The sequence below is a fragment of the Vibrio amylolyticus genome (assembly GCF_023145695.1).
GTDB classification, from domain to species: Bacteria; Pseudomonadota; Gammaproteobacteria; order Enterobacterales; family Vibrionaceae; genus Vibrio; species Vibrio amylolyticus.
This window is the reverse complement of record NZ_JAJHVV010000016.1, coordinates 1-94,203: the sequence shown is the minus strand read 5'-3', so window position 1 is coordinate 94,203 and position 94,203 is coordinate 1. Positions and strand designations below refer to the sequence as shown.

Sequence of the window (94,203 nt, the reverse complement as noted above, 5' to 3'; positions counted from 1 at the left end):
ACCACTGCGGAGTGGTAGTTCAGTTGGTTAGAATACCGGCCTGTCACGCCGGGGGTCGCGGGTTCGAGTCCCGTCCACTCCGCCACTTATTCAGAGAACCTCGCTAATGCGAGGTTTTTTTGAATCTGATATATAGAAATTTAGGGGTGTAGCTCCAATTGGCAGAGCAGCGGATTCCAAATCCGCGTGTTGGGAGTTCGAATCTCTCCACCCCTGCCAGATTAAGGCTCCAGCAGAAATGCTGGAGCCTTTTTGCTTTCCGGTGTTTGTGCTTTGTAAGAAGCAGTCGATTCCTTCCCTGATTATCAACATATAAGTAGCACGTATTAGAGGGTTAATTCTCCCCATCGGCTCCATACTGATACGACTATCAGAAGTGTTATTTTCATATATCCATATATGGCTCTATACAAATCTCTGTCGGCACTGCAAACACCTACCTCTGTAATGACTTGAATTTTGAGTTAAGAGTCAACAACGAGCTCTATATGAAGTATGCGGTAGGGAGCATAGGTTTAATGTATTGCACTTAATATTATCGTGTCTAAATTGTTTATTTTATCCTTTATATTCTAAGAGCGGATATGATGACTACTTAATATTGATGCTATACACCTTAAACGTGACTCCTGTAACTTTTTAAATCTGTTCTGTTTTATTACCTAGTTCAACCAGATATTTTGAGTCAATTATTGGAGATTAGTTAATTTTTTCATGTATTGAGCATACAATGTCACCAATCGGTTTTTAAGGAATTATCATGGGACAATTATCTATCCTTGGCTTTATCGCATTGGGTGGTGCGTTTGGTGCCTGCTCTCGCTATTTAGTCACAGAGTTTTGTGCGGCAATGTTTGGGCGAGGTTTTCCATACGGCACGTTAACCGTCAATATCGTAGGTTCTCTTGCTATGGGTTTTTTAATTGCAGCATTTGAAAATGGTTCGCTAGCAACTGAGCCGTGGAGACAGATTATTGGTCTCGGTTTTTTAGGAGCGCTAACTACTTTTTCAACGTTCTCTATGGATAACGTCTTACTGATGCAGCAGGGCGCATTTTTTAAGATGGGCTTAAACGTTCTATTGAACGTCGTTTTAAGTATTACAGCCGCATGGATTGGTTATCAGCTACTGATTAAAAGCTAAATAATTATTACTAGCTAAAAATTAATCAGTTTAGCTTGGATTCAACATACTGATTACATATACTACTTTCTACTTGTCGGAGTGCCATAAGGCTGAGACCGTTAATTCGGGATCCGTTGAACCTGATCAGGCTAATACCTGCGAAGGAAACAAGAGAAAGATACCAAGCTAGATCCATTCTCGTTTTCTATCCTTCATCGCCTCTTATCTATGAGTCGATTCCTCTTGTAGCATCTTATCCGTCAAGCATTTTTATCCATATAATAAATAGGAAGAATGCTATGTCGAACCGTAAACAATCCCGATTAGAAGCGCAGAATTTTATTAACTCGCTGTCTGTCGAACCATATCCAAACTCAAGTAAAGTTTATATCGAAGGCTCTCGCAGTGATGTACGTGTGCCTATGCGTGAAATTACGTTAGCTGACAGTCTAGTCGGTGGCACGAAAGATGATCCGATCTTTGAACCAAACGAACCGATTCATGTTTACGATACATCTGGAGTTTATACCGACCCAACTCATACGATTGACTTATACAGCGGTCTTCCTAAGCTTCGTGAAGGGTGGGTAGAAGAGCGTAATGATACTGAACTTCTTGACGGTGTTAGCTCTGTATACACTAAAGAGCGTTTAGAAGATGATACGCTTGATGATCTTCGTTACGGAAATTTGCCTCAGATACGTAAAGCGAAAGATGGATGTTGTGTAACACAGCTTCACTATGCGCGTAAGGGTATAATTACCCCTGAAATGGAATACATTGCGATTCGTGAAAACATGGGTCGCCAAAAGTTTGCTGATGAGCAGCTAAATCACCAGCACCCTGGCCACAATTTTGGTGCCAATTTACCAGAAGAAATTACACCTGAGTTTGTGCGTAAAGAAGTTGCAGAAGGGCGCGCTATTATCCCTTCAAACATCAACCACCCAGAAGCTGAGCCGATGATTATCGGTCGAAACTTCCTGGTTAAAGTAAACGCGAACATTGGTAACTCATCAGTAAGCTCGTCAATTGAAGAAGAAGTGGAAAAGCTAGTATGGTCGACACGATGGGGTGGCGATACCGTGATGGACTTGTCTACTGGCCGTAATATTCACGAAACTCGCGAATGGATACTGCGTAATAGCCCTGTTCCAATTGGTACAGTACCTATGTACCAAGCGCTTGAAAAAGTGAATGGTGTTGCTGAAAACCTTAACTGGGAAGTAATGCGTGACACGCTCATCGAACAAGCCGAGCAGGGTGTGGATTACTTTACTATTCATGCTGGCTTACTTCTTCGTTACGTTCCTATGACGGCTAAGCGTGTAACGGGAATTGTTTCTCGCGGTGGTTCTATTATTGCTAAGTGGTGTTTAGCGCATCACCAAGAAAGCTTCTTATACACTCATTTCCGTGAGATCTGTGAAATCTGCGCGAAGTACGACGTCGCACTCTCTCTGGGTGACGGTCTACGACCTGGCTCAATAGCTGATGCGAATGATGAAGCTCAATTTTCAGAGCTTCGTACACTTGGTGAATTGACTAAAGTTGCATGGGAATATGATGTTCAAGTCATTATCGAAGGCCCTGGCCACGTTCCAATGCACATGATTAAAGAGAATATGGACGAGCAACTAGAGCATTGTCATGAAGCGCCATTCTACACATTAGGCCCGCTAACCACTGATATCGCCCCTGGATACGACCACATTACTTCTGGAATTGGTGCTGCTCTGATTGGCTGGTATGGCTGCGCTATGCTTTGCTACGTTACACCAAAAGAGCACTTAGGCTTGCCTAATAAGGAAGACGTTAAGACTGGCTTGATTACTTACAAGTTAGCCGCTCATGCAGCGGATTTAGCGAAAGGGCACCCTGGCTCTCAAATTCGTGATAATGCACTGTCTAAGGCACGATTTGAATTCCGTTGGGAAGACCAGTTTAACCTATCGTTAGACCCAGATACTGCGAAAGCATTCCATGACGAAACGCTGCCGCAAGAGTCAGGTAAGGTTGCTCATTTCTGTTCTATGTGTGGTCCTAAGTTCTGCTCAATGAAGATCTCTCAAGAAGTGAGAGAGTACGCGAAGAACTCAGATCAGGTTGCTGCAGATCAAGCGATTGAAATCAAAATGCTCGATGATCCATTAGAGGGAATGCGACAAAAATCTCAAGAATTCTTGGCTACAGGTTCAGAGCTTTACCACCCCGCGGTTAGCGACAATACAACAGAAAAACAAGTTGAGTTAGAGGACTAATATTTGAAAATTCTTATTCCATCCGATCATATTGAACTAACGGGTTTGGTTCAAAACTGCTTATTGATAGCGGAAAAGGAAGGGTTTGGAATTCACCACATTGAGTTGGGTGTTAGCCCAACTCAACAGTTTTCTATAATTGGTGAATCTGGATCGTTCAATATTCTCGCTAACAACCTTAATGAAACTGACAATGAAGTGTGCTTTTCTCAATCGGATTTATCCGCGTGTGACTTTGCAATTCATTACCAATCTAGAATGAATTTGGCACAAGTTTCTCGTCTGTTAAAAGAGTCTACTAACCTAGCGATTATAGGAACTCAGGATAACTCTGAGAGTGATCATAAGGAATGTATTGATGCGTGGCGTTTAGGTGCGATTATTTCAGTTTTCAATGGTGAAACAACGGATGTAATTAATTCTGATAGTAGCAATAAAGCCATTAAGTATCCATTACGTGAAGCAAATACAGAACTGCATTTAGCTTGGTTTATTAGTGCTTATGCTTTGGATTTCCCAGTAGAAGACTCCCTTGTTTTGGCGAGAGCTGTTGCTCAGAATAGTGTTTCACGTGAAACATGGCCGAATGATTATCAGTTTTTTCCAATTCCAGTCATTGATGATGAGAGACTTGATATTGCAGTGGGTTGGGCAGACCACGATTCAATGGTCTCTTTTCCGAGCCTAGAAAAGATAAGCTTAGGGCTATATCCAGTTGTAGATGATGTGAATTGGATACGTCGATTACTACCATTAGGTATAAAGACAATCCAATTACGTATTAAAGACCATCATCAAGATGATCTAGAAAATCAGATTATTGAGTCCATTAAGCTAGGTGAAGAGCATGATGCGAAAGTCTTTATCAACGACCATTGGCAATTGGCTATCAAACATAACGCGTTTGGTGTTCATTTAGGTCAAGAAGATATTGAAGAGTCCAACCTTAATCAGCTATCAAATGCCAATATCAGACTAGGTTTATCAACTCACGGCTTTTATGAACTACTACGAATCGTACAGATAAATCCAAGCTACATAGCATTAGGGCATATCTTTCCCACTACGACTAAAGAAATGCCTTCACGCCCACAAGGTTTAGTTCGTTTAGCAATGTATCAATCTTTGATAGACACAATCCCATATACAGACACCACGCTTGGATATCCTACAGTCGCGATTGGTGGCATTGACCACTCAACAGCACAAGCGGTATGGGATTGTGGGGTTTCGAGTTTAGCTGTTGTTAGGGCTATTACACTAGCTGAAGATACTACAGCAGCAATAGAACCATTCAAACAGATCATGAACGAAGAATTAGAACGTTTTAATGCGCATAGCTTATCTAAGCAATATGTATCGAACCAGAATGCATCGAGTCAGGAGAGAGAAAGTGCTCACTGATCAAGAATTCATCCGTTATCAACGACAAGTTAGCTTGCCAGGCTTTGGAGAGCAAGGTCAGAAAAATTTGAAAAATGCCCAAGTACTTTTGATTGGTTGTGGCGGGTTAGGAAGTGCTGCAGCGATGTACTTAGCGTCCGCTGGTATTGGTCGCTTAGTTATTGTCGATGATGACGCCGTTGAGAGTAGCAACCTTCAAAGGCAGGTTATTTACCGAGATAACGATATTGGTAAGGACAAAGCACAAGCGATGGCAAAGCAAATCGAAAGGCTTAACAGCGATTGTAGAGTAAGGGCTATTAAACATAGGTTTGAAGAAACTCAGCTGTCTTTAGAGGTGGGTGTTGCTGATATAGTTCTTGATTGCACAGACAACTTTATGAGCCGTCACCTCATAAACAAAGTGTGCTTTTTTTCTAAAACACCGTTGGTCTCAGGGGCCGCGATTGGTTGGCAAGGTCAATTTATCGTGTTCAATTTCGATTCACACAGTGCTTGCTATCACTGCCTATACCCAGCGGATGAGTTCAAGGAGTCTATGCGCTGTTCTGATATGGGGATAATTGGCCCTGTCGTAGGAACGATAGGTAACTTACAAGCTTTAGCCACCATTCAAAAAATTGTTTTGGGGGAGTTCAAGTGCACTACTGAAGCTCTTCAGCTATTTGATGGCAGTTCTATGACTTGGAAGAATCTGTCTCTTAATAAAGTTCATGGCTGCCGAGTGTGTGGTGAATTTGATAAAGAAGAATCTTTTAGTGCGACTAAACAAAATTTAAAGAGATAGTTGAGTGAACAATATAACGATAGAAGTTAATGGTGATGAACAGGAAATCCCCTCAGGTGCCACCCTTATTGACGTGATAGAGGTTCTTAACCTACCAAGTAATGGTTGTGTCTTCTCAATCAATAATACGATTGTCAGTAAGAATAAGTGGTCAATGACACCATTGAACAGCGGTGATTCCATTTCTTTGTTCCAAGCTTTTGCAGGAGGTTAAACATGTACTCAATGAACGACGATTTAGTGATAGGTAATAGAGCTTTTCAGTCCCGCTTATTTACCGGAACAGGGAAATTTGCCAATAACTCTGCGATGATCGACTCAATTAAAGCTTCAGGTTCCCAGCTTGCGACGATGGCACTTAAACGTGTGGATATAAACGCAGAACAAGATGACATCCTTGATCCAATAGTAAAGGCGGGCGTCAATCTATTGCCAAATACTTCTGGCGCCAAGAATGCAAAGGATGCGATTTTTGCTGCCCATCTTGCAAGAGAAGCGATTGGGACTAACTGGCTCAAGTTAGAAATTCATCCAGATCCAAAGTATTTAATGCCGGATCCAATTGAAACATTGCTTGCTGCTGAACAACTGGTAAAGGATGGATTTGTTGTCCTACCTTACTGTCACGCCGATCCGGTGTTATGTAAGCGATTAGAAGAAGTAGGTTGTGCAGCCGTGATGCCACTTGGTGCGCCAATTGGTTCTAACAAAGGAGTGGTTAGTAAAGACTTCCTTCAAATAATCATTGACCAAGCAAGCGTGCCTGTCGTGGTCGACGCGGGCATTGGCGCGCCTTCACACGCTGCGTACGCAATGGAACTAGGGGCTGATGCTGTGTTAGTTAATACGGCCATTGCTTCTTCTCAAAATCCAGTAGCCATGGCACGAGCTTTTAAGTATGCAGTAGAAGCGGGCAGAACAGCTTACCTATCAGGCCTGGCTACGGTAACTACTGAAGCTGTTGCATCCAGTCCGCTAACTGCATTTCTTGATGACTTAGTGTAACCGGTAGGAAAAACTATGAGCTTTATTAATACGTTCACCCAATTAAATTGGGATGATATTTCTTTATCGATTAATGCAAAAACGGCTAAAGATGTTGAACGTGCACTTAGTAAAACAAGATGCGATCTTGAAGATTTCAAATCGCTTATCTCACCTGCAGCGGAACCTTACTTAGAGCAGATGGCACAACGATCTTTGTCGCTAACTAGGCAAAGATTTGGCAACACTATTGGTCTTTACATTCCTCTGTATTTATCCAATCTATGTGCTAATGCTTGTACTTATTGTGGCTTCTCGATGGAGAACCGTATTAAGCGCCGCACCCTTAATATTGATGAGGTCTCTAATGAGATCACTGCGATTAAATCAATGGGGTTCGATAGTGTCTTATTGGTAACAGGTGAACACGAAACCAAGGTTGGTATGAACTACTTTAGAGAAGTTCTACCTACCATTAAAGATCAGTTCAGTTACCTAGCGATGGAAGTTCAACCACTAGATCAAGGTGATTACCAAGAGCTTAAAACGCTAGGTCTTGATGCAGTGATGGTGTATCAAGAGACGTACCACCCTTCTACTTACGCTCAGCATCACCTGCGTGGCAACAAAATGGATTTCAATTATCGACTTGAGACGCCAGATCGTTTAGCTAAAGCAGGGATTGATAAGGTTGGTATAGGTGCGTTAATTGGGCTAGAAGATTGGCGAACGGACTGTTTCTATGTCGCTGCCCACTTGGAATATCTTGAACGTACTTATTGGCAAACTCGATACTCGATTTCTTTCCCTCGCCTAAGGCCATGTGAAGGAGGGTTACAACCTAAGTCTATAATGTCAGACCGTCAGTTAGTTCAATTGATCTGTGCTTATAGGATGCTAAACCCAGAAGTAGAGTTATCGTTGTCCACACGCGAATCAGCTGCATTTAGAGATAATGTTTTACCCTTGGGTATCACGACAATGTCAGCTGCATCTAAGACACAGCCGGGTGGTTATGCACTTGATGAGGCTGAGCTAGAACAATTTGAGATCAGTGATGAACGAAGTGCTGGTGCCGTCGCGGAAATGATTGCGAGCAAAGGGTTTGAACCTGTTTGGAAGGATTGGCATAGAGGCTATTCAGGCTAAATAGTTTCAGAAGTAAAGATGTTTCACGTGAAACATAAAATGGCTACCCAATTGGTAGCCATTTTATGTCAACATACAAAGACCGAGGGAAGTTGAAGTGCATTACTCGGTAATCACCAATTAGCCATGTGAAAGAGGCATAGTGGCATTTTCCAACCAGTTTTTCACTTCATCATCCACTAGTGGACTAAGGTCTTGCCATACTTTTTGATGGTACTCATTTAACCAAGACAACTCAGGCTTGGTAAGCATATTGACGTTGATATTTCTGTAATCAATTGGACAACGAGTTAGAGATTCAAACCCAAGAACAGGGAAGTCACCGTTAGTTTCAATCTCGGTAACTAGCTCCAAGTTCTCTATGCGAATACCGAATGCATCTGCTCGGTAGTAGCCTGGTTCGTTAGAAAGCACCATTCCTTTCATAAGCGGAACATTAATTTGTCGCTTAGATATGCTTTGTGGACCTTCATGAACACTTAAGAAATGTCCAACACCGTGTCCGGTACCATGGTCATAATCATAACCTTCAGCCCATAAGTGCTGACGAGCAAGTGTATCGATCTGATAACCGCAGGTACCTTTCGGGAATCGAGCTCGAGCCACAGCAATATGACCCTTTAAAACTAACGTAAACTGCTTTCTCATCTCTTCGGTAGTTTCACCGATGGCGAGGGTTCTGGTGATATCTGTAGTGCCGTCCGGGTACTGACCCCCGGAGTCTACAAGGTATAAAGAGTCTTGAGTTAATTGAGTAGGCTGTGGTTGGTTTAGGTGATTGTAGTGACACATAGCGGCATTGCTACCTGCAGCTGAAATCGTATCAAAACTTAGGTCAACGAGACTTGAGTCTTGTTCCCTGAAGGATTGTAGTTGATCAGAAAGTTGGGCTTCATCCTTCAGTTTACCTTGATTTACTTGGCCATCTAGCCAAGATAGGAATTTTACCATCGCGACCCCATCACGGACATGACACGCTTTCATTCCCTTAATCTCTATTGGATTTTTTTGCGCTTTAGGGATTAGGCATGGATCCGCTGCATTAATGATGTTGGCTCCACAGTTTTGTAGTTGTAAGCCAAACCATGAGTTGTTTGTCGCTGGGTCGACAATGACTTTCTTGCCTGCTTGTTCTGAGAGTACGTTTGCTAGTGCATCAGGAGCATGTACCTTAACGCCAGATTCAACATGGGCGTTGAATTCAGAAGGTAAACGCGTTTCATCAAAGAAGAAATCGACACTAGCATCTGAATGGATAATTGCATGAGAAAGTACGACAGGTAATCTAGAAACGTCAAGCCCTCGAATATTAAGTAGCCAACAGATAGAATCTAATGCGGTGATGATGGCGCAATCTGCATCTTGATCGATGATACGCTTTGCGACTTCAGCGCGTTTATCCCGACTTGATTGACCGACTAACTCGTTTGACATTAAACGTACCGATGACAGTTCTGGTGTAGGACGATCAGCCCACAGTTCGTCGATCGGGTTTGTGGTCAATACCGATAAGTTATAGTTAGGCGAAAGCTTTAATTGCGCTTGGACTAGCCAAGCACCTGTGTGCATTCGTGGGTCAAAAGCGACTTTGCTATTGGTTGGTAGCTGTTGGGTAATCCAATCTAAAGCAGGCTCTTCAATAAGGTGACGATATTCAAACTCGGATTCTGGAACCTGTTTACGAACTTGCACTGTATAACGACCGTCAACAAAGATGGCGGCTTTATCTTGAGTGATAACAGCGCAACCCGCTGAGCCTGTGAATCCTGTTAACCAAAGTAGGCGTTCATTATGAGTTGGCACATATTCACCCAGATATTCATCTTCATGGGGGATGATAATGGCGTTATAGTTATTATTGGCTAGCCAAGTTCGAACCGCTTGAACACGTTCTGAAATAGATTGATGCATCTAAATTATCCTTTTTGTATTGTCCTACTGCTTCAGTCTGTTACTCATAGAGTAGCAAAGACAAATAAGCTACTCCTTTTCATCAAGGTGCGCAATCTATCTAAGAGAATGGGTTTTATCCTTGATGATATTCGTTAACCAAGTCAATGCAGGGTCGTTCTCTCTATCTTTGTGCCAAAAGAGGGTATAGGCCATCGGAGGAAAATCCATTGGTAATGGCAACTCTACGAGATCAAGTTGGCTAGCAATCAAAGAGGTAAAATGACTCGGTGCTGTGAAAATAAAATCCGTGTAAGTACAAAGGCTGGCGGCACTATTGAAGTCTGGAACGGTAATAGCAATGTCGCGTTCTCTACCAATATCTGAGAGCCTGTAGTCTAGCAACCAGCGGTCATTGCCATCACAGCGTACTTGAACATGACGCATTGATAAGTAGCTATCAAGGTTCCAACCATTTAGTAACTTAGAATCACTCAAAATGGGATGGTCTCGTCGTACGACGCATTTTTGAATGTCTCTGTAGATTTCAAGTTCACCAATATCACTTGGCGGCAGCATTGTAAGTTTTGCATCATTGATGTCGATGTCTTTACCCGTAATTCCAATATCCAGTTCACCAAGTTGGAGTTTTTTAAACGTTTGATCACTCCAAGGGTGTGTCGAGATATTTAGGTTTGGGCCTTTTTTAAAAACAACGGGCATAAAGTGAGGCAGAATGAGTGGGTAAACACTCTCGACAGCAGCGATATGAAATCGATACTCGCTGCTTGCTGGGCAAAACTCATCGGGTTGTGTTATGGCCTCCAATTGGTGAATGAGGTTTTCAAGGCGAGGTTTTAGCGCCAGACTCTTGGCCGTAGGTCGTAACCCATGGGAGGTGCGAACAAACAGTGGGTCATCAAACTGTTCGCGTAGTTTAGCGAGCGATTTACTGACCGCAGATTGGCTAAGATAAAGCCGGCTTGCGGTTCGGGTAACGCTGCGCTCCTCAATAAGTACGTTTAGGCAAACTAAAAGATTGAGGTCAATTCTTGAAAGCGCTTCTGCGGACACAGTGAATTTCCTAATGGGAATAACTGCTATGAGTATATACCATTATTGAGAATAACAGTTGTCGAGTACAATCATCCCATATTTGTAATGATTGATCGGTAAAGCTTTGTGAACACGCCTCAACTTGATAACCCTAGTAGACTACAACTTGCATTATTGACTATGTTGGTGCTGTTTAGCCCACTAGCTATTGATATATATCTGCCTGCACTACCTCAAATGGCTGAGACGTTTCACGTGGAACCGACACAAGTAAAAGATACGATAACTTGGTTTTTGTTTGCTATGGGTGTAGGGCAACTCTTTGCTGGCCCCTTGGCGGACAAACACGGGCGTCGAACGGTTGCATTAGTGGGTATTAGTATCTACGGTTTGAGTGCTTGCTTGGCGTGGGCTGCCCAAACCATTGAGTGGATGTTAATAGCAAGGTTACTGCAAGGCTTGGGAGCATGTGCTACCTCAGTGGCTGCCTTTGCAACCGTTCGCGATCTCTTTGGACCACAAAAAAGTGGCAAGATGATCAGCTACCTTAATGGTGCTATCTGCTTTATTCCTGCTTTAGCACCTATCTTTGGTAGCTGGTTAACACAGCAGTTTGGTTGGCGATCCAACTTTTCCTTTATGGCAATTTTTGCTTTCGTTGTTGGCATCATACTGTTCTTTAACCACAAAGAGACCAATCCCACTCAAGCTCCTCAAGCTTTTTTTAAACTGAGCCGATACGCACAGGTTCTCAAGAACCCAATGTTCCTATTTCATGCTTCACTATGTATGTTCGCGATGGCTGTGATACTAGCGTACGTAACATCGGCGCCAGGAGTGCTAATGGAGCGTTATGGGTTATCCATGGACGAGTTTACATTTTGGTTTGGTATTAATGCCGTCTTTAATATCATCGCTTGTATGACTGCGCCTAAATGTATGGAAAGGCTAGGGACAAGAATGACGATTATCATTGGTGTCGTATTGTTTAACTTGGCTGGGCTGATCATGTTAGTTCTTGAATCACAGCAAACAGCCTTTGCATTCATGTTACCTATATTTATCTCGTCAATTGGTTTTGCATGGGTGCTAGGCGCGGCAGCAGGAAAAGCACTGGCCCCATTTGGTGACAAAGCAGGTACGGCCGCCGCATTGTTAGGATTGTTTCAAATGAGTGGCGCTGGTTTAGTTGTTGGCCTAACTCAACGCTTACACCTATCACCGGAAATGCTAATTACGTTGCTATTATGGGTTACGGCGCCGAGCTTAATTGTATTGTGCTCTAAAGTGGGTCACAAATGGCATGAGATACGGGTTTAGATATAATATGATGTTTTATTACCCTTAAAACAGGTGTATATTTAGCCTCTCACGTAACATATATAATGCAGTGGATACTAAATAATAATGTCGATGACAACTTATGAAATGGCGCGTGCTCTAGAGCAACTGGATGAGGCGCCGGAAAAAGTCATGTTTGGTAAGCTTCTTAATGAGATGGGTAACCAAAGTGGTGAACGTATTCGTAGTGCAGCGAAGCAAGTGCCTATTGATGTACTGCGTGATATCGTTTTTCAGTTTCAGCAAGTGATTGAATCGAGAAAAGGTGAGCAAATTGAAATTCTTGCTAAGCAATTAGCCGAGCAAGGGATCTCACCAGAAGAGCTTCAAGCCTACTTAAATAAATAAGACATAAGTAGTTAAGATATTAAGAATTATAAAGAAAGAGCCTCATATTCCTATGGGGCTCTTTCTTTTTTTTTGTATGGGTTGTATGCAAATGATTCAAGGTAGTTCTCGACTACTATTATTAAACATTGCGTTGTAATTAAGGGTTCACATTTCGGTTAATCGGGTTTTGTAGCGAGATGAGGGTTTCAGTAGATTGCACTTCATCAATCGCTTGAAGCTTATCAATTAACACAAACTGAAGCTCTTCAATTGACTTACACATCAGCTTTACAAAGATGTTGTAGGCACCAGTTGTATAATACGCTTCAACGACTTCTTCCAGCGCGTTAAGTTTCTCAATGGCAGAGTGATAGTCCCGAGCAGCGTTTAGGTTGATACCGATAAAACAGCATACGTCGTAACCTAACTTCTTAGTATTAACGATAACCTCAGTACCTTGAATGATCTCAGCAGACTTCATCTTTTCGATTCTTACGTGGATGGTTGCCGGGCTAACATCAAAGCTCTTTGCCATTTCAGCGTAGGGTTTTCGTGCATCTTCCATTAAGGTCTTCAAAATAGCCTTATCAAGATCATCAAGTTTTGCGTGTTGCATGAAATATTTAGCCTTTAGTTGCACGTCTATAGCAAAGTAAACGGGATGAACGCTAGTATATTTTATCGACAGCGATGATACTATTAACAATTGTTAAAAATATGAGACAACCTGAGTGCGCCACTTCTTCATCTTGCTATTGGTCTCTGGGGCTATATTTAATCTTTCCCATGTAACCGATTCTTATGCGACAGAGTTGCTGGTGGTTTCTGATGACACTGCTTTGGCAGACAGCGCACAGGTAAACACCTCCTCAGACCCACGCCAGAACACGGACTTATATGATAGAGAGCTTCAATTACTTGTCGTAATACTGTTTGTCATGTTGTTGGTGATATTTGCGTTAGTCTATTATCTCAACAAAATAAAAATCAGTCGCCAAGCGGCTGAGCAGAGCCAAATGATACTTGAGTCAGTATTTGATCAAAGCTATCAATACATTGGTATTTTAGATGGTCACGGACGGCTGATATCAAGCAATAGTAAACTTCAAAGTCTTATTTACGATCAAAGTTATCAGCTTGATAAGCCCATCTGGTATCACAAGCACTGGCACAATAAATCAGCCGATCAAATTAAACAGTTTTTCTCTAACCATGGCACGAGTCAGAGCAAGCAATTCGAGGGCGAGGTGTGGCAACGAGAGCGCGGGGTGATTGTATTAGACCTTTCATTAAAGGCGATGACCAAGCATGTAGGTTATGACCAACTATACCTTCTCGAAGCTCGTGATATCACGACACGTAAAGTAACAGAAGATAAGCTCTTCCAACGAGAAGCGAAACTGAGTCACTATTACGATCAGCAGCCAGTGATGATGATTACTATTGATGATGACAATCGAATCCAGCAGGTTAACCGTTTTGCTGAGCGGTTACTTGGCTATCCATCCAGTGATATTCTTGGACATAAGCTGAGTGAGTTTTACCTCAGTGATGAGTCTCTATCGGCAAAGAAGGTTCTACTTCAGCCTAGTCAGGCAATTGAAGGGGTATGGCGACGAGAGGTGGAGTACAAACACTTTGATGGAAGCGTCATCTATGTTCGAGAGAATATTCGTTCAATGGTTGAGTCTGGACAAGTACTTATTGTTGGTGAGGATATCTCTGAAATGCGCCAACTGGCGGACCAACTCGCTTATCAAGCAAGGTTTGATCTCCTTACCGATACATATAATCGCAACCACTTTGAACTTGAGCTAGAAAAGGCAGTAAAAGAGATTGAAAGTCACCTGAGATCTCATGCCATGCTCTATTTAGATATGGATCAACTCAAAGTCCTTAATGATACCGCTGGTCATGAGGCGGGCGATGCGGCGATTCAATTTGCCGCAAGTATGCTAGAAAGTATACTGCCCTATAACGCAATTTTAGCTCGAATGGGTGGCGATGAGTTTGCAATTTTACTTAAAGACTGCACAGAGCTCGACGCAATCAAACTGTCGAGGAACATAATAAAGACCCTAGGAGAGCAGGCGTTTTTGTGGGATCACATCCGTTTGAAGTTAACGTGCTCAATTGGTATTCGACTTATCGACCATACAGCCGCGTCACCACAAATGGTGCACGCTCAAGCTGATACGGCTTGTCACGTGGCAAAAGAAGAAGGACGAAATCGATACAACCTATACCAAATTGATGACAAAGAGCTGCAACAAAGAGAGCTAGAGATGGAGTGCGTTAATCTCGTGCACGATGCTCTAGAATACGATCGCATTGAGTTATTCGCTCAACGTATCTTAAGCTTGGATGGCGATAATTCAGTACTCCGTTTTGAAATTCTTTCTCGAATTCGAAACCATAAAGGGGATTACATATCTCCAGGTGTCTTTATACCCGCTTCAGAACGTTACAATATTGCTCATCTCATAGACAAATATGTCGTTAGCCATACTCTAAAATGGCTAGAGGACCACCCTGAGGAGGGGGAGCGAATACACGGTTGCTCGATTAACCTGTCTGGACAATCGATAGGCAATCAAGAATTCATCGACTTTCTACTGCTTGAACTAAAAAGTAGCCCTGTATCGTGCAGCAAGATCTGCTTTGAAATTACCGAAACAGCAGCGATGAATAACATGGACCAATCTATCGACTTCTTCGGTAAGCTAAAAGCGTTGGGCTGTGTGATTGCGTTAGATGACTTTGGATCAGGCCTTTCGTCTTTTGGCTACTTGAAGAAGCTACCGGTTGATATCGTCAAAATAGACGGTCTATTTGTGCGTGATATTGATGTCAATGAGATGGATTACGTTATGGTTAGGTCTATTAATGATTTAGCCAAGCAAATGGGTAAAAAAACCGTGGCTGAGTTTGTCGAAAATAGTGAGATCATCGATCGTCTTATTGAGTTAGGCGTTGATTATGGGCAGGGCTACTTCATTGGTAAGCCAATGCCTATTGAGCGCTTTATCCGAGAAGTGGAAGAGGCCTAACTCATAGAACAGTAATCATTGTCATTAGATAAACTAGAGAAAGCGATAAAAAAAACAGGTAGACTTCTGCCGTCTATTTTTACTCATTGACTAACGTTTGGAGCCTACGTTGCAGCTACAATTGATATGTGAAGTCCCGTCTCAACAACATACACTTAATAGCCTTGCTGAGCGCTGGAAGTTGACGCATGATGCCTCAAGTAACTTTGCCTTGGTTCTAACTGAAGAGCACCTTGAGCTGCGAAAATTAGATGAACCTAAGTTAGGTGCCATTTATGTTGATTTAGCGGGAGGCGCAGTGGCTCATCGGCGTAAATTTGGTGGTGGAAAAGGGCAAGCGATAGCCAAAGCGGCAGGTTTAAATAAAGGTGTAACACCAACGGTTTTAGATGGAACCGCAGGGTTAGGCCGCGATGCGTTTGTGTTAGCTTCATTAGGCTGCAAAGTCCAGATGGTCGAGCGTCACCCTGTTGTGGCTGCGCTGCTTGATGATGGGCTTACAAGAGCAAAACAAGACAGTGAAATTGGACATTGGGTGAGCGAAAGAATGTCGCTTATTCATGCTTCTAGTCATGACGCACTGGAAAAGCTTAGCCAAGATGAAAGCTTTGAACAGCCTGATATTGTCTACCTAGATCCTATGTACCCACACCCCGAAAACAAAAAGAAATCAGCGCTAGTAAAAAAAGAGATGCGAGTGTTCCAATCATTAGTTGGTGCGGATAACGATGCCGATGATTTGATAACGCCTGCATTAGCGTTAGCCAACAAAAGAGTCGTGGTTAAACGCCCTGACTATGCACCTTGGTTAGGGGAGCAAAAGCCTAGCATGGCAATAGAGACTAAAAAGAATCGGTTCGACGTCTATGTTCTGGCTTCAATGGCATAATATTGTTATCGCTAACGGATAGCAAAAAGCTCACTATTTCAGTGAGCTTTTTGCTAAGTAAGTACGGGATTTTCGCTAGCGTTGAACTTGATACTGCTGCTCAACTTTCTTTTTGACCCAGGTTTCATTGATCCAAAGTGAAAGCAAAATAATTGCTCCGCCAATCGATAAGCTAACAAGATCGACATCTCGATTCCAGATGACGATGTTCACAATAAGTCCCGCAGGAACAAGAACATTATTCATCACCGCTAATGCACCAGCGTTAACGAGACACGCCCCTTTATTCCACGCAAAGTAACCGACACCTGATGCGATTACACCTAAGTAAGTAAGTACCCACCATTGCAGGGACGTTGTGGGTAGTTTTTCGATATTACCCATCAGAGCAAAAGCAACACTGGCCACGCAGAGAGCCCCGAAGTAAAAATACCCAAAGATAGAGTGCTGTGGTAAATCAGGCTCATCTTGCTCCATGACGTACTTATAACCGACCTGACCAATGGCAAAACAGAGGTTTGCGCCTTGTACCACCATAAAGCCTAAAATGAAGTTCTCATTGATGCCTGCGAATTTAATGAAAGCCGCTCCAGAGACGGCTATCACAGCCGTGACTAAGTACCATGGTGAAAATCGACGCTGTAAAAGGTCATAGATTAAGGTGACATAAATGGGCGTGAAGACGGTGAATAGTAAAACTTCTGGAACCGACAGAAGAAGAAACGATTGATAATAGAAACAGTACATCAAACCGAGTTGAATACCGCCAATACACATCAATTTTAATTTGAGCTTATTAGGTACTGCGCGAAACTTGGTGAAAGGGATGAATACGAGGCTGGCTAAAGCAACACGCATTAAGACAGAGAACCAAGAATCAACCTGACCAGCAAGATACACACCAATCAAACTAAATGAAAATGCCCATAGTAGGGTGACTGCAGAAAGATAAAACATAAATAAGAGTCGTTATCAATAAGGTGTCCGCAGTCTACCCCAAATCTCCCTACCCATATAGAGAAGATTGATTGGTCAGTGGAGTACTCGTTATATTATCCGCGCTTAATCTTTTAAAGGCACGACTAACATATCGACTGGGGAGCTATTGATTAGCTGTCTTGTCGAGGAGAGTAATTTACTCCAAAAGTCCTGATGATGCCCGCATACGACAAGGTCAATGCTGTGCTCATTAATGGTATCGCAAAGCTCGTTACTTAAGTCACCGCTGCCAACCAAAGTGTGTTTAATTGGGTATTGAGCATGGTCAGCAAAATCTTGAAGTTGCTTCTGCGAGGCTTCCATTGCTTGATGTTGAGTCTCAGCAAGGTTGATATCGATAAGCCCTGTATAAAGCTCAGCATAGTTAATATCGATATGAATGAACGAGAGGTTTGCGCTAAGAGGCTTAGCGAGGGCGACGGCTTTCTCGACCAGAAGCTTACTGTCTTCAGAAAGGTCAACGGCGACTAAAATATGTTGATAGCTCATAGGTTCACTCCTTTATAGTAGGGATATAATTACTCTAGCATCTGTTTATAAGAAGTTTTGCCGTTGTGATCCCATATCCACATTGAGTTATGAACATGTTATGGTTTGTGTGATGAGTTAGTAAAAACAGTTATATAGCTGAATTAGGAGAAAAAAATGCTACCACAAGCAATGGTTGAACAATTGAATGAGCAAATAAATCTAGAATTTTTCTCATCCAATCTATACTTACAAATGAGTGCTTGGTGTGAAGACAAAGGATTTGAAGGTGCAGCGGAGTTTCTCAGAACTCATGCAGTAGAAGAAATGCAGCATATGCAGCGTCTTTTTACTTACGTGAGTGAGACAGGATCAATGCCAATCCTTGGTGTGATTGAAGCGCCACAACATGAATTTGAAAGCTTGGGTGATGTGTTTCGTTTGACCTTTGAACATGAACAGATGATTACCCAAAAAATTAATAAGCTAGCGCATGTTGCTTTCACATCTCAAGATTACTCAACGTTTAACTTCTTACAGTGGTACGTTGCCGAGCAGCACGAGGAAGAGAAGTTATTTAAAGGGATCTTAGATAAGCTTGAGTTGGTGGGTGAAGATGGTAAAGCACTATTCTTTATCGACAAAGACCTGGCTGTTTTAGCTAAAGAAGGTTCATCTTCAATAATGGATGCCCCAGCTGAGTAATTTCAGCTAAAAGACAGTTCACACGATCGTCTTTTCTTTCCGGGCACTTTTTGAAGATGTAGGGAGGAGAAGATGATCAGTGGAGACACTATTTTATTAGCGCTGTTGTTGGTGACGTGCATCAATATGGCCCGCTATTTAACTGCATTGCGTTCATTAATCTATATTATGCGCGAAGCTCACCCGTTACTTTATCAACAGGTCGATGGGGGCGGGTTCTTTACCACTCATGGTAATATGACCAAACAGGTCCGTCTTTATAGTTACCTAAAAACCAAAGAATATCATCACCACCACGACCCAGTCTTTACTGGTAAGTGCGATCGAGTGAGGGAACTATTTATCCTTTCTGCGGGTTTATTGAGTGTGACACTGCTTATGGCGTTTTTCGTTTAAAGTTTGCTGGATAATAAACGAGTAAAATCGATTTGCGAGTAAACGATTGAGTAGGTAATGAACTAACCCGCTAAATTGGCAATAACCTTTTTTGCGGTTAGAATACGATACCGTCGTAGGGATGTGCTTTTGCACATCCTTTTTTATTTCCAAAATTGACCAGTACTATCTCGATAGTTGAATAACCTGTTTGTCATTTATAGAAGAGCAAAAACATGAGCAACCAATTTGATGTCGTAATTATTGGCGCGGGAGCTGCTGGCTTAATGTGTGCAGCGGAAGCCGGCAAGCGAGGTCGACGTGTCTTATTGGTCGATCATGCAAAAAAACCAGGCCGTAAGATTCTAATCTCTGGTGGTGGCCGCTGTAATTTTACCAACTACGATGTCACAGCCAATAACTTCCTGTGCAATAACCGCCACTTTGTAAAATCTGCACTTTCTCAGTATACCAACTGGGATTTTATCTCAATGGTGAGTAAGTACGGGATTGACTTTGAAGAACGCGAACATGGTCAGCTCTTCTGCCAAGACTCTGCAAAGCAGATTGTTAGCATGCTCTTGGATGAGTGTAAGCTTGAGAACATTACGCAACGATATCAAGTTGAAGTCACTGAAGTTGAGAAGCAAGAGTCGGGCTTCACAATGAAGCTCAATGGTGAAACCACGCTCTGCAAGTCATTAGTGGTGGCAACCGGTGGTTTATCAATGCCTAAACTGGGGGCAACGCCCTTCGGTTATAAGCTTGCTGAGCAATTTGGTTTATCGATCGTCCCAACTTCGGCTGGATTAGTCCCTTTCACTTTACATAATAAAGACAAAGACGATTTAGCATCACTGTCTGGTATAGCGATACCTGCAGAAGTAACGACTCAAGATGGTACTTTGTTTAAAGAAGCGCTTCTATTTACCCATCGTGGCCTCTCTGGCCCTTCTATTTTACAAGTTTCATCATTTTGGAAAGCGGGGCAAAGCGTCTCCATTAACCTCGTGCCAAATGACGACATTGAAGCGCTGCTTGAGCAAGCACGAGAGCAGCACCCAAACCAGAGCCTAAAAAACACCTTAGCTAAGGCGCTTCCAAAACGTTTACTGGATGTACTTATCGAGCGTAAAGAGCTGACGGATAAGCCATTGAAACAGTTTAACTCTAAAGAACTTGAAGCAGTGGTTACTCTACTAGAAAACTGGCAAGTTGCGCCAAATGGCACTGAAGGGTACCGAACGGCTGAAGTGACGCTTGGTGGTGTTGATACCGACCAGTTATCTTCTAAAACGATGGAGTGTAAAAGCGTATCGGGCTTGTACTTTGTTGGAGAAGTGATGGACGTTACTGGCTGGTTAGGTGGTTATAATTTCCAATGGAGCTGGTCGAGCGGCTATGTTGCAGGTCAATGGGTATAAGTTCGTTTTAACTCACTTCTAAATGAACTCATATTAAGTGATTTGTACACACTAAAAAGACAAAACCAGTTCGTTTAGGGCTGGTTTTTGTATTTATGAACCAATCCCGTCTAGAGTTTAACTATTAAAGCCACTTTTTAGGTAAACCTATGCTGATTGGATACGCTAACACGTTACCTCTGGATTGTAGCACCCAAGAGAAAGCGTTAGACGCTTTAGGCTGTGATAGAACGTTCCTAGAGAGAACCCAATCTCTTGATCGAGAGAGCTTGAGAGCCTGTATTGATTACTGTAGCAGTGGCGACACCTTAATCGCAACTCAACTGGAGTATTTAGCGGTATCCATTGCCGATTTCTGCCTAATTCAAAAAGAGCTTGCTGATAAAGGGGTTGGATTACGGATCGAAGCACTTGAGCTTGATACCAACACAATACAGGGGCAGCAGGTACTCAGTACAATTCAAGGCATCGCCTTATTTGAGCGAAACGTGATGATTGCTCGTCAGCGCGAAGGAATAGCGAAAGCGAAAGCCAAGGGAAAATATAAAGGACGAAAGCCTACCTGTGAAGAAGCGAAAAAGTTGGTGGAAGCGATGATTATCAATGGAAAAGAACCCAGAGAAATAATGCAGAAGATGGAAATTGGAAAAACCACCTTCTACAAAATCAAGAAAGAGATAAAGCTAAGTGAACACCGCTAAATGAGAGGGGAACGACTCTTGGTTTCGCATCTAAAGAACTCTATTAGCTTCTCACTTTGAGCGGACTCTCTTGGGTTAAGTGGGCGGCTAAGATGAAACCCTTGCCCTAAGCTGCAACCCTGCTGGATGAGATGCTGCTGTTGTTCGCTATACTCTATCCCTTCGGCGATGACTTTTAGGTTTAGGCTTTTAGCCATTGCAATAATCGCACTGACGATCGCGACACTGTCTTCATCTCGTGGAATATCATCGATAAATGAGCGATCGATTTTCAGCTTATCAAGAGGTAGACCTTTTAGGTAAGAGAGAGAAGAGTAGCCAGTACCAAAGTCATCTAACGATATTTCTATGCCGATACTTTTTAGCTGATTCAAATCATGAGTCGCTAATGCAGAATCTCGCATTAGAAACCCTTCCGTTATCTCTATTTCTAAATATCGAGCAGGTAACCCAGTGCGCTGCAAAATGGCCTTTAGGTTACTTGTGAAGTTTCTTTGCTGTAGCTGAATAGCCGAGACATTAACGGCTATTTTGGAGAAATGGTGTCCAGCATCAAGCCATTGTCTACCTTGTTTACATGCGCTCTCTAATACCCATGCTCCAAGTTCATTGATGAGCCCCGTTTTTTCTGCGATAGGAATAAACTGATCCGGTGGAATATTACCAATAGAAGGGTTGTGCCAGCGTAGCAGTGCTTCTAGACCGATAAGCTGATTATTTTCTAGATCAAATTGAGGTTGATAGTCGAGGTGGAATTCATTGTTTCTGATGGCTTGGTGAAGCGCCGAATGAAAGCGTACATGCGATTTTGAAGCATCCGTAAGTTCAGGGGAATAAAACGCGTACCCATTACGGCCATTTTTTTTAGCCAAGTACATGGCGGTATCGGCATTCTTTAGCAAAGTATCAGTATCTGTTCCATCTTGAGGGTAACGCGAAACCCCTATGCTAGTCGATAGATGAAGAGGGTGGCTATCATTCGGATAAAAAGGTGACTTGAACAGGCCGAGGGCTCGGTTAATCATCGCCGTTAGGTCTTCTGATTGTTCGATATTTGTCACGACAATCACGAATTCATCACCACCGATTCTAGCAACGTGATTTTGGCAGTGTAGTGTGGTTTTAAGTCTCTGTGCCAAGTCGATAAGCACCTGATCACCACAGTGATGACCGAGGCTATCGTTGATGTGTTTGAAGTGGTCAATATCTAAAAACAGGGTGGCAAAGGGTTGAGCTTGTTCTATTTGTTTGGCTAACAGTTGAATTAATTGCGTTCTATTGGGGAGATCAGTGAGTGGATCGAAAAAGGCCATTTTTTCCAGTTTTTGTTCATGCGCTTTACGTGTCGTAATATCTTCAAAGACACAAAGGTAATTGAGCGGTTGTTTATCCTTCCCAAGCACTGCCGTAATGGTGGATTTCTGTGGATAAATCGTCCCATCTTTGCGTCTATTCGACAGTTCACCTTTCCACTGACCGGTTTGACCCAAGCGCTGCCACATCTTTTTATAAAAGAGGTCATCTTGAAGGCCGGATTTAAGGAGCCGAGGGTTTCTTCCTCGAACTTCATCCGCATGATAGCCAGTAATGTCGCTAAAGGCTTTATTAACTTCAATGAGATCACCACGATGATCGGTAATCATCATGCCTTCATAAGAGTTATTAAAGATTTTTGCGGTGAGCTTTAATTGGTTTTCTACCGTTTTTCGACGCGTGACATTACGCGTCATACCGAGCACACCAAGTAGTTCGCCATTCTGTTTTTTTACGGGAGACTTTATGGTTTCTAACCAGATGTTTTCATTACCCTGATTCATACCCGAGCACTCTTCAACGATGTGTTGTTGACCAGTTTTAACAACGTGTTCATCGGCCTTTATAAAGTTACTGGCAATCTCTTCATCAAATAGATGATGATCTTCTGCACCGATGATCTTCGTGATGTCATAGCCCCACGCTTGTTCTACCGCGCGGTTGCAGATGATGTATCTCCCTTTGTTGTCCTTTACCCAAACATGATCATCTAGTCCATCAAGAAACTCTTGTAGAGAAGGGAGCTGCTGTCCATGGGATTGTTGCAAACACGCTAGGTCATGGCTGAACTTTCCAGTAAGGGTTTCTAGCCATGCGCATAATGCTCGACTTGTTGAAGAATCTTCTTTAGTGCTCTGGGGGGGCTTTGTGACTAATACCGCGAACAGAGTACCATCGGGGTGCCAAATAGGCGTTGTCCATATTGGCTGAAAGCCAGATTGATACTGCACACTTGTGGAATTAGGGTAAGTGATCCTAGTGAGTGTTTCATTGAGCACAGCAAGACAGCTGTGCAGCTCTAATTCATTATGAGCAGTAAGGCCTTCTGTTAAGCTTAGTTCACAAAATAGTGGTTGCCAATTAGCACTTTCAGAATACTGAAAGAGTTGATGGGAACACTGGTAAACACGAGATTGTTGCTCAATGAGGTGTTGCCATTGGCTGATGTATGAGGAAGGCAGTGCAATGCGAAACATAATTTATCTCAAATAATCGTTTTTATGCCATCACTCAGAGGTAAGTTCTTGTTATTTATATGAGCGTGGTTTTGTTCTTATATTGTATCACTACTGATGGTTATATAGGCGATCTGTATCATTTCTGTGAGCTTGGTTTGATAAGGGGATTATTCAAACTCTGAGAGTAAAGTCGCTCTATTCTGTCTATTTTGACCTATATTAAATAAAGATGGCTATCGTCCAAAGGAGTGATTTCATGGGCCAACACGCATTGATTTCCCGTATTAATGAGCTTCCACGCATTGAGAGTGTGCTACAAGAGTTGCTTGATATGGTCAATCGAGAGTCGATTGATTTTGGTGAGTTGTCGCGCAAGATGTCAATGGACCAAGTCCTGAGTGCACGTGTATTGAGAATGGCAAACTCTGCTCATTTTGGCGGTGTAAAAGGGGTGTCCACGATTAATGATGCCATTGTTAGGGTTGGAGCTGGTGCGATTCGAACCTTGATCTCATCGTCTATATTAGCCACTACGTTTCCAAAGCTTGAGACCTTAAATTTAAAAGATTATTGGGCTAATACCTTTGAAGTGTCGATCATCGCGAGTGCGATTGCAAAATCAGTACAGCTCGATCCCAATGAAACTTTCACGACTGGTGTCCTGCATAATATTGGCGAGCTAATGATTCACTCATTGGTACCCGAACAAGCCGTTGAAATTATGGCTCGTGTCGATGCGGGTGAAAATGTGGTGAAAGTACAAAGAGAGGTACTCGAAACCGATTCGCAACAACTCGGGGCTGAATTAGCCAAAGCGTGGCAATTCCCTCCAGAAATGATTGATGCCATTGCGAACGTCAACCATCCAGGTAAAGCGGTGGAATCTAAAAAGTTGGCGTGTGTCTTGTACTTAGCTCGTGATGTTCATCAAAAGTGGGATTACATGTTAGGTGGCGATGAGAAACAAGCGTTTATTGCCGCGCACCCAGTAGGAAAAGCGTTGTCACTCAATGGCGATATGGTTGAAAAGATAGATGGGGTTAGAGGGCAAGGAAGTGAAATGGCGTACCAGTTGTTTTAGTACGCCAAGGTTAGGGTTATTCATTTTCAAACGTTATAACTAAGCGCTACTCTTCAGCTTGAGTTGCGCTTGTCTTCTTTTTACCCCATTTCACTTGCTGTATAACCAATCCGGTAATAATCAGAATAAGGCCAACCAAGGTTGTTGGATGAATCTCTTCACCAATAATGGTCGCTAATAACATCAGAGAAATAAACGGCGAGGCAAAGATTAAATTGCTAATTCGAGCTGTATTTTGTGTCAACTTAAGTGCGCTTAACCACAAAACAAAGGTGACGCCCATTTCAAATAACCCGACATACGTTACCGCGAGCCAACCCTTTACACTTATTTGGTGCCAACTTTCGCCTTCATAGAGGCTGAGCCCGATGGCAAATGGGATAGCCACCAAAAAACCGAGTAGAACGCCGATGACTGGATCGGCTTTATTCTTGGCATTTAAAATCCAGTATCCAGCCCAAAGCAGAGTTGATAATAGAGCCAAAGCCACGCCTAGTGGGCTATCAAAATTAAGCCCCAGAATATCGCCTTTTGTTGCAATGACGATGACGCCAAAGTAACTGAAACCACATGCAATCCAGTCTTTTCCACGAATTTTTTGCCCGAGAAATACTGCTGCCATTAAAGTCAGAGTTATTGCCCAGCTGTAGTTGATCGCTTGTGCTTGAGAGGCGGGTAAAAGATCGTAGGCCTTGAATAAAATTAGGTAATAGGCGAGTGGATTAATGAGCCCCAACAGTAAGTAGTACCAAGGATTAGAAGTAAATGTTGTCGATAACTGATCGAGCTTACCTTGAAAAAAACAGATGGCCAGCAATGCTATTGCCGAGACAATACTGGCAATGGTGAGCATTTGGATAGGGGTGAACTCTGCCAATGTCAGCTTAAAAGCAGTAGCGACAGTTGACCATAATAAGACAGCAGATAGGCCAAAACCAATGGCGCGGCGTTCGTTCATAAGTTATCCAAATAGAGGCATTAAGGCGAATTAGTCGCCTAGTCTAACGGTCGAGGTTAATAGCGACAAACTGGACATTTATCCAGTATCGAAATACCATAATATTTATCGATATAAAGTGAGTTAACGCCTTTTATGCAATGGATTATTGAACATCAAACACTCTTAGCTAGCTCAATAGCGAGCGCCGTTGCCTCTGGATTGGCTGCAGGTTGGTGGATTAAGCACAAAATGCAGTTAACCACTCAACGCTTAGAGCAGCAGCTAGAGTCGCAAAACCAACTACACACTAGCCAGCAATCGCAACTCAATAGCTCACTCGCACAAGCTCAAAAGGAGCTTGATGAACTCGATGTGGCTCGAGATCAATCTGCCCATGAACTGAAGCAGTCCCACGGAAAGCTCATGGCTGTACTTGAGAAGCTGCGTCATTTTGAAACGGTGAAACAAGAGCGACAGCAGTATGCTCATGAGCTCACTGAGGTTCGTGAAGCGAAAGGACAGCTCGAAGCTCAACTGCGTGAGCAAGAAGCGCGTCATGAGCAACAGTCTATCGCCAGTGCCGAGAAACTTCAGTTATTAGAGCAAGCTGAAGAGCGTTTGAAGCAGCAATTTGAGCACTTAGCTAATCAGCTCTTTGAAGCCAAAACAGCGAAAGTGGATGAACAAAACAAACAGAGCTTAAATGGGCTCCTTTCTCCGCTAAAAGAGCAGCTAGAAGGTTTTAAGAAGCAGGTAAACGATAGCTTTAGCCAAGAAGCGAAAGAGCGTCATACCTTGGTGCATGAATTAAAGAGCCTACAGCGCCTGAATGAGCAGATGACCAAAGAAGCCGTGAACCTGACACAGGCGTTGAAAGGCGATAATAAACAGCAGGGTAATTGGGGTGAAGTGGTATTGGCTCGAGTGCTTGCGGAATCAGGCTTGAGAGAAGGCCATGAGTATCAAACTCAAGTGAGCTTGCAAAATGAAGCCGGTAAACGATTCCAACCCGATGTGATTGTTCACTTACCTCACAACAAACAGGTTGTGGTGGATTCCAAGATGGCGTTGGTTGCGTTTGAGCGGTACTTCAATGCAGAAACTGACGAGGAGAAAGCACAAGCACTTAGTGACCACTTGTTAGCTCTTCGGGCTCATATTAAAGGTCTTAGCCAAAAAGACTACCATCAGCTAAAAGGTATTCAGAGCCTAGATTACGTATTGATGTTTATTCCCGTTGAACCCGCTTTCCAAGTGGCTATTCAAGCCGATCCAAGCTTAGTGAAAGAGGCGATGGAGCAGAACATTATTATTGTAAGCCCAACAACCTTATTAGTCGCACTGCGCACTATCGATAACCTATGGCGTAATGATAGGCAGAATCAAAATGCTCAGTTGATTGCCGAGCGAGCAAGTAAGTTATACGACAAAGTCCGCCTGTTTGTGGATGACATGGAAGGGTTAGGTGGTGCATTAGATAAAGCGAATCAAAGTTATCAAGGGGCAATGAATAAGTTAGCCACAGGGCGAGGAAATGTCATCAAGCAAGCCGAAAGCTTTAAAACCCTAGGGGTTGAGGTTAAAAAGCCAATCTCAAGTAACTTGGTGGAAGTCGCACAAAATGACTCGTTAGTAGAAAGACATCCGCTTGAGGATAAAGTAAACTAATCGCCCGCGGTACTCGATTTAACAGTACTGTAGATGAGGAATGACAATGACGGACACCAGTGTGCAATCAAATACAGCTTTAGAATCAAATCCATCAACACAAGACGCAGAAACTACTCACTTTGGTTTTGAAACCGTAGCCAAAGAAGAAAAAGTGGCTAAGGTTGCCGAAGTATTCCACTCGGTAGCGGCAAAGTACGACATCATGAATGACCTTATGTCAGGAGGTGTTCATCGATTATGGAAACGCTTTACGATTGATTGCAGTGGCGTTCGCCCTGGTCAGCGTATCTTAGATCTTGGTGGTGGTACTGGTGATTTAACGGCTAAATTCTCACGTATTGTCGGTGAGAAAGGCCATGTCATTCTGGCTGATATCAACAACTCTATGTTGAACGTTGGCCGTGATAAGCTGCGTGATAGCGGTATTGTAGGCAATGTCCATTATGTTCAGGCTAATGCGGAAGAGTTGCCATTCCCAGATGATTATTTTGACTGCATCACGATCAGTTTTTGTCTGCGTAATGTGACCGATAAAGACAGAGCTTTACGCTCTATGTATCGAGTGCTGAAACCAGGTGGACGTTTATTGGTCCTTGAGTTTTCTAAACCGATTCTTGAGCCTTTGTCGAAAGTGTACGATGCGTACTCATTCCACCTGTTACCTAAAATGGGTGAGCTGATTGCCAATGACGCTGACAGCTATCGTTACCTTGCTGAATCTATCCGTATGCACCCGGATCAAGAGACGTTGGAAGGTATGATGCAAGGCGCTGGTTTCGAGAAAACCAATTATTACAACCTAACCGGTGGCATTGTTGCACTTCACCGTGGCTATAAGTTTTAATCAAAAGGTTAAAACGATAAAGCGGACAAGTAGGAAGGACAATTATGCCATTCGATCCCTTAGTCACAGCGGTGGTGGAAACCTCGTTAAATCGACTGATTCAAGATGATCCTGAGCTAGGCCGTCGTTTAACGCGCTTAAAAGGTCAGGTTATCCAAGTTCATCTTAAAGAACTGAATAAAACATTAACCTTTGTTTTCAGTCAGCAAATTGATGTGTTGGCAGACTACGAAGGAGAGCCTGATTGCTTTCTTTCTTTGAACCTTTCTGTACTTCCAGAATTACGTGAACAAGCCAACATTACCGATCTGATTAAGCAAGATAAGCTTGATTTACGTGGTGATATTCAGTTAGCGCAAAAGTTTGCTCAGTTGATGAAAGACTGTAAGCCTGACGTTGAAGAGTGGTTGTCGCGCCTTACTGGGGACGTTGTTGCCCACAGTGTGGTTCAAGGTGCAAAAAATGTATCTTTTTTCCTAAAGAAACAGGCATGTAAGCAGCAATCCCACTTAGCACAAGTATTAACAGAAGAGTGGCAGATTACACCGCCACCACTGGAAATCGCGTACTTTTGTGACCAAGTTGATACGCTTGCTTCCCAAGCTGAGCGCATTGAAAAACAACTGAATAAACTGTTGGAGAAAGCATGACGCCAGCAGAGCTAAAGCGCTTATATCGAATCATTAAAGTTCAGTTAGAGTATGGTCTTGACGAACTCCTTCCTGAACACCCTAAGACCAAAGCGCCATTGTTAGCAAGAAAGTCTTTGTTTTGGCTGAAAAATAAACACCCAGATAAAGAGCTAGGGGAGCGGTTAAGATTAGCGCTGCAAGAGCTTGGTCCTGTTTGGATTAAGTTTGGCCAAATGATGTCAACGCGTCGTGATCTGTTTCCTCCGTTTATTGCTGATCAGCTTGCTTTACTTCAAGACCAAGTGGCACCGTTTGATGGCGCACTAGCGAAACAGCAGATGGAGAAGTCACTCGGCGGCCCTATTGAAAATTGGTTCACTGATTTTGACATCGAGCCACTGGCTTCTGCCTCTATTGCACAGGTGCATACTGCCAAACTCAAAGAGTCGGGTCGTGAGATCGTATTAAAGGTGATTCGCCCTGATATTCACGCTGTCATAGAAGCGGATATTAAGCTGATGTATCGCATGGCGCGTATCGTGGCAAAAGCCCTTCCTGATGCTCGACGTTTGAAGCCGGTTGAAGTGGTACGTGAATACGAAAAAACCATTCTGGATGAGCTCGATCTGCGCCGAGAAGCGGCAAACGCAATACAGCTACGTCGTAACTTTGAAGGCAGTGAAGAGCTGTATGTTCCTGAAGTCATTCCGGATTTTAGTAGCGAAAGCTTAATGGTTTCGGAGCGTATCTACGGTATTCAAGTTTCTGATATTGATACTCTTAAAGCCAATGGTACTAACATGAAACTATTGGCGGAACGTGGCGTGAGTGTCTTCTTCACTCAGGTGTTTCGAGATAGTTTCTTTCATGCGGATATGCATCCAGGAAATGTTTTTGTTCAACATGATCATCCTGAGAATCCACAATGGATAGGGTTAGATTGCGGTATCGTTGGTACATTAAACAGTGAAGATAAACGATATCTTGCAGAAAATTTACTCGCATTTTTCCATCGAGACTACCGTCGTGTGGCAGAATTGCACGTTGATTCTGGATGGGTTCCACGTGAAACCAATGTTGATGAATTTGAATTCGCTATTCGAATCGTATGTGAGCCGATCTTTGCGAAACCCTTAGGTGAAATTTCGTTTGGTCATGTGCTACTCAACTTATTTAACACAGCACGACGCTTCAATATGGAAGTTCAGCCGCAGTTAGTTCTGCTACAAAAGACACTGCTTTACATTGAAGGTTTGGGTCGTCAGCTCTATCCGCAATTGGATTTATGGGAAACCGCAAAGCCATTTTTGGAAGAGTGGATGATGAAGCAAGTTGGCCCTCAAGCCGTGATTAATGCGGTGAAAGACAGAGCACCGTTTTGGGCGGAAAAGCTCCCAGAGTTACCGGAGCTACTGTATGACAGCTTGAAGCAAGGGAACACGTTAAATCAGCGAATGGAAACCTTCTATCAAGGCTATCGACAAAGCAAGCGTCAGCAAGCGACAGGGCGTTTTTTGTTTGGTATTGGGGCTACATTGGTTGTATGCTCGGCAATATTAATCAGTAGTCCGTATGAGCAGTTATCTATAGCAAGCGGTCTTGGTGGTGTCACATTTTGGCTGCTTAGTTGGCGAGCTTATCGTCAATAGACGGTAGACTCATATTAATTTCGTAAATCATGACCCGAGGTAAATGAAATGGGTGGTATTAGTATCTGGCAACTTCTTATTATTGCTGTCATCGTTGTATTATTATTTGGAACAAAGAAATTACGCGGTATCGGCGGTGACTTAGGCGGTGCGGTGAAAGGCTTTAAGAAAGCAATGAGCGAAGATGAGACTGCGAAAAAAGATGCAGACTTTGAGCCGAAGAATATTGAGCAGAATAAAGCTGAGTCAGTGAATGCTGATGCTCAATCTACAGAAACGAAGAAAGACAAAGAGCAGGCATAATCAGTGTTTGATATCGGTTTTTGGGAACTGGTATTGATATCTGTAGTAGGACTTGTTGTTCTTGGCCCTGAACGTTTGCCACATGCGATTCGTAGTGTTACCAAGTTTGTTGGTGCTGCAAAAAGTATGGCAAATAGCGTGAAAGACGAGCTAACTCATGAGCTTAAAATTCAAGAGTTGCAAGATAACTTGAAAAAAGCAGAGCAAATGGGGATGGAAGACCTTTCTCCAGAGCTAAAATCTTCAGTAGAAGAGCTTAAGCAAGCCGCGCAAGATGTTCAGCGACCATTCGCCAATAATGCTAATTCAGCTAAATCTGATCTCTCAGTCAAGACTGAGGAAAAAGCGTCTGATTCAGTGAAGGTTGAAACTGCCACACAAAAGACAGTGGTGGCAGAAGCAACAGTTGACGTACAAGATACTGCGGCAGATAAAAAAGCCGAATAGTCTCATACTTGAGGAGCTGCTTATGCGCGGCTCCTTTTTGATCTTTTCATTTATTCGATATTTATAGCATAGAGGTTCGACATGGCTTCTGTTGAGCAGACTCAACCTTTGATCAGCCATCTACTGGAACTAAGAAATCGTCTTCTACGTGCAATTGTTGCCGTGCTGATTATATTTTTAGGACTGATCTACTTTTCCAATCATATTTACGAATTTGTATCCGCTCCGCTTGTTGACCGCCTTCCTGAAGGGGCGACGATGATTGCGACGGATGTTGCCTCGCCATTTTTCACACCACTCAAACTCACCTTGATCGCATCTGTTTTTGTGGCTGTACCGTTTATTCTGTACCAAGTATGGGCCTTCGTTGCACCTGGTCTATATAAGCATGAACGACGCTTAATTATGCCACTGATGTTTTCAAGCTCATTGCTATTTTACTGCGGTGTCGCCTTTGCTTACTTTGTGGTTTTTCCATTGGTCTTCAGTTTCTTTACGGCGATTTCATTAGGCGGCGTTGAGTTTGCAACGGACATATCAAGCTACCTTGATTTTGTTTTGGCGCTGTTCTTTGCTTTTGGTATCGCATTTGAGGTTCCAGTCGCGATTATCTTACTGTGTTGGACTGGGGCAACGACACCTCAATCCCTATCAGAGAAGCGGCCGTATATTATTGTCGGTGCTTTTGTTGTCGGAATGATGCTAACGCCGCCTGATCTGATCTCACAGACGCTACTTGCGATTCCAATGTGTTTGCTGTTTGAAGTGGGGCTGTTCTTTGCTCGTTTTTATACCAGAAAAGAAACAGAACAAGATGAGCAGGAAGAATCCTAACCCTGTGTTAAGTATTGAACAATAATGGTTAGATATAGAAAAGGTTGGCCTTAGCCAACCTTTTCTATTTAAGCCGATTTTTACCATAGTATTGATTATCGAACCGACATGACGTGACCACAATTTTGGCACTTGTAAATTTCTTTTATACCGATGACTTTCTGCCAAAATGTTCGGTGTTTTCTTTGATAATGCTCTTTGTGATTACACATAACTGCCCCCCAACTTTTGCTTGAGGGCGCATATTAAATGAGCAGTGTGAAAAGTTAAATATGCTTTATGGATCAATATCACACTTTTGATATATAAACCTAGTTTGATATAGTGATAATTATATCAATGAGAACAGTTGGTTAGTGTTTTCTTCGGTGACTTTTTCGATCTCTTCTAGAATGCTGCAGCGAAGCTCTGCGACTCTGCTAGCAACTAGCTGAGTATATGCGGGCTCATTACGTTTACCTCGGTGCGGAACTGGTGCTAGGTAGGGGCAGTCGGTTTCCAAAATAACGTAGTTCATATCAAGATGAGGGATTACCTTATCCATACCGCCATTTTTAAATGTAGATACACCACCTAAGCCAAGGTGAAACCCAAGATCATTGATCGCTTTCGCTTCATCAACACTTCCACCAAAACAATGGAAAACGCCGCGCAGGGATCCATCTTGTTCTTGTTTTAGTAGTGCTAACGTTTCTTCAATTGAATCACGAGTATGGATCACAACAGGAAGATCCTTCTCCTTTGCCCAGTTAAGCTGAGTAATAAAAGCCATTTCTTGTTCAGCTTTGTATGTTTTATCCCAATAGAGATCGATACCGATCTCTCCTACAGCAATAAAATTGTGCTTATCAAACCAGGAGTGGATCGTAGCCAACGTCTCTTTAACGTTGCCATCGACATAGCAAGGATGTAACCCCATCATTGAACGACAGATCTTCGGATACAGTGCCTCTGTCGCGAGCATTGGCTTGATTGAATCCAAATCAATGTTAGGCATCAATATCTTAGTAATGCCTTGCTGCATTGCACGCTGTACAACGTCATCTCTATCGTTATCAAATTCGCTGGCGTAAATGTGAGCGTGGCTGTCGATCATGATCGTCTCTTTTCAATATCAGGTGGAATTATTGGCTGAGTATACGGCAGTGTGAGCCCTAGGTCATTTTTAGCATTTTTGATCATTGGTGCTAGCGCAAGTTACTAAGAGTGATATGATTTTGCTTTGCGTTTTCATCAGACAAGGAGAATAGGGTGTCTGTATCTATCCAAGGCCAATTCCCAGGCCGCCGTATGCGCCGTATGCGTAAACATGAATTTAGTCGCCGCTTAATGGCAGAGAATCAATTGTCCGTCAGTGATCTGATCTACCCAATGTTCATTCTAATGGGTAAAGACCGTCGTGAGAGTGTCGAGTCTATGCCAGGTGTTGAACGCTTATCTATTGATTTAATGCTTGAAGAAGCTCAGTACCTAGCGAATTTAGGGGTTCCTGCAATCGCACTATTCCCTGTTGTTAACCAAGACGCCAAGAGCTTGTGTGCAACAGAAGCGTATAGCTCAGATGGCTTAGTACAACGTGCCGTTCGTTTGTTGAAAGAGCATATTCCTCAAATTGGTGTGATCACGGATGTCGCTTTAGACCCATTCACGACGCACGGTCAAGATGGAATTATCGATGATGATGGCTATGTGTTAAATGATGAAACAACCGAAGTCTTAATCAAGCAAGCGTTATCGCATGCTGAGGCGGGTGCTGACGTTGTAGCCCCTTCCGACATGATGGATGGACGTATTGGTAAAATTCGCGAAGCACTAGAAGAGGCGGGGTATATTCATACTCAGATTATGGCTTACTCAGCGAAATATGCGTCGAGCTACTATGGTCCGTTTAGAGATGCAGTTGGATCATCGTCAAATCTTAAAGGTGGTAATAAAAAGAACTACCAGATGGATCCAGCTAATAGTGATGAAGCACTTCAAGAAGTTTCGATGGACATCAATGAAGGCGCGGATATGGTGATGGTGAAGCCAGGAATGCCATACCTTGATGTTGTCCGTCGCGTTAAGTCTGAACTTCAAGTTCCTACCTTTGCTTATCAGGTCTCTGGTGAATACGCGATGCATAAGGCAGCTGTCCAAAACGGATGGCTCAATGAACGTGAAACCGTCATGGAATCATTGCTTTGCTTTAAGCGTGCGGGTGCCGATGGAATTCTGACTTACTTTGCGAAAGATGTTGCACAGTGGTTAGCATCAGACAATGCTCAGGCTGCTCAGCACTTAGATAAAAATTAAGAACCCTTAGTCATGATAGATAAGGCTAGCATTTGCTAGCCTTTTTGTTTTGTTCTACCAATAAATCCAAATTAAATAATAGTATTCAAAATCAATGGTTTAATTTTTCCGGAGAGATGTAGTCATTCACAGCGTGAATTAAATGAGAATTTTTATCATTTAGGTGTTGATTATTAAATGAGAATCATTATTATTAGGGCTGTCTTAGGGAATGAGAGAAAGTTCATAAGGACATGACGTTACCAGAATCTAAAAAGCTGATGGTAATAGCCTTGAACTCAACGAACTTACACAAGTTCTTTTTGACACGACATTGCTCACATTGCTTCCAGTGTAATTTATAGCTTTCTGGTCAAGCTGCGCAGAAATTCTGTATCCAGCTCTAACCTTGTTTTGCTAGGCGACATCTTTTGATGTCGCTTTTTTTTGTCAATTTTTTGTGATCATTTTCGAAGAAAAAAACTAACGTGCCATTTTTTCCACAATCACGGATCGTTTAAGGATCGTTGTGGGATTATTCGATCTAATATTTAATCCTTATAAATTAATGATTTAAAATATTGATTGGTGTTTTTTATTCCACATAGAGAATAGTGTGAAAAAAAGTATAAACAGAGTTATCCACAAGCTAGGGTGCTTTCTGTTTGATAAATTTAAAAAACGGTGAGCTTGAGTGAAGAGTTAAATGGATTCATGTTACCAGTCATGGCATCCTAAGCAGATCTTACTAAATGCAATATTTTGGATACAAAAGACTATGGCTCGCATTCCAGACAATCCGCTCATTCTTATTGATGGCTCTTCTTATCTTTACCGTGCATTTCATGCTTACCCTGATTCGATGACAAATGGGGATATTCCAACCAATGCCATCTACGGTGTTGTGAATATGCTCCGTAGCATGATGCGTCAATTCTCTTCTGAGCGTATTGCTGTGATTTTCGATGCGAAAGGTAAAACGTTCCGAGATGATATGTATCCAGAGTACAAAGCGAATCGACCGTCAATGCCAGATGATCTGCGCTGCCAAATTGAACCACTGCACAATATGATCCGTGCAATGGGGCTTCCATTGATCTCTATACCAGGGGTTGAAGCTGATGATGTGATTGGTACGCTCGCGTCACAAGCATCAAAAGCGGGAATGCCAGTGCTCATCAGCACTGGTGATAAAGATATGGCTCAGCTTGTTGATGAGAACGTCACGTTGATCAACACTATGACGAATGTTGTGATGGATACAGACGGTGTGGTGGAGAAGTTTGGCATTCCCCCTGAGCTGATTATCGATTACCTCGCGTTAATGGGTGATAAAGTCGATAACATTCCTGGCGTACCAGGCGTTGGCGATAAAACAGCAACAGCGCTACTGCAAGGTATTGGCAGCCTAGAAAAAATCTATGAGAACTTAGATGACATTGCAGCTCTCGGTTTCCGTGGCTCTAAGACAATGGCGAAAAAGCTTATCGACAATAAAGATAACGCTGATATGTCGTACCAACTTGCCACCATCAAACTTGATGTCGAACTCGAAGAGACACCAGAGTCACTAGTGAAGTCTGAACCGAATGTTGATGAGCTTATTAAGCTGTACGGACAAATGGTCTTCAAGTCTTGGTTGAATGAACTGCTTGAAGGTGGAACAGGGGTTGTTCAGCCAGATGAAAAATCAGGGGCGGTACGTTCATCACCGAGTCCTGCTGTTGAACTTGATAATGCGGCGGTGACGATTGATCGAAGCCAGTATGAAACGATTTTGGATCAAGAGACGTTTGCAAAATGGTTAGACAAGCTCAAAGCAGCGGATCTCTTTGCGTTTGATACCGAAACCGACAGCCTTGATTATATGGTGGCTAACTTAGTCGGTCTCTCTTTTGCGACCGAAGAAGGTCTTGCTGCTTATGTTCCCGTTGCTCACGATTATCTAGATGCACCTGAGCAGCTTGATCGTGACTGGGTGCTAGAGCAACTAAAACCGATTCTAGAAGACGAACAGCAAGCCAAAGTAGGGCAAAACCTGAAGTACGATGCCAGTGTATTAGCACGTTATGATATTACAATGAAAGGCATCAAGCACGACACCATGATCGCTTCGTATGTATTGAATAGTGTGGGTGGCAAGCATGATATGGACAGCCTAGCGCTGCGCTTCTTACAGCATAGCTGCATTTCGTTTGAGCAAATTGCGGGCAAAGGTAAAAAACAACTCACCTTTAATCAGATCGATCTTGAACAGGCTTCGCCATACGCGGCTGAAGATGCTGACGTCACGCTGCGTCTGCACAATCGAATTATGTCGCATCTAGAAAAAGACGAAAAACTGAAAGCCATTTACGACGACATAGAGATGCCGTTAGTACCTGCCATTTCTCGTATTGAGCGTACTGGTGTATTTGTTGATGACATGATGCTAGGTGCCCAATCTCAAGAGATCGCGGCTCGTCTTGATGAGTTAGAAAAGAAAGCGTATGAGATTGCAGAGCAAGAGTTCAACTTAAGCTCGCCAAAACAGCTTCAAGCAATTTTGTTTGAAAAAATGGGACTGCCGGTGATTAAAAAGACGCCATCTGGAGCGCCTTCAACCAATGAAGAAGTTCTGCAAGAGCTAGCTTTGGATTACCCATTACCAAAAATATTGATTGAGTATCGTGGTTTAGCGAAACTAAAGTCAACGTATACCGACAAGCTCCCTAAAATGATCAATGCTGAAACGGGGCGTGTACACACTTCTTACCATCAAGCTGTGACCGCAACAGGTCGTTTGTCTTCAACCGATCCAAATTTACAGAATATCCCTATTCGCAATGAAGAAGGTCGTCGTATTCGTCAAGCCTTTGTTGCACCACACGGTTATAAGATCTTGGCGGTCGATTATTCTCAAATCGAGTTACGAATTATGGCGCACCTTTCTGGTGATAAAGCATTACTCGAGGCGTTCCAACAAGGTAAAGATATTCACGCAGCAACGGCCGCTGAAATATTAGGTGTCTCGATTGATGATGTCTCTAGTGAGCAGCGTCGCCAAGCGAAAGCGGTTAACTTCGGCCTTATTTATGGCATGAGTGCGTTTGGCTTAGCGAAACAGTTAGGTATCGCTCGCGGTGAAGCGCAGCGTTATATGGATACTTACTTTGAGCGTTACCCTGGCGTCATGCAATATATGGAAGACACCCGCAGTAGTGCGACAGAACATGGTTTTGTTGAGACAATCTTTGGCCGTCGTTTGCACCTTCCAGAGATAAAATCACGTAACGGTATGCGTCGAAAAGCGGCGGAACGTGCAGCAATTAATGCGCCGATGCAGGGGACAGCTGCCGACATCATTAAAAAGGCGATGTTATTAGTCGACGAGTGGATTCAATCGGAAGGCGATGGTCGAGTGAAACTGCTTATGCAAGTACACGATGAACTGGTATTAGAAGTTGAAGAGTCGGTATTAGGCGAAATTGAAACTAAAGTACAACAATTGATGGAGTCTGCAGCAGAATTGGATGTTCCATTAATCGCTGAATCTGGTCATGGAGACAATTGGGATCAAGCCCACTAGACACTTTTTGACACAACCCCCCAAATAAGTATGAGCCAGCGCACAAACGCTGGCTTTTTTGTGCGAGAAAAACAAGAGCTGAAGGTTTTTCTTAAAGTGTAGTCAAAACAAAAATTACTGAAAAAAAACTACAAAAAAAGTTTTCATTTCTGACCAATTGTTGTACATTAGTCTGCGTAGGGTACAGAGGTAAGATGTTCTATCTTTCAGACCTTTTGTTTCACGTTATTGGATTAGGCTGATTCAGCCGCCCCAGTCAGTATTTGACTGGGGCGTTTTTTCTTATGGCAAAGAAAAAACCTAATGGCCCTATTTCTTCTCTTCATTTGTATCAAATAGCTAACCTTGTGTTGATAATTAGCTAATTCCTTCGGCTTGAACTCTGATTCTTTGCAACTACTGTGTAATTTTATACCACTCACACTTTTTATTATTTTTCTTTGATAAATAAGTGTGAAATGCCGTGTGGTTTTTATGAAAAAGGTATTTAAATTAGATGGTTAGATATTGGTGATGAGTCGGTTAGAGAGCTTGCAAGAGTCTCCTTACTAGTTGAAAAATATCAGGTGATAGGGGATGCTACTTGGATAATAATAACGAGTAATATTTCTCTCCCGTTGCCCCACCAGGATGGTGGGGATTTTTATGCCTGTATTTATACCTCTACGTACACCTTCAAGACAGATGCCTCCCTTTTTAATCGTATTTATGAAGGCTGTTTATTGCAGTTTCTTGAACTATCCCCATAAATTTTAAGCATAAAAAAGCCCCACACTGTGAGGCTAGATAGGCACATAAGTATTGTCTAAAGAGAGCTATTCACCTTGCTGGCTTTCTTGCGCATCAATGAGTTCAGTTAGTTCTTCCTCTGAAGCTTCAAAAGCGGGTGCGTACCATTCGTCTAGCTTGTTACGCAGTACATCAACCCCGATTCCTTTCAATGATGAAAACGCATCAACTTTAACATCGCCGCCAAAGCCAATTGAGGATTCACGGATCTTTAAGACTTGTGATTTTCTCGCACCGGCTTTCAGTTTATCTGCTTTTGTTAGCAGTACCTGTACTGGAATATTGCTATCCACAGCCCAGAAAATTAGCTGCTGATCGAGATCTTTCATTGGATGACGAATATCCATGAGGACCACTAGGCCTTTTAGGCTTTTCCGACACTGTAGGTATTCACCGAGTGATTTCTGCCATTTCTCTTTTAGCTTTAAAGGTACTTGGGCATAACCATAGCCAGGTAAATCAACAATGTGACAACCTTCATCCACCTTAAATAAGTTAATTAGCTGAGTTCGACCAGGTGTTTTACTGGTTTTAGCTAAACCGCGCTGATTGGTTAAGGTATTGAGGGAACTTGATTTACCAGCATTAGAGCGACCTGCGAACGCAACTTCGATCCCTTCGTCTTCTGGTAAATGACGAATATCTGGCGCACTCGTAATGAAATGCGTGTTTTGATAATGAATTTTTACGCTCACTGTTAACTCCATCTCGACTTTGTGTAGTCGACTGATTACTTTTTTGTGAAATTGTGTAAAATAACCGTGCTCGGCATATGATCGCCTATTATACCATGAGTGGCAACACAGAGTGGTACTGGAAGCTTTATAATTATAATGGAATGTCATGAAGAAATTAGCGCTTATCTTGAGTCTTTTAGCCAGCTGCACTGTTTGGGCTCAAGGCAGCATAGAAGCTGGTAAAACAAAATCAATAACATGTGGTGCCTGTCATGGCGCTGATGGAAATAGCCAACTTGGCATGTATCCGACAATCGCTGGTCAACACGCGAAGTATCTTGAAAAGCAGTTAAAAGATCTACGTTTAGGCATGACAAGTGGTGGTAAGCAAGGTCGTATGGACCCTGTGATGAGTGGTATGGCGATGGCATTAAGTGATCAGGATATCGCTGATTTAGCAGCGTATTATTCTTCACTACCTATTGCTGCCAATACAACGCCTGAAGATGTCGTTGAAGAGGGTAAAGTCCTTTATACCGCAGGTGATATCGACCGTGGTATTACAGCGTGTATCGCTTGTCATGGACCGCGTGGTAATGGCACGGAATTGTCTGGGTTCCCTAAGATTTCTGGCCAGCATGCAGAGTACACCAAGTCTCAGTTACTGAAGTTCCGCGATGGGACTCGTAATAATGACATGAATGAGATGATGCGTGATATCGCTAAAAAGCTGACTGACAATGATATCGAAGTGTTATCTCAATATGTGGGTGGGCTTCACTAACAGAGCCTTTGTTCGAGCACCCTACTGTTGATGTAACAAGAAGCCTTAGCCTTATGCTAGGGCTTTTTTGTATCTATATCACTATACGCTTCATGAACGCTTGATGATTGAGATATACATATTCTGCGGAGTATGTAAGAGATCGACCATGGTTTTTATAGAGTTAGGATGCTGTGTTTTTATAAGGTGTTGATTTTATTTATGTTGCTGGTTTGTTTTGATTTGTGGCTAAAAAGTTTGAATTGGCAGTGTTGTTTATATCGTTAATCAGGGTAGATTAACCGCATCGGCAAGGCGCTGATTTGGACATTTAGACTAGGAAAGTCTCCAAGGATGCAGGTAAGGAATACCTGAAGGTTGGACGAAGGATAGTAGCGGGCTAGGAGCTCGCTGGATAAGGATGATCGACTCGTCTCAAGGAGAGACACTGAAATGGATCAGGCTAATGGATAGCCCAGATACAGGAAGTCGAAAGGATTATTAAAATTCATCAGGATGATGAAGAACAAAATTTTTTGCAGGGAAAGCATCAATAACAACAGGATAGTTGAGCACCGTTTGAGTGCGTACAAATTTGCCAATAACTGGCACTTTGAAAGCGATAGGGAAACCTATCGCTTTTTTATCATTTAAATAACAGTTATTTTTTCATTTCGCTGTTTAATTGCACAATTTAACTCCACTCTGATCTCACTTTCTGGTATGTTTCGCATCCCTGTTTTAGGATGAAAGCATGCACAACTGCCCTTTATGCCACAATCAAGACACTCAGCATTACTTTGAGGATAAGCGTCGAGCTTATTTACAATGTCGAGAATGTCATTTGGTGTTTGTTGACCCGACTCAACGCTTAGATGCAAAAGCAGAAAAAGCTCACTATGATCTCCATGAGAACGATCCTAGTGATGAGGGGTATCGTCGGTTTCTATCGCGAATTGCCGAACCAATGATGGAAAAAATTTCATCTAACGCTCATGGGTTAGATTTTGGCTGTGGCCCTGGCCCAACATTATCCGTAATGTTGCAAGAACAAGGACACAGTATCGAATTGTACGACCTTTACTATCACCCTGATAAATCGGTGCTAGCGAAGGTTTATGATTTTATAACAGCTACAGAAGTCATTGAGCATGTTTATCAGCCTGACTTGGTGTGGCAGCAATGGTTAAATTTAGTTAAGCCGGGTGGCTGGATTGGTCTTATGACCAAGATGGTTATTGATCTTGAAGCGTTTAAAAATTGGCACTATAAGAACGATCTGACCCATGTCATCTTCTTTAGCCGCAAGACCTTTGAGTATTTGGCTGAGCGAGATAAGCTCGAACTTGAATTTGTTGGAAATGATGTAATTTTACTGAGGAAGACCCAGTAATGAGTCGTAGTAAGAAATCTAGAAAGCCAGGAGCGTTAGGCGCTCCAGAGCAAAACGTTACTCGTAATCGTAGTGAATCTGATGTTGAAGGTCGCTTACGTAAACGTAAAAAGAATCGTAAAGGCCTAAAAACCGGTAACCGTAATTCAGAAGTTGAAGAGGTGAAGGTTCGTCAAGCGAAACAACAGCGCGATCCTCGCTTAGGCAGCAAAAAGAAAATCGCTCTTGTTGTTGAAGAGAAGAAAAAACCGAATAAGCAAGAGCGTAAACTTTCTGCAGAGAAAGAACTGGAAATGCTTGAGACGGATACGCAGCTGAATGTACTACTTGATCGCCTAGAAAATGGTGAGAATTTAGGTGCAGGCTTACAGAAAGTTGTTGATGAAAAACTTGATCGTATCGAAGTCTTAATGAAGCAGCTTGGTCTTTATGTTGAAGATGAAGAAGACGAGTTTGAAGAAGAGATGATGCCTGAGCCTAAATCGGTGAAGACGAGCAAAAAATCGTCTAGCGATGAAGAGCTATTATCTCAGTTTGAAGATCTCGATCTTAGTGATTTCAAAGAGTAATCAATGATGAATGTAACCTTATTAGCCACGATAGGTGTGATTATTATCGCAGGGCTAGCATGCTATGCAGGTTACCTTCTGCTCCAAGTTAAGAAGCAAAAGGAATTGCAGCAACAACAGCAAAAGCTAGCGATCGATAAACGTAATGCGAATATTTTTGAGAATGTGAATACGCTCTGTTTAGCGGGTATCCAAGGTCAATGCGATCTCTCTGAAATTAGTATCCGAGTGTATAACATTATGGATTATGTTCAGGGTGAAAGCCGCATTGATATGGATCAGCAATATCCAGCCCTCTCAGAGCTTTTTCATGTCGTTAAAGATATGGCGCGTGGTGATGATCGCCAAGCGTTAGAGAAGCAAGAAAAAATGAAGCAAAACTTAGCTCGTCATAAAGCTGAAGTGGAACTAGCCGACGCGATTGTTGAAGAGCTTAAAGCGTTGCAAAAAAACATTGCACCGCTAAACAATCAAATTAATGTTCAGGTTATCTAATCGAACCTAATATTGCTGCTCAATAAATTTGGTCACTTATTCACCAGAGTGAGTGATCGAGCTAGCAGTTATGAAATTTTCTTACGAAAATGTGTTTCGCTTACCTACGCAAAGCATGGTCATGTGGCAAAATAGCCAGTCAAAATAGCCAGTCAAAATAGACTCTACGCCGATTACAGTTAGAAACGGAAATAATCCCATGTCACAGCAAGTCGTATCCGGACAACAAATTGTCTGGGATCAAGCTATTCTGGATAAATACAACTATTCAGGACCTCGTTACACCTCATACCCAACTGCGTTGGAGTTCCACGAGGCCTTCACTGTAGCTGACTACGACATGGCGTGTGCTCAATACCCTGAGCGTCCACTCTCTTTATATATACATATTCCGTTTTGCCATAAGCTTTGCTACTACTGTGGCTGTAACAAGGTTATCACTCGCCACTCTCACAAAGCGGATGAATATCTTGATGTCATCGAGCATGAGATACGTCAACGTGCCTCCCTACTGCAAGGGCGTAAAGTCACGCAGTTGCATTTTGGTGGTGGTACACCGACATTTCTATCTAAAGCTCAAATCAGTCGTTTGATGACCATCTTACGCAGTGAGTTTAATTTTGTCGGCGACGCTGAGATCAGCATTGAAGTTGACCCGCGTGAAATTGAGCTCAATATGCTTGATCACCTTCGTGGCGAAGGGTTTAACCGATTAAGTATTGGCGTGCAGGACTTTAATAAAGAAGTTCAAAAACTGGTTAACCGCGAGCAAGATGAGGATTTCATCATTGCCATGGTAGAACGCGCTAAAGAGCTTGGTTTCCGTTCGACGAATCTCGATTTAATCTACGGCTTGCCAAAGCAGACCAAAGAGTCGTTTGCAAAAACATTAGCGCAAGTATTAGATATGCAGCCTGGACGTTTGTCTGTGTTTAATTACGCACACATGCCACAGCTGTTTGCCGCACAACGTAAGATTAAAGAAGACGATCTACCGATTGCTAGTGAAAGAATGGGTATTCTACAAGAGAGTATCGCGACGCTGACTGGAGCGGGTTATCAATTTATTGGTATGGATCACTTTGCACAGCCTGATGATGAGTTAGCCGTTGCTCAGCGAGAAGGGGTGTTGCATCGTAATTTCCAAGGCTACACCACACAAGGTGAAGCAGACTTAGTTGGATTCGGTGTCTCAGCGATATCCATGATTGGTGACGCCTATGCGCAAAACCAAAAAGAGCTGAAAAAATACTACGCTCAGGTGGATGAGCTGCGTCATGCGTTATGGAAAGGGGTTGCTCTAGATAGTGATGACTTACTGCGACGTGAAGTGATTAAGCAGCTAATCTGTAACTTTAAACTGGATAAGACCATGATTGAGTCTGAGTTTAAAGTGACGTTTAACCAATACTTCAAAGAAGATTTAGAGTTACTGCAAACCTTTATTGATGATGAATTAGTCGAAGTAGATGACAAAGAGATCCGAGTAACGCTACGTGGTCGATTGTTGATTCGTAATATTTGTATGTGTTTTGATAAATACCTACGCGACAGAGCGCGCCAGCAGCAATTCTCTCGCGTTATCTAGTCTGGTTAATACCTAGCTTGATTCGTCTAAGATAAATAGAGCCACGTTAATGCGTGGCTTTTTTGTGCCTGAAGGAATTAATAGGCTAGGGGGTAATGTACTTACGTGCAGCAACATCCCATAGCGCTTTCACTAGCGGGTTATCAAGTTGTGAGCGTTTGCAACACACGCCCAGTTCAAACGGCTTGATCGGTTTAACTTTAAGGCGCTGAATCTTCTCTCTTACAGGGCTGTTATTGATCACCACATCAGGCGCAATCCCGACACCACAACCGAGTGCAACCATACTAACAATGGCCTCATGCCCCGAGACTTGCGCATAAATATTGGGTTTAATCCGCATGCTCTTAAACCACGCATTAGCTCTATCGCGAGCGGTTCCTGCTTCTGAAACGATAAATGGGATACTCGACCAATCAGGCTTATCGCTTTGTAATTGCTCAGCAAAACTGCTGACACCAGAAGGTGCAATCACGGAGAGCGGAATTTCACTGATGGTTTCAAACTCAATACGAGCAGGCAGTTGATCAGGTTTGGCAGAAATCGCGATATCTGCTTTGTCATTTAGGATGATGTCAATCGCTTGAGCTGGGTCGCCCGTTGAAAGTTTATATTCAATAAAGGGATGTTGAAGTCGAAATTCAGAAAGCAATTCAGGTAAATGGCTATAACTTGCAGTAACGGAACAAAAGAGTCTTATCTCGCCTTTCAGTTCTAATTCATGACCTTTAGTTTGCGCATTGTATTGTTGCCACTCGGTTTGAATCTTCAAGGCCACAGGCAGAAGCTGCTTACCGGCGGGTGTTAGCTCAACACTGCGGTTATCGCGTAAGAACAAAGTTTGGTTGGTTTCTTCTTCAAGTTTTTGTATCTGTCGGCTTAATGCCGATGGACTAATGTGCATCGCGGAGGCGGTTCTGCTGAAGTTTTTACTATCACACAAATGAATGAACATCTGTAAGTGTTTAATATTCATAAATAGGTCATCTTGAAAAGATATTGTGTTGCATTAATTGCAATTACTAATTGTGAATATATCACTTTCGGCAATTAAATGTCTGCTTTAGTATGAACTCATTCGGTGATAACGCACCGACCATTACGGAAGAATCAACAAGGAGCGCCCAACATGGCTAACTATTTCAATACTTTAAATCTACGTGAGCAACTTGACCAACTAGGTCGTTGTCGTTTTATGGACCGCAGTGAATTTGCTACAGAAGCAGATTACCTAAAAGGTAAAAAAGTGGTTATTGTAGGTTGTGGTGCTCAAGGTCTAAACCAAGGCCTAAACATGCGTGATTCTGGCCTAGACGTTTCTTACGCACTACGCCAAGCAGCAATCGACGAGCAGCGTCAATCGTTTAAAAACGCGAAAGAAAATGGTTTCGTTGTTGATAGCTATGAGAATCTAATTCCTCAAGCTGATCTAGTAGTAAACCTAACACCAGACAAGCAACACACAAACGTTGTTGAAACGGTAATGCCTCTAATGAAAGAGGGCTCTGCATTAGGTTACTCGCACGGCTTCAACGTAGTTGAAGAAGGCATGCAAATCCGTAAAGACCTAACGGTTGTAATGGTTGCGCCTAAGTGTCCAGGTACAGAAGTGCGTGAAGAATATAAACGTGGCTTTGGTGTTCCAACACTAATCGCAGTTCACCCAGAAAATGACCCTAAAGGTGAAGGTTGGGATATCGCTAAAGCTTGGGCAGCAGGTACTGGTGGTCACCGCGCTGGTTGTCTAGAGTCTTCATTCGTTGCTGAAGTTAAATCTGACCTAATGGGTGAGCAAACAATTCTTTGTGGCATGCTTCAAGCGGGTTCTATCGTTTCTTACGAGAAAATGATTGCTGACGGCATTGAACCTGGCTACGCAGGTAAACTTCTACAGTACGGCTGGGAAACCATTACTGAAGCACTGAAGTTTGGTGGCATCACTCACATGATGGATCGTCTATCAAACCCAGCGAAAGTAAAAGCATTCGACCTTTCTGAAGAGCTTAAAGATCTAATGCGTCCACTTTACAACAAGCACATGGATGACATCATCCAAGGCGAATTCTCTCGCACTATGATGGCTGACTGGGCAAACGATGATGTGAACCTATTTGGCTGGCGTGAAGAGACAGGCGAAACGGCATTTGAAAACTACCCAGCGTCTGATGTAGAAATCTCTGAGCAAGAGTACTTTGATAACGGTATCCTAATGGTTGCAATGGTACGTGCAGGGGTTGAGCTAGCATTCGAAGCAATGACAGCATCAGGCATCATCGATGAGTCTGCATACTACGAATCACTACACGAACTACCGCTAATCGCAAACACGGTTGCTCGTAAGCGTCTATACGAAATGAACGTAGTAATCTCAGATACAGCTGAATACGGTAACTACCTATTTGCTAACGTAGCAACACCACTTCTACGTGAGAAGTTCATGCCTTCAGTAGCAACTGACGTTATCGGTCGTGGTCTTGGTGAGACGTCTAACCAAGTAGACAACGGTAAGCTAATTGCTGTGAACGATGCTATCCGTAACCACCCAGTTGAATACATCGGTGAAGAGTTACGTGGGTACATGACTGATATGAAGAACATTGCAGTAGGCGGCTAATTTTATTGCTCTAGAGCCTAAGCTCTTTGTTGGAAATACTCATTTGCTACTCGCAAACTCCGTCTTTCCGCCTCGATCTTAAGCTCTATGGCTTCAAAACGTTCTTCTAGATAAAAAAATATAAAGGGCTTGGTCAGTGATGACCAAGCCCTTTTTTAATAGGTTTTAAAGAGTAGGGTAAGTGGTTACTTATCTGCTAGCTTCTCTTCAAGTTGAGCAAGCTTTTGCTCCATTTCTGTAAGCTTTTGACGAGTGCGAAGCAACACTTGAGTCTGTACGTCAAACTCTTCGCGGCTCACTACGTCTAGTTTGTTTAGTTGGCCTTGGATGACTTGGCGAACTTTTTGGTCAACATCAGCACCAAGGTCTTTAACAGGGGCTGGCATAGAATCGTGAATCTGCTTAGCGATTTGCTCTAATTTTTTTGGATCAAACATTGGGTTAAAAACTCCTATTAATTTGCCACCATTCTATTTAAACCGAATAGAAAAGTCGCTAGTTGGTGGAAAAAATGTTCAGTCGCACGACTAGAAAGTGATTAACGCGAGATAAAAAAATAGGCCACTTCCGTGACCTATTTATGATTCAGACTAAGCATTAGCTTGGGTGAGAAACTTCTCGTTGAGCAGCTTTTGCTTCATCAATACGTGCTAGCTTCTCAAGATCTTTATCTTCCACAAACACAGGCAATGGTTTGTGTTTCTCTGCCAAATAGCTGTAGATAACAGGCAGTACAAACAGCGTAAACAAAGTACCAATCGCAAGACCAGCAACGATAACGATACCGATACTAAAGCGCTGAGCAGCACCCGCACCCGTTGCGTACATCAGTGGGATAAGACCTGCAATCATCGCCGCCGTTGTCATCAAGATAGGGCGAAGACGAACCTTCGCCGCTTCCATTACTGCATCAATACGATTCTTCTTATTATGCAGCTGCTCTTCTTTAGCCACTTCACAGATAAGAATACCGTGCTTAGTGATAAGACCAACTAAGGTAATCAAGCCTACCTGAGAGTAGATGTTCATTGATGCTGCGCCCCATGCCAAGGCAATCAAGGCACCACAAATAGCCAGTGGAACTGAAACCATGATCACTAACGGGTCTTTAATCGACTCAAATTGAATCGCTAGAACCAAGAAGATGATCGCCAGCGCCAAGCCAAAGGTTGCGTATAGAGCGCTGCCTTCTGTTACGTATTGGCGTGATTCACCCATATAGTCATGGTTATAGCCACTTGGTAGCTTATCTGTTGCAATACCTTCAAACCAATTAACCGCATCACCCATCGCGGTACCCGGAGCAGGAACAGCGCCTACCGTTGCTGAGTTTAACTGGTTAAAGTGAGGGAGCGAGCGAGGCTCAGCAATGACATCAATGTTAATAAGGCTACCGAGTGGAACTGCGTTACCATCAGCAGCACGAACATAGTAGTTGTTCATCGACTCAGGGTTTAAGCGAAACTTACGCTCAACCTGAGGGATAACCTCATACGAACGACCGTTAAGGTCAATACGATTCACATAACCATCCGCCATCATAGTACTAAGCGTAATACCGATATCTTGCATGGTTACGCCGTATGCACCTGCTTTGTCTTTGTCGATGTTGATCTTCATCGTCGCAGAGTCAAAGTTAAGATCTAGGTCTGAGTAAACAAACATAGGGTTAGCCGTGACTTCACTTAGTACATCAGACGCCACGGTAAACAGACTTTCAAAGCTGTTTGGTGTGGTGATAACAAATTGAATTGGCAGACCAGAACCCGCACCTGGAAGCTCTGGCATTTGGAAGGCTGTTACCGCCATTCCTGGTACTTCTTTAACCAGATCACCGACACGCTTGGCTACGTTAGCTTGGCTCTCTTCACGTTCACTCCAAGGAACCATAGAAGCAATACCAAAGGCTTGGTTTGCATTAGGAACCCCAGTAAATACCTGTGCAAACGACACTTCAGGCTGAGCGGAAAGAATCTCGTTTACGTCGTTCATGGTATTTTGCATGTAATCTAGGTTTGCGTTTGATGGCGCAGTGCCCATTAACATGATGACGCCTTTATCTTCCGAGGGAGCAAGTTCGCTTGGAATAAAGCTAAACAGCACAGGCAAGACCGCAAATACAATCACCGAGAAACCAATCACGACAGGACGATGAGCCATGACGGATTTCAACATACGTGAATAGCGATTGGTCATTCTGTCGAGTACGCTGTGAACCGTTTTCTCAAATTTGCTTGGCTCTTCATTCGCCTTCAACATTTTTGAACACATCATCGGCGATAAAGTTAATGCCACGATGCCGGAAACAAATACCGCGCCGGCAAGCGTTAATGCAAACTCTTTAAATAGCGAGCCCGTAATACCGCCCATCATTGCGATTGGCGCATATACCGCACCTAGCGTTAATGTCATTGCGATAACAGGAACCGCAATTTCACGCGTACCTATGATAGCGGCTCTAAATGGGGATTCACCTAACTTCAAGTGCCTATCAACGTTTTCTAGAACAACGATCGCATCATCAACCACCAAACCAATGGCGAGTACCATCGCTAGTAGTGTCATCAAGTTCCAAGAGAAGCCCATTACCTGCATCACCATCGCCACACCAATTAATGAGAGTGGAATAGTGACGATAGGGATAAGTACCGCTCGGAATGACCCAAGGAACAGAGTAATTACGACCAGAACGATTAACGCTGCTTCAAGGATAGTCTTTACAACTTCATTGATTGATTCGTTGATCGCGATGGTTGAATCGTACATCACGTTCATTGCGATATTACTTGGAAGGTTCTTCTCTAGAGTAGGAAGTAGATCAAGAACGTCCGCCGCAATGTTAATCGGGTTTGCACTTGGCGCCGCATTGATAGCGGCAACTACAGCCTCTTGGCCATTAGCGCTAGCACGATAAACATCATGACTCTTTTCTAAACTCACCTTAGCAATGTCAGCCAGACGGATGATATTACCTTCGTTACCCTTAACAACAAGGTTTTCTAGTTCAGCAACGTTTGATACTTGCGTATCCGCACTACCGTTATAGATAACAAACTCACCGGTCACCTGGCCTGTTGCTGACTGATAGTTATTGGCATTCAGAACGCCCATTACATCAGTGGCTGTAAGGTTCAGAGCCGCCATTTTAGACGGGTCTAGCCATACGCGCAGTGCGTATTTCATACCACCGTAAAGATCTACTTTAGAAACACCACTCACGGTAAATAGCTGTGGGTTAATTACACGTTCTAGGTAATCGGTAATTTGGCTTGAAGCGAGTTCATCACTGGTAAAGCCGATATAAAGTACCGCAGTTGTAGAGCCTGTCGACATCGTTACTGTCGGATCCTCAGACTCTTTTGGCAGCTGTGATCGAACCGAGTTGGTTTTGGCTAATACATCAGACAGCGCCGCGTTCGGATCGGTATTGAGCTTCATCGTCACCGTGATGGTTGATTTACCATTCACCGATTGTGACGTCATATAGTCGATATTGTCGGCTTGTGCGACCGCTTGCTCCAAGGGTTGAGTTATAAAGCCTTGAATCAAATCGGCACTGGCACCGTAGTAGCTGGTAGTAACTGTAACCACGGTATTCGTCATTTCTGGGTATTCACGAACCTGCATTTTGAAGATCGCTTGCATACCAAGCAACGCAATCAAAAAGCTGATCGAGACCGCCAGAACTGGACGTTTTATGAAAACATCAGTAAAGCGCATAATTTCTCCAGTTACAGCATTGGTGTTTGAGCAGGAGGAGTGGTTGCATCGCTCTCAACAACGCGAACTTTCGCATCATTACTCAAACGAACCTGACCCGTTGTTACGACCAGGTCACCAACCTTCACACCATCTAAAACGTGAGCAATCGACTCACTGCGTTCACCCACTTTAACCACGTGTTGTTTTACACGTTGTTCGCCATCTTCTTCGCTTACGATGTACACATTGTCACCATACAGAGTGTAAGTAATCGCTGTTTGTGGCAGTACAACTTGGTTTTCTAGCTCAGGAAGAATGATATTAGCGCGTGCAAACATACCACTACGCAGTTGACCATCGCTGTTTGGAATATCGGCTTGAACTTGAATAAGACCACTTTGAACGCTGACGGCTGGTTCAATGGCACTGATAGAGCCTTTGAACGGGCGTTCTGGGTACGCATCAACAAAGATATCAACGGTTTGGTCGATACGAATACGAGAGATGTCTGTTTGTGGCACAGTAAAGCGCAGACGCATCACGCTAGTATCTTCTAGACGAACAATGTCTGTACCGGCTTGCAGGTATTGACCTAGGTAAACGTTACGAATACCCACAACACCAGAGAAAGGCGCTTTAATCTCACGACGATCGATTGAAGCCTTTAAGCTTTCAAGATCGGCGGAAAGAGAATAAAAGTTCGCTTCTGCTTCATCGTAGGCTTCTTTAGAAATAGAGCCTTTCTTATATAAGCCTTGGTAACGTTTGTACTTCGCCTCTGCAGCAGGCAAGCGTGCCTTGGCACTTTTCAGGTTTGCTTTTTCAACATCAGAGTCAAGCAGCACCAACGACTGACCTTCCTCAACTTGAGTACCAGACTCAAAGGTGATTTTGTCAATGACACCATTGGTTTCATTGGCCACAGTCACACCTTGATTCGGTTCGATAAAACCGATCGCTTCGATCACTGGAACCCAATTTACGGCTTCAACTTCTACCGCAGTAACAGGGAACTCAGGCTCTGGACGGTTTGCCAAATATTCAGCAATTTTCTGTTGCTTGAACAGATTAAAACCTATCACACTGCCAAATAGGACAATGGCGATAAGTAGCATAAAGAAAGTCCACTTTTTCATTCTGCTGGTGACTCCAAGTTAGTTGTTAGCAAATAAGCTAATGGTTATTAAAAAATAGCTTAATGGTTAGTAATGGCATCCCAACTTGCATTAATGGCCGCTTCAATCGCGTCATCACTGAGTTGGTACAATCCAAAAGTGTGCTTACGAGCCAGGGTAACGCTTGTTTCCAAGCTCAATGCTGAAAGCAATTCATTATCAAGTGGCTTAAAAACCCCTTGTTCTTTACCTTGTTTAAAGAGGGTGTAGACCTCTTTGAACATGCCGCGCTCTTCTTCACGAGAGGCGCTGCAGTTGCCAATGGGCGTCGAATCATATTGAATGCGGTTTTTTAGCATCGCAATGTCCGTGCCCACTAGGCTCCAAATATTGAGCCACATCTTTCGATAGCGCTCTTTAAGTGGCATAGATTCATCAACGTCGCTTTGTACTACATCGGCAATACGTTGTGCGACGTGTAATCTAAGTTCTTCAATTAGATGCTCTTTATCGTCAAAGTAGCGATAGATAGTCCCCGCGGCGACACCTGCTTCTTTAGCTAGTCTCTGCATTGAAAGCCCTTGTAATCCTACATCGGCAATAACAACGCCTGCTGCGAGTAATATCTTTTGACGCTTATCATCGGTCTGTTTCGTAGTCATAGGACACCAGTAATGAATGAACGTTCATTCATTATAGATCGATAAGTGTGGATCGATGCAACATTTATTTGTATCACTGTAAGAGAATGTTATTAATTAGACGATAGCATTCGTTGCATTGCACGATTATGATAGCCCTCCAATACTTAAATGAATCGCTGCCACAATATTGAGATCGCCATGAAGCTGAACCCCCAACAAGATGAAGCCGTAAAATATGTATCAGGACCATGCCTGGTATTAGCCGGGGCTGGCTCGGGCAAAACGCGAGTGATCACCAATAAAATTGCTTATTTGGTTCAGCAGTGTGGCTATAAAGCGAGAAATATCGCTGCGGTGACTTTTACCAATAAAGCCGCGCGAGAAATGAAAGAGCGTGTTGGTCAAACATTAGGTAAAGCGGAATCTAAAGGCTTAATGGTCTCTACCTTCCATACACTCGGTCTCAATATCATCCGCCGTGAATACAAGGTACTGGGTTTAAAAGCGGGTTTCTCACTGTTTGATGACCAAGACCAAATGGCGTTATTAAAAGAGCTGACGGAAAAGCAGCTCGACGGCGATAAAGACCTTTTGCGCCAATTAATGAGTGCGATTTCTAATTGGAAGAATGACATGCTCACCTCTGAGCAAGTTAAAGGCAGGGCGGTAGGTGAGCAAGATCAGCTGTTCGCTTTCTGCTATGAGATGTACTTAAAGCAAATGAAGGCGTATAACGCGCTTGATTTTGATGATCTCATTTCACTGCCAGTTTTGTTGCTTCGTACCAATGAAGACGTTCGCAAACGCTGGCAAGGCCGCATTAAGTATCTGTTGGTGGATGAATATCAAGATACCAATACCAGTCAATACGAATTAGTTAAGCTCTTAGTTGGAGAACGCGAGCGATTAACCGTAGTAGGGGATGATGACCAATCTATCTACTCTTGGCGTGGTGCTAAACCTCAGAACTTGGTGCTACTGGGTCAAGACTACCCAAGCTTAAGGTTAATTAAACTTGAACAGAATTACCGTTCAACGTGCCGAATTCTACGTGCCGCTAATATTCTGATTGCCAACAACCCACACGTGTATGAAAAAACGCTGTTTTCTGAAATTCCAGAAGGTGAGCCACTTAAGGTGCTCATGGCAAAAAATGAAGAGCATGAAGCAGAGCGTGTTACCGGTGAGATCATTGCTCACAAGTTCTTGAACCGAACCAACTATAAAGATTACGCCATCTTGTATCGAGGTAATCACCAGTCTCGTTTGATTGAAAAATGGCTAGTGCAAAACAAAGTGCCGTACAAGCTATCGGGTGGTACGTCATTCTTCTCTCGCGCAGAAATCAAAGACATCATGGCGTACTTACGTGTCTTGGTTAACCCTGATGATGACAATGCGTTTTTGAGAATCGTGAATACGCCTCGCCGGGAGATTGGTCCTGTGACGCTCGAAAAGTTGGGTAGCTACGCGAACATGCGAGGAAAAAGCCTGTTTGCCGCCAGCTTTGAAATGGGCTTGGAACAGCATTTAACGGGGCGAGGGCTTGAGAACCTGCAACGTTTCACTCAGTGGATAGTGAGAATCGCAGATAACTCAGAGCGCGGGAATACCGTTGAAGCGGTGCGTTCATTGGTACGTGATATCAATTATGAAGACTGGCTATATGAGACCTCTTCTAGCGCCAAAGCGGCAGAGATGAGAATGAAGAACGTCTCGGATCTCTATTCATGGATTGTTGCTGATCTAGAAGGCGACAACTACGACCAAGAAGAGAAGACATTAAAAGAAGTCGTACTCAAGCTAACCTTAAGAGACATGATGGAACGCGGTGAGGAGGACGAAGACAATGATGCTGTTCAGTTAATGACGCTTCACGCTTCAAAAGGCTTGGAGTTCCCTTATGTTTACCTGCTTGGGTCTGAAGAGGGAATTTTGCCGCACCAAACCAGCATTGATGAAGACAATGTTGAAGAGGAACGTCGTCTTATGTATGTGGGTATCACTAGGGCGCAAAAAGAGCTGACCTTTACCATGTGTAAAGAGCGTCGCCAATATGGTGAACTGATTAAACCCTCTCAAAGTCGCTTCTTAGATGAGCTTCCTCAAGATGATATTGAGTGGGAGTCTAGGAAAAAGCCCGTATCGGCTGAAGAGCGGATGGAGAAAGGGCAAGCACATATTGCAAACTTACGGGCAATGTTCAAGAAGTAGTGCTGTTTTGTAAATTGAATATTAGATAAAGAAAAGGCTTGGTTTACTTATGTAAGCCAAGCCTTTTCTTTTAATAAGGAGAGTAGACGTTTATAAGCCTTCAATCATATGCTCAATGGCTGCGATGATTTCATCATCTGAACAGTCCATACAACCGCCTTTTGGTGGCATCGCGTTGAAACCATTGATTGCGTGTTCTGCTAATACATCTTTACCTTGAGCAATACGAGCACCCCAGTCGCCAGCATTACCTGTGACAGGAGCACCGCCAACACCACTTCCGTGACAAGCAGTACAGAACATGCCGTAAACAGCACTACCTTCGCGAGGGCCTGTGTCTTCTTCTACAACGGGCTCAGCACCAGCTAGGTAGACATTGCCAACAGGTTTGATGCGCTCGGCAATGGCATCGTACTCTTCTTGGCTAACACTACCAGCGTATGCGGCAGTCGAACTAAGTAAAGCGGCGAAAAATACTGTTAAGATTCGTTGAGACATATCCATTAAACTCACTTTAAATTCCCAAGGTAAGTACGTGCTTACCATTTATATAGTTGATAGTTTTGTGTCGATTCAACCCCATAAAAGGCTGTTAAATCAATGTAAACATTGGGTGATTATATCCTGTTAACTTGTTGCATTAAACAGCAAGTTAACGACTATTCAGAGATTATTATTTGTGAAATAGCTCTTTGTCACACTTTAATTGCCCAAAAAGGCACCAAACAATAAAAAAAGTTGAAAAAGTACTAGACGACATAGTGTGATATACGTATTATTCCCATCCGCCGATAGGGCATGCGCCCGTAGCTCAGCTGGATAGAGCGTTGGCCTCCGGAGCCAAAGGTCGAAGGTTCGAATCCTTTCGGGCGCGCCATCCGGATGCTTGCATAAGTAAGTGGCATATTGGCAAAAGATATAATGGTGGCTATAGCTCAGTTGGTAGAGCCCTGGATTGTGATTCCGGTGGTCGCGAGTTCGAATCTCGTTAGCCACCCCATTATTTAGGTAGCTTAGTTTACTGAGTAAATAAAAGCTTCCCGTTTTGATTCAAGTGACATCCCAAGAATCGAAACAAAATTCGTCAGTGATTAGCGTTGTTTTATAGCGCATGCTGGCTCTTGGAATAAGCGGACCAGAGGGTTACCCTCTCAACGTAAACCAAGTGAAAAAATACTTTGTCGGTGAATAGCGCAGCTTGGTAGCGCATCTGGTTTGGGACCAGAGGGTCGGGGGTTCGAATCCCTCTTCACCGACCACTATTTCAATAATCGCTAAGGCGGTTATATAAAAAATTAGTGGTGGCTATAGCTCAGTTGGTAGAGCCCTGGATTGTGATTCCGGTGGTCGCGAGTTCGAATCTCGTTAGCCACCCCATTAATTTTGGTAACGTAAGTTTCCTTTTTCGTTAAATCGAAATAAAACCTTGTCGGTGAATAGCGCAGCTTGGTAGCGCATCTGGTTTGGGACCAGAGGGTCGGGGGTTCGAATCCCTCTTCACCGACCACTATTAAGAAGCCCTGTCAGAAATGACGGGGCTTTTTTGCATCTGAAGATCAGTAAAATGATTGTGGCTAGGATTAGAGACTTGGGGGTTCCCAATGATTTCAAAACTAGGCTCTTCACTGACCACTATTAAGAAGCCTTGTCAGAAATGGCGAGGCTTTTTTACGTCTATAGTTCGGAGTTTTGAAGCAATGCTGAACCCAAAATTCTTTGTTTGAAAGGCTTGATAATCACGATCCTTGTAAAACTATCTTTACTGCTGTCTAGAAAAAATTAGTCATTTGTTAATCATCAATACAGAGGCCGAAGCCTGGTGAATATCTCCTGTGCATTTTTGAAGTTAATCACACTGCCATTTTTATACTGAACTAACCTATATTGTTCCAAGATTAATAACCCCTACCTAAGACTGAACCTATCTACTTTGGGTTTATTAACTACTATATTGGCACTTTACCAGGTCGTTCTTCTGCATTTTTGTTATCAAGTGGTTTTTGTTTCTGCTTTGTTAATTTTTAACTTTATATTATTTTTGATGAATTATTCACTGATGTGTTTTTATGATCTTCGGGTTTAACTAATCCTTTTAGGTGATACTGCTGTTAAGTTCGATGCTGGTGCAAGATGCACTCAATTGGTATTACCAATATTAAATGCAATTTGTATGCATAATTATCCATACACTTTGCTCTCTATCTGCTCAATATCGACTTTTTATCCTCTATTTGTTGCTTTTCTGTGAGTTTTTTGCCAAATTGATGACCTTGTTAATTGCCAGAACATTATACTGGCAAGAATGGATTCAATTTATATCAGTATGTTTGCGCGCAATACTGGTATCAGACAGGGCAGAAAACTGTCAAAGCAGTCGAGGTCTGATAAATGTCGCTATTAGAAGTTCAAAATCTTCGTATTGAGTACCCATCTCGCCATGGGGTTCATGCAGCTGTTAAATCGCTTTCGTTCAATATTGAACGTGGTGAGATTGTTGGTGTTGTTGGTGAATCTGGAGCGGGTAAGTCAACGGTTGGTAATGCTGTTATCGATCTACTTAGTCCTCCAGGTCTAATCGCAAGTGGCGATGTATTTTTAGACGGTGAAAAGATCTCCGGACTAACGCCTGAGCAAATGCGAAAAGTTCGCGGTTCGAAAATTGGATTTATTTTCCAAGACCCGATGACCTCTCTTAACCCTCTATTCACGGTTGAGCAGCAGCTAACCGAGACCATTCACGCCAACATGAAAGTGTCGGACGATGAAGCGTATCAACGTGCCTTATCTTTAATGAACCAAGTGGGTATTCCTCAGCCGGAAAACCGTCTAAAACAGTACCCTCACCAATTTTCTGGTGGTATGCGTCAGCGTGTGGTTATTGCTATTGCCCTTGCGGGTGAGCCTGACTTAATCATTGCCGATGAACCTACCACTGCTTTGGATGTGTCTATTCAAGACCAAATACTGACATTGATTCGCGATCTGTGTATCGAGAAAAATGTGGGTTGTATGTTGGTTACCCATGATATGGGTGTGGTCTCTAACGTGACTGACCGTGTTGCGGTAATGTACCGTGGCGACTTGGTTGAGTTTGGCCCAACAGCAAAAGTATTGGGCGACCCTGATCACTCTTACACACGCAGTCTAATTTCAGCGGTTCCTCGCTCAGATGTGAAACTCGATCGTTTCCCATTGGTGAGCTACATCGAAGAAGCACATGAGATGGAGCCTCTGGATGTTAAAAATCACTGGTTAGGTCAAAGCCAAGATCACCGTGATTACACTGGTTCTTTATTGAATGTGGAGAACGTTAACCTACGCTTTGTCACTAAAGACTCTTTGTTTGAAAGTCGTCGTGAATTTGTTCAAGCGTCAAACAACGTTAGCTTTGATGTCCGTGAAGGTGAGACTTTTGGTCTAGTAGGCGAATCTGGTTCGGGTAAATCAACAATTGCACGAGTGATTGCCGGTCTATATGCACCTAACTCAGGCAAGGTATCGTTCGAAGGTATCGACCTAACGGCAATGAAATCTGAGAAAGAGCGTCGTCCTTTACGTCGTCAGATGCAGATGGTATTCCAAAATCCTTATACATCAATGAACCCTCGTATGAAGATCTTTGACATTATTGCTGAACCTATTCGTTTTCACAAACTGACTCGCAACGAAACCGAAACTCGTGAGATCGTCAACGATCTACTTGATCACGTTGGTTTGGGCCGCATGTCAGGTGTTAAGTACCCACATGAATTCTCTGGTGGTCAGCGTCAACGTATTTCGATTGCACGTGCTCTTGCCACTCGTCCTCGCTTATTAATTTGTGATGAGCCAACGTCGGCACTGGATGTATCTGTTCAAGCTCAAATCTTGAACTTACTGAAAGACCTGCAGGATGAACTCAATCTAACCATGCTGTTTATCAGTCACGATTTACCGGTGATACGCCAGATGTGTGATCGTGTTGGCGTGATGCAGATGGGTAAACTGTTAGAGGTAGCGCCAACAGAGCAGCTATTTACTAACCCTCAGCACGAATACAGCAAACACCTAATTTCATTAATGCCTGAGTTCGTAGGCTTAAGAGAAGAAGTAAAAACGGCATAAGTCGTTTCGAATTACCGATTAGCGTCTAAACGTTAATCGGTATCGGAAAACTGAGCGTGCTTGGTAGTAGTGAGTAAGCTTGGAATAAAAAGCAGAAGCAAACACAACAAAACAACTAGGGATTCGGATTCCCGCATAAGGAGTTATGCAATGAAAACCATGAAAAGCAAACTAGTAGTCGCAATGATGGCTGCAGGTCTTAGCTTTAGCGCAGCAGCAGCAGACATTAAAGTAGCTTACGACGCAGATCCAGTATCACTGGACCCGCATGAGCAACTATCGGGCGGTACACTTCAAATGTCTCACATGGTGTTTGATCCACTAGTTCGTTACACACAAGAATTGGATTTTGAAGGCCGTCTAGCGAGCGAATGGAAACGTGTTGATGACACGACTTTCCGTTTCACTCTACGTGAAGGTGTTAAGTTCCACTCTGGTAACGAGCTAACTGCAGATGATGTTGTTTGGACATTTGATCGTCTAAAGAACTCACCTGACTTTAAAGCAATCTTCGAACCATACGAGAAGATGGTTAAAGTTGATGATTACACAGTTGAAATCATCTCTAAGGGTGCATACCCACTTGTTCTTCAAACCGCAACTTACATTTTCCCAATGGACAGCAAGTTCTACTCAGGTTCAACGGCTGACGGTAGCGACAAGTCAGAAGTTGTGAAGCACGGTAACTCGTTTGCTTCAACCAACGTTTCTGGTACAGGTCCGTTTATCGTGACTCAGCGTGAGCAAGGCGTACAGGTAGTCTTTGAACGTTTTGGCGATTACTGGGATGAGAACACAGGTAACGTAGACAAGCTAACACTTGTGCCAATCAAAGAAGATGCAACGCGTGTTGCGGCACTTCTTTCTGGTGGCGTAGACATGATTGCTCCAGTTGCTCCAAACGATCACAAGCGTGTTAAAGGCGCAAATAACATTGATCTAGTGACGCTACCGGGTACTCGTATCATCACGTTCCAAATGAACCAAAACAGCAACGAAGCATTGAAAGATGTTCGCGTTCGTCAAGCTATCGTTCATGCGATTAACAATGAAGGTATTGTTAAGAAAATCATGAAAGGCTTCGCAACGGCTGCTGGTCAGCAAGGCCCTTCTGGTTACGCTGGTTACGATGCAGAACTAGTGCCACGTTACGACCTGAAAAAAGCGAAAGCGCTTATGAAGGAAGCGGGCTACGAAGATGGCTTTACGCTTTCAATGATGGCGCCAAACAACCGTTACGTGAACGATGCGAAAGTAGCGCAAGCGTCTGCGGCTATGCTGTCTAAGATTGGTATCAAAGTTGATCTGAAAACAATGCCTAAAGCGCAATACTGGCCTGAATTTGACCTGTGTGCTGCAGACATGCTGATGATCGGTTGGCACTCAGATACTGAAGATTCAGCGAACTTCTCTGAATTCCTAACCATGACTCGTAACGAAGAGACAGGTAAAGGTCAGTACAACTGTGGTCACTATGCAAACGCAGAATTGGATGCTCTAGTGAATGCGGCTAACGTAGAAACAGACTCTGGCAAGCGTGCAGAAATGCTACAAACAGTAGAAGCAACGCTATACAACGATGCAGCGTTCGTTCCTCTACACTGGCAGAACCTAGCGTGGGGCGCAAAGTCTAACGTTAAGATTGCTCCAATCGTAAACGCAATGAACTTCCCTTACTTTGGCGACCTAGTGGTTGAGTAAGTAAGGCTTAGGCATCCATCTCGTGGATTCAAAATAGAAATATTGAGAGCAGCGTGATTGGATGCCTAACTAATTTTTGGCATTTAGCTTTGTTTCAGTCGGTTAGGTGCCATTTTTAAGACTGGATTTTTGTTTCTACTTATATTGAGTAGAAAGTCATGGATAGTTAAAAGGGGCAAGGAATGTTTTCGTTTCTGGTCAAGCGCCTGTTTCAGGCACTGATAGTGATGTTTGTGATCAGTTTGGTAGCGTTTTCCATTCAAGATAACTTGGGTGATCCGTTACGAGAGCTTGTAGGTCAGTCGGTTTCAGAAGCAGAGCGTCAAGCACTGCGTGATGAGCTAGGTCTGAATGATCCCTTCATTACAAAATATACGCGTTTTGTCGGCGCAGCCTTACAAGGTGATTTAGGCACATCTTACTTCTTCAAGCGACCAGCTGTAGATGTCATTTTAGATAAGCTGGTGGCAACACTAGAGCTCGTGTTCGGCGCGTCTCTTATCATTGTGGTTTGCTCCATTCCTTTAGGAGTTTATTCCGCTATTCATCCTAAAAGTGTCTTTACCAAAGCGGTAATGGCGTTTAGTAGTATCGGTATTTCCATACCTGTTTTCCTGACGGCGATTATGTTGATGTACGTATTCTCTATCGAACTCGGCTGGCTGCCTTCGTTTGGACGAGGTGAAACCGCAAACGTATTGGGTTGGGAATCTGGTTTCTTCACCATTGATGGCTTGCGTCATTTAGTGCTGCCGTGTGTCGCTCTTGCATCGATTATGCTGCCGCTGTTCATTCGATTGGTACGTTCTGAAATGCTTGAAGTACTGAGCTCTGAATACATCAAATTCGGTAAAGCGAAAGGCTTAGCTCTGAATAAAATTCATTACCAGCACGCCCTGAAAAATACCATGCTACCGGTGTTAACCGTAGGTGGTGTTCAAATCGGTACTATGGTGGCATACACCATTTTGACTGAGACAGTATTCCAGTGGCCAGGTACCGGTTTTCTATTCCTAGAAGCAATTAACCGTGTAGATACTCCACTTATTACCGCTTACGTTATTTTTGTTGGTCTTATCTTTGTTGTGACTAATACCATTGTTGATTTGCTCTATGGCGTGATCAACCCAACAGTAAACCTAACGGGTAAAGGATCTTAATCATGAGTGAAGTAGCAGTAGCCGCTCCGAGTCGTTGGGAGCGTTTTAAAAATTCAGACATCGTGTATTACTTTTTACGTGATAAGGTTGCGATGACCAGCTTTGCCGTCTTTATGATGTTCTTAGTCTTGGCATTGGCAGCGCCTATTTTATCACCAACGGATCCCTACGATTTATCTTCAATCGATATTATGGATTCAGAGCTTCCACCTTCTTGGATGGAAGACGGTGATTCAAACTTTTTGCTGGGTACCGATGAGCAAGGTCGTGACATTCTTTCGACCATTCTATACGGTTCGCGTTTGTCCCTAACCATTGGTTTCTTAGCGGTTGGCCTACAGTTAACCCTAGGCATCATTATCGGTCTATCAGCGGGCTACTTCGGTGGCCGTATTGATAGCTTCTTGATGCGTTTTGCTGATGTTCAATTATCGTTCTCAACCATGATGGTCGCGATCATTGTTTCGGCTATCTTCAAAGCCAGCTTTGGTAGTGACTTTTACAGCCAATACGCGGTAGTGATGCTGGTGGTGATCATTGGTGTCGCGGAATGGCCTCAATACGCTCGTACCATTCGTGCATCAGTATTGGCAGAGAAGAAGAAAGAGTATGTCGAAGCAGCACGAGTGATGGGCTTTAAAGCGCCACGTATCATGTTCCGCCATATTCTGCCTAACTGTCTATCGCCAATCTTGGTTATCTCAACAGTACAGATTGCTAACGCGATTATGTCTGAGGCAGCGCTGTCATTCCTAGGATTAGGCTTGCCGGTTGATCAGCCATCATTAGGTGCTCTAATTAGTACTGGCTTTAACTATATTTTCTCTGGTGCATGGTGGATTACTGCCTTCCCTGGTGTGGTCTTGATTACTTTAGTATTGGTTATCAACCTATTGGGTGACTGGTTACGTGATGTATTCAACCCTAAAATCTACAAAGGGTGATCCGCACCGATTGATTTTTATTCGAAAATCTAACTAAACTAGAGCCGTAAACTATTACGGCTCTTTTTTTGCATTGAATATAGTGAGCCAATCAAGGCAAAACGATTAAAGGTTAATGAAGTATGGATACGAAGTTGGTAATCAAACCTAGAATGATCGGAGTGAAGCTCTTGAGTATGGCCGCTTTGGCCCTTCTATTTATCTCTCATTCTGTTTCTGCGGAAGAATTCTTATGCGATGCAACACAAGCATCAACCAGTGAATTGCCTGTTTTAGATAGCGCTTGCCCAATCGGTAAAGGCTTATGGGGTAATCAAAAGCCGAAGGAGGCTGAATCAAGCTTTTGGATTCAATGTGGTGTCCTGTCGAAACCGCTCTCTTTAGCGAAAGCAAAATCTATCTATCAGCATATTTCAACCGATGTCTGGTCCAAGCCGGAAGAGAAAGGATACCGTTGTTTAATCGGTCCTTATAATGACTTCTCTAAAGCGAGACAAGAGCTGAGAAAAGTAAAAACAGAACACGCCTACAAAGAAGCCTTTATTCGAGAGGTGGTAAAAACATCAAAGTCGTCTTCGGCGCCCGTCGCTAAGGTGGTGCCTATTACCGGAACCGCTGTGAAAAAGGCGGAAGGCAAGTCTACGGCAACGAGCGCGCCAGTCATTGCGTCGACATCGTCTAAAATGGAGAAGGAGAGTGATACTAAGGTGGTCATACGTTTAAAAGCGACGGTTGCAGGGCTTGAATATCGCGTACCTTATACCGACTTTGAGGATGGGCAGTTCTACATGGAGCATGCGATGCCTTGGAATCGTTTAAACTATGAATCAGCAACGGAAGTGTGTGACTCAATGGATATGCGCTTGCCTCTCGACTTCGAATGGACGCAATTGTTGGAGGCTGCTGTCATGCTAGGGGATAACTGGCCTATGCATTTGCCTTACTGGGGTTTTGAGCGAAAAGGATTGTTTACCAGTGGCAAGATTAGTCAGTTAAAAGGAACGTCACTATTGAATGTGTTGTGCGTTAAATAGCGCCGATACGTCAACAGAGCATCGGTCTTTATTCAGGTTTTTCAGTATCTAGCTTCTTAGATAAGTCGAGGTACTTGTTTTCTACAAAGTCTTTCTCTTTACTTAGGTGTTGCATCTGTTGCTGTGCTTCCTCAAGCTCTTGACGCATCGCATCAAGCTCTTCACTGCTTGCACCTTGTTCGGCTTGTTGCTTGTACTCCTCAATGGTATTGAGTAACTCCTCTTTTTCGGTTTGATACTGAATCGCCAAGTCCTGAAATCCGCCCGCTTCACTGATTTGAATATACTCTTGCTCAAGCTTCTCAAAATCTTTTTCTAATGCTGCATTTTGTTCACGTAGCCCCTCAACGGTATCGGCTTGATTAAAGAGTTTTTTTCGAGTGATTTTTAAGCCTTTTACACTCTTATCGAGATCGCCTTTGAGTTTGCGGATCAGTTGATGGGATTTGTTCAGCTTGAGGTTGAGATCATCAATCTTAGCTTGTTCTTCTGGAGAAATGTGCTGCGCTGTTGAGCTACGAAGCAGGGTCATTTGGCTTTCTAGTGCTTGTTGAAGCTGGATCAAATCGTTAAGAGTGTCATTATTCTCAGAAGTGTAATTTAGAGCACTATCAACCGATTGCTGACACATTTGTAGCGTTTGATCATCCATGCCACTGGCCTCTTGAACCTTGGCGCCTTGAGTAAAGCCCCGAGCAAACTTTCGAAACTCACGAATGATAAGTAATAGAATAATAAACCAACCAGAAAGTATCACCAGCCCGAGATCGATGGCAAGCATTCCTAGTATTTCTTCTGTCACTATATCGGCTATCGACATATCTATCACCCTTTGCAATTACTTGCTTAGGATGTAAGTTTAGTTGTTATATAAATTTGTGCCTATACTTTGAACAGGTTAGGTGAAATTAGATGAGATTTTGTGAAGGTTTTAATCGTTGATGATAGCAAGGCAACGCTAGAAATTGTCCGACGTTCTCTTGAATCATACCCATATAAGCGTTTATCGATAAAAAAGGCTGAGAATGCGGCCGATGCTCTGGTGCTTATCGAAGACTGGAAGCCAGACATTGTGTTGACAGATTGGTATATGCCGGGAATGTCAGGGGTAGAGTTAGTTGAAGTGATTACACAAATGAACCCCGATATAAAAACCGCAATGATTACCATGGTTGATGATGAACAATTGATTGTGAAGGCACAGAACGCTGGAGCAAAATTTGTTCTTTCAAAACCTTTTGAGGATGAAGACCTGCATAGCAAGCTTAGGCCGTTAACGACGACGATAGGCGACAAAGGCATGTTGGGCGATCCTACGGAGTATCAGGGTGACCTCGCACTTCCTCAGGTCTCTACCTTAGAAAAGCACATGCAGCGAATTGTTTCTAAGGATATGACCTTGTTTATGATTCACCCTCAAGAGTTTGATGAGAGTAAGCTTCCATGCTTAATGGCGATGTACGTAGACAGTGAGAACCAAAAACCTAAAACCATCGCGCTGCTTGATATCCAAGCCATCTGTTTGTTTGCCAAAAGTAATAACAAAGTCACTGCGACGGATCTGCAACATACCCTAGAAAGCAAGGTGGTCAGTAAAGAGATCTTAGATTCGTGTCATAAAACGTTGAGTGATACCTCGCTCGCCTTTTTGGACAATCGAACTAAGAAAAGCTTACGTTTGAAAAGCGTGAGTTTACTGCCGCATACTTTTGAAAAGCTCGAAAAACTGTATGCCAAAGGGCCGGAAGAGCGAGTGGACTTCTCCTGCCAAATTGGAGAGTCAGAGCTTGGAAAGGTGACGTTAGTAGGGTATTAGAATTAATAGAACAGCTGGAATAAAAAAAGGGTTTAAGTATTCATACTTAAACCCTTTTTGGTTACTTTAAAGAGACTATCTCATGGTAACAAACTCTTCAGACCCGGTAGGGTGAATCGCGACAACCGCATCAAAGTCTGCTTTGGTTGCGCCCATCTTCATCGCAACCGCAAAACCTTGGATCATTTCATCAACTGTGAAACCAATACCGTGTAGACCAACAACTTTCTCATCTTCGCCTGCACAAACCAGTTTCATCTTACATGGCTGACGGTGCTTAGTGACCGCTGTGTACATCGCTGTGAAGCCTGATGTGTACACCTTGATGTTGTCTTTGCCGTATTGTTCTTCCGCTTCCTGAGTCGTTAGGCCAATCGTGCCGATTGGTGGGTGACTAAACACAACCGTTGGAACCAGTTCGTAATCCATTTTCGCGTCTGTTTTACCATTGAATAGACGCTCAGAAAGTTGACGACCCGCTTTAACAGCAACGGGCGTAAGCTCAATGCCGCCCTCCATGATGTCACCAACACAATAGATGCCTTTCACGTTTGTTTCTTGGTATTCATCAACTTTGATGTAACCGCGGTCATTGGTTTCTACGCCAGTGACGTCTAGGTTGATTGCATCTGTTGCTGGGTGACGACCAATCGCCCAAATTAGAGTATCAACAGTTTGGCTTTCACCGTTTTCTAGGTGAAGCGTCAGGCTGCCATCGGCTTCTTTAACCACTTCTTTTGGTACAGAGTGAGTATGAAGCGTTGGGCCTTCAGTATTCATTACCTCAACAAGCGTTTCTACGATCATTGGGTCGAAGCTACGTAACGGTGACTCTTTGCGGCAGAATAGGTGAGTTTCGCTGCCTAGAGAGTGCATAACGCCTGCAATCTCAACAGCGATGTAACCTGCGCCAATGACGGCTACGCGCTTTGGTTGCTCCATTAGCTCGAAGAAGCCGTTTGAATCGATACCGTACTCAGCACCTGGAATGTTTGGAATCGTCGGGCGACCACCAACGGCAATCGTGATGTGATCGGCAGTGTAAAGCTCACCGTTTACTTCAACGGTCTTTGCATCTACAAACTTAGCAAAGCCTTTAATGACGTTGACTTTGTTGTTTCCTAGTACACGATCGTAAGATTGGTGGATACGGCCGATGTACGCTTGGCGGTTTTCGATCATTTTGTTCCACTTGAACTCTTTCAGTTCAACGTCGAAACCATAGTCTTCCGCGTAGAGGTTGATGGCTTCAGCAACTTGAGCGCCATGCCACATGACTTTCTTTGGTACACAGCCAACGTTGACGCAAGTACCGCCAAGGTCTTGAGCTTCAATCAGTGCGACTTTAGCGCCGTACATTGAAGCACGGTTTGCTGAAGCGATACCACCAGAGCCACCCCCGATACAGATATAATCAAAATGCGTTGCCATTACGTTCTCCGAAAGCTAATTAATTCCATTATTTTAGTAACAATACATTGGGGTTGAGAGCCACAAACTCAATATGACCACAATGTTAAGTTGAATTTTGCTACCGATACTATAAATCGAGTCTAGCAACTTTAGCTAATGGGAAAAAGTGGCATTGATGATGAGGAATATCGATGAGCCGATTAATTACAGAAAAGTGGGGGAAGTCTTAGATAAGAATGGTGGATAAGTACAAATCGAATCGGAGGGGGTAGGCATGCGATCTTGTTACGGCCATGCATGCCTACAACGTATCTTGAGTCGTTATTACTCAGGCACAATCCACTCAACTTTAAAATGCCCAGTTGAAGGTGCGATAGCCTCTTTAAGGAACGGAAGAATCTCATTCATTTGGCTCTCAAGCTTCCAAGGGGGATTGATAACGATCATACCAGATGCGGTCATACCACGTTCATTAGTATCAGGAGAGACGCCAAGCTCGATTTGTAATACTTTGCGAATACCAAGCCCTTCTAGTCCTTCAAGCATATCTTCAATATCACAGCGATTAACCACTGGGTACCAAATCGCATAGATACCGGTTGCCCAGCGCTTATGGCTTTGAGCAATCGCTGTCACGACATCGCGATACTCTTTCGCCAGCTCGTACGGTGGGTCAATCAGTACCAGACCACGACGCTCTTTAGGTGGAAGACTACCTTTTAAGCGTTGGAATCCATCTTCTTTGTAGATTGATACCTGACGGTCACGGTGAAACTCTTGCTCAAGAAGTGGGTAGTCACTTGGGTGTAGTTCTGTCAGTACCATACGGTCTTGAGGGCGAATGTGAGCACGAGCTACTCGTGGTGAGCCTGGGTAGTAACGGAGGTCTTCACCATTGTTCAGTTGCTTGATGGCCTCAAGGTAGCTCTGAATTTCTTCAGGGATAGTATCTTGCGCCCATAAACGAGCGATACCTTGTTTGTACTCGCTGGTTTTTTCAGACCATTCGTGAGTTAAATCGTAGCGGCCAACGCCAGAGTGCGTATCGTGATAAACAAATGGCTTATCTTTTTGTTGTAGGGCATTCAAAATCAAGCTTTGAACAATGTGCTTAACAACATCGGCATGGTTGCCGGCATGAAAACTGTGGCGATAACTTAGCAAATTAGACTCTCAAACACTTATCGATGAAGTGCGCATAATTAAAATATTCTGTTAAGGGGATTATACGTCACTATTGAAATTTCCATAACCTACCTATATTTAGTATTTACTATTAAATAACAAATTCAGAGATAAACACGTTTGTTTACTCTCTTACATTTTGCCTCATCGTAAAAAGGAACGTTTATGTCGAACCCGCTTCTGTCCTTCACCGATTTACCGCCGTTTTCTCAAATTAAACCTGACCACGTGAAACCTGCCGTAGAGCAGCTTATTGCCGATTGCCGTGAAAAAATTGAGCAAGTATTGAAAGACAACAATAACCCGAGTTGGGAAAACCTGATCGCACCGATTGAAGAGGTGGACGATAAGCTTGGTCGCGCATGGTCACCTGTGAGCCATTTGAATTCGGTACTGAATAGTGAAGAGCTGCGTGAAGCATATGAGAGCTGCCTACCCATTCTATCGGAATACGGTACTTGGGTTGGCCAACACAAAGGGCTATTCGAAGCTTATAAGAGCATTCATGCAAGTGACGAATTTGCATCACTAACGCAAGCACAGAAGAAGTGTGTCACTGACTCTCTGCGTGATTTTGAGCTTTCGGGCATCGGCTTACCTGCGGATGAGCAACATCGCTATGGCGAAATCAGCAAGCGTATGTCTGAGCTAGGTTCTCAGTTCTCTAATAATGTTCTCGATGCGACGATGGGTTGGAATAAACACATTACCGATGAGAAAGAATTGGCGGGTATGCCTGAGTCGGCGGTTGCTGCAGCAAAAGCGGCGGCAGAAGCCAAAGAACTTGAAGGGTACTTGCTGACGCTAGATATACCGTCGTATCTTCCGGTAATGACGTACTGTGACAACCAAGTGTTGCGTGAAGAGTTGTACCAAGCGTATGTGACCAGAGCATCAGATCGTGGCCCGAATGCGGGCAAATGGGATAACACTGAGCTTATCGCTGAGCAGCTGAAATTGCGTTATGAAATTGCCCGTATGCTTGGCTTCAACACCTTTAGCGAAAAGTCACTGGCAACCAAAATGGCGGAAACACCAGAACAAGTACTAGGTTTCTTGAACGATCTAGCAGTGAAAGCGAAGCCACAAGGCGTACGTGAAGTGGAAGAGCTGCGTCAGTTTGCTGAAAAAGAGTTTGGTGTGACCGAACTGAACCTTTGGGACATCGCTTACTACAGCGAAAAACAAAAACAGCACCTGTTTGAAATCTCTGATGAAGATCTTCGTCCATATTTCCCTGAACAGAAAGCCGTCAGCGGTTTGTTTGAAGTACTCAACCGAGTATTTGGTATGAGCGTGAAAGAGCGCGAAGGCGTGGATACATGGCATGAGTCGGTTCGCTTCTTTGATATCTTTGATGGCAATGACAAGCTACGTGGCAGCTTCTACCTTGATCTGTATGCTCGTGAGCATAAACGTGGTGGCGCGTGGATGGATGATTGTCGTGGTCGTCGTATTACCGAAAATGGTGAGCTACAAAGCCCTGTTGCGTATTTAACGTGTAACTTCAATAAGCCAGTTGGCGATAAGCCAGCCTTGTTCACGCACAATGAAGTCGTGACTTTGTTCCACGAGTTTGGCCACGGTATTCACCACATGCTGACTCAGGTTGATGCGGGTGATGTCTCTGGTATCAATGGCGTGCCTTGGGATGCGGTAGAGCTACCAAGCCAGTTCCTAGAAAATTGGTGTTGGGAAGAAGAGGCGCTAGCGTTTATTTCAGGTCATTACCAAACAGGTGAAGCGCTACCAAAAGCGATGCTGGACAAAATGATGGCTGCAAAGAACTTCCAGTCGGCAATGTTCATTCTTCGTCAGCTAGAGTTCGGTTTGTTTGATTTCACGCTGCATACGGAATTTGATCCAGAGGTTGGCCCTAAGGTGCTAGAAACGTTAGCGGAAGTGAAGTCTAAGGTGTCTGTCTTGCCTGGTCTTGAGTGGAACCGCTTCTCTCATAGCTTTAGTCATATCTTTGCAGGGGGCTACAGCGCAGGCTACTACAGCTACCTATGGGCTGAAGTGCTGTCTGCTGATGCGTTCTCGCGTTTTGAAGAAGAGGGTATCTTTAACAAAGAAACTGGCCAAAGCTTCTTGAATAACATTCTAGAGATGGGCGGCAGTGAAGAGCCAATGACGCTGTTCAAGCGCTTTAGAGGTCGTGAGCCTCAAATCGATGCGATGTTAAGACACGCAGGTATTGAAGCGTAACTATTACTCATTATTGATAATTGAGCCCCACTCTTTACCTTCGGGTAACCAAAAGAGTGGGGCTTTTTGTATAATGTCGGCATAACTATCATGGGGATAAATTGATAATGAAGTCAGTAAAGATGCTTTTAGTTGGATTGTTAATACTTAGTGCGAGTGGTTGTGCTGAGTTAAAAGAGGTAGGGACGGTGATAGGTCATACTACCCGTGATGCAACCAAAGCGATTGGTCATGCATCACGAGACGCGGTTAATTCAGTGAAAGAAGATATGAGCAATGAAGAGTAGTTTCTAATGGTTGCTAAGCGCTAACCTTTTGCTTTAACCACTTGTCGAGCGAGAGTGGACCAGCCCCCCAAACGACTACGACCAGAATCATCAGCCCCCACAATTGGTGATCAAAGAAACCACGTTCCCATAACAGTGGATACGAGATCACCGCGGTAATATTAAACACAAACAATACTGCTGCCATTGGTCTGGTGAATAATCCTAACGCCAAAAATACCGGCAGTATCAGTTCGGCAGCTGTTCCCATATAGGCTGCTAACTCCCACGGTAATATCGGCACCACATATTCATACTCAAAGAGATACAGTGTACTTTCCCATGATGCGATCTTAACAAGCCCTGAATTGAAAAAGACCCAAGCAACCCATAAGCGCAAAAAAAGTAAGAATACAGGGATGAATAGGCTTTGTAGCTTGGCGATGATTTCATCGTATCGCTCAATCATGCTGGTTAGTTTATTACTCATGATGTTCCTCCTCGTGCTTGGTAATAGTGAAGCCCACTACCAAATTTAGCTGAATCAATGTTTCGAGATGAGTCAGTAGTGATTCATCAATTTCCGCTAGGGTTGATTCTGCTTGTAGGTTCATTAATAGTTGATGTTGTTCGCTATCAAGGACGGTATTCCAGGGGACACCATTCGGATGGCAGGCGATGACACCAGTTTCTGGGGCGTTGATATCCAAGTGCTCTAATTGCTCGTTTTGCAAGGCAAGGTTGAGTGAAAAGAGAGCATAACGAGAGGCAAACGGGATCACGCTTGGGGCAAGGTGGAATCTTAGGAGACTATATTCGTCACTTGTTAGCTGAGCAAGATTGGCAAGAGGCTGCACAGAGATTGAACTATTCGCTAGAGAGAAGGCTTGTTGGGCTTTGTCCAAACTCCATTCGAAACGTGCCACCTCAGCTAAGTACGGTGCGGCTTCAAGTACGGTAGGAAATTGTTCAATGGTGTCAGAGAAAGCAGCGCCATAATGTGTGACATCCCCACTCTGTAAGGGCTGACTAAGGACATGCTGGCGAGATAGTTGAGTAAAACACTCTTCACCCACCAGTTCCAAAGTCATAGGGTAGGTTGCTTCCAATACTTCGCTCAAACTTATAATGAAGTTATTCCGATAGATCTGTATTCGTTCATCAGCGCTGAAATGATCACTGACTATTTGGCACTCTTCACCCGTTGCTTGATAGTGCAATGCTTTAGCAAACTGCTGTTGTACCTGTGCCAGTGAGGTATTCATGATGCCTCTCTATTTTGTAAGGTTCTATTTTGTAAGGTTCTATTTTGTAAGGTTCTATGCAGCAAGGTTGTCTGAAGGATTTGGTTTGCTTTATCCGCTTCTCGCAGTAAGACTTCAGGTGCAGGAATATCGAGATCCCATTCGATTAATGTATGTCGGCTACCATGTTGAGTGATCCACGCCTGATAAAGATTCCAGACTTCATCGCTCACTGGGTGGCTGTGAGTATCTATCCAGATGTCCCCTTTTTCTAACTGCTTAATGGTAAACCCAGCAAGATGAATTTCATCGACGGACTCTGGGTTAATGGCATTAAGGTAAGTTTGGCAGTCGAAGCCATGATTAAAGGCGGAAACATAGATGTTATTCAAGTCGAGCAAGAGACGGCAGTCCGTCTGTTTTTGTACTTCAGTGAGAAACTCCCACTCGGGAATGGTCGAATGGTTAAACTTCAGATAACTCGATGGGTTTTCAATAAGAAGCGGTCTTTTCAGCGTATCTTGAACGTCTTGTACATTGCGACAGAAAACGTCTAACGCTTCTTCCGTATAGGGCAAGGGGAGCAAATCATTAAAGTAGTGACCGCCGTTTTCACTCCAGCTTAGGTGATCGGAAACCATGATAGGTTGAATATCATCGACGAGTTGTTTGAGTTGCGCTAGGTGTTGTTTGTTGACCCGTTCAACGCTCCCTAGTGATAAACCTATTCCATGACAGCTTATCTGATAATCGTTCGCCAAGTGTTGTAGGCTATGGCGAGCGGCTGAATTTGGTTGAAAGTAGTTTTCGCTGTGTATTTCTAGCCAGCTCAATGGTGGCTTTTCAGAATGAAAATAGTCGGTATGAGGGCTTCTGAATCCAACACCAATGTGATCGTGATAGGTTGTCAAAATGAATCCCTTCTAATTTCTAAGATTGAAATGGTGGAGATTTTGCTAGGTCAATTTGTTGAGCAAAGAGACCTAGCAATAGGATACTAGAGAGCGAGATTACGCTGACTCTGTGCTACCACCAGCGAGTTTTCCGCATGCACCTTTTGGTAATACAACGAAGGCATCTTTCTGATTATCCATTTTTGCAGTTCCTGCACATGAACTTGTTTTTGTCGCACAATCATTTTTACCTGCTTTTGCTACTCCGTAGCATTTCTCTTTTTCAGCAGCGACGGCAGGGGCAGCAGTAAGCATTGTTCCACCTAGAGCGATAAGACCTGTAACAGCAGCAGTAACGGCAATATTTGATTTTTTCATTGTTATTTCCTCTGACTTAATTCCTTGGTTTAATTCGCAAACTGTATTGGCTTGCTTAAGTTATAGGATAGAAAAGCCACCAAAAAACTTTCATTTTATTTATCGTTTTACTTGAACTAATAATTATCGAGAATGTAAGGTGTTGATTTTTAGATTGAAAAACAAACAGATAAATTGCTGAATTTTGTCTCATCTCTCATCGTTGTTTGGGTTATAATCTCTTTTTATGTATAAATAACCAGTAGCGTAGTGTGATGGACCCTTCCTTATTAGTTGATGGCCTTAATGACAAACAGCGTGAAGCGGTCGCCGCTCCGCTAGAAAACCTTCTTATTCTTGCCGGTGCGGGCAGTGGTAAAACGCGAGTTTTGGTACACCGTATTGCGTGGTTGATGTCGGTGGAGCAAGCGTCTCCGTTTTCGATTATGTCGGTGACGTTTACCAATAAGGCGGCCGCGGAAATGCGTGGTCGTATTGAAGAGCTCATGATGGGCAGTTCATCAGGCATGTGGAATGGTACTTTCCATGGGATCTGTCATCGAATTTTGCGCGCTCATTACCTTGATGCGAAGCTCCCGGAAGATTTTCAGATCATCGATTCTGATGATCAGTTACGTCTACTTCGTCGCTTAATCAAGGCGCAAAACCTTGATGAAAAACAGTGGCCAGCGAAGCAAGCGTCGTGGTGGATCAACGGGAAAAAAGATGAAGGTTTACGACCTCAGCACGTTGACGCCTACCATGATCCAATTGCTAAAACCTATCTACAAATTTATTCCGCATATCAAGAAGCGTGTGACCGAGCAGGGCTGGTGGATTTCGCTGAAATTCTATTGCGAGCGCATGAGCTACTGCGTGATAACAAGTTTATCCGAGAGCACTATCAAGCTCGATTTAAGCATATTCTGGTCGACGAATTTCAAGATACCAACAACATTCAATACGCTTGGCTAAGAATGATGGCGGGGCCTGAGAGCAACGTTATGATTGTTGGTGATGATGATCAGTCTATTTATGGCTGGCGTGGCGCTAAGATTGAGAATATTGAAAAATTCACTCAAGAATTCCCTAGCGTAAATACCATTCGACTAGAGCAAAACTACCGCTCAACCAAAACTATCCTAGAAGCATCGAACACTCTTATTGCTAACAATACCGAGCGTATGGGTAAAGAGCTGTGGACGGATGGAGTAGAAGGCGAGCCTATTTCGGTCTACTCCGCTTATAACGAACTAGACGAAGCGCGTTTTACCGTAAGTAAAATTAAAGAGTGGCAGGAGAAAGGCGGAGCGCTAAATGATGCCGCAATGCTGTATCGAAATAATGCCCAGTCACGTGTATTGGAAGAAGCGTTAATTCAAGCGGGTCTGCCATACCGAATTTACGGTGGGATGAGATTCTTCGAACGTCAAGAAATTCGAGACGCTCTGAGCTACCTGCGTTTGATTTCTAATCGTAATAATGATGCAGCGTTTGAGCGTGTGGTTAATACGCCTACTCGTGGTATCGGTGATAAGACACTAGAGACGATTCGTTTCGCCGCGCGTGATCGTGGTGCGACCATGTGGGAAACCTGTATTGCATTACTTGATGAAAAAGTATTAGCAGGCCGCGCGGCGAGTGCATTGAGCCGTTTTGTTGAGCTTATTGTCGCACTTGAAGATGACACTATGGACATGCCACTGCATGAACAAACTGACCATGTGATTAAATCATCAGGACTGTTTGCGATGTATGAGCAAGAGAAAGGTGAAAAATCTAAGGCTCGTATTGAGAACTTGGAAGAGCTTGTTACCGCAACCCGCCAGTTTGAAAAGCCAGAAGAGGCTGAAGAGTTAACGCTGCTCACTGCTTTCTTAACCCACGCCGCTTTAGAGTCGGGTGAAGGTCAAGCCGATGAATTCGATGATGCAGTGCAGCTAATGACGCTGCACAGTGCGAAAGGCTTAGAGTTCCCTATGGTCTTTATGGTCGGTGTGGAAGAAGGGATGTTCCCAAGTCAAATGTCAGCGGAAGAAGCGGGGCGCTTAGAAGAAGAGCGCCGCCTATGTTATGTAGGTATGACTCGTGCGAAGGAAAAGCTCTATATTACTTACGCTGAGATGCGTCGCCTCTACGGACAAGATAAATACCACAAGCCATCTCGTTTTATTAAAGAGCTGCCAGAAACCTGCTTAGATGAAGTTCGTATGAAGGCCCAGGTAAGTCGCCCAACCAGTGCGGGTCGCTTTAGCCAAACCGTGGTGAAAGAGAACTTTAACGAGACAGGGTTTAGTTTAGGCTCTCGTGTTAAGCACCCGAAATTTGGTGAAGGCACGATTATTAACTTTGAAGGCAGTGGCCCACAAAGCCGAGTTCAAGTCGCGTTTAATGGTGAAGGGATTAAGTGGTTAGTCACGGCTTACGCCAAGCTAGAACAAATGTAGTGTGAATTTTTCAGAGAACTAATTCTATGAAGGTGTACTTATTGTGCACCTTTTTTATGGATGGGGCTTAGATGCAGAAAAAAGAAAAACCCCGAGAGCTTACGCTCATCGGGGTCTATAGTCTTACTCGCAGCAATCCGGCTACTATAAGTGCTCCATGCATCAAATCCATGATAGTGTGCTGTAATCCGTCAGCATATTCCTTTTCATCGCCATCCTAGCGGTGTCCTTGACCTTATCCTGGTCTGCCAACAATCCTCGTTAGCGCGCTTCACTTATTCCTTGAGCGGTGTCCTTTACATCATCCTGATGTTCAGTCCTTGCCTCATCCAGAGGTGTCCATTGTCTTTCCATAGTAGTAACCATCCTAGTTACTATTGCGTCCATTCAATGTCCAATTCGCTTTCCTTGCCGACTATTCATCCTGAATAACCGAATCTTCATCCTGAAGATAACCTAGTCCTTGGAGTATCCTGTTCCGTGTCAGAATCCTTCCGACAGGGTTAATATTACGCTTTCCCTGTTTATCCTCAACGCTACGATCAGCGATTTTCTCAATGACACATAGAGTGAGAAATATACAAGCTGATTAAAAACAATATCTTATGTTGTTTGTGGTGTTTATCTCTAGGGTAGAAAACGATATAAGCTCACTTGTTTGTGAGAGATCTCTTACAAGAGGCTGAGCAGATCGTCCAATAACTCGTGTGATTTTATATTCACAAAACAAGCATAGTTATTGAGCTGTAAATAATTGAAAAACCTAGTGTGACAAATATCACACCACACAGTGAATCGATATAAACAGCAAGGCTTTGTATTCGCTTTTGTAGTTTGCTAGTTGAAAGTAGCCAAGCCAGTAGTGAGAACCAAGCTAGAGACAGCCCCCAAAGAATGAGTAGTGCGCCTGACTTTCCAGACAATGACATCTCTGCAGGAACTAAGCTCGACATCAAGCTAATAAAAAAGACTAAAGCTTTTGGGTTGAGGATATTGGTTGTGAAACCTCGACTTAATGCTTGACGCTTATTGGCTAAGACAAAGGTCTCTTTTTCCTTGGGAGCTTCTTGGTTAGAAGAGGCGTTATTTGACGATCTGAAGCGCTGCCAAGATGCAGATAGGGCCCCAAAGCCTAGATAGAAAAGGTAGCTACCACCTGCAAGCTGAAGTACAGCAAAAAGCATCGGCTGCTGGTGAACCAAATAGCTGATACCTGTGAGGCTTAAAATAGAGTGAAGCAGGATCCCTAATGAAAGGCCGAGTGCGATGTATAGACCAGTCTGTCTTCCATAGCGTGTGGCATTTTGGACGACTAAGGCAAAGTCTGGTCCTGGGCTCATCAGAGCTATTAAATGGACGCTCGCTAGCGTCGCTAAGATTGTGACTTCATTCATAACGGTTCCAATAACTTGGTGGTTCTGTTTGGTTGTACTGATGAACGAAGCTTATCGCGGATTCATGCCGCGTAATTGTAAATTATTAACACTTAGCTAATTTTTGATGGGGAAATGCAGAAAGCAGCCTTAAATGCTTTAGAGAAGTGGGCTTGATCGTAGAACCCTACTTGGTGGGCAACTTCAGTTCCACACACGCCAGACTTAATTAATCGCATGCTTTGTTCCATGCGAAGACGGCTGAGCCAAGCGTAAGGAGTCATGCCCATCTTATTTTTAAAGTGGCGCTGAAACTGGTTGGTGCTGAGATCGCACAAATCTGATAGCTGTTCGAGTCGTACTGGTTGATCTAGGTTTGCCATTAAATACTCTTTGAGAGTCTGGACGGATTGATTACCTAGCTGAAGTTTGCTCTTCGATACATATTGCGCATAGCGGTCGACGATGGTTGAGAGGCCTTCAAAAGGTAGGCAGTCTTTAGCAAGCTGACTGACGTTTTGACTGACGAGCAATTCATGCAGGCGATGCAATTGTGAAAACGTCTTGTGATCAGAGAGGATTAACTCTGAAAAGCTTAAGGTGTGATTGATTGCTTTGGGAGCGGCAAGATCTTGAAACCATTGAGGGGAGACGGAGAACACATTCACTTGATAGCCAGATTTTAGATTAGAGTGTCCGTCATGAAGCTCATCGGGTGGCATGATCACGACTTGTCCAGCTCCAGCGTGATAGCTCGTGCCTTTATAGACAAACTTTTGCTGACCTTGAGTGATTAACCCTATGTGAAAGTCCAAATGATAGTGACGCTGAAACGCAAACTCTTGGTACTGAGCTTGGATCAGGCTGATGTCCTGGTTGGATGTTGAGTAGTAGTGGACTTTATCCATGGTGCAAAAATCTTGGCTAAATGGTCATTAATTGAGCCAACCTTATCTCTGTATTTGTAGATTGTCTTGTAAAAAATGATCACTGTAGATATTTTTTCGGGCCTTTTAAGCAGTAGATCCAACCCAAAAATCAAGTGAATAAAAAGCTTGATGAGCAGACTCACCAAGCTTAGATCGTATCTTTATTTATGAACGAAGTGTTGTGCGTCTAATGCTCATCTAGTATCCGAGCACTTTAAGTTCTTGGAAGTTATTCCAAAGTACTAACTTGTTATCACTACCGTTATTACCATTACAAGTCAGTCTAATGAAGTTGATGGCGGACTTACCAATAGCTTGTTCGACTAAACCGGTTGTTGTTCCGGGTGTCAGAACGTTTTCTACAAGTTCATAATTCACGCCGTCATTACTGACTTCAAGATCAAATAGGTACTGTCTAACGTCGCCTTTGGCTTGAGAGTACAGAAGCTTTGAAACCGTCGCGGTTTGAGCGAGCTCTATAACATATTGAATGCCCACCCCTTGAGCAGTCCATTTTGTTAGTGGATCACCGTCAATGGCCATCTGTGGAGTATGATCAACGCGAGTTTCGGTAGCACTAACGCTCATAATGGCGAGCTCTGCTTCTTGTCCTTGGTCTTTATAGTCACCGAGTACGCCTAAGTATCGGCTATCAAAGGCGTTGGTGTGGCTAGGATGAAGTGTAGGGAAGATAACGTCAACACCCTCTTCACTGAGCCCCATCCAACGACAGAGTGTTGCCCCAAGTTGTTCAGAGGATTGGCTCGGAATGAACTTGTTACCCCACGCGTCCTGTCCATCTTTAACAAAGTCTGGCATCTTGCCGTAGCTAACACCACCATTGACGGCTTTACCAACGACCAGCTGATTGCTTCCCCAGCCATGATCAGTGCCTTTTTTACTGTTGTTCTCAATAGTTCGGCCAAAATCAGACATGGTAAAAGTGACGACCTTTTCTTCTAACCCAAGCTCTACGAGTGAAGCGTGAAATGCGCTGACTGCAGCATCAATGGTGGCGAGAAGCCCATCATGACGGCCTCTTTGATTGCTGTGATTATCAAAACCACCGAGATTGACAAAGAAGACTTGTCGACTATGACCCAGATCGGATGACGCTTGCATCATCCGTCTTACCATTCTTAGTTGGGAGCCTAAAGAGCTGCTTGGAATGGTGGTATCTTCAGGATAAAGGTCGAGTTTAGTTTGCAGTTCCTCCTGAAAATCTAAGATGCCTTTCAAGCGGTTGTTGTACTCCTTCTTAAAATCAGACCCATAAGGAGCTTCTACGAGTCTAATAAAGTTATTATTTAAGGAGCTTGAGCCAGCAATGGCATCCATGGCTCTTATGCCATCAGAGGATACGGAAATGTCTTTAGAGCGCGCACCGGTGAGCAGCTCGTTTCCTGCAAATGAAAGAGAGTCAGAAACGATAGCCTGTTCACTGCTCAAGACATCCATCATTAACCCTGCCCAGCCATAAGAGTGGTAGCCACCTTCTCCCCAGCTTGATTGCCATGCAAACTGCTGTTTGTTATGGGCGCCAAGACTTGTAGGTTTTTTGACGTCTGGGTAGTTTGTTTTATTGGTTGGCTCTACTAATGTGCCAATATTGACGAGTGCCGCTGCATTACCTTGATTCAACATCTCAGCAATATTTGGCATGGCTGCGTTGATTGCAACGCTCTGGGCTGTTTCTGAATTTGGAATGGAAATACTCGCTTCTGAGGTGAGGCCAATATCAGGACGAGCGAGCGTATATTTATCATATTGAGAGGCATCCGTTGGAATGATCATATTAAAAGAGTCACTCCCGCCATGTAAAAACAAGCACACCATAGATTTATAATCGCCTTGTTCATTTGCAAAGGCTTTATTCATGGAGAGAGAGAGTGAAATCGGAACCAGTCCAGAGACAGCCGTACCTGAGGCACCTTTTAAAAAGCTTCTACGTGTAATCGACATAATTTACTCCTGTACCATGAAATCAGGTGAGACAAAGGCGATGAATAACATCTTATGAACGGCGTAGAATTTATTGTTATGGCCGTCGTAAACCTTTGCTAATAGGTTGAGTATTTCAGGGGAAGCGTTGCCATTGAGAACGAGCGTGTTAACCGCATTCAGTAGCGCATCAAAGTTGTTATTGTTGGCAAGGGTTTCAAGGTTACTTGGAGCAACATAAAGCTCTTGTCTGTTGCTGCTGTTTTCTCTATTTTGTCCAAAATCTTTTAACGTTCGATAAAAGACATTATTCATGTTGATTAGCTGTCCCCAATCTATGATTTCAAGTTCCGGAGCCGTGAGTTGCTGATCAGCAAGTGCACCTTGGGGTATGTGTGTCGGCTGGTAAAAGTTAAAAACAGAATTTGCACCCAAAGGATATTGATTAAATGATTCCTTATAGTTCATCGGATTGTAAACAATATCGCCGTTGCCACCTGGGTAGGCTTCCAATGCCCGGTACAGATAGGTCATCGCTAGAATGGGTTCGCGTACTTTTGCCATATTGACGCTATTTGTGAGTAATGTATCTGGGTCGGTGTAAATGGCTTTAATAACGGCTTGTAAGTCACCGTCTGTATTGGCGAATTCAGAGGCGACGCGATAGACGTAATCGCCACTTGGATTGGATGTGGTTAGACGCTTTATTAGCATGGTTGAGATAAAAGGCGCGATGTTTTGATGTTCAGTGATCTGTTTTAAGAACTGATCTAAATCTTGTTCAGCGGTTTGCCCCGGAGGATAGTACTGACCGAATACCCATTTTTCATCCATATCATGAAAAGAGTTATCTGCGACCATTGGCACTAATGTATTACCATTATCAAGATCCCACCCTGTAAAGATTCGGGCAATATTTTCAACATCGTAGTCTTCATATGTCTCTATGAGTGTGCCATCTGGGTGAGTGTCAGGAGACCCATCAAGATTGAGTTCGTATAAGCCAATAGTGAACAATTGCATGACTTCTCTGGCGTAGTTTTGATCTGGCGCTTGCCCCGTAACGCTCTGAGGTTTATTACCACTCATTGTCAGGAACTGTCCCATAGCAGGGGATAGCGTGACGGTGCGTAATAGTTGTTTGAAATTACCAAAAGCACCTTCAACTAAGGCATCGTAATAATTTGCTAATGCTTCAGCGTCGCCCGCGAGGTTGGCGTCCTTTTCACTGACCACAAATATTTGGCTTAATGCAAAAGCAACTCTCTGACGAAGTTGGGCGTTATCCCAAAGTGCGATATCAAACCAAGCGCCAACGCGGCACTCTTGATTAACGTTGCCATTATTCCTTATCGTTGCTTGATGTTGTGCTTGCGGTAAGTGACTCATATACGATTGATTGATTTGTTCGTCTATCCACAACGAACGATTATCGAGTAGTTTCAAATCATCGAGTTCAGATTGGCGAACACCCATGGTTGCCAGATCTAAAAATCGAGATGCTTGTTGGTGGGTCAAATTATCCATATTGTTCTCCCTAGCCAGAAATAGATGTCTAGGGTTCAGGATTGAATGATCTGCCTTTTCCTAGACAGACTAAGCTTGGTATGAAATAACAAATTAGCCATGTAATTAATGAATCGATCTCACTTTTGTGATTTTAAGTGCATTTATCTATGCAACTTAGTTCGCTTTCATTGGGTCTACTAGATTTGTTCTTTATCGTGGATATGGATATGGATATGGATATGGATATGGATATAAATTGGGCCTATTGAGTGTATAGGCCCATTTTTTAGATCTATTTTTTGGCTTTTTTGTTGTTGCGGTAAGCATCAAAAGTGAAAACAAGCAGAGCGCCCCAGATAAAGGCAAACGTCACGACTTTATCTTGAGTAAATGCTTCGCCGTAGATAAGTACAGCGAGTAGTAGCATTAAGCTTGGGCCAATGTATTGGAAAAAGCCTAACGTCGATAGCTTAAGCCTAGTTGCAGCACCATTAAAGCACAGTAGTGGTACCGTGGTAATCACACCCGCCATTAACAATAAAATGTTAAGGCTCATTTCATTGTTACTAAAGTTAGAGGTTGCCGAATCGGCGATAAAGAGTAAATAAATAGCAGCAATCGGCAGTAATACTAAGGTTTCCACAAATAACCCCGTTTGAGCGTCGACGCCTACTTTTTTACGCAGCAGCCCATACATACCAAAACTCATCGCGAGAGCAATTGCGATCACAGGGACTGAACCAAATGCGACCAATTGAACTATGACCGCACAGGCGGCTAGCGCAACGGCAAACCATTGTAGACTACGTAATCGTTCACCGAGAAATATCATTCCGAATAGCACATTAACCAAAGGGTTGATGTAGTAGCCCAAGCTCGCATCGAGCATGCGGTTTTCATTGACCGCCCAGATAAATATCAACCAATTCAATCCAATGACGATTGAGGTTGCGAAGAGATAGGTCATCTTCGATTTTGAAGTCATTACATCACGCACGGTTCTCCAACGTCGGCCAATATGCAGCAGTCCCGCTAGAAAGAAAAATGACCAAACGACGCGATGGCTAAGTATTTCTAATGCCGCAACACCATCCAGTGACTTAAAGTAAATTGGCGCAATGCCCCACATGGTGTAGGCACCAATAGCAAACAAAATCCCTTGTCGCGTTCTTTGTTGTTCTTCTATTGTCATGAATTGTCGCTTAATAATAGAGAGGGGAAATAAAAGATCCGCAGTATACGAGTCGCTCAAGGAATCGCCTAATGAAATTGCAGTTTAATTCCTCAGCGTTCCCCTCTACAATGTCGGGCCAAAAGCCAAACCTTCTCGGCTTGATTAGACCTATATTTGAGATATTGAATGACCTCCACCTTGCTTGCACAACAATCCGAAGCCTCTCCACAAAGCATCTTAGAAGATGTGTTTGGTTATCAGAGTTTCCGTGAAGGGCAGCAAGAAGTGATTGAAGCAGCACTAACGGGTAAAGATAGCGTTGTTATCATGCCAACGGGTGGCGGAAAGTCGTTGTGTTATCAGGTTCCTGCACTGCTTCATTCTGGTTTGACGTTAGTTATTTCTCCACTCATTTCTTTGATGAAAGACCAAGTCGATCAGCTCAAAGCGGATGGCGTTGCGGCAGAGTGCGTTAACTCAACCATGTCTCGAGAAGCGCTTATCAGCGTTTATAACCGCATGCACAGTGGTGATCTCAAGCTTGTGTACATCTCTCCTGAGCGAGTGTTAATGCAAGATTTCATTGAGCGTTTGCAAAACGTAAACTTATCAATGATTGCTGTGGATGAAGCGCACTGTATTTCTCAGTGGGGACACGACTTTAGGCCGGAATATGCCGCAATAGGACAGCTCAAGACCTATTTTCCGCATGTTCCGTTTATGGCATTAACCGCGACCGCTGATGATGCAACGCGTGGGGATATTATTGCTCGGCTTAACCTTATTGAGCCGCATGACTATTTAGGCAGCTTCGATAGGCCGAATATCCATTACAACCTAGTCGAAAAGCACAAGCCTGTCTCTCAAGTGATCCGTTACGTACAAACCAACAAAGGTCAGTGCGGAATTATTTACTGTGGTAGCCGTAAGAAAGTCGAAATGGTGACTGAGAAGCTATGCAATAACCATATTCGAGCGGCGGGTTATCACGCCGGAATGGACGTTGATGAGCGCGCGTATGTGCAAGAAGCTTTTCAGCGTGATGACATTCAAATCGTGGTTGCGACTGTTGCATTTGGCATGGGTATTAATAAACCGAACGTCCGCTTTGTGGTGCATTTTGATATTCCCCGTAATATTGAATCGTACTACCAAGAAACGGGCAGAGCAGGGCGAGATGGTTTACCTGCTGAAGCGATGATGCTTTATGACCCTGCTGATATTGGTTGGCTTCGTCGTATTTTGGATGAAAAAGATGATGGTCCGCAAAAGCAGGTGGAAACCCATAAGTTAAATGCGATGGTTGCTTTTGCAGAAGCACAAACGTGTCGACGTCAGGTATTGCTGAACTATTTTGGTGAGTATCGAGAGAAACCTTGTGGTAACTGTGATGTGTGCGTCGATCCCCCTAAGCACTTCGATGCTACGAAAGAAGCACAAAAAGCGCTGTCCTGTGTTTACCGTGTGAATCAAGGCTTTGGTATTGGTTATGTCGTGGAAGTACTACGTGGCATGCAAAATATCCGCGTGAGAGAGAATGGGCACGACAAGCTTTCCACTTATGGCATTGGGCGTGATCACAGTCATGACTATTGGGTGAGTGTGTTTCGTCAGCTGATCCATAAAGGTTTGCTGTCGCAAAATATTACGCGCAATTCGACTTTACAGCTCACCGAAGAAGCGCGGCCTGTATTACGCGGTGAAATGGAACTGGAACTCGCGGTTCCTCGTTTAGATACCGCGGCAAGAAGTGCTAAGTCAGATAAGCTATCGAGCAAAAACTACGATAAGAAGTTGTTTGCTAAATTACGCAAACTTCGCAAGAGCATTGCCGATGAAGATAGCTTGCCACCTTATGTTGTCTTTAGTGACGCAACGCTAATAGACATGGCTGAAATTTTACCAACCTCATACGGTGAAATGCTTGCTGTAAACGGGGTAGGACAGCGTAAGCTCGACAAGTACGCTGATGCCTTTTTGGATCTCATCCAAGAGCACATTACGACTCACGGTTAATGGCTAAGTGATACCATTAAGATGTAACTGAAGGAAGAATCATGGACGATAGAACAATAGATTTTGGTTTACATAGCTACTTAGCAGAGCAAGGTCGAATTTTAATTTCAGCACCCAACGTTGATTTTGATAGCTTTCCCGAAGTAGGAGAACGACTGGTTTCTCTATTGTCTGCAACGGTTATTGAGAAACAGTGCGACGCTGATATTCATTCTTGGTTGATTGATTTTGAAGATTGTCAGTTGTTTCTAAAAGCAGAGCACTACAGCGAATCACTTTGGTTAGAGGCTCTTGCACCAAACGAAGCCAAAGAAGAACTTGAGTACCTTAGCCAGCTTTTCGATAAAGGGTTTTCAAGTTAAACGTTTGCGCGTTATTTAACCACTTGCAGCGAGTGTTGGTTACTGTATAATCGCCCGCCGCTAGGCCTCTCACATGCGCTATATTGCATGTCAGAGCGTCAGTAAACTTAATTAATTACATTGTTGGTATGGATTCTCCCTGATGGGTGGATTCAATTAGGGTTCCCTCGCCCCCTAACGAAACTAAAAAGGTCACGCATGAATCACTTTACTTCTGCGCAGCAGCGCAACGCCCTCTTTTTTTTGGTCTTATTCCATCTGATCATTATCGCATCGAGTAACTATCTGGTGCAGTTACCCTTTACTGTATTCGGTATGCACACGACTTGGGGCGCTTTTACTTTTCCCTTTATCTTCTTAGCAACCGACCTCACCGTTCGAGTATTTGGTGCTCAGCTAGCACGTAGAATCATCTTCTTAGTCATGCTGCCTGCGCTCGTTGTGTCGTATCTGCTGTCGGTCATTTTCTTTGAAGGGCAATTCCAAGGTTTTGGTCAGCTTTCAGAGTTTAACCTGTTTGTGGCACGTATCGCCGCAGCTAGCTTTATGGCGTATTTGCTAGGACAAATCTTAGATGTACACGTGTTTAACCGTTTAAGACAGCTTAAGCAGTGGTGGATTGCACCGACCTGTTCAACGTTGTTTGGTAATGCTTTAGATACGTTAGCCTTCTTTGCTATCGCCTTCTATCAAAGCCCTGATGCATTCATGGCAGAACACTGGGTTGAGATTGCGCTGGTGGATTACGGATTCAAGCTGATCATTAGCTTAGGTCTGTTTGTTCCTATGTATGGTGTGCTACTGAACTACTTGATTAAAAAGCTGACCTCGGTAAACCCTGACTTTAAAGCGGTTGGTAGTACTCAATAGTAACCGCTGCTTAATTTAGGTAACACTAGAGCTAGGAAAACAAAAAAGCCCAAGTTTGATAACTTGGGCTTTTTGTTTCTATTAATGCTTTTGGACTACTACCTTCTAGCGTTAGTGATTAACGTTCACTGATGGTTAATGGCCAACCCGCATCACTTTGTCGGCTTGCTTCGATTTCGAGTTCCGCAGCGGTTAATGGGTTTCTTGATAACCATTGATGGCATACGGAGATATCGAGTGCGTTGTCTTCAGCCTTTATGTGTATTTCTGGTTGCTTTTCACTGTCGCGTCGGTGCGTTAAGAGTACCGATAAACGCAATAGGCGCAAAATTCGTTGTCCACTGGTAGCGCTGACTGCGTGTTGTTCTGGCATTGCGGAAAATTGCTCGCGATAACGACGAGTGATTTCTGCAAGGCAATGTTTTTGAGCGCGTGTGTAACCTGGCAAATCAAGCTGTTCAAGAAGGTAGGCGTTATGCTTACCCGCTTGTTTAAAGTCGATGGTTAAGCCAACTTCATGTAATTGGCAGGCGGTATTTAACAGGGGTTGTCCTTGTGGTTCTGGGATCCACTGTTCTCCACCACATTGTATTAGGAGTTTATTGGCTGTATCAGCCACTTGTTGAGCATAGAGGCTATCCATTTGATAGCGCTTTTGAATACTATCGATAGTACGAGCTCGAATGTCACTTTGTCTCAGTTCCGGAACCATTTCATAGGCCATCCCTTCACGCAGTGCTCCACCAGCCAGCGTCAGGGAGTCAATTTCTAATAGCTCAAAAATAGCGATCAATATAGAGAGGCCGCTTGGGAATACTAATGCTCGCTCTAGCGTTAAGCCTTCAATTTCTAGCTCTTCTAGTTGATCGGTCAGCATCGCCTGTTTTTGAAGCCGCTTTAACTTAGCAAGTGTGATGACTTCATCCATGCCTTGAGCAAGCATGATCTCTTGCAAAGCTTGAACTGTGCCACTTGCGCCAACACAGACATCCCAACCTATTTGAGTGTACTGATCTAATATTGGGGCAATAGTTTCTTTGGCTGCATTAATGGCTGAGTCAAAGTTATGCTGAGTTAACTGACGATCTTGGAAGTGCTTTTCTAACCATGTGACGCACCCCATTTTTAAGCTGGTGAGTGCTTTAGCTTCAAAACCTTTACCGATAATAAGTTCGGTACTTGCACCACCAATATCAACAACTAAACGACGACCTATACCACCAGAGGTGTGTGCGACACCTTGATAAATCATCGCCGCTTCTTGCTCACCGGAGATAACCTTGATGTCGTACCCCAGTATTTGGTTGGCTTTTTTAAGGAAAATATCCACATTGGTTGCGGTACGCAGTGTTGCGGTGCCAACAATACGAATATTGTCCTTTGGAATATCTTGTAGTCGCTCTGCAAAAAGACTTAAACAATCCCAACCACGCTGCATAGCTTCCTGACTTAGCGCATTGTGTTCATCTAGACCTGAAGCTAAACGAACCTTGCGCTTTATCTTGGCCATTGTTTGCACGCTGCCACTGATGTGACGCACAACGAGCATATGAAAACTGTTCGACCCAAGGTCGATGGCAGCGTAAAACGCGGGTGAGACTGATTGATTCATAGACGACTAAAGATTCCTTTTCTTATTGCTGACGTGGTTGACGCGGTCGACGATTATGAGGACGGCGATTACCAGAACGTGGTCCACCTGAATTAGAACGACGCTGTTGAGGGCTGCGTGTACGCATACGAATAGGCGCTGGCAGATCTTCAATCAATGAAGAAGCATCGTAATCTGAGACAGGGATTGAGTGCTCAATGTATTCTTCGATTGGTGGAAGGTTAATGGCGTAATCTTCACAAGCGAAGCTGATTGAGTGACCACTTTCTCCGGCGCGACCAGTACGGCCGATACGGTGAACGTAATCTTCACAGTCGTCAGGTAAGTCGTAGTTGAATACGTGTGTTACTTGAGGGATATGCAGTCCACGAGCAGCAACATCCGTTGCAACTAGAATATCGACTTCACCTTTGGTGAATTGCTCAAGGATTTTCTCGCGTTTCTTCTGAGGAACGTCACCCGTTAGTAGGCCTACACGGTGTCCATCAGCAGCAAGGTGGCCCCATACTGAATCACACTTATATTTGGTATTAGCAAATACGATTGCGCGATCTGGCCACTCTTCTTCAATCAATGTTTGAAGTAGTGACATTTTGTGTTCGTTAGAAGGGTAGAAAAGCTCTTCTTGAATGCGATGGCCAGTTTTACGTTCCGGTTCAACCACAACATGCTCTGGATTGTGCATGTGTTCGAAAGCCAATTCCTGAACGCGGTATGAAAGCGTTGCTGAAAATAGCATATTCAATCGTTCGTTAGGCGCAGGCATGCGTCTGAACAAGAAACGAATGTCTTTAATAAAGCCAAGATCGAACATGCGATCAGCTTCATCAAGTACAACGGCTTGAATGTGGTTAAGGTTAAATACCTTCTGCTTATAGAAGTCGATAATACGACCTGTGGTGCCGATAAGGATATCAACGCCAGCTTCTAGCTTAGATACTTGCTTATCGTAGCTTTCGCCACCGTAAGCCAAACCTGCTTTAAGACCCGTACTTTCAACTAGAGAGGCAGCATCGTTATAGATCTGGATCGCTAGTTCACGGGTTGGGGCCATAATGATCGCTCTAGGCTGGTTAGCCTTGCGACCTTCATGTTCAGGTGTCGTAAGTAGATGGTTAAAAGTAGCAGTGAGAAACGCTAAGGTTTTACCAGTGCCCGTTTGGGCCTGGCCTGCGATGTCTTGGCCGGTGAGCAGTACCGGCAACGCCAAGGCTTGAATAGGGGTACAAAATTCGTATCCATTTTTATTCAATCCTTCAATGACTTGGGTGTTTAAACCGAAGTCGGCGAACTTTTGCTCTGTGATATGCGTCTTTTTCATCACTATAGAATATCAGCTTAAGCTTGCAATACGAAAGTAAATACATTCCAATAGGGCATCTATTTACTGGTTATCGTATAATCAGTTGAGAAAAATACATTGGAGTGGAAGATGAGTGACAAGATTTTGCAGCTAACAGATGATGGTTTTGATAACGACGTAATCAATGCTGCAGGCCCGGTTCTTGTGGATTTTTGGGCAGAATGGTGTGGTCCTTGTAAGATGATTGCCCCAATTCTTGATGAAATCGCAACAGAATACGAAGGCAAGCTCACTATCGGTAAATTAAATATCGACCAAAATGCGGGTATTCCGCCAAAGTTTGGTATTCGTGGAATCCCAACGTTGCTTTTATTCAAAGATGGCGCAGTCGCAGCAACTAAGGTTGGCGCACTGTCAAAAACTCAACTGAAAGAGTTTTTAGACGCTAACTTATAAAGCATTATTAAAAAAGACCGCGCAGAATGAAAAAATGCGCGGTTTTGTTTTTGATCAGCAACAAAATCTAGACTACGCTACTATTTAGTGATAATTTATTGCACGTAAATTATACAAGTGTTCACTTCTTGGTCGTTCCTGAGACCAAATCCATCTTAACTTAAAAAACAGATCCTATTTTGACTAAACAAACCACAATGAATCTAACAGAACTGAAGAACAGACCCGTGTCTGAGCTTGTAAAACTTAGCGAAACTCTTGGCTTAGAAAACCTTGCTCGCTTAAGAAAACAAGACATTATCTTCTCCATCCTAAAAGCACACGCGAAAAGCGGTGAAGACATCTTTGGCGATGGGGTTCTAGAAATACTTCAAGACGGTTTTGGATTTCTACGCAGCGCCGATTGTTCATATCTAGCTGGTCCCGATGATATTTACGTATCACCAAGCCAGATTCGTCGTTTCAACTTGCGTACTGGTGATTCAATTGCCGGAAAGATTCGCCCACCTAAAGATGGTGAACGCTACTTCGCACTGCTGAAAGTAAGCACTGTTAACCACGATCGCCCTGATAATGCCCGTAATAAAATCCTGTTTGAAAACCTTACACCACTTCACGCGAACGAGCGTATGGTGATGGAAGCGGGTAATGGCGCGACGGAAGATATTACAGCTCGCATCTTAGATCTTGCTTCGCCAATAGGTAAAGGTCAGCGTGGTCTTATTGTTGCTCCGCCAAAAGCGGGTAAAACAATGTTGCTACAGAACATTGCGCAAAGCGTTGCTCGTAACCACCCTGAATGTGAGTTGATGGTACTGCTTATTGATGAGCGTCCTGAAGAAGTAACTGAAATGCAGCGCTTAGTTAAAGGTGAAGTTATTGCTTCAACGTTTGATGAGCCAGCGTCTCGTCACGTACAAGTCGCAGAGATGGTTATCGAAAAAGCAAAGCGTCTTGTTGAACACAAGAAAGACGTGGTTATCTTGCTTGACTCTATTACTCGTCTAGCGCGTGCATACAACACAGTGGTTCCATCATCAGGTAAAGTTCTTACTGGTGGTGTTGATGCCAATGCTCTACATCGTCCAAAACGTTTCTTCGGTGCTGCACGTAACGTAGAAGAGGGTGGTAGTTTGACGATTATCGCTACTGCGCTTGTTGATACGGGCTCTAAGATGGATGAAGTTATCTATGAAGAGTTTAAAGGTACAGGTAACATGGAACTGCACCTTAACCGTAAGATTGCAGAAAAGCGTGTATTCCCAGCGATTGATTTCAACCGCTCAGGCACACGTCGTGAAGAGTTATTGACGAAAAAAGATGAGCTACAGAAAATGTGGATTCTGCGTAAGATTGTTCACCCAATGAGTGAGATCGATGCAATGGAATTCCTAATCGACAAGCTAGCAATGACCAAAACAAATAATGAATTCTTTGATGCAATGCGCCGTCAAAAATAATTCGACTTGTTATTAAAAAACGCCACCGATAGTTCGGTGGCGTTTTTGTTTGCATTCTCTTTGTAAAGTGACACAATGGCTACGAATGTTACAAGGAGGTTAATATGCGACAAGGACTGTTGTTATCTGTTCTCCTATTGTCATCCCTGCTATTCGTTCCGTTTGCTGCTTATGCGACGTTAATGGAACCTATCACCGTAAAGCAGTGGCTAAAGGACGAACATGTTCACCGTAAGGTGACAGAATTAATGCACTATGTTGATGACGATGAGTTGGATTCATTAAAATTCGCATTAGAGCGTTTGGCTCTACCTCAGCAAGAGGTAGCTCGGTTTGTACTACTGTCGACAATAGAAAATCAACATCGAGCGATAAGCCCTAAAATGGCAATGTTTTTAGAGCGTCAGATCGCGTACAGCCCGACTTATAAAGTGTTGGAACGAGGTGAGGGCTATGAGTTTACAGTCCCTGCCTTTAATTACCCCGCTACAGCAAGTCGTTTACTGAAACAGTGGCAGCAAGATCAAACGACCTTAGATTTTATTTTATCGGCGGAACGTAAAGAGCTTAAATTACAGCAATGGTTATCCGGCAGTGATTACCTGATGCAAACTCGTGAATCACTACTGATTCGAGAACTTGAGAGCCTATCACCTGAAGCGGTTTTCGCACTAACCGAACAACTTACCTCCCAAACTATTACCAGCTGGCTTCCTTCTTCAAAAGTGATGGTTCAATTAGCTAAAGTCAGTAAAAGTGAAGATGTTTATCATTTGTTGTGGAGAATGAAATCTGATTTTTATACGGAGTCGGAGCTTGAACGATTGGCAGCAGAGTCGGATGCTTTTTCAATTTCCCAAGTGATGTCCGCCACAGCGAACCCTGTGTTAAAACAGCAAGCTTTTACAGCCTTGGTAAAAACCAAGCCGATGAATGAGGATGTAAAACTGTTTTTATTATCGAAAATGCAATTGACAGAAGATGCATCTTTGGTGGCTTATGAGCTGGAGCGACAAGGCTACAGAGGATGGCTCGAAGAGTTAGTAAATAGCAAACAGAAGCTCAATACCGAAGCAATTTTACAAGTCTTATCACATTAATGGATAACGATATTCATGAATGAGGGAAAGGCGGATCGAACGATCCGTTTTTTGATATACTGCTAACAGTTTAATCACTAGATAGAAGTTCTATGAGTTTTCAGGATTTACGCGACTTTATTGGGCACCTTGAAAGTAAAGGGCTATTAAAGCGTATTACCCACCCCGTCGACCCTCATTATGAGATGACTGAAATTAGCGACCGCACACTTCGAGCGGGCGGTCCTGCACTGTTGTTTGAAAATCCAGTTGGCTACGATATGCCAGTCTTGACCAATTTGTTTGGTACGCCTGAGCGGGTTGCAATAGGGATGGGAAGGTCGGACGTTAAAGAACTAAGAGAAGTTGGCAAGCTGCTTGCTTATTTAAAAGAGCCAGAACCGCCAAAAGGCTTTAAAGACGCTATCGATAAAATCCCGGTATTTAAACAAGTTCTGAATATGCCAGTGAAGCGTTTACGTAAAGCGCCTTGCCAAGAGGTTGTTTGGCAAGGTGATGGTGTTGACCTTGATAAAATTCCAGTCATGAGTTGTTGGCAAGATGATGTTGCCCCTTTGCTGACTTGGGGTTTAACCGTGACAAAAGGCCCGAACAAGAAACGCCAGAACCTTGGGATATATCGCCAACAAAAGCTAGGCAAGAATAAAATTATCATGCGTTGGCTTGCTCACCGTGGCGGTGCTCTAGACTTACGAGACTGGATGGAAACCAATCCAGGTCAGCCTTTTCCTGTATCGGTTGCTTTTGGTGCAGATCCAGCCACCATTTTAGGTGCTGTGACGCCTGTTCCTGACACGTTATCGGAATATGCTTTTGCAGGCTTACTGCGTGGTAGTAAAACCGCAGTAGTTAAGTCAATCAGCAATGAATTAGAAGTTCCTGCAAGCGCAGAAATTGTGATGGAAGGCTATATCGATCCTAATGAGTTTGCCGATGAAGGTCCATATGGGGATCATACTGGCTACTATAATGAGAAAGAGAAGCATCATGTCTTCACGATTACTCATATCACTATGCGAAAAGACCCTATCTATCACAGTACCTATACGGGAAGGCCACCGGACGAACCTGCAGTATTAGGCGTAGCTCTCAATGAAGTCTTTGTGCCAATTTTACAAAAGCAATTTCCGGAGATAGAAGATTTTTATCTTCCGCCGGAAGGCTGTTCGTATCGTATGGCTGTAGTAACAATGAAAAAGCAATACCCGGGCCACGCTAAGCGTGTGATGATGGGAGTATGGTCATTTTTACGCCAATTTATGTATACTAAGTTTGTTATTGTGTGTGATGAAGAGGTCAACGCAAGAGATTGGCAGCAAGTGAGTGATGCGATGACGGCGAATATGGCGCCATCCTACGATACAACCTTTATCGAAAGCACTCCAATTGACTCACTTGACTTTGCTTCTCCAGTTGTCGGTCTAGGTTCGAAAATGGGGCTAGATGCAACGAAGAAGTGGTCGGCTGAAATCGAGCTATCAAACAGTGTTTATCCGACAGATGAATTTATATCTCTGACGCAGAGTGAAATAGATGAGCTTGTGGCTCAATTGAAAAAAGAGCATCCGGAGATCATTGATATTTACCTGCCTCAAGGTACTCGTCCAAATGGTATGGCGATCATTTCTATTGATAAAAATAGAGCAGGGCAAGCGTTGGAGTTGATTGAGCAAGCGATCGCAACGCTAAATCAGAAAATGCAGATAAACTTTTTGATTGTGTGTGACGATGATGTGAAGGTGACTGATTGGAATGATGTGATTTGGGCGGTAACCACGCGTATGGACCCATCGCGAGATTCAATGTCGGTAGTTCAATTACGATCAGGTGGGCTGAAACAATCTATTATAGGATTAGACGCGACCAATAAGTGCCAGCAAGAAGTTCGTCGAGAATGGGGTATACCTATTAAGAAAGATCCTAGGCTTGTCGAAAAAATAGATCAAATTTGGGATGAATTAGCCATCTTATGAGCTATACCATCACCATACTGCCAAATGACACGACATTTGAAGTAGAAGAAAAACAGACTATTTTGGAAGCAGCGCTCAACGCTAATATTAATCTTCCAAATCGTTGCCAAGTAGGTGCATGTGCCATGTGTATGTGCAAAAAAATAACAGGCGAAGTAAGTTATCACCTTGAACCCATGCTCACAGAGAATGAGCAGCATCAAGGTTGGATATTTCCTTGCCAAGCCTTTGCGGAAAGTAATTTAGTACTTACTTATTCAGAGTAAGTAAGAGGAAAATCATGACCATTAAATGTAAAGTAAAGTCCATCAAACCCTTAGCGTGTAATACTTATCAGATTTTATTGCACCCTGAATCACCAGTGTCCTTCATAGCTGGTCAGTATCTGATGGTTGTAATGGGAGAAAGTGATAAGCGTCCTTTCTCTATTGCAAGTAGTCCTTGTCGCCATGAAGGTGAACTTGAGCTTCATATTGGCGCTGCTGAGCATAATGCTTACGCCATTGAAGTTGTAGAGCTTATGACGAAAGCGCATGAGAGCGGAGAGTCCATTAATATAGATGCGCCACATGGCAATGCCTATATTCAAGAGCAAAGTGAGCGCCCTCTTTTACTTATTGCTGGTGGCACTGGCTTTAGCTACGTTCGTTCGATTCTCGATCATTGCGTTAGTATTAATAAAAGCTCTCCAATCTATTTATATTGGGGAGCAAAGAGCAGTGACCAGCTTTATGCTAAGGATGAAATTGAGCAGATTGCTAACGATAATGGTAATGTTCACTTTATTCCGGTTGTAGAAGAGACCGAAAATGGCTGGGCTGGAAAAGTAGGTAATGTTCTTCAAGCCATTAATACAGACTTTGAGTCACTTGCCGAATACGATATTTATATTGCAGGACGCTTTGAAATGGCAGGAGCGGCAAGAGAACAGTTTACTCAGAATAAAGAAGCCAAGAGCGACCATATGTACGCTGATGCCTACGCATTTATATAAATAGTTGTGAGTTTGTTAGTAAAAAGGGAGCGTTTAGCTCTCTTTTTTGATGGTTTGGTGCATAAATGAGCGAACAAGACGGTTTTCTAAATTAATAGCGAAAAACACTTGCGTCTAAGTCA

General features: G+C 43.4%; 79 protein-coding genes, 7 tRNA genes, 1 pseudogene and 1 riboswitch. Of the genes and pseudogenes, 58 read left to right on the top strand and 29 right to left on the bottom strand.

Translation table 11 applies throughout. The features are described 5' to 3' along the window. Positions 1 to 8 precede the first annotated feature (8 nt). From KP803_RS20205 to thiH, 9 genes and pseudogenes are all read left to right on the top strand, one after another. Positions 9 to 85, top strand: a tRNA-Asp gene (locus KP803_RS20205). 57 nt (positions 86 to 142) lie between these two features. Next, a tRNA-Trp gene (locus KP803_RS20200) sits at positions 143 to 219 on the top strand. A gap of 541 nt (positions 220 to 760) precedes the next feature. Beyond that, positions 761 to 1,144 (top strand): fluoride efflux transporter CrcB, encoded by a 384-nt coding sequence (gene crcB, locus KP803_RS20195; RefSeq protein WP_248010647.1) that lies wholly within the window; start codon positions 761 to 763, stop codon positions 1,142 to 1,144. Between the two features lie 67 nt (positions 1,145 to 1,211). Further along, positions 1,212 to 1,310, top strand: a riboswitch (TPP riboswitch). Between the two features lie 115 nt (positions 1,311 to 1,425). Further along, a complete protein-coding gene (gene thiC / locus KP803_RS20190; protein WP_248010646.1) occupies positions 1,426 to 3,387 on the top strand; it encodes a phosphomethylpyrimidine synthase ThiC in 1,962 nt (653 codons plus the stop codon). Between the two features lie 3 nt (positions 3,388 to 3,390). Beyond that, positions 3,391 to 4,695 (top strand): annotated as a pseudogene (locus tag KP803_RS20185) (thiamine phosphate synthase); the annotation flags it as partial. An 85-nt stretch (positions 4,696 to 4,780) separates the two neighbouring features. Next, complete coding sequence (locus tag KP803_RS20180; protein WP_248010644.1) at positions 4,781 to 5,578, top strand: HesA/MoeB/ThiF family protein; 798 nt, start codon at positions 4,781 to 4,783, stop codon at positions 5,576 to 5,578. 4 nt (positions 5,579 to 5,582) lie between these two features. After that, complete coding sequence (thiS, locus tag KP803_RS20175; RefSeq protein WP_248010643.1) at positions 5,583 to 5,792, top strand: sulfur carrier protein ThiS; 210 nt, start codon at positions 5,583 to 5,585, stop codon at positions 5,790 to 5,792. Between the two features lie 2 nt (positions 5,793 to 5,794). Continuing rightward, on the top strand, positions 5,795 to 6,583 hold the full coding sequence (locus KP803_RS20170; protein WP_248010642.1) for a thiazole synthase: 789 nt from the start codon (positions 5,795 to 5,797) through the stop codon (positions 6,581 to 6,583). Between the two features lie 15 nt (positions 6,584 to 6,598). Beyond that, complete coding sequence (gene thiH / locus KP803_RS20165; protein ID WP_248010641.1) at positions 6,599 to 7,711, top strand: 2-iminoacetate synthase ThiH; 1,113 nt, start codon at positions 6,599 to 6,601, stop codon at positions 7,709 to 7,711. Between the two features lie 120 nt (positions 7,712 to 7,831). On the opposite strand, the gene KP803_RS20160 is transcribed toward thiH, so the two are convergent. After that, entirely contained in the window at positions 7,832 to 9,622 is a 1,791-nt protein-coding gene (locus KP803_RS20160; RefSeq protein ID WP_248010640.1) for an aminopeptidase P family protein, read from the bottom strand. A 96-nt stretch (positions 9,623 to 9,718) separates the two neighbouring features. Next, positions 9,719 to 10,675: a LysR family transcriptional regulator gene (locus KP803_RS20155; RefSeq protein WP_248010639.1), complete on the bottom strand. Its 957-nt coding sequence runs from the start codon at positions 10,673 to 10,675 to the stop codon at positions 9,719 to 9,721. Positions 10,676 to 10,837: 162 nt separating this feature from the next. Between KP803_RS20155 and KP803_RS20150 the strand changes: the two genes are divergently transcribed. After that, positions 10,838 to 11,977 (top strand): multidrug effflux MFS transporter, encoded by a 1,140-nt coding sequence (locus tag KP803_RS20150; RefSeq protein WP_427916974.1) that lies wholly within the window; start codon positions 10,838 to 10,840, stop codon positions 11,975 to 11,977. An 87-nt stretch (positions 11,978 to 12,064) separates the two neighbouring features. Then, positions 12,065 to 12,346 carry an H-NS-like global regulator TsrA gene (gene tsrA / locus KP803_RS20145; RefSeq protein ID WP_248010637.1) on the top strand — a complete coding sequence of 94 codons (282 nt, stop codon included), beginning with the start codon at positions 12,065 to 12,067 and terminating at the stop codon, positions 12,344 to 12,346. Between the two features lie 139 nt (positions 12,347 to 12,485). Here the strand turns inward: tsrA and asnC are convergent, their stop codons facing one another. After that, entirely contained in the window at positions 12,486 to 12,944 is a 459-nt protein-coding gene (asnC, locus tag KP803_RS20140; RefSeq protein ID WP_248010636.1) for a transcriptional regulator AsnC, read from the bottom strand. A gap of 115 nt (positions 12,945 to 13,059) precedes the next feature. Between asnC and KP803_RS20135 the strand changes: the two genes are divergently transcribed. Both KP803_RS20135 and KP803_RS20130 read left to right on the top strand, forming a co-directional pair. Beyond that, positions 13,060 to 15,378, top strand: a complete 2,319-nt coding sequence (locus tag KP803_RS20135) for a sensor domain-containing protein (RefSeq protein WP_345791574.1) — start codon at positions 13,060 to 13,062, stop codon at positions 15,376 to 15,378. Between the two features lie 109 nt (positions 15,379 to 15,487). After that, positions 15,488 to 16,267, top strand: a complete 780-nt coding sequence (locus tag KP803_RS20130; RefSeq protein WP_248010635.1) for a class I SAM-dependent methyltransferase — start codon at positions 15,488 to 15,490, stop codon at positions 16,265 to 16,267. 75 nt (positions 16,268 to 16,342) lie between these two features. Here the strand turns inward: KP803_RS20130 and KP803_RS20125 are convergent, their stop codons facing one another. Both KP803_RS20125 and uspA read right to left on the bottom strand, forming a co-directional pair. Further along, positions 16,343 to 17,224 carry a carboxylate/amino acid/amine transporter gene (locus KP803_RS20125; RefSeq protein WP_248010634.1) on the bottom strand — a complete coding sequence of 294 codons (882 nt, stop codon included), beginning with the start codon at positions 17,222 to 17,224 and terminating at the stop codon, positions 16,343 to 16,345. A gap of 105 nt (positions 17,225 to 17,329) precedes the next feature. After that, positions 17,330 to 17,755 (bottom strand): universal stress protein UspA, encoded by a 426-nt coding sequence (gene uspA, locus KP803_RS20120; RefSeq protein ID WP_248010633.1) that lies wholly within the window; start codon positions 17,753 to 17,755, stop codon positions 17,330 to 17,332. A gap of 156 nt (positions 17,756 to 17,911) precedes the next feature. On the opposite strand from uspA, the gene ftnA reads away from it, so the two are divergent. The 4 genes from ftnA to KP803_RS20100 all read left to right on the top strand — a co-directional run bounded on the left by ftnA (position 17,912) and on the right by KP803_RS20100 (position 20,939). Continuing rightward, positions 17,912 to 18,439, top strand: coding sequence for a non-heme ferritin (ftnA, locus tag KP803_RS20115; protein ID WP_248010632.1), 528 nt, complete (start codon positions 17,912 to 17,914; stop codon positions 18,437 to 18,439). Between the two features lie 72 nt (positions 18,440 to 18,511). After that, the gene (gene uspB, locus KP803_RS20110) at positions 18,512 to 18,835 is read left to right on the top strand and encodes a universal stress protein UspB (RefSeq protein ID WP_248010631.1); all 324 of its coding nucleotides are present in this window, start codon (positions 18,512 to 18,514) and stop codon (positions 18,833 to 18,835) included. Between the two features lie 215 nt (positions 18,836 to 19,050). Then, entirely contained in the window at positions 19,051 to 20,238 is a 1,188-nt protein-coding gene (locus KP803_RS20105; protein ID WP_248010630.1) for a BaiN/RdsA family NAD(P)/FAD-dependent oxidoreductase, read from the top strand. A 149-nt stretch (positions 20,239 to 20,387) separates the two neighbouring features. Next, a complete protein-coding gene (locus tag KP803_RS20100) occupies positions 20,388 to 20,939 on the top strand; it encodes a recombinase family protein (RefSeq protein WP_248010629.1) in 552 nt (183 codons plus the stop codon). On the opposite strand, the gene KP803_RS20095 is transcribed toward KP803_RS20100, so the two are convergent. Next, on the bottom strand, positions 20,936 to 23,449 hold the full coding sequence (locus tag KP803_RS20095) for a sensor domain-containing protein (protein WP_248010628.1): 2,514 nt from the start codon (positions 23,447 to 23,449) through the stop codon (positions 20,936 to 20,938). The two genes, KP803_RS20100 and KP803_RS20095, sit on opposite strands and share 4 nt — an antisense overlap. A gap of 238 nt (positions 23,450 to 23,687) precedes the next feature. Between KP803_RS20095 and KP803_RS20090 the strand changes: the two genes are divergently transcribed. Beyond that, positions 23,688 to 24,512 (top strand): HDOD domain-containing protein, encoded by an 825-nt coding sequence (locus tag KP803_RS20090; protein ID WP_248010627.1) that lies wholly within the window; start codon positions 23,688 to 23,690, stop codon positions 24,510 to 24,512. Positions 24,513 to 24,558: 46 nt separating this feature from the next. Here KP803_RS20090 and KP803_RS20085 read toward each other — a convergent pair whose 3' ends face one another. Beyond that, complete coding sequence (locus KP803_RS20085; protein ID WP_248010626.1) at positions 24,559 to 25,470, bottom strand: DMT family transporter; 912 nt, start codon at positions 25,468 to 25,470, stop codon at positions 24,559 to 24,561. Between the two features lie 135 nt (positions 25,471 to 25,605). Between KP803_RS20085 and rmuC the strand changes: the two genes are divergently transcribed. The 7 genes from rmuC to tatC all read left to right on the top strand — a co-directional run bounded on the left by rmuC (position 25,606) and on the right by tatC (position 31,832). Then, on the top strand, positions 25,606 to 27,120 hold the full coding sequence (rmuC, locus tag KP803_RS20080) for a DNA recombination protein RmuC (RefSeq protein ID WP_248010625.1): 1,515 nt from the start codon (positions 25,606 to 25,608) through the stop codon (positions 27,118 to 27,120). A 46-nt stretch (positions 27,121 to 27,166) separates the two neighbouring features. Then, positions 27,167 to 27,967: a bifunctional demethylmenaquinone methyltransferase/2-methoxy-6-polyprenyl-1,4-benzoquinol methylase UbiE gene (ubiE, locus tag KP803_RS20075; protein ID WP_248010624.1), complete on the top strand. Its 801-nt coding sequence runs from the start codon at positions 27,167 to 27,169 to the stop codon at positions 27,965 to 27,967. 44 nt (positions 27,968 to 28,011) lie between these two features. After that, positions 28,012 to 28,617 (top strand): ubiquinone biosynthesis accessory factor UbiJ, encoded by a 606-nt coding sequence (locus tag KP803_RS20070; RefSeq protein ID WP_248010623.1) that lies wholly within the window; start codon positions 28,012 to 28,014, stop codon positions 28,615 to 28,617. Continuing rightward, positions 28,614 to 30,248 carry a ubiquinone biosynthesis regulatory protein kinase UbiB gene (ubiB, locus tag KP803_RS20065; protein WP_248010622.1) on the top strand — a complete coding sequence of 545 codons (1,635 nt, stop codon included), beginning with the start codon at positions 28,614 to 28,616 and terminating at the stop codon, positions 30,246 to 30,248. Before KP803_RS20070 ends, ubiB begins: the two co-directional genes overlap by 4 nt. A gap of 48 nt (positions 30,249 to 30,296) precedes the next feature. Beyond that, the gene (gene tatA, locus KP803_RS20060) at positions 30,297 to 30,551 is read left to right on the top strand and encodes a Sec-independent protein translocase subunit TatA (protein ID WP_248010621.1); all 255 of its coding nucleotides are present in this window, start codon (positions 30,297 to 30,299) and stop codon (positions 30,549 to 30,551) included. 3 nt (positions 30,552 to 30,554) lie between these two features. After that, positions 30,555 to 30,998: a Sec-independent protein translocase protein TatB gene (tatB, locus tag KP803_RS20055; protein ID WP_248010620.1), complete on the top strand. Its 444-nt coding sequence runs from the start codon at positions 30,555 to 30,557 to the stop codon at positions 30,996 to 30,998. A gap of 81 nt (positions 30,999 to 31,079) precedes the next feature. Continuing rightward, positions 31,080 to 31,832 (top strand): twin-arginine translocase subunit TatC, encoded by a 753-nt coding sequence (gene tatC, locus KP803_RS20050; protein ID WP_248010619.1) that lies wholly within the window; start codon positions 31,080 to 31,082, stop codon positions 31,830 to 31,832. 331 nt (positions 31,833 to 32,163) lie between these two features. Here the strand turns inward: tatC and KP803_RS20045 are convergent, their stop codons facing one another. Further along, positions 32,164 to 32,928: a TatD family hydrolase gene (locus KP803_RS20045; RefSeq protein WP_248010618.1), complete on the bottom strand. Its 765-nt coding sequence runs from the start codon at positions 32,926 to 32,928 to the stop codon at positions 32,164 to 32,166. Between the two features lie 155 nt (positions 32,929 to 33,083). On the opposite strand from KP803_RS20045, the gene hemB reads away from it, so the two are divergent. From hemB to spfP, 3 genes are all read left to right on the top strand, one after another. Next, the gene (gene hemB, locus KP803_RS20040) at positions 33,084 to 34,127 is read left to right on the top strand and encodes a porphobilinogen synthase (protein ID WP_248010617.1); all 1,044 of its coding nucleotides are present in this window, start codon (positions 33,084 to 33,086) and stop codon (positions 34,125 to 34,127) included. A gap of 757 nt (positions 34,128 to 34,884) precedes the next feature. Next, entirely contained in the window at positions 34,885 to 37,674 is a 2,790-nt protein-coding gene (polA, locus tag KP803_RS20035) for a DNA polymerase I (protein ID WP_248010650.1), read from the top strand. Positions 37,675 to 37,868: 194 nt separating this feature from the next. Continuing rightward, on the top strand, positions 37,869 to 37,916 hold the full coding sequence (gene spfP, locus KP803_RS22050; RefSeq protein ID WP_438356636.1) for a small protein SpfP: 48 nt from the start codon (positions 37,869 to 37,871) through the stop codon (positions 37,914 to 37,916). Positions 37,917 to 38,489: 573 nt separating this feature from the next. Here spfP and yihA read toward each other — a convergent pair. Beyond that, positions 38,490 to 39,158 carry a ribosome biogenesis GTP-binding protein YihA/YsxC gene (gene yihA, locus KP803_RS20030; RefSeq protein ID WP_248010616.1) on the bottom strand — a complete coding sequence of 223 codons (669 nt, stop codon included), beginning with the start codon at positions 39,156 to 39,158 and terminating at the stop codon, positions 38,490 to 38,492. 148 nt (positions 39,159 to 39,306) lie between these two features. Here yihA and KP803_RS20025 point away from each other — a divergent pair, with 148 nt between their 5' ends. The 5 genes from KP803_RS20025 to hemN all read left to right on the top strand — a co-directional run bounded on the left by KP803_RS20025 (position 39,307) and on the right by hemN (position 43,948). Beyond that, a complete protein-coding gene (locus tag KP803_RS20025) occupies positions 39,307 to 39,924 on the top strand; it encodes a c-type cytochrome (protein ID WP_248010615.1) in 618 nt (205 codons plus the stop codon). 733 nt (positions 39,925 to 40,657) lie between these two features. Beyond that, the gene (locus tag KP803_RS20020; protein WP_248010614.1) at positions 40,658 to 41,296 is read left to right on the top strand and encodes a class I SAM-dependent methyltransferase; all 639 of its coding nucleotides are present in this window, start codon (positions 40,658 to 40,660) and stop codon (positions 41,294 to 41,296) included. Continuing rightward, entirely contained in the window at positions 41,296 to 41,865 is a 570-nt protein-coding gene (gene yihI, locus KP803_RS20015; protein WP_248010613.1) for a Der GTPase-activating protein YihI, read from the top strand. Before KP803_RS20020 ends, yihI begins: the two co-directional genes overlap by 1 nt. A gap of 6 nt (positions 41,866 to 41,871) precedes the next feature. After that, the gene (locus KP803_RS20010) at positions 41,872 to 42,360 is read left to right on the top strand and encodes a DUF2489 domain-containing protein (RefSeq protein WP_248010649.1); all 489 of its coding nucleotides are present in this window, start codon (positions 41,872 to 41,874) and stop codon (positions 42,358 to 42,360) included. Between the two features lie 199 nt (positions 42,361 to 42,559). After that, positions 42,560 to 43,948 carry an oxygen-independent coproporphyrinogen III oxidase gene (gene hemN, locus KP803_RS20005; protein ID WP_248010612.1) on the top strand — a complete coding sequence of 463 codons (1,389 nt, stop codon included), beginning with the start codon at positions 42,560 to 42,562 and terminating at the stop codon, positions 43,946 to 43,948. A gap of 85 nt (positions 43,949 to 44,033) precedes the next feature. Here the strand turns inward: hemN and ilvY are convergent, their stop codons facing one another. Beyond that, positions 44,034 to 44,924: an HTH-type transcriptional activator IlvY gene (gene ilvY / locus KP803_RS20000; RefSeq protein WP_248010611.1), complete on the bottom strand. Its 891-nt coding sequence runs from the start codon at positions 44,922 to 44,924 to the stop codon at positions 44,034 to 44,036. A 153-nt stretch (positions 44,925 to 45,077) separates the two neighbouring features. Between ilvY and ilvC the strand changes: the two genes are divergently transcribed. After that, positions 45,078 to 46,562 carry a ketol-acid reductoisomerase gene (gene ilvC / locus KP803_RS19995; protein ID WP_248010610.1) on the top strand — a complete coding sequence of 495 codons (1,485 nt, stop codon included), beginning with the start codon at positions 45,078 to 45,080 and terminating at the stop codon, positions 46,560 to 46,562. A 185-nt stretch (positions 46,563 to 46,747) separates the two neighbouring features. Here the strand turns inward: ilvC and ubiK are convergent, their stop codons facing one another. The 4 genes from ubiK to KP803_RS19975 form a co-directional block, all read right to left on the bottom strand. Next, positions 46,748 to 46,999: a ubiquinone biosynthesis accessory factor UbiK gene (gene ubiK, locus KP803_RS19990; protein ID WP_248010609.1), complete on the bottom strand. Its 252-nt coding sequence runs from the start codon at positions 46,997 to 46,999 to the stop codon at positions 46,748 to 46,750. 160 nt (positions 47,000 to 47,159) lie between these two features. Then, the gene (locus tag KP803_RS19985; protein WP_248010608.1) at positions 47,160 to 50,282 is read right to left on the bottom strand and encodes a multidrug efflux RND transporter permease subunit; all 3,123 of its coding nucleotides are present in this window, start codon (positions 50,280 to 50,282) and stop codon (positions 47,160 to 47,162) included. A gap of 11 nt (positions 50,283 to 50,293) precedes the next feature. Beyond that, complete coding sequence (locus tag KP803_RS19980; protein ID WP_248010607.1) at positions 50,294 to 51,400, bottom strand: efflux RND transporter periplasmic adaptor subunit; 1,107 nt, start codon at positions 51,398 to 51,400, stop codon at positions 50,294 to 50,296. A 59-nt stretch (positions 51,401 to 51,459) separates the two neighbouring features. After that, positions 51,460 to 52,041, bottom strand: coding sequence for a TetR/AcrR family transcriptional regulator (locus tag KP803_RS19975; RefSeq protein ID WP_248010606.1), 582 nt, complete (start codon positions 52,039 to 52,041; stop codon positions 51,460 to 51,462). Positions 52,042 to 52,221: 180 nt separating this feature from the next. Here KP803_RS19975 and rep point away from each other — a divergent pair, with 180 nt between their 5' ends. Then, positions 52,222 to 54,237: a DNA helicase Rep gene (rep, locus tag KP803_RS19970; RefSeq protein ID WP_248010605.1), complete on the top strand. Its 2,016-nt coding sequence runs from the start codon at positions 52,222 to 52,224 to the stop codon at positions 54,235 to 54,237. 90 nt (positions 54,238 to 54,327) lie between these two features. Here the strand turns inward: rep and KP803_RS19965 are convergent, their stop codons facing one another. Then, the gene (locus KP803_RS19965) at positions 54,328 to 54,741 is read right to left on the bottom strand and encodes a c-type cytochrome (protein WP_248010604.1); all 414 of its coding nucleotides are present in this window, start codon (positions 54,739 to 54,741) and stop codon (positions 54,328 to 54,330) included. 296 nt (positions 54,742 to 55,037) lie between these two features. On the opposite strand from KP803_RS19965, the gene KP803_RS19960 reads away from it, so the two are divergent. The 10 genes from KP803_RS19960 (at position 55,038) to KP803_RS19915 (ending at position 63,180) form a co-directional block, all read left to right on the top strand. After that, positions 55,038 to 55,114, top strand: a tRNA-Arg gene (locus tag KP803_RS19960). Between the two features lie 47 nt (positions 55,115 to 55,161). Then, positions 55,162 to 55,237: transfer RNA gene (locus KP803_RS19955), tRNA-His, on the top strand. A 182-nt stretch (positions 55,238 to 55,419) separates the two neighbouring features. Next, a tRNA-Pro gene (locus KP803_RS19950) sits at positions 55,420 to 55,496 on the top strand. Positions 55,497 to 55,538: 42 nt separating this feature from the next. Beyond that, positions 55,539 to 55,614, top strand: a tRNA-His gene (locus tag KP803_RS19945). Between the two features lie 53 nt (positions 55,615 to 55,667). After that, positions 55,668 to 55,744, top strand: a tRNA-Pro gene (locus tag KP803_RS19940). A gap of 881 nt (positions 55,745 to 56,625) precedes the next feature. Continuing rightward, positions 56,626 to 58,341, top strand: coding sequence for a dipeptide ABC transporter ATP-binding protein (locus KP803_RS19935; RefSeq protein WP_248010603.1), 1,716 nt, complete (start codon positions 56,626 to 56,628; stop codon positions 58,339 to 58,341). 150 nt (positions 58,342 to 58,491) lie between these two features. Further along, positions 58,492 to 60,042: an ABC transporter substrate-binding protein gene (locus tag KP803_RS19930; RefSeq protein ID WP_248010602.1), complete on the top strand. Its 1,551-nt coding sequence runs from the start codon at positions 58,492 to 58,494 to the stop codon at positions 60,040 to 60,042. Positions 60,043 to 60,224: 182 nt separating this feature from the next. Next, entirely contained in the window at positions 60,225 to 61,202 is a 978-nt protein-coding gene (locus tag KP803_RS19925) for an ABC transporter permease (RefSeq protein WP_248010601.1), read from the top strand. Between the two features lie 2 nt (positions 61,203 to 61,204). Continuing rightward, positions 61,205 to 62,146 carry an ABC transporter permease gene (locus KP803_RS19920; protein ID WP_248010600.1) on the top strand — a complete coding sequence of 314 codons (942 nt, stop codon included), beginning with the start codon at positions 61,205 to 61,207 and terminating at the stop codon, positions 62,144 to 62,146. Positions 62,147 to 62,268: 122 nt separating this feature from the next. Next, positions 62,269 to 63,180 (top strand): SPOR domain-containing protein, encoded by a 912-nt coding sequence (locus KP803_RS19915; RefSeq protein WP_248010599.1) that lies wholly within the window; start codon positions 62,269 to 62,271, stop codon positions 63,178 to 63,180. 28 nt (positions 63,181 to 63,208) lie between these two features. Here KP803_RS19915 and KP803_RS19910 read toward each other — a convergent pair whose 3' ends face one another. Then, positions 63,209 to 64,000 carry a chromosome partitioning protein ParA gene (locus KP803_RS19910; protein WP_248010598.1) on the bottom strand — a complete coding sequence of 264 codons (792 nt, stop codon included), beginning with the start codon at positions 63,998 to 64,000 and terminating at the stop codon, positions 63,209 to 63,211. 102 nt (positions 64,001 to 64,102) lie between these two features. Between KP803_RS19910 and KP803_RS19905 the strand changes: the two genes are divergently transcribed. Continuing rightward, positions 64,103 to 64,996 carry a response regulator gene (locus KP803_RS19905; RefSeq protein WP_248010597.1) on the top strand — a complete coding sequence of 298 codons (894 nt, stop codon included), beginning with the start codon at positions 64,103 to 64,105 and terminating at the stop codon, positions 64,994 to 64,996. Positions 64,997 to 65,071: 75 nt separating this feature from the next. Here KP803_RS19905 and gorA read toward each other — a convergent pair whose 3' ends face one another. Together gorA and KP803_RS19895 are read right to left on the bottom strand one after the other, a co-directional pair. After that, a complete protein-coding gene (gene gorA, locus KP803_RS19900; protein WP_248010596.1) occupies positions 65,072 to 66,427 on the bottom strand; it encodes a glutathione-disulfide reductase in 1,356 nt (451 codons plus the stop codon). Between the two features lie 306 nt (positions 66,428 to 66,733). Then, the gene (locus KP803_RS19895; protein WP_248010595.1) at positions 66,734 to 67,573 is read right to left on the bottom strand and encodes a 23S rRNA (adenine(2030)-N(6))-methyltransferase RlmJ; all 840 of its coding nucleotides are present in this window, start codon (positions 67,571 to 67,573) and stop codon (positions 66,734 to 66,736) included. A 186-nt stretch (positions 67,574 to 67,759) separates the two neighbouring features. Here KP803_RS19895 and prlC point away from each other — a divergent pair, with 186 nt between their 5' ends. Both prlC and KP803_RS19885 read left to right on the top strand, forming a co-directional pair. Continuing rightward, positions 67,760 to 69,802 (top strand): oligopeptidase A, encoded by a 2,043-nt coding sequence (gene prlC / locus KP803_RS19890; RefSeq protein ID WP_248010594.1) that lies wholly within the window; start codon positions 67,760 to 67,762, stop codon positions 69,800 to 69,802. Between the two features lie 107 nt (positions 69,803 to 69,909). Then, complete coding sequence (locus KP803_RS19885; RefSeq protein WP_248010593.1) at positions 69,910 to 70,089, top strand: hypothetical protein; 180 nt, start codon at positions 69,910 to 69,912, stop codon at positions 70,087 to 70,089. Between the two features lie 13 nt (positions 70,090 to 70,102). Here KP803_RS19885 and KP803_RS19880 read toward each other — a convergent pair whose 3' ends face one another. The 4 genes from KP803_RS19880 to KP803_RS19865 all read right to left on the bottom strand — a co-directional run bounded on the left by KP803_RS19880 (position 70,103) and on the right by KP803_RS19865 (position 72,583). Then, entirely contained in the window at positions 70,103 to 70,558 is a 456-nt protein-coding gene (locus KP803_RS19880) for a DoxX family protein (RefSeq protein WP_248010592.1), read from the bottom strand. Continuing rightward, positions 70,551 to 71,333: an HvfC/BufC N-terminal domain-containing protein gene (locus tag KP803_RS19875; RefSeq protein WP_248010591.1), complete on the bottom strand. Its 783-nt coding sequence runs from the start codon at positions 71,331 to 71,333 to the stop codon at positions 70,551 to 70,553. Before KP803_RS19875 ends, KP803_RS19880 begins: the two co-directional genes overlap by 8 nt. Then, complete coding sequence (gene bufB, locus KP803_RS19870; protein WP_248010590.1) at positions 71,330 to 72,223, bottom strand: MNIO family bufferin maturase; 894 nt, start codon at positions 72,221 to 72,223, stop codon at positions 71,330 to 71,332. The genes KP803_RS19875 and bufB overlap by 4 nt, the downstream gene beginning before the upstream one ends. A gap of 99 nt (positions 72,224 to 72,322) precedes the next feature. Beyond that, positions 72,323 to 72,583, bottom strand: coding sequence for a BufA1 family periplasmic bufferin-type metallophore (locus KP803_RS19865; protein ID WP_248010589.1), 261 nt, complete (start codon positions 72,581 to 72,583; stop codon positions 72,323 to 72,325). Positions 72,584 to 72,834: 251 nt separating this feature from the next. Here KP803_RS19865 and uvrD point away from each other — a divergent pair, with 251 nt between their 5' ends. Further along, the gene (gene uvrD / locus KP803_RS19860) at positions 72,835 to 75,009 is read left to right on the top strand and encodes a DNA helicase II (RefSeq protein WP_248010588.1); all 2,175 of its coding nucleotides are present in this window, start codon (positions 72,835 to 72,837) and stop codon (positions 75,007 to 75,009) included. A 719-nt stretch (positions 75,010 to 75,728) separates the two neighbouring features. Here the strand turns inward: uvrD and KP803_RS19855 are convergent. The 5 genes from KP803_RS19855 to rarD form a co-directional block, all read right to left on the bottom strand. Next, on the bottom strand, positions 75,729 to 76,349 hold the full coding sequence (locus tag KP803_RS19855; RefSeq protein WP_427916973.1) for a LysE family translocator: 621 nt from the start codon (positions 76,347 to 76,349) through the stop codon (positions 75,729 to 75,731). Positions 76,350 to 76,495: 146 nt separating this feature from the next. Next, positions 76,496 to 77,290, bottom strand: a complete 795-nt coding sequence (locus KP803_RS19850; protein ID WP_248010586.1) for an AraC family transcriptional regulator — start codon at positions 77,288 to 77,290, stop codon at positions 76,496 to 76,498. 219 nt (positions 77,291 to 77,509) lie between these two features. Next, positions 77,510 to 79,273, bottom strand: coding sequence for a DUF1501 domain-containing protein (locus KP803_RS19845; RefSeq protein WP_248010585.1), 1,764 nt, complete (start codon positions 79,271 to 79,273; stop codon positions 77,510 to 77,512). A 3-nt stretch (positions 79,274 to 79,276) separates the two neighbouring features. Then, positions 79,277 to 80,779, bottom strand: a complete 1,503-nt coding sequence (locus KP803_RS19840; RefSeq protein ID WP_248010584.1) for a DUF1800 family protein — start codon at positions 80,777 to 80,779, stop codon at positions 79,277 to 79,279. A gap of 274 nt (positions 80,780 to 81,053) precedes the next feature. Then, the gene (gene rarD / locus KP803_RS19835) at positions 81,054 to 81,953 is read right to left on the bottom strand and encodes an EamA family transporter RarD (RefSeq protein WP_248010583.1); all 900 of its coding nucleotides are present in this window, start codon (positions 81,951 to 81,953) and stop codon (positions 81,054 to 81,056) included. A gap of 168 nt (positions 81,954 to 82,121) precedes the next feature. Between rarD and recQ the strand changes: the two genes are divergently transcribed. From recQ to KP803_RS19820, 3 genes are all read left to right on the top strand, one after another. Next, a complete protein-coding gene (gene recQ / locus KP803_RS19830; protein WP_248010582.1) occupies positions 82,122 to 83,951 on the top strand; it encodes an ATP-dependent DNA helicase RecQ in 1,830 nt (609 codons plus the stop codon). A gap of 41 nt (positions 83,952 to 83,992) precedes the next feature. Next, positions 83,993 to 84,313: a DUF3630 family protein gene (locus KP803_RS19825; protein WP_248010581.1), complete on the top strand. Its 321-nt coding sequence runs from the start codon at positions 83,993 to 83,995 to the stop codon at positions 84,311 to 84,313. A gap of 198 nt (positions 84,314 to 84,511) precedes the next feature. Then, the gene (locus tag KP803_RS19820) at positions 84,512 to 85,183 is read left to right on the top strand and encodes a 7-cyano-7-deazaguanine/7-aminomethyl-7-deazaguanine transporter (protein ID WP_248010580.1); all 672 of its coding nucleotides are present in this window, start codon (positions 84,512 to 84,514) and stop codon (positions 85,181 to 85,183) included. Positions 85,184 to 85,301: 118 nt separating this feature from the next. Here the strand turns inward: KP803_RS19820 and gppA are convergent, their stop codons facing one another. Beyond that, complete coding sequence (gene gppA, locus KP803_RS19815; RefSeq protein ID WP_248010579.1) at positions 85,302 to 86,795, bottom strand: guanosine-5'-triphosphate,3'-diphosphate diphosphatase; 1,494 nt, start codon at positions 86,793 to 86,795, stop codon at positions 85,302 to 85,304. A gap of 22 nt (positions 86,796 to 86,817) precedes the next feature. Further along, a complete protein-coding gene (gene rhlB / locus KP803_RS19810) occupies positions 86,818 to 88,116 on the bottom strand; it encodes an ATP-dependent RNA helicase RhlB (RefSeq protein ID WP_248010578.1) in 1,299 nt (432 codons plus the stop codon). 111 nt (positions 88,117 to 88,227) lie between these two features. Between rhlB and trxA the strand changes: the two genes are divergently transcribed. From trxA to fre, 6 genes are all read left to right on the top strand, one after another. Beyond that, positions 88,228 to 88,554 carry a thioredoxin TrxA gene (gene trxA / locus KP803_RS19805; RefSeq protein WP_017036005.1) on the top strand — a complete coding sequence of 109 codons (327 nt, stop codon included), beginning with the start codon at positions 88,228 to 88,230 and terminating at the stop codon, positions 88,552 to 88,554. Positions 88,555 to 88,751: 197 nt separating this feature from the next. Further along, positions 88,752 to 90,014 (top strand): transcription termination factor Rho, encoded by a 1,263-nt coding sequence (rho, locus tag KP803_RS19800; protein WP_248010648.1) that lies wholly within the window; start codon positions 88,752 to 88,754, stop codon positions 90,012 to 90,014. A 104-nt stretch (positions 90,015 to 90,118) separates the two neighbouring features. After that, positions 90,119 to 91,114, top strand: a complete 996-nt coding sequence (locus tag KP803_RS19795) for a hypothetical protein (protein WP_248010577.1) — start codon at positions 90,119 to 90,121, stop codon at positions 91,112 to 91,114. 92 nt (positions 91,115 to 91,206) lie between these two features. Then, positions 91,207 to 93,087: a 4-hydroxy-3-polyprenylbenzoate decarboxylase gene (gene ubiD / locus KP803_RS19790; protein ID WP_248010576.1), complete on the top strand. Its 1,881-nt coding sequence runs from the start codon at positions 91,207 to 91,209 to the stop codon at positions 93,085 to 93,087. Beyond that, entirely contained in the window at positions 93,084 to 93,353 is a 270-nt protein-coding gene (locus KP803_RS19785; RefSeq protein WP_248010575.1) for a 2Fe-2S iron-sulfur cluster-binding protein, read from the top strand. Before ubiD ends, KP803_RS19785 begins: the two co-directional genes overlap by 4 nt. A 14-nt stretch (positions 93,354 to 93,367) precedes the next feature. Further along, positions 93,368 to 94,081, top strand: coding sequence for an NAD(P)H-flavin reductase (fre, locus tag KP803_RS19780; RefSeq protein WP_248010574.1), 714 nt, complete (start codon positions 93,368 to 93,370; stop codon positions 94,079 to 94,081). Positions 94,082 to 94,203: the final 122 nt, after the last annotated feature.

Bases quoted from the DNA above. Each gene is read 5' to 3' on its own strand.
- KP803_RS19840 (WP_248010584.1), bottom strand. From the start codon at position 80,779: ATGGATAATTTGACCCACCAACAAGCATCTCGATTTTTAGATCTGGCA.
- KP803_RS19795 (WP_248010577.1), top strand. From the start codon at position 90,119: ATGCGACAAGGACTGTTGTTATCTGTTCTCCTATTGTCATCCCTGCTA.
- crcB (WP_248010647.1), top strand. From the start codon at position 761: ATGGGACAATTATCTATCCTTGGCTTTATCGCATTGGGTGGTGCGTTT.
- KP803_RS19785 (WP_248010575.1), top strand. From the start codon at position 93,084: ATGAGCTATACCATCACCATACTGCCAAATGACACGACATTTGAAGTA.
- KP803_RS19875 (WP_248010591.1), bottom strand. From the start codon at position 71,333: ATGAATACCTCACTGGCACAGGTACAACAGCAGTTTGCTAAAGCATTG.
- KP803_RS19920 (WP_248010600.1), top strand. From the start codon at position 61,205: ATGAGTGAAGTAGCAGTAGCCGCTCCGAGTCGTTGGGAGCGTTTTAAA.
- KP803_RS20045 (WP_248010618.1), bottom strand. From the start codon at position 32,928: ATGATCGACAGCCACGCTCACATTTACGCCAGCGAATTTGATAACGAT.
- KP803_RS19935 (WP_248010603.1), top strand. From the start codon at position 56,626: ATGTCGCTATTAGAAGTTCAAAATCTTCGTATTGAGTACCCATCTCGC.
- KP803_RS19915 (WP_248010599.1), top strand. From the start codon at position 62,269: ATGGATACGAAGTTGGTAATCAAACCTAGAATGATCGGAGTGAAGCTC.
- KP803_RS20095 (WP_248010628.1), bottom strand. From the start codon at position 23,449: ATGTTTCGCATTGCACTGCCTTCCTCATACATCAGCCAATGGCAACAC.
- recQ (WP_248010582.1), top strand. From the start codon at position 82,122: ATGACCTCCACCTTGCTTGCACAACAATCCGAAGCCTCTCCACAAAGC.
- ftnA (WP_248010632.1), top strand. From the start codon at position 17,912: ATGCTACCACAAGCAATGGTTGAACAATTGAATGAGCAAATAAATCTA.
- KP803_RS20025 (WP_248010615.1), top strand. From the start codon at position 39,307: ATGAAGAAATTAGCGCTTATCTTGAGTCTTTTAGCCAGCTGCACTGTT.
- asnC (WP_248010636.1), bottom strand. From the start codon at position 12,944: ATGCAACACGCAAAACTTGATGATCTTGATAAGGCTATTTTGAAGACC.
- KP803_RS20160 (WP_248010640.1), bottom strand. From the start codon at position 9,622: ATGCATCAATCTATTTCAGAACGTGTTCAAGCGGTTCGAACTTGGCTA.
- KP803_RS19825 (WP_248010581.1), top strand. From the start codon at position 83,993: ATGGACGATAGAACAATAGATTTTGGTTTACATAGCTACTTAGCAGAG.
- KP803_RS19925 (WP_248010601.1), top strand. From the start codon at position 60,225: ATGTTTTCGTTTCTGGTCAAGCGCCTGTTTCAGGCACTGATAGTGATG.
- trxA (WP_017036005.1), top strand. From the start codon at position 88,228: ATGAGTGACAAGATTTTGCAGCTAACAGATGATGGTTTTGATAACGAC.
- KP803_RS19820 (WP_248010580.1), top strand. From the start codon at position 84,512: ATGAATCACTTTACTTCTGCGCAGCAGCGCAACGCCCTCTTTTTTTTG.
- KP803_RS19930 (WP_248010602.1), top strand. From the start codon at position 58,492: ATGAAAACCATGAAAAGCAAACTAGTAGTCGCAATGATGGCTGCAGGT.
- KP803_RS19855 (WP_427916973.1), bottom strand. From the start codon at position 76,349: ATGAGCCCAGGACCAGACTTTGCCTTAGTCGTCCAAAATGCCACACGC.
- KP803_RS20125 (WP_248010634.1), bottom strand. From the start codon at position 17,224: ATGTTTTATCTTTCTGCAGTCACCCTACTATGGGCATTTTCATTTAGT.
- tsrA (WP_248010637.1), top strand. From the start codon at position 12,065: ATGTCGATGACAACTTATGAAATGGCGCGTGCTCTAGAGCAACTGGAT.
- KP803_RS19910 (WP_248010598.1), bottom strand. From the start codon at position 64,000: ATGTCGATAGCCGATATAGTGACAGAAGAAATACTAGGAATGCTTGCC.
- KP803_RS20150 (WP_427916974.1), top strand. From the start codon at position 10,838: ATGTTGGTGCTGTTTAGCCCACTAGCTATTGATATATATCTGCCTGCA.
- KP803_RS20020 (WP_248010614.1), top strand. From the start codon at position 40,658: ATGCACAACTGCCCTTTATGCCACAATCAAGACACTCAGCATTACTTT.
- ubiD (WP_248010576.1), top strand. From the start codon at position 91,207: ATGAGTTTTCAGGATTTACGCGACTTTATTGGGCACCTTGAAAGTAAA.
- gppA (WP_248010579.1), bottom strand. From the start codon at position 86,795: ATGAATCAATCAGTCTCACCCGCGTTTTACGCTGCCATCGACCTTGGG.
- KP803_RS20170 (WP_248010642.1), top strand. From the start codon at position 5,795: ATGTACTCAATGAACGACGATTTAGTGATAGGTAATAGAGCTTTTCAG.
- polA (WP_248010650.1), top strand. From the start codon at position 34,885: ATGGCTCGCATTCCAGACAATCCGCTCATTCTTATTGATGGCTCTTCT.
- rmuC (WP_248010625.1), top strand. From the start codon at position 25,606: ATGCAATGGATTATTGAACATCAAACACTCTTAGCTAGCTCAATAGCG.
- tatC (WP_248010619.1), top strand. From the start codon at position 31,080: ATGGCTTCTGTTGAGCAGACTCAACCTTTGATCAGCCATCTACTGGAA.
- KP803_RS20085 (WP_248010626.1), bottom strand. From the start codon at position 25,470: ATGAACGAACGCCGCGCCATTGGTTTTGGCCTATCTGCTGTCTTATTA.
- KP803_RS19965 (WP_248010604.1), bottom strand. From the start codon at position 54,741: ATGGATATGTCTCAACGAATCTTAACAGTATTTTTCGCCGCTTTACTT.
- KP803_RS19845 (WP_248010585.1), bottom strand. From the start codon at position 79,273: ATGTCGATTACACGTAGAAGCTTTTTAAAAGGTGCCTCAGGTACGGCT.
- tatA (WP_248010621.1), top strand. From the start codon at position 30,297: ATGGGTGGTATTAGTATCTGGCAACTTCTTATTATTGCTGTCATCGTT.
- KP803_RS19975 (WP_248010606.1), bottom strand. From the start codon at position 52,041: ATGACTACGAAACAGACCGATGATAAGCGTCAAAAGATATTACTCGCA.
- rhlB (WP_248010578.1), bottom strand. From the start codon at position 88,116: ATGAAAAAGACGCATATCACAGAGCAAAAGTTCGCCGACTTCGGTTTA.
- thiC (WP_248010646.1), top strand. From the start codon at position 1,426: ATGTCGAACCGTAAACAATCCCGATTAGAAGCGCAGAATTTTATTAAC.
- KP803_RS19850 (WP_248010586.1), bottom strand. From the start codon at position 77,290: ATGGATAAAGTCCACTACTACTCAACATCCAACCAGGACATCAGCCTG.
- KP803_RS19885 (WP_248010593.1), top strand. From the start codon at position 69,910: ATGAAGTCAGTAAAGATGCTTTTAGTTGGATTGTTAATACTTAGTGCG.
- KP803_RS19980 (WP_248010607.1), bottom strand. From the start codon at position 51,400: ATGAAAAAGTGGACTTTCTTTATGCTACTTATCGCCATTGTCCTATTT.
- prlC (WP_248010594.1), top strand. From the start codon at position 67,760: ATGTCGAACCCGCTTCTGTCCTTCACCGATTTACCGCCGTTTTCTCAA.
- ubiE (WP_248010624.1), top strand. From the start codon at position 27,167: ATGACGGACACCAGTGTGCAATCAAATACAGCTTTAGAATCAAATCCA.
- ilvY (WP_248010611.1), bottom strand. From the start codon at position 44,924: ATGAATATTAAACACTTACAGATGTTCATTCATTTGTGTGATAGTAAA.
- KP803_RS20105 (WP_248010630.1), top strand. From the start codon at position 19,051: ATGAGCAACCAATTTGATGTCGTAATTATTGGCGCGGGAGCTGCTGGC.
- KP803_RS19865 (WP_248010589.1), bottom strand. From the start codon at position 72,583: ATGAAAAAATCAAATATTGCCGTTACTGCTGCTGTTACAGGTCTTATC.
- rho (WP_248010648.1), top strand. From the start codon at position 88,752: ATGAATCTAACAGAACTGAAGAACAGACCCGTGTCTGAGCTTGTAAAA.
- hemN (WP_248010612.1), top strand. From the start codon at position 42,560: ATGTCACAGCAAGTCGTATCCGGACAACAAATTGTCTGGGATCAAGCT.
- uspB (WP_248010631.1), top strand. From the start codon at position 18,512: ATGATCAGTGGAGACACTATTTTATTAGCGCTGTTGTTGGTGACGTGC.
- ubiB (WP_248010622.1), top strand. From the start codon at position 28,614: ATGACGCCAGCAGAGCTAAAGCGCTTATATCGAATCATTAAAGTTCAG.
- uspA (WP_248010633.1), bottom strand. From the start codon at position 17,755: ATGAGCTATCAACATATTTTAGTCGCCGTTGACCTTTCTGAAGACAGT.
- rep (WP_248010605.1), top strand. From the start codon at position 52,222: ATGAAGCTGAACCCCCAACAAGATGAAGCCGTAAAATATGTATCAGGA.
- KP803_RS20100 (WP_248010629.1), top strand. From the start codon at position 20,388: ATGCTGATTGGATACGCTAACACGTTACCTCTGGATTGTAGCACCCAA.
- yihI (WP_248010613.1), top strand. From the start codon at position 41,296: ATGAGTCGTAGTAAGAAATCTAGAAAGCCAGGAGCGTTAGGCGCTCCA.
- KP803_RS19880 (WP_248010592.1), bottom strand. From the start codon at position 70,558: ATGAGTAATAAACTAACCAGCATGATTGAGCGATACGATGAAATCATC.
- ubiK (WP_248010609.1), bottom strand. From the start codon at position 46,999: ATGTTTGATCCAAAAAAATTAGAGCAAATCGCTAAGCAGATTCACGAT.
- KP803_RS20070 (WP_248010623.1), top strand. From the start codon at position 28,012: ATGCCATTCGATCCCTTAGTCACAGCGGTGGTGGAAACCTCGTTAAAT.
- KP803_RS20090 (WP_248010627.1), top strand. From the start codon at position 23,688: ATGGGCCAACACGCATTGATTTCCCGTATTAATGAGCTTCCACGCATT.
- fre (WP_248010574.1), top strand. From the start codon at position 93,368: ATGACCATTAAATGTAAAGTAAAGTCCATCAAACCCTTAGCGTGTAAT.
- KP803_RS19985 (WP_248010608.1), bottom strand. From the start codon at position 50,282: ATGCGCTTTACTGATGTTTTCATAAAACGTCCAGTTCTGGCGGTCTCG.
- thiH (WP_248010641.1), top strand. From the start codon at position 6,599: ATGAGCTTTATTAATACGTTCACCCAATTAAATTGGGATGATATTTCT.
- rarD (WP_248010583.1), bottom strand. From the start codon at position 81,953: ATGACAATAGAAGAACAACAAAGAACGCGACAAGGGATTTTGTTTGCT.
- ilvC (WP_248010610.1), top strand. From the start codon at position 45,078: ATGGCTAACTATTTCAATACTTTAAATCTACGTGAGCAACTTGACCAA.
- gorA (WP_248010596.1), bottom strand. From the start codon at position 66,427: ATGGCAACGCATTTTGATTATATCTGTATCGGGGGTGGCTCTGGTGGT.
- KP803_RS20010 (WP_248010649.1), top strand. From the start codon at position 41,872: ATGAATGTAACCTTATTAGCCACGATAGGTGTGATTATTATCGCAGGG.